This is a genomic window from Streptomyces sp. NPDC031100, from assembly GCF_055570785.1.
In genome coordinates this window covers 144,586-246,991 of the sequence record NZ_JBVIGN010000004.1, presented here as the reverse complement: position 1 = coordinate 246,991, position 102,406 = coordinate 144,586, and the positions used below count along the sequence as shown (strand labels likewise).

Genomic DNA, 102,406 nt, shown 5'->3' with positions numbered 1-102,406 from the left:
CGCCCCCCCCCCCCCCCCCCCCCCCCCCCCCCCCCCCCGCCCCCCCCCCCCCCCCCCGCCCCCCCCCCCCCCCCCCGTCAGTGTCACTGCGGCCAGGGCCTGTCCGGCGGATCGGGCCGGCTCCTACGCCCCCGCGATGGCCTCGGCCGCCGCTCGGCCGCAGACCCGGGCCGCACCATGGGTGGCGAGGTGCAGCGCGCCACGGGCCGGAGCCTGAGGTACTCCCATCTCGACCACGATCGTGTCGGGGCGGGCCGCCAGCAGGGTGTCGAGGGCCGCCGTCATCCAGGGGTGGCGGTGTTCGTCACGGACGACGGCGACAAGGCGGCGCTCCCCCGCCGCGGCCAGCGCCTCCCGCCCCGCCTTCTCCCCCGCGAAGCTACCCGTCTCCGTGCCGGGCAGCAGGCGGGCGAGCTCTGCGGCGATGCCCCAGGGAGTCTCGTCGCCGACGGCGATGTTGGCGCCCGGCGTGAACGCGGCGACGTAAGGCGCCTCGGTGAGCGGGGTGAAGGACTCCCCGCCGGTCACCCGCAGGGCGCGGCGGGCCGCCCGCAGACCCACCTCGGCGTCGGCGGCCGGGGCCCCGGCGCCTGCGCCGACGGTCCAGGCGGCCAGCTCCCGGACTCGCCGGGCGGCGTCGGCGAGCCGTTCTTCGGGCAGTTCCCCGGCGCGCACGGCCGTGACCAGGGTGTCCTTGAGGCGCCGTACCGTCTGCTCGTCCGAGAGGCCGCCGCCCACGCAGATGGCGTCGGCCCCGGCCGCGATGGCGAGGACACTGCCGCGTTCGATGCCGTAGGTGCCCGCGATGGCCCGCATCTCCATGCCGTCGGTGACGATCAGGCCGTCGTAGCCGAGTTCACCGCGCAGCAGGTCGGTGAGGATGCGCCGGGAGAGGGTCGCGGGGCGGTCCGGGTCCAGGGCCGGGACCAGAATGTGGGCGCTCATCACCGCCCGGCTGCCGGCGGCGATGGCCGCGCGGAAGGGGGTCAGGTCGCGCGCGTCCAGGACGTCCGCGGCCACGTCGATGCGGGGCATCGCGTGATGGGAGTCGACGGCGGTGTCGCCGTGCCCGGGGAAGTGCTTGGTGCAGGCGGCGACCCCGGCCGACTGCAGGCCGGTGACGTACGCGGCGGTGTGCCGGGCGACCAGGTCGGTGTCGGCGCCGAAGGAGCGGACGCCGATGACCGGGTTGGCGGGGTTGGAGTTGACGTCGGCGGACGGGGCCCAGTCGAAGTGCACTCCGCATGCCGCGAGGCGGCGGCCGAGGGCGAAGGCCACCTCGCGGGTCAGCTCCACGTCGTCGACCGCGCCGAGGGCGTGGTTGCCGGGGAACGACGATCCGGTCCGTACCTCCAGGCGGGTGACGTCCCCGCCCTCCTCGTCGATGGCCACCAGGACGTCGTCGCGCTCCGCGCGCAACTGGGCGGTCAGGGAGGTCACTTGCTCGGGTGTGGCGATGTTGCGGCCGAACAGGCCCACGGAGGCCAGGCCCTCGCCGAGCCGGCGCAGCAGCCAGTCGGGGGCCGTGGTGCCGGTGAAGCCGGGCTGGAGGACCGCGAGCGCGTCCTGGGTCAGGGTGTCGGTGCCGCTGGCCAGTGTCGTCATCGGGTGGTGTTATCCCTTCACGGCGCCCGCGGTCAGGCCCGCGGCCATCTTGCGCTGGACGAGGAGGAAGAGGACGACGATCGGCACGGCCATCATGGTGGATCCGGCCATCATCGGGGCGTACTCGGTGCCGTGCTTCGTGGTGAAGTTGCCGAGCCAGACGGTCGCGGTCTGGTGCTCCTGGCTGAGCAGCATCAGGGCGTAGAGGTACTCGTTCCAGGCCTGGATGAAGCCGTAGACCGAGGTGGCGACCATGCCGGGGGCGAGGAGCGGGAAGACGACACGGATGAAGGCCCCGGTGCGGGAGCAGCCGTCGACCATCGCGGCCTCCTCCAGCTCCCGGGGGATGTTGACGATGAAGCCGCGCAACGTCCAGACCGTGAACGGCAGGATGAAGGTCAGGTACGTGATGATCAGGCCGGAGAGCTTGTCGTACTGGTCGAGGTCGTTCAGCAGCAGGAAGACCGGAATGATCATGGAGACCAGCGGGACCATCTGCACCGCGAGGATGCCGACGATCACGACCTTGCGGCCGCGGAAGGCGAACCGGGAGATGGCGAGCGCGGCCAGCAGGCCCACGGCGATGCCGATCGCCACGACGGACAGCGACACGATCAGGCTGCGGCCGACCGGGCCCCAGAAGTCGGCGATGTCCAGTGCCCGGCTGAAGTTGGACAGGGTGACGCCGGTCGGCAGCAGGCTCGGGTCCGGGTCGATGGCGTCCTTGGCCGGTTTGAACGCCGTGTTGAGCATCCAGTAGACGGGGAAGCCGGCGGTGACGAAGACCAGCAGGCCGAGGAGGTTCCAGCCGAGCCGCGACGACCGGCGCCGCCCGGCAGTGAGGGTGCTCATTCGACCTCTCCGATCTTCAGCATCTGGCGCATGTACACGGCGACCACACCCAGCAGCAGGACGACGGTGATCAGGGCTATCGCCGAGCCCTGCGCATAGTCGTTGACCACGAAGGCACGGTCGTAGGAGTAGGTGGTCAGGAGCTGGAACTCGGCTTCGGGGTGCCCGTTGCGCATCACGAAGACCTGCGGGAAGACCCCCATGTCCCAGATGACCGACAGGGTCGTGAGCATCACGATGATCGGCTTGAGGATGGGCAGGGTGACGTACCGGAAGACGCCCCAGGCGCCCGCACCGTCCAGGCGGGCCGCCTCCTCCAGCTCCTTCGGGACCTGGGTGAGGCCGGCGCTGAGCGTGATGACCACGAAGGGGACCGCTCCCCAGACCACCAGCAGCATGATCACCGCCAGGCCCTCGGGTCCGCTCGCGAACCAGTTGTGGCCGATCAGATCGATGCCCGGCACCTTGCTGAGCAGGGCGTTGAGGATGCCGTAGTCGGCGTCGAAGAGCCATTTGAAGACGGTGGTCGCGACGATGACGGGCATGCCCCAGCTGGCCACCAGCGCAATGTTGACCAGGGTCTTCACCCAGCCGGAGACACGCTGCAGCAGCAGGGCCACGAGCATGCCGAGGACCATGGTGAAGATCACCGAGCCGGCCGCGAAGACGATCGTGCGCAGCACGACCTGCCAGAACTCGCCGTCTCCGAGCACCTTGGAGAAGTTGTCGAACCCGGCCGACTCGGGCGCCTGGAAGCCCCACAGCTGTGACTGGCCGAACTTCTGGAACGACAGGGTGACCAGCCGGACCAGGGGGTAGCCCATGACCAGGGCGAGGACGAGCAGACAGGGGGCGAGCAGCAGCCACGGCGTGGCCGGTCCGTCCGACCTGCGCGCTCGGCGTGGTCGGTCCGTGGGGCCCGGTGGCGGCGCCTGCCGCGGTGGCGGCACCTTTGCAGGGGTGGTCGTGTCTGCGGCACTCATCGCGCGCTCCTCAGCGGTCCCTCAAGCCGTGCGCGAGCGCACCCGCGCATGGTCGTACGGAAAGGCAGGGCCCCGCCCCGACATCCCCCCGGGGTCTCGGGGCCCTGCCTGAAGGTCACTTGGTGTTGATGACCTTGTCGATCGCGGCGTCCGCTTCCTTCGCGGCCGCCTCGACCGACTTCTTGCCGGTGCCGATGTTCTGCAGCATGGTCTGCAGGACCTGGGCCTTCTCGACCTGGCTCCAGCCGGGTGCCATCGGGACGAACCAGTTGGACTCGGCCGCGGTGGCCGGGACCGCGGTCGCCGGGTCGTTCTTGAGGGTGGCGAGGTCGGTCTTGTTGTTCGGCAGGTTGCCCTTGGCCATCAGACCCTTCTGGCCCGCAGGACCGGTGAAGGCGTTGATCCACTCGGCGGCCACGGCCTGGGCCTTGGACTTCACCGGGATGGCGAGGTCGGAGCCGCCGAGGAAGACCGGCATGTTCTTGCCGGACGGGCCGGGCATCACGAAGTTCTCGAGGTTGTCCTTCAGCTTGCCGGTCTTGTCGGCCTTCGGGTCGGCCGCGCTCGCGCCCTCCCAGGCCGCGCCGAAGATCATGGCGGACTTGCCCTGGCCGTAGACGATGTAACGGTCGGACTCGTCCTTGGTCTTGTCGCCGTGCATGTACTTGTCGACGATCGTCTTGAACTCGTTCAGGCCCTTGAGGGACTCGGGCGAGGAGAGGTCGGCCTTCCACTGGCCGCCCTCCTGCTTGGCGATGGAGCCGCCGGCGTCGTAGACGAAGGACATCGCCGCGTACCAGTCACGGGTGGGCTGGTACCAGGCGTTGAACTTGTCGCCCTGCTTCTTCTGGATCTTGTCCAGGTCGGCGGTGAGCTCGCTGTACGTCTTCGGAACGGCCTTGATGCCGGCCGAAGCGGCCACGTCCTTGCGCCAGTTGGCGACCCGGCCGCCGGCGTAGTAGGGCACGCCGTAGGTCTTGCCCTCGTAGGTCACCGAGGTCTTCAGGCCGTCCAGCCAGGCGGAGGAGCTGTCGAACTTGGCCGGGTCGACGGGCGCGAAGGCGCCCTTGACCATGTAGCCGAGCATCTCGCTGTTGCCCATCTCGACCACGTCGGGGGCCTTGTCGGTGGCGAGGACGGCGTCCAGCTTGGTGTTCTTGTCCGGCCAGCCGTAGTACTCGTGCTTGATCTTGATGCCGGGGTGGTTCTTCTGCACGGCGGCGTCCGCGGCCTTCACCAGGTCCGGCCAGTTGTTCTGGGCGTCGACGGTGAGCCAGACCGTCAGCTCCTTGGCGTCCGCCCCCTGCGCCTTGTTGTCGTCCTTGTCGTTGCCACACGCCGCGATGGAGACGACCATGCCCGCGATACCGATCGCGGCTGCCAGCTTGCGCTTCACGCCACCCTCCTCAGGGATGCCACAAACCCCCCTGCCTCCCCGCGGTGTCACGTCAACGCGCCGTACCGCCCTTGGGGCCGGGTCCTGGATCAATGGTGTAGACCAGTACGGGGAGCTTGGCCCAGACCAATAGGCCTGTCAAGGGTGTTCCGACAGGGGCCGGGCGTCCGTGATGCGACCGAGATATGCAGGGACCTTTCATTGCGCAAGCGGCAGATCGGACGATCGCGTTCCGGTGGACCACACACCCTCCACACCCCCATGGACTAGACCAACCGGGAGCGCGAAGATAGAGGGAGGAGATCACGGCGCGTGCGGGTGGACCCCTGCCCCACGAAGCCGTGCCACGATGTGAGCCGGGGCCGATGGGACTGTCGGTCGCTTTCGGCATCCGGAGCCGGGAAGGCAGAGCATGAGCACCGACGTCAGCAGCGCGGAGAACGAGGCCGGCGCGACTGTCCGTACCGCCCGCGTGCCCAAGTACTACCACCTGAAGAAGCACCTTCTGGACCTGACGGAGACGCAGGCGCCGGGCACTCCCGTCCCGCCCGAGCGGACGCTGGCGGCCGAGTTCGACACCTCCCGCACCACCGTCCGGCAGGCCCTGCAGGAACTGGTCGTCGAGGGCCGGCTCGAGCGGATCCAGGGCAAGGGCACCTTCGTCGCCAAGCCGAAGGTCTCGCAGGCGCTGCAGCTCACCTCGTACACCGAGGACATGCGCGCCCAGGGCCTTGAGCCCACCTCGCAACTGCTGGACGTCGGCTACATCACCGCCGACGACCGGCTCGCCGAACTGCTCGGCATGACGGCCGGCGGGCGCGTGCTGCGCATCGAGCGACTGCGCATGGCCAACGGCGAGCCGATGGCCATCGAGACCACCCACCTGTCCGCCAAGCGCTTCCCGGCCCTCAGGCGGTCGCTCGTGAAGTACACGTCTCTCTACACCGCGCTGGCCGAGGTGTACGACGTCCATCTCGCCGAGGCCGAGGAGACCATCGAGACCTCGCTGGCCACCCCGCGCGAGGCAGGCCTGCTCGGCACCGACGTGGGCCTGCCGATGCTCATGCTGTCCCGCCACTCGCTGGACCGGGAGGGCAATCCCGTGGAGTGGGTGCGCTCGGTCTACCGAGGCGACCGGTACAAGTTCGTGGCGAGGCTCAAGCGCCCCCAGGACTGAGCCGAGTTGGCGTCTTCACGCCACACCCCCGAAATCGACATACCGTTATGCGGACGAGGTCTTCCGCTGCCGCGACACCGTCACCTAGATTGCCTGCGCATTACAACAGGTGATCAGCGAGGGGACGGAACGTGGCATGTCCGAAACACCTGAAGTGAGACCACCGGTCGTGACACCGGTCCGCGTGATCATCGGTCTGTGTCTCGTCGCGCCCTTCGTGGCGATGCTGTGGGTGGGCTCGTACGGCAAGAAGGATCCGGCGCTCATCGGGATCCCGTTCTTCTACTGGTACCAGATGCTGTGGGTCGTCATCTCCACCGCCCTCACGATGATCGCGTACAAGCTGTGGCAGCGTGACCAGAACGCCCGCAGGGCCACGCAGAACGAGGGGGCGGCCCGATGAAGGACGGCGTCAACGGCGTCGCGCTCGGCGTCTTCATCTTCTTCTTCCTGGCCGTCACGGTCATGGGCTTCCTCGCGGCGCGCTGGCGCCGGGCCGACGACGAGCACTCCCTGGACGAATGGGGCCTGGGCGGACGGTCGTTCGGCACCTGGATCACCTGGTTCCTGCTCGGCGGCGACCTGTACACGGCGTACACCTTCGTCGCCGTACCGGCGGCGATCTACGCGGCGGGCGCGGCCGGCTTCTTCGCGGTGCCGTACACGATCCTGGTCTACCCGCTGATCTTCACGTTCCTGCCCCGCCTGTGGTCGGTCTCGCACCGCCACGGCTACGTCACGACCTCGGACTTCGTGCGCGGCCGCTTCGGCTCCAAGGGCCTGTCGCTGGCCGTGGCGGTCACCGGCATCCTGGCGACGATGCCCTACATCGCGCTCCAGCTCGTCGGCATCCAGGCCGTGCTGGACGTGATGGGCGTCGGCGGCGGCGAGAACACCAACTGGTTCGTCAAGGACCTGCCGCTGCTCATAGCCTTCGGCGTGCTGGCCGCGTACACCTACTCCTCGGGTCTGCGGGCGCCCGCGCTGATCGCGTTCGTGAAGGACACGCTGATCTACATCGTCATCGCGGTGGCGATCATCTACATCCCGATCAAGCTGGGCGGGTTCGACCACATCTTCGCCAAGGCCGGCGACAAGTTCACGGCGGCGGGTGCGGGCGGTCTCGTACCGGCCCCCGCGGGCCAGTGGACGTACGCCACGCTGGCGCTCGGCTCGGCGCTCGCGCTGTTCATGTACCCGCACTCGATCACCGCGACGCTGTCCTCCCGCAGCCGTGAGGTGATCCGGCGCAACACCACGATCCTGCCGCTGTACTCGCTGATGCTGGGCCTGCTGGCCCTCCTCGGCTTCATGGCGATCGCGGCCGGGGTGAAGGTCTCCAACAACCAGCTGGCGATCCCGCAGTTGTTCGAGGACATGTTCCCCAACTGGTTCGCGGGCGTGGCCTTCGCGGCGATCGGCATCGGCGCCCTCGTGCCCGCGGCCATCATGTCCATCGCGGCGGCGAACCTCTTCACCCGCAACATCTACAAGGACTTCATCAAGCCCGACGCCACGGCCGAGCAGGAGACCCGGGTCTCCAAGCTCGTCTCGCTGCTGGTGAAGGTGGGCGCGCTGGTCTTCGTCCTGACGATGGACAAGACGGTCGCCATCAACTTCCAGCTGCTGGGCGGCATCTGGATCCTGCAGACCTTCCCGGCCCTGGTCGGCGGCCTCTTCACGCGCTGGCTCCACCGCTGGGCGCTGCTCGCCGGCTGGGCGGTCGGCATGGTCTACGGCACGCTCGCCGCGTACGGGATCGCCTCCCCGACGAACCCGGCACAGAAGCACTTCGGCGGCAACGCCAAGGAGATCCCGGGCATCGGGGAGATCGGTTACATCGGCCTGACGGCGTTCGTCCTCAACGTCGTGGTCACCGTGGTCCTCACCCTCGTCCTGAGGGCCGTGAAGGCCCCCGAGGGCCTGGACGAGACCAGGCCGGAGGACTACACGGCGGACGCGGGCGAGCCGGGGGTCCAGGTGGAACTGACCCCGACGGCAACACCCTAGGGAGCGCACAACCCGCAGCGGGCCGCCGGCATCGAGCAACAACGGCGGCCCGTTCTCATGCCTCCCGCCATACACAAGTTGACGCTCTGAAGCCACCACGACACACAACAGACACAACATCTGGGGGTGACACCACGACCCGGCACTAGATGTATGCTCATCCTCGCTGTCGCCGCAGGGGAATCCGGTGCGAATCCGGAACTGTCCCGCAACGGTGTACTTGCGTGCATCCGCACGCCTGTGTCAGTCCGAGGACCTGCCGGCAGCGTGCGCCCGGCCGTCCGGTCCGGGTGCCTTCAGACGTCCGGGCCTCGTGGAGTGGGCCGGTGGACGCGACGCCGTGTGCGCTCGTGCTGCCCCCTGCCCTCCGCAAGGCCCCCGTGCCGAGCGAGGGAGAGCCCCACGTGACCATCGCGCCAGCCGACCCGGCTTCAGCCATCGAGGCCATCGAAGCCCCGGTGGAGACCGACGGTCCCGGTGCCGCGCTGCTGCGGACCCTGACCGAGCTGACCGCCGACCTCCCCGACGCCGACCCCGGCCGGGTCGCCGCGGCCGCGCTGCGGGGCCGGTCCGCTCGCGCGGACGAGACGGAGCTGCGCGAGCTGGCCACCGAGGCGGCCGCCGGACTCATCTCCGAGGACCCCGCCTACTCGCGGCTGGCCGCCCGGCTGCTGACCCTCTCCATCCGCGCCGAGGCCGCCTCGCAGGGCGTGACGTCCTTCACCGAGTCCGTGGCCGTGGGACACCGGGAAGGGCTCGTCGCCGACCGGACCGCCGAGTTCGTGCGGCTGCACGCGGAGCGCCTCGACGCACTGGTCGACGCGGACGCCGACGACCGCTTCGGCTACTTCGGCCTGCGCACCCTGCACAGCCGCTACCTGCTCCGGCACCCGATCACCCGCAAGGTGATCGAGACGCCCCAGCACTTCATGCTCCGGGTGGCGAGCGGCCTCGCCGAGGACGACACCGCCCGCGCACTGGACGAAGTCGCCGCGCTCTACGGGCTCATGAGCCGCCTCGACTACCTGCCCTCCTCCCCCACGCTCTTCAACTCCGGCACGCGGCACCCCCAGATGTCGTCCTGCTACCTCCTCGACTCCCCCCTGGACGAGCTGGACTCCATCTACGACCGCTACCACCAGGTCGCCCGCCTCTCCAAGCACGCCGGCGGCATCGGTCTGTCGTACTCCCGGATCCGCAGCCGTGGTTCGCTGATCCGCGGCACCAACGGGCACTCCAACGGCATCGTCCCGTTCCTGAAGACCCTGGACGCCTCCGTCGCCGCCGTGAACCAGGGCGGCCGGCGCAAGGGCGCGGCCGCGGTGTACCTGGAGACCTGGCACTCCGACATCGAGGAGTTCCTGGAGCTGCGCGACAACACCGGTGAGGACGCCCGCCGTACGCACAACCTCAACCTGGCGCACTGGATCCCGGACGAGTTCATGCGCCGGGTCAACCTGGACGAGCAGTGGTCGCTGTTCTCCCCGGCGGACGTGCCGGAGCTGGTCGACGTGTGGGGCGCGGAGTTCGACGCGGCCTACCGCAAGGCGGAGGCGGCGGGGCTCGCGAAGAAGACCATCCCGGCCCGCGACCTGTACGGCCGGATGATGCGTACCCTCGCGCAGACCGGCAACGGCTGGATGACCTTCAAGGACGCCGCCAACCGGACGGCCAACCAGACGGCCCTGCCGGGCCATGTCGTCCACTCCTCCAACCTCTGCACGGAGATTCTGGAGGTCACGGACGACGGCGAGACGGCGGTCTGCAACCTGGGTTCGGTGAACCTGGGCGCGTTCGTCGCAGGCGGCGACATCGACTGGGAGCGGCTGGACGAGACGGTCCGCACCGCCGTCACCTTCCTCGACCGCGTCGTCGACATCAACTTCTACCCGACCGAGCAGGCGGGCCGGTCGAACGCCAAGTGGCGGCCCGTCGGCCTCGGCGCCATGGGTCTGCAGGACGTCTTCTTCAAGCTGCGTCTGCCCTTCGACTCGGACGAGGCCAAGGCCCTGTCCACGCGGATCGCCGAGCGCATCATGCTCGCCGCGTACGAGGCCTCCGCCGACCTCGCCGAGCGCAGCGGCCCGCTGCCGGCCTGGGAGAAGACCCGTACCGCCCAGGGTGTCCTGCACCCCGACCATTTCCCGGGCGTTCGCCTGACCTGGCCGGAGCGCTGGGCGGCCCTGCGCGAGCGGATCGCCGCGGTCGGCATGCGCAACTCGCTGCTGCTCGCCATCGCGCCGACCGCCACCATCGCCTCCATCGCGGGCGTGTACGAGTGCATCGAGCCGCAGGTCTCCAACCTGTTCAAGCGCGAGACGCTGTCCGGCGAGTTCCTGCAGGTCAACTCCTACCTGGTGCAGGACCTCAAGGAGCTGGGCGTCTGGGACGCGCGCACCCGCGAGGCGCTGCGCGACTCCAATGGCTCGGTGCAGGACTTCGCGTGGATCCCGGCCGACGTGCGGGCGCTGTACCGCACGGCGTGGGAGATCCCGCAGCGCGGCCTGATCGACATGGCGGCGGCCCGCACCCCGTTCCTGGACCAGGCGCAGTCCCTGAACCTCTTCATGGAGACGCCGACCATCGGCAAGCTCTCCTCGATGTACGCGTACGCCTGGAAGTCGGGCCTGAAGACGACGTACTACCTGCGCTCGCGCCCGGCGACCCGCATCGCCCGCGCCGCCCAGGCGCAGACCCAGACCACCATCCCCGTGCAGCAGGTCGCCGACCCCGACGCCGTCGCCTGCTCCCTTGAGAACCCCGAGTCCTGCGAGGCCTGCCAGTAATGACCACCGAAGCCAAGAACCTGCTCGACCCAGGCTTCGAGCTGACCCTGCGCCCCATGCGCTACCCGGACTTCTACGAGCGCTACCGGGACGCCATCAAGAACACCTGGACCGTGGAGGAGGTCGACCTCCACTCGGACGTCGCCGACCTCGCGAAGCTGTCCCCCGAGGAGCAGCACCTGATCGGCCGTCTGGTGGCCTTCTTCGCGACGGGCGACTCGATCGTCGCGAACAACCTGGTGCTGACGCTGTACAAGCACATCAACTCCCCGGAGGCGCGCCTGTACCTGTCGCGCCAGCTCTTCGAGGAGGCCGTGCACGTCCAGTTCTACCTGACGCTGCTCGACACCTACCTCCCCGACCCGGAGGACCGCGCGGCGGCGTTCGCGGCGGTCGAGAACATCCCCTCCATCCGCGAGAAGGCCGAGTTCTGCTTCAAGTGGATGGACTCGGTGGAGAAGCTGGACCGCCTGGAGTCCCAGGCCGACCGCCGCCGCTTCCTGCTCAACCTCATCTGCTTCGCCGCGTGCATCGAGGGCCTGTTCTTCTACGGCGCCTTCGCGTACGTCTACTGGTTCCGCAGCCGGGGTCTGCTGCACGGTCTCGCGACCGGCACCAACTGGGTGTTCCGCGACGAGACGATGCACATGTCCTTCGCCTTCGACGTGGTCGACACCGTCCGCAAGGAGGAGCCGGACCTGTTCGACGACGAGCTGCAGCAGCAGGTCACCGACATGCTGCGGGAGGCCGTGGAGGCCGAGCTGCAGTTCGCGCGCGACCTGTGCGGTGACGGCCTGCCGGGCATGAACACCGACTCGATGCGGCAGTACCTGGAGTGCGTCGCCGACCAGCGCCTGACGCGTCTCGGCTTCGCCCCGGTGTACGGCTCGGAGAACCCGTTCTCCTTCATGGAGTTGCAGGGCGTTCAGGAGCTGACCAACTTCTTCGAGCGCCGCCCGTCGGCGTACCAGGTCGCGGTGGAGGGCAAGGTCGACCTGGACGAGGACTTCTGAGTCCCGGCCGCTCCCAGTGACGATCGATCCGGCGCGCGTTCCGGGGCCCAAGGGCGCCTGAGCGCGCGCCGCCACACGTCTACCAGGGCACCGGCTGCAGCAGCAGCCGGTGGGGCCGCAGGGTGATGCCCACGCGGGTGGTGTCGTTCGACCCGCTGACCTGCTCGAAGCGGTACTTCGCCGAGATCGCCGCGGTGATCAGGGTCAGCTGGGCCATGGAGAAGTGGTCGCTGGGGCACTTGCGGTTGCCGACGCTGAAGGGGCTCATGGCGTACTTCGGCACCTCCTGGGCCCGCTCGGGCAGCCAGCGGTCGGGGTCGAAGTCGAGGTGGTGGTCGTAGGACTGTCCGTCGCGCTGGATGGCGTAGGGGCTGTAGACGATGTCCGCCCCGGCCGGAATGCGATAGCCGCCGAGCGAAGTGTCGGTCACCGCGCGCCGCGTCAATATCCATACGGCGGGCCGCAGTCGCATGGCCTCGACGACGACATTGTTGGTGTGCCGGAGCACACGCACGTCCGCGAATCCAACGGGCCGACCGCCGGTCACGGATTCGACCTCGGCACGCACCTTCTCGGCGTGTTCCGGATGTTCCGCGAGCACGTGCAGCAGCCACATGATCGTGGAGGCGACTGTTTCACTGCCGGGGGTGACTATCGCGACCACCTGGTCGTGGATCTCCTGTTCCCCGATGGGCTCGCCATTGTCGTCCTTCGCCTCCAGCAATGCCGTCAGCAAATCGTCCGGCTTTTGACCAGATGCCCTCCGCTCGGCGACGATCTCGTCGACCAGCAGATGCAAATCGGCCAACGCCCGGTTGAATTCGCGGTTGGCGGGCAACGGCAGCCGGTACAGCGGCCCGAGCGGGAGGACCATCCTGCGGTACATACCGCGGAAGACGCTGGCGAGGTCGACGCTCAGCCGCTCGGCACGCTCGTCCATGTACTCGCCGCGCAGCAGGCAGCGGGCGGCGATGCGCACGGCGACCCGGAACGACTCCGAGGTGCAGTCGATGGTCTCGCCGGGCTGCCAGCGCTGGGTCAGCGCGTGCGCCTCCTCCTCCATGACCGAGCCGTACGCGGGGATCGCGTCGAGCCGGAACGCGGGCTGGATGGTGCGCCGCTGGCGGCGGTGGCGCGGTCCGTTGGCCGTGGCCACGCCCTCCTTGCCGAGCAGGCCTTCGAGGGACTCCCAGAGCGGGCCGTCGATCTTGAAGTCGGTGCTGAGCGCGAGTGCGCCGGTGAGGGCCGGCGTGGTGACGGCGTACACCGTCTTGGGGCCGAGCTTCAGGCGCACCACCTCGCCGTGCGCACGCAGCCCGGACATGAAGGCGAGCGGGTCGCGGACCAGCTTCAGGCCGTGCCCGAGGACCGGGACGGCGCCGCCGGCGAGGGGCGGTTCGCGCAGTTCGGTGCTCTCGGAGGGCACGGGCTTCACAGACTCGACGGTCATTTCTCACCTACCGCTTCGTTGTTGACGTAGGGGGGCGTGGACCGGTCGTCCCAGGTGTCGACCATGTAGCGGCCGGACTCGTGGTGGAACCAGTAGACGGAGCTGAACCAGTTCCGCATGGAGCCGACGCAGGCGCGCACGGCGGCGCTCAATTCCCTTCCGTGGGTGGTGCCGTCCGCGAGTTCGGCGGCGAATCGCAAGGCGTCCTGCTCGGCGTCGAGGAACTCATGAATGCATTCCTCGACGCGCCGCCTGATTTCTTCGACGGCTTCTTCGAGCGTCATACCCTCATGGGTGATGAGGCAGATTCCGAGATTGTGCACCTCGTCGCCCGCTATTTCCTTCGGCAGCGAGCAGAGGTCGTTGTACCAGGCGGCGAATTCCTGGCTCAGCAGCGCCGCACGGCGATAGTCCGGATGTTTCCGCACGGCGTCCGGGAGTTCACGTCCTGCGCTCGGCTCCAGCAGGTCCGTCCATATCCAGTGGGCGAAGGTCAGCCGCCGCAGGGCGAGGTATTCCTCGACCTTCGGAACGTACCCGTCGGTCCGGTTCCGGAACTCGCGGTCGTAGGCCTCGATCACGTCGTGGAAGTGCCGGGCGAAGCGCTGGTTCCAGGTGTACGGCAGGAACGAGTACAGCCGCAGCACGCTGTCCGCGAACCCCGCCACCAGGGGGTCCGGGTGGTGCAGATGGTGCCGGGGTGCGTCGAGGGCCGCGTGCAGACGGTACCTGAGCCGGCGCCAGTCGGCCGTCCGGCCGTGCACCCGGTCACGGTCATGGCGGTCGTCCCAGACGAAGAACCAGGCACTGTAGTCGGCTATGGCCTGCAGGACCTCATCGGAGGCGCCGGTGTAGTACCCCGCCATGAGGTCGGTATAGCAAAGACCGTCGGCATATTCCCGCACCTTGTCCGCCGGCATCAGCCGTTTTTCCAGCAACCACTGGCGTGTCTTCTCTTGTAGCTTTGGCCAATACGGGTGGAGTTGCCGGGGAAACACGTCCTCGATCATCGGGAGGGCGAGGGACGGCGGCACTGCGACCGCTGTCGACGATGTGGTGCCGTGTGAGAAAGCGTGCACGAACAGTCCCCTCTCAGCTGCCAGGAGCGCACACCCCCTCCGATCCGTGCTGGGCGTGCGGCGTTGCGTATCCCCGCCCTTCCCATTCAGCACCACAACTGACCGTTATGGGAACGGATTTGCTTCACTCACCACCCCAAGATGCCGGGAATCATGCGACGAACAAACGAACGACGCCCGGCCGGGAAGGATCCCGGCCGGGCGTCGCGGCCGACGTCGTCGCTGCTCTCGCAGGGTGGCCGGTCGTCCCGGCCGTGCGTCTCAGTCGTTGGCGACCACGGGGTAGCGTGGCTCGTTCTCGGCCATCTGCCGCAGCGCGTCCTTGCGGTCGCGCTTGGACAGACGGTCGATGTACAGGTAGCCGTACAGGTGATCGGTCTCGTGCTGCAAACAGCGAGCGAAGTAGCCGGTGCCGCGGACCTTGATCGGGTTGCCCTTCTCGTCCTGGCCGGTCACCTCGGCGTAGTCGGGACGCGCGAGCGGGGCGTACGCGGTCGGTACGGACAGGCAGCCCTCGTTGCTGTCGTCGAGGCGGCGCTTGTCGGCGGGCAGGTCGACCAGCTTCGGGTTGCACACCACACCGACGTGCCGGACGCCCTCGTCGTCCATGCAGTCGTAGACGAAGACCTTCAGGTCGACACCGATCTGGTTGGCGGCCAGGCCCACGCCCTCGGCGGTGCGCTGGCTGGCGAACATGTCCGCGACCAGCTGGTCCAGCTCCGCGCCGAACTCGGTGACGTCCTTGCACTCCTTGTGCAGGACCGGGTTGCCGACGACCGTGATCGGCCGCGAGGTGCCGCGCTCGCGCCAGGCCTGCTCGCGCTCCTCGCAGTCCTCCGTGTCGACGACATAGCCCTCGTCGTCGACGGGGAGCACGCCCGCGTGCTGCTGATCGGTGTCCTGCTGAGCCATGACCGACGTACGCCTTCCTGCAAGCCTGGAAAATTCTGCGAGTACAGCCTAAAGGGGGCCGGTCACCAGTGGCTCAGCAAACCTCTTCCAGATCCCGCCAGTCCCGGGAATCAGGGCTGTCCGCAACCCATCCGTCCAGCAGTCCCCGCACCAGCGAAGCCGGTGCAGCCACCCCGCACTCCCGCTCGGGAACCCAGAGCTGCCCGTCCGTGCGATGTCCCAGCGGCCCCGGGTGACCGGGTTCACTGTGATCGTGCGGATCCAGGTGGACCCCATCGCCCTCATCGGAGGGCATCCGTGACTCCGAGCACATCCGGCACAGCAGCCGCACCGAGGAGGACCAGTCCTCCGCCGCGAACCCCGCGTCCGCGGCCAGCTGCTCCAGGGCGTCGCGGTCGGCCTCGGTGGCCGCCTCCAGCAGCACCACCCAGGTGGGGACGGGCGAGGGAGCCCACAGCTCGATCTCGTCGAAGACCGGGTAGGAGTGGCCGGCGGACGTCGTGCGCTCGCCGTGCGGAACGCCGTCGTGCAGCACGACCTCGCCCCAGCGCCGCCCGGACGACGGCAGCGGAATGGACAGCACCTCCAGCCGGGCCGGGTCCAGTCTGCGGCCCCACACCACCTCGGCCTCGCCCTCCGGGGAGAGCCGTACGGCCGCGCTGCCCAGCTCCATGCCGCGCGGCTCGCCCGCGGCGGCGGCACCGCCGGGCACCCGCAGCCCGTACGCCTGCCAGGCGCGGCGGGCCAGCGGCCAGTCCTGCAGGGCGGTCGCGGCGATGCCCACGTTCCACCAGTCGGGGGCGCCGGTCTCCCGGTCCAGGAGGGCCACCGCGCGCAGTCCGGCGGCGCGGGCCTGCTCCCAGTCGTGCCGGAACTTGTGCAGCAGCGCGAGGTTGAACCAGGACTCGGCCAGCCAGGGTTCCAGGTCGGCGGCGCGTGTCAGCAGCTCGCCCGCGTCCTCGTACCGGCCGTCGCCGATGAGCGTGAACGCGCGGTCGGTGGCCTGCCGCCAGGAGGCGGAGGGCCGGTGCCGTCCCTTGCCGAAGATCCTCACTATTCCCGCCTGCCAGTTCCAGTTCCGCACGTGGGCTGGCTTGTGCCCCCGGACACCCTCTCCCTCGCATCCAACCACGTACGGCGGGAAGGGCGCTCATTACCCATGGGTTACCCCGCCGCAGGCAAGGTCAGACGGTCCCGGGAGAGAACCCGGGCCAGCGACTCCACCACCTCGGGAGCGTAGTCCCCGGCGGTGGCCAGGCGCAGCTCCTCCAGGGCCCTCAGCGGCCCGTCGGGACCGGCCTCGCGGGCCTTCTCCTCATAGGCGTTCACGGCCCGGACGATGCGCGCGGCGAGCGGCTGCTCCCGGCAGGGGTCGGCCTGCCGCTCCACGACCACGGCGACCGCCGCGTCCACCCCGGTCTGCCGTACGACCGCCCCGCCGAGCAGCGCGATGCGGCGCTGCTCCTGCGACGGCAGGGCGGCGGTGGCGCCGGCCGGTACCGGGTCGACCAGGCTGAGCTGGCCGATGTCGTGCATGAGGGCCGCGTATTCCAGGACGGTCAGCCCCGGCCCGGACAGGCCCAGGTCGCGGCCGACGGCCAGGCTGAGCGTGGCGACACGGCGGGCGTGCCCGGGCGGGGTGTACCCGGCGATCTCGGTGGCCCTGGCGAGGGAGGCGATGGTCTGCCGGTAGGTGGCGCGCACGGCGCGGTAGCGGCGTACGGACAGCTGGGCGAGCAGCAGCGGCAGACAGAACACCGGCAGGGCCCACAGTCCGACGACGGCGACCGCGAGCGCCATCACCACGCCGGTCGCGCAGACAGCGGATCCGATGCCGAGCAGTCCGCGCAGTTCCTCGCGCAGGAGCGGGCCGAAGGGCCAGTGGGTGCGGGAGTGGGCGAGGGCGGCGGCGAGGAGGGCGTCGCACAGGGCGGTGAGGACGAGGAGGGCGACGAGCAGCAGCGCGTAGGCGGGGCCGCTCCAGGACGCGAACACGCCCTTGTTGGAGAGGGGTTGGAAGCAGACGGCGGCGAAGCCGACGGTCAGGACGCGGCGGGCGAGGTGGTCGAGGGTCGGGGTGCGGCCGCACCAGATGTGCGGGACGCTGCCGAGCAGGGAGGCGGCGAGGACGATGGTGACGACCTGCGGCGCGTCGTGCAGCGTCTGGTGTCCCGCGTCGGGTCCGAGCAGGGCGTACGAGAGCGATCCGGCGGTGCCCAGCGGTGCGGCCTGCCGTACCTGGGCGCAGCTCCACCGGGTCAGTTCGCCGACGGCTATGAGCACCCCGAAGGCGAGCCCGACCTCCCGGTCGGCTATGCCGGTCCACAGGGTGACGGCGAGGGAGGCCGCGGCGGTGAGCGCGGCGGAGGCGTGGATGAGCCGGAGGGCGGTCATCGGGGTGCTCCGCTGCTGCTGCCGGCGACCGACTGCTGGGCCGGGATCTCCTGCGCCATCTCGTCGGCGGTGACGGCCGGGTGCCAGCCGTGGCGGCCGAGGGCCCGGACGAGCGCCGTGACCATGCGGGGGTCGAACTGGGTCCCGGCGCACCGCTCCAGCTCGGTGACCGCCCACTCGACGGGGCGGGCCCTGCTGTAGGAGCGGGTGGAGGTCATCGCGTCGAAGGCGTCCGCCACGGCCACCACGCGGGCGCACTCGGGGATCTGGGTGCCCACGAGACCGTACGGGTAGCCGCTGCCGTCGAGCCGTTCGTGGTGGTGCAGGATCGCCGTGCGGGCCTCGCCGAGGAAGGAGATCCCGCGGACCATCTCGTGGCCGTACTCGGGGTGCAGCTCGATGATCCGCCGCTCCTCCGGGGTGAGCGGGCCGTCCTTGCGCAGCAGTCGGGTGGGTACGCCGAGCTTGCCGACGTCGTGCAGGATGCCGGCGAAGCGGAGCACCTCGACGCGTTCGTCGTCCATGCCGAGTTCGCGGGCGATCAACACCGAGGCCTGGCCGACGCGCTCGCTGTGGCCGCGGGTGTAGCCGTCCTTGATGTCGACGGCCTGCACCAGCGCGCGGATGGTGTTCTGGTGGGCGGCCTTCTCCCGGTGGTACTGGGCGAAGACCCAGCAGGAGACGCACATCGGCAGCAGCACGAGCAGCGCGGCGACGGGCCCGTACCGGCTGCGCCACAGGACGGCCATCATGAGCCCGGCGAGTCCGTGCACCGCGACGGGGGCGAGGGAGCGGGGCAGCAGCCCGCGCCAGGCCCTGCGCACGGGCACCCTCTCGGCGGCCGCGAGGATCCCGCCGTCGAGCGCGGTGAGCACCAGGCAGAAGGCGAACACGGCCGCCCCGGCGGGCACGAGGGCGTAGGGGAAGTCGCAGCCCACGACGGCGTCCCGGCCGCCGAGCGCCCAGTGGACGCTGGCCGCACCCCACACCGCGAGCGAGGGCTGCGCGGCCCGCCACACCCGGCGCAGCCACACGGGCGGCTCCTCGACGCGGGCGAGGAGGGCGGCCGGCAGCGGGACGAGCGCGGCGGCGGGCGGCGGCAGCAGGAACGCCCCGGCGAGCAGAACGGGGTAGAAGGTGCCGCCGAAACGGCGCTGTACGACCTGGTCGCAGGCCGCGTACACCGCGGCGAGCAGGGTGATGGCCCACCAGGGAGCGTGGGTGGCCGTCACGTGCAGGGAGCAGACCACGGCCAGCAGGGCGATGCAGCCCACATAGGCCCGTGCCCTCGGCGGAACCGCCTCCATGACGCCCCTCCCCCGACCGTGCCTGCCCAGGCTCGGAGCGTAGGGCGGGAATCGGGGGATCCGGGGGCCTATGAACCGAGGATTAGCACATTCGGGTGATGGCTGGGCTCATACGGCCCGGGCTCAGCTCTCCTGAGGCGTGGCGGTCACGTCGTGCTCGGGGACCGCCTGCCCGGAGCGGATCAGATCGATCCGCCCCATGACCTTGGCGCGCAGGTCGCTCGGCACGTCGTCATGGCCGCAGCACCGCTTGACCAGCTTCTTCACGGCCTGCTCCAGGCCGTACTTCTCCAGGCACGGCGAGCATTCCTCAAAGTGGTGCTGGAACTTGTCGCGATCGACGTCCGGCATCTCGCTGTCGAGGAACTCGTACAGATGGTCGAGGACCTCACTGCAGTCCGTCTCGTGCTCGTCCCCGCAGCTCATGAGCCCGAACCTTTCGCTTCGTTCGACTCTCCGGCGCCCGCCGGGACGAGCCCGCGCTCACGGGCGTAGTCCTCCAGCATGTCGCGCAGTTGACGGCGGCCCCGGTGCAGCCGGGACATCACCGTACCGATGGGTGTCCCCATGATGTCCGCGATCTCCTTGTACGCAAAGCCCTCTACGTCCGCGAGGTAGACGGCGATGCGGAACTCCTCGGGGATCGCCTGCAGCGCTTCCTTCACGTCCGAGTCGGGCAGGTGGTCGAGCGCCTGCGACTCGGCGGAGCGCAGACCGGTCGACATGTGCGACTCGGCGCGGGCGAGCTGCCAGTCCTCGATCTCCTCCGCGGCGGAGCGCTGGGGCTCGCGCTGCTTCTTGCGGTAGGAGTTGATGAACGTGTTGGTGAGAATCCGGTACAGCCACGCCTTGAGGTTGGTGCCCTCGCGGAACTGATGGAAGGACGCGTACGCCTTGGCGTACGTCTCCTGCACCAGGTCCTCGGCGTCCGCCGGGTTGCGCGTCATGCGCAGCGCGGCCGAGTACATCTGGTCGAGGAATTCGAGCGCGTCCCGCTCGAAGCGGGCGCTGCGCTCCGCGCTCGACTCCGCGCTGTCGCCCCGGCCCTCGGGCAGCTCCGCCTGGCCGTTGTCGGTCCCTGCGTCCGTCCCAGTGACCGGACCCACCTCCTCAAGTTCCCGGGCGGAACCGAAACCGGTCCCACTCGATTCGGAGGATAGAACACCACCCGTGCCTGCCGCCGCTCGAATAGGAGGGGTCCTGGCCGCGTGCAGCACCGTCCAGTCCAGGTCAGTGCGGCTGCTGCGGCTCGGGCAGATGGTCGAACCCATGCGGCGGACTTCCTCTCCTACGACGTCGGTGCCGGTGCTTCAGCACTTCTGTCCGCCACAACAGTGGTCCGCCGCCTGACATTCCCCGGGGTCACCCGAGTGACGCGGCCCACTCCACGACAGCACCGGTGACGATCTCCAGCGCGCGCTCCTGGGTGATCTCCGCGCGCTTGGGGACGGCGAACCCGTGATCGCCGTACGGCACCTCGATCAGCTCGTACGCCCCCTCGGGAAACTCCTCCGGCTTCCCGAAAGGGTCGTTCCCGCCCTGGACCACGAGCGTGGGCACCCCCGCGCCCAGCAGTTCGTCGGCGCGGGACCTCTCCGGCTTGCCCGGCGGGTGCAGCGGGAAGCTGAGCGCGAGCACGGCATGCGCGCCCAGCTCGGTGGCGGTCCGGCAGGCGACCCGGGCGCCTGCGCTGCGGCCGCCGGAGATCACCGGCAGCTGCATCCCGGCCAGCGCGGGCCAGATGCCGCGCCAGCCGGTGTCCAGGGTCTTCGGGGCGGGTGCGACCTTCTTGCCCGCGACCCGCCAGGGCTGCTCGACGAGGGCCACGGTCACGCCGTGTCCCGGGAGCACCTGGGCGAGCGCCTGCAGGTCCCGCGCCTCGATGCCACCGCCGGCCCCATGGCTCACGGCCAGCACCAGCCGCGCCTTCTTCGCCCGGTGCCAGGTGAGGCGTGCGGTCCCGGCGTCGGTCTCGACAATCTCGATCACGCTAGAAGAGTGTGCCCTCTTCCGGCGCCTCCAGCTCCTTCAGCAGCTCCGGGCCGTTGTTGCGGACGTTGCTGACGGCCGTGGCGACCGGGTAGGCGCGCATCAGGCCGGGTGGGGGCGGGGCCAGCAGCTCGCGCAGGTCGTCCGGGTCGGTGCGGGAGGGGTCGAGCCAGGCGTCCCAGCGGTCCGGGGTGAGCATCAGCGGCATCCGGGGGTGGATCTCGGCGAGGGAGTGCGGGCCCTCGGCGGGGGCCACGGCCAGCGGGGTCTGCTCCGCGTCCGTGGTGATCACCGAACAGGTGACCCACCAGGCCTGCGGGTGGTCGTCGGGCAGGGTCCGGTCCCGCCAGAACTCGTACAGCCCGGCCATCGCGAACACCGAGCCGTCGGCGGGCAGCACGAAGTAGGGCTGCTTGCGGGGCCGCTTCTTCTTCCCCTCCTCCTCCAGGTCCCGCTCCTGCTTGCCGGTGACCCACTCGTAGTAGCCGTCGGCGGGCAGGATGCACCGCCGGGCGGCGAAGGCGCGCCGGTACGACGGCTTCTCGTGCACGGTCTCCGCGCGCGCGTTGATCATCCGGGCGCCGCCCTCGGGCGTCTTGGCCCAGGAGGGCACCAGTCCCCACTTGAGCTTGCGCAGCTGGCGAACCGGGCGAGGGTCGTCCGCGTCTTTCACCGGACGGTCCAGGACGGCGTAGACCTCCTTGGTCGGAGCCACGTTGTAGTCCGGCTCCAAGGTCTCCTCGGGCTCCCACTTCTCGATCTCAAAGATTCCTGCGAGATCCTCGGGCCTACGACTGGATGCATACCGTCCGCACATACGTGCCACACTGCCAGACTCCGTACGACGACAGGAGCCATCTCCGGACATGGACAGCCTCGCCGCCACCGCGCTGCCCGACCTCTGGGACCGGCTCACCGGCACCCAGCCCGACCCCGACCTGTGGGTGGTGCTCGCCACCCTGGGCGCCGCACTCGCCGTCGTCGTCCCGCACGGCGTGTGGCGGCTCTCGCGCAACGCGATCACCATCGCGCACGAGGGCGGCCACGGCCTGGTGGCCCTGCTCACCGGCCGGCAGCTCACGGGCATACGCCTGCACTCCGACACCAGCGGCCTCACGGTCAGCCGCGGCAAGCCGTACGGCCTGGGCATGATCCTCACGGCGGCCGCGGGCTACACGGCCCCCTCGCTGCTGGGCCTGGGCGGTGCAGCCCTGCTGGCCGCGGGCCGCATCACCCTGCTGCTGTGGGTGGCGACCGCGTTGCTCGTGGTGATGCTGGTGATGATCCGCAACGCGTACGGGGTCCTGACCGTGGTCCTCGCCGGGGGCGCCTTCCTGCTGGTGTCGTGGCTGACGGGACCGCAGGTGCAGGCCGCTTTCGCGTACGCGGTGGTGTGGTTCCTGCTGTTCGGCGGTGTACGACCGCCGTTCGAGCTGCAGGCCAAGCGGGCCCGGGGAGGCGCGGGCGACTCGGACGCGGACCAGCTCTCGCGGCTGACGCACGTTCCGGCGGGTCTGTGGCTGTTCCTGTTCCACGCGGTGTCGGTGTGCTCGTTGATCGGCGGGGGCCGCTGGCTGCTGGAAGGTTGACGCCGGGCCCTCCTTATAAAGTGGCCCTATGGCCCCGAACACCGCCCCCGCCCTCTGGCCCGCCCCGCACGCGAGCGGAGCCGTCGACGCGACGGTCCACGTGCCCGGGTCCAAGTCCGTCACCAACCGCGCCCTCGTGCTCGCCGCCCTCGCCTCCGAGCCCGGCTGGCTGCGCCGCCCGCTGCGCTCGCGCGACACCCTGCTGATGGCCGGTGCCCTGCGGGCCATGGGCGTGGAGATCGAGGAGACCGTGTCATCCAGCTCCTCCGTCGCGGGGGGCCCGGACGGCTCCGGAGAGGCCTGGCGGGTGCTGCCCACGGGCCTGCACGGTCCGGCCACGGTGGACGTCGGCAACGCCGGCACGGTGATGCGCTTCCTGCCGCCGGTGGCCGCGCTGGCCGACGGCCCGATCCGGTTCGACGGGGACCCGCGGTCGTACGAGCGTCCGCTGAACGGTGTGATCGACGCGCTGCGCGCGCTCGGCGCCCGGATCGACGACGACGGCCGGGGCGCGCTGCCCCTGACCGTGCACGGCGGCGGGGCGCTGGACGGCGGCCCGGTGTCGATCGACGCCTCCTCGTCCTCCCAGTTCGTGTCGGCGCTGCTGTTGTCCGGCCCGCGCTTCAACCAGGGCGTCGAGGTCCGCCACACCGGCGCGACCCTGCCCTCCCTGCCGCACATCCGGATGACCGTGGACATGCTGCGCGCGGTCGGCGCCCAGGTGGACACCCCGGAGTCGGGCGGCGAGCCGAACGTGTGGCGGGTGACGCCGGGCGCGCTGCTCGGCCGGGACCTGACGATCGAGCCGGACCTGTCGAACGCCCAGCCGTTCCTGGCGGCGGCCCTGGTCACCGGCGGAAAGGTGCTGATCCCGGACTGGCCGGCCCGCACCACCCAGCCGGGGGACCGGCTGCGGGAGATCTTCACCGAGATGGGCGGTTCCTGCGAACTCACCGAGTACGGGCTGGAGTTCACCGGCTCGGGCGCCGTCCACGGCGTCGACGTGGACCTGAGCGACGTGGGCGAACTGACCCCGGGCATCGCGGCGGTGGCCGCCCTCGCGGACTCCCCCTCCACGCTGCGCGGCGTGGCCCATCTGCGGCTGCACGAGACGGACCGGCTGGCCGCGCTCACCAAGGAGATCAACGAACTCGGCGGTGACGTCACCGAGACGGCCGACGGCCTGCACATCCGCCCGCGCACGCTGCACGGCGGGGTCTTCCACACCTACGAGGACCACCGCATGGCGACGGCCGGTGCGATCATCGGCCTGGCGGTCGAGGGCGTGCAGATCGAGAACGTGGGGACGACCGCGAAGACCCTGCCCGACTTCCCCGATCTGTGGACCGGGATGCTGGGGAACTGACGGGCGGACTGGAACCATGCGCCGCTACGGCAAGCACACCGACGAGGACGACATCCGCAGCCGCCCCAACCGCAAGGGCAACCGGCCGCGTACGAACATCCGGCCCAAGCACGAGGACGCGGCCGAGGGCATGGTCCTCACCGTCGACCGGGGCCGGCTGACCTGCCTGGTCGAGGATCGTACGGTCACGGCGATGAAGGCCCGCGAACTGGGCCGCAAGGCGGCCGTGGTGGGCGACCGGGTGGCCCTGGTCGGCGATCTGTCCGGCACGAAGGACACGCTCGCGCGGATCGTGCGCATCAAGGAGCGCACCTCGGTGCTGCGCCGCACGGCCGATGACGACGACCCCTTCGAGCGGGTGGTCGTCGCCAACGCCGACCAACTGGCCATCGTCACGGCCCTGGCGGACCCGGAGCCGCGCCCGCGCCTGATCGACCGCTGTCTGGTCGCGGCCTACGACGGCGGTCTGGAGCCGCTGCTGGTCATGACCAAGTCGGACCTGGCCCCGCCGGACAAGCTGCTGGAGCTGTACGGCGCCCTCGACATCCCCTACGTCGTCACCAGCCGCGAGGAACTGGAGAACGGCGACGCGGCGGACCAGGTGCGCGCGCACCTGGACGGCAGGATCACCGCGTTCGTGGGCCACTCCGGCGTCGGCAAGACGACCCTCGTCAACGCGCTCGTCCCGAAGGATCTCCGGCGTACGACGGGACGCGTCAACGCGGTCACGGGCCGCGGCCGGCACACCACCACCTCGGCCCTCGCCCTGCCCCTCACCGGCACGGACGACTGGGTCATCGACACCCCGGGCGTGCGCTCCTTCGGCCTCGCGCACATCGATCCGTCCCGGGTGATCCACGCCTTCCCGGACCTGGAGCCGGGCACGGAGGGCTGCCCGCGCGCGTGCAGCCACGACGAGCCGGACTGCGCGCTGGACGCATGGGTGGAGGAGGGTCACGCCGACCCGGCGCGGCTGTACTCGCTGCGCCGGCTGCTGGCCACGCGGGAGCGCCGGGAAGGCGACTGAGCACCGCGTTGTTTGCCGGGGCCTGCCTCAGGTAAGTGCATAATCGCACCGAGCCGGAGGGCCGGACCAACGGGAGGACAGCACATGGCGTGGCTGCTGGTCATCGTGGCCGGGATTCTGGAGACCGGCTTCGCCGTGTGCCTGAAGCTCTCGCACGGGTTCACCCGGCTCTGGCCGACGGTCGCCTTCGCCACCTTCGCGCTCGGCAGCTTCGGCCTGTTGACCCTCTCCCTGAAGAAGCTCGACGTCGGCCCCGCGTACGCGGTGTGGACCGGGATCGGCGCGGCGGGCACCGCGATCTACGGCATGGTCTTCCTCGGCGACCTGGTGTCGACCCTGAAGATCGTCTCGATCACCCTCGTGATCGTCGGCGTGATCGGCCTCCAGCTGTCGGGCTCGGCCCGCTGAACAGGCCGCCGGGCCCGGCCCATTGATCAGGCAACCGGGCCCGGCCCGCTGAACGAGCGGGGCTCACACCGTCTGCCGGGGCAGGGCGCTGCACACCAGGTCCGCCATGCCGCCCTCCCCCGGCGGGGCCGCGACACAGGACAGCGCGACCCGTACGACCAGTTCACAGGACCGGGTCAGCTCGCCGGTGTCGGCTGTGGGCGCGGCGGAACCGGTCAGCACCGTCACCACCCGGTCCCGCACGATCCGCACGAAGTCGCCGGGCGACGGCAGCGGTCCGTCGGCGCGGCGCTGCGCGGGTACGGCGGAGGAGGACGGCACCGCGGACAGCGTCGGCGCCGGCAGACGCTCGCTCCAGCAGCCGGTGAGCATGGCCCGCACCAGCGCGTTGTCCCGGCCGGCCGACGCCATCCACTCGGCGGTGGCGGTCAGCCTCTCCCGCGGGTCGGTGTACGCGGCGAGGGCCCGCTCCACTCCGGCGAGATATCCGTCGGCCTCCCGCCGCACCAGCGCCCTGGCGAGCCCCTCCTTGCTCCCGAACTCGTTGTACAGCGTCTGCCGGGACACCCCGGCCGCCGCGGCCACGTCGACCATCCGCACCGCGGACCACGGCCGACGTGCGAGTGCGGTGTAGGCGGCGTCCAGTAGAGATTCCCGGGCTGCAGGCATCATCGCCTCCCTGGGGCGAGCGACTCTGCGCCCAGATTTGACGCGCATACATGCACTGTCAAGGGTTCGCGGGGGCACAGGGGGGCGCCCTCCGGCCATGACGCAACCCGCGCCGCGGCACCTCGCCGGCGCCGGCAAGCGTCCCCACCCCCACCAAGCCGCAGCACAGGGCGCGCCGTCGCGCGGGCCCCCTGTAGCCCCGTACCGCCTCGACAGATACCGTTCGTCCCATGCCGGACTACCTCGACGACCTCCGTCTCGCCCACGTCCTCGCGGATGCGGCCGACGCCGCCACCACGGCCCGCTTCAAGGCCCTCGACCTGAAGGTGGAGACGAAGCCGGACATGACCCCGGTGAGCGAAGCGGACAAGGCGGCGGAAGAACTCATCCGCGGCCAGCTCCAGCGCGCCCGCCCGAGGGACGCGGTCCTCGGCGAGGAGTACGGCATCGAGGGCACCGGTCCCCGCCGCTGGGTGATCGATCCGATCGACGGCACCAAGAACTACGTCCGCGGCGTCCCCGTCTGGGCCACCCTCATCTCCCTGATGGAGGCAGCCGAGGGCGGCTACCAGCCCGTCGTCGGCGTCGTCTCCGCCCCCGCCCTGGGCCGCCGCTGGTGGGCGGCGAAGGGCCACGGCGCCTTCACCGGCCGCAGCCTGACCTCCGCGACCCGCATCCACGTCTCCCGCGTCGGCAAGCTCGCGGACGCCTCCTTCGCGTACTCCTCGCTCTCCGGCTGGGAGGAACAGGGCCGCCTGAACGGCTTCCTCGACCTCACCCGCGAGGTGTGGCGCACGCGCGCGTACGGCGACTTCTGGCCGTACATGATGGTCGCCGAGGGCTCGGTCGACCTCTGCGCGGAGCCGGAGCTGTCCCTGTGGGACATGGCCGCCAACGCGATCATCGTCACCGAGGCCGGCGGCACCTTCACCGGCCTCGACGGCCGACCCGGCCCGCACAGCGGCAACGCGGCAGCGTCCAACGGTCTGCTGCACGACGAGTTGCTGGGGTATCTCAACCAGCGCTACTGAGCAAGGAGAGAAGCCCGCGCACGCCCTCAACTGGCCCCGCGCGCCCTCTTGTTGACCCGCTCTTTACCTGGCACCCTGAAGTCACCCCACTTGTGAATTTGTGAATCCCTGAACTATCGGCCAGGCCGAAGCAGGTCCGGGATTCCCATAGGAGGTGGCCCATCCCATGCTCGTCCGTGACGCCATGAGCACCGTGGTTCTCACCCTCGGCCCCGACCACACCCTCCGCCAGGCAGCAGCCCTGATGTCCGCCCGCCGCGTCGGCGCCGCGGTCGTCCTCGACCCGGACGCGGGCGGTATCGGCATCCTGACCGAGCGCGACATCCTCAACTCCGTCGGCCTCGGCCAGAATCCGGACACCGAACGCACCCACGCCCACACCACCACCGACGTCGTCTTCGCCGCCCCGACCTGGACCCTGGAGGAGGCGGCCCGCGCCATGGCGCACGGCGGCTTCCGGCATCTCGTCGTCCTCGATCGCGGCGAGCCCGCCGGCATAGTCTCGGTCCGCGACATCATCCGCTGCTGGGCACCCGCACGGCAGCAGGTACCGGCCTGACACCGCCTCTCCGCACACCGATCCCGGACATGCGAGCGGGCCGGCCCCCCGAGGGAACCGGCCCAGGAGCAGCTGGTCCTGCACGAGCATCGGGCCGCGCCTCATGACCAAAGCCAGTCCCGTCCCATATTGGACTCAGTCCAATTCAGACAACGTTCCAAAGTCACACCCGTTCGGAACCTGGTCCCTTGCTGTTACGCTGGATTCCATGAGCGACCTTCTGGAACGGCTGCGCGGACGCGGATGGCGGATGACCGCGCAGCGGCGCGTCGTGGCCGAGGTCCTCGACGGCGAACACGTCCATCTGACGGCCGACGAGGTCCATGCGCGGGCTGTCGCGAAGCTGCCCGAGATCTCCCGGGCGACCGTCTACAACACGCTGGGCGAGCTGGTCTCCCTCGGCGAGGTGCTCGAGGTCAGCACGGACAAGCGCGCCAAGCGGTACGACCCGAACGCGCACCGCCCGCACCACCACCTGGTCTGCGCCCGGTGCGGCGCGATCCGCGACGTGCACCCTACGGGCAACCCGCTCGCCGACCTCCCCGACACGGAGCGCTTCGGCTTCACGGTGTCGGACGTCGAGGTGACGTACCGGGGGCTGTGCCCGAACTGCGCGGGAGCGTGAGACAGGGGGCGCAAGCCCCCTTCTTTTTTTGCTCGTGAACTTTTTGCTCGCGAACACACCCTTGGGTTGCCCGCGAACACACCTAGGGCCGGAATCCATCTCTGGATTCCGGCCCTAGGCCTTCAGTAGCGGGGACAGGATTTGAACCTGCGACCTCTGGGTTATGAGCCCAGCGAGCTACCGAGCTGCTCCACCCCGCGTCGGTGAACACGACATTACGTGAAGGGAGCCCGGCGAAGCAAATCGATTAGGGGACGAGTGGTCGGGGTCACGCCGAGAGCTCCTCCCGCAACGCATCCCGCAACCGCCCCGCCCGCTCGGTGACCTCCGCCGGCCCGAGAGCCACCGCCCGGTCGGCCCACTTCTGCCCCTCCGCCAGCTCTCCGCGACGCGCGTAGACGAGGGCCAGCCGAAGCGCCGCCCGGCCGTGCCCCGCGTCGGCGGCCCGCGTCCACCACACGGCCGCCTCCGGCTCGCTCCCTTCCCGGGCCAGCAGCAGCCCGAGGTTGAACGCCCCGTTGCGCGACCCCGCCTCCGCCGCCGCCCGGTACCACCGCGCCGCCTCGACCACATCGCCCCGGGCAGCCGCGAGCATGCCCACGCGCACCTGCGCGCGCCGGTGCCCCTGGGAGGCCGCCCGCTCGTACCACTCCTCGCACTCCGTCTTCTCGTGGACCACCTCGCCCAGCTCGTGGGCGGGCTCCGGCGGCCGCCGCGCGTCCAGCACGGTGGCCAGCCGGTACGCTGCCTCCGCACTGCCGCCGCCGGCCGCGCACCGCAGATGCCGCTCGGCGTCCTGCTCGTCCCCCTCGCGCAGCCGCGCGATCCCGACCTGCAGCGCGGCCTCGGTGTGCCCGGCGGCGGCCGCCTGCTCGTACCAGCGCAGCGCGGCCCTGTCGTCCTCCTCGGTGCCCCGCCCGGCGTGCAGGATCCCGAGGTTGAACGCGGCGTCCACGCTCCCGGCCTCGGCCGCCTTGGAGAACCACGGCTCGGCCCCGGTCGCGTCGCCGCCCTGGAGCAGCAGGATGGCCAGCGCGTTCGCCGCCTCCCGGTGCCCGGCGTAGGCGGCGCGCCGGTACCACTGCTCGGCCTGCGCGGTCCGGCCCTGCTCGGCGCAGAGCAGCCCGAGGTTGTAGGCCCCGTTGTCGTCCCCGGCGTCCAGCGCCGCCCGGTACCAGCGCTCGGCGGTCTGGGTCTCTCCGCGCTCGGCGTGCAGGGCGCCCAGCGCGTTGGCCGCGTTGCCGTCGCCGTCCTGGGCGGCCCTGAGCCACCACACGGCCGCGCTCTCGGTGTCCCCGGCGTCCCGCAGCAGGAATCCGAGGGCGCAGGCGGCCCGCGGCTCCCCGTCCTTGGCGGAGGTCAGGTACCAGCGCCCGGCCTCCTTCAGCTCTCCCCGCCGCTCCAGGATCGCCCCGAGGTGCAGCGCGGCCCGCCGGTGGCCGCGCGCGGCGGCCTGCCGGTACCACTGCTCGATCTCCTCGACAGCGTTGTCGGGGGCGGTCCCGTCCTCGTGTGCGGCCCTGCGGTCGAGCGTGCGCGCCAGCCGGTAGGCGGCCTCGCGGTGGCCGCGTTCGGCCGCGGCCCGCATCCAGTGCTCGGCGCCGGCGTCCCCGCGGTGCTCCAGCAGGTCGGCGAGCGCGTACGCGCCCAGCGCATGGCCCTGCTCGGCGGACTGGCGCAGCCAGTACTCGGCGGCGGGCTCGTCCCCGCGCTCGCGGTGGTGCCGGCCGAGCGCGTGCGCGGCGGCGGCGGAGCCGGCGACGGCGGCGATCCGCCACCAGCCGGCGGCGTCCTCGGCGTAACCGCGCTGGTGCAGGAGGACACCGAGATTGTTGGCGGCGGCCCGGTCCCCGGTCGCGGTGGCCGCACGCAGATGGGGTTCGGCTCCGTCGAGGTCGCCGCGGCGCAGCAGCATGGCTCCGAGGACGCTCATCGCCTCGGGGTCGCCGGTCTGCGCGGCGAGCCGGAGGCGTACCTCCTCGGCGGCTTCCCCCATGTCGCCCATCTCGTCCCGCGTCGGCTCCTCCCCCGAAGGCCGCACAAATCGCCCTGTCTCGAACAGATTTGCCTTGTCCCCCATAACGTCCATCGTCGCACCACCTGCAACCTGGGTACACCCGGTATACCGCAGCCCGTGAGGTCACTTCAGCGTTTTGTCGACATGCCCACAGAGAGATAAGTCAAACACAGTCCCCTCAACTCCCCGCGGCGGCGCGGCCGTCCCTCCCGTCTGTACATGAGTTCGCACACCACGAAGGCCCGGATCCCTGTAAGGATCCGGGCCTTCGACTTCAGTAGCGGGGACAGGATTTGAACCTGCGACCTCTGGGTTATGAGCCCAGCGAGCTACCGAGCTGCTCCACCCCGCGCCGTTGCTCGGCAACCGTACCACGGCGCGGAGGGCCTTGATCAACTCCCGGTGTTATTCCCGGTCGTACTCCCGCTCTTGTCGGTGTTCTTGTCGGTGCTCTTTCCACCGCTGCCGCTGGTCTTGTCGGCCTTGGACTGTGCCTCCTCGGCCCGCTTCAGCGCGTCCGCCAGATCCTTCTGCGCCTTGGCGTACGCGTCCCAGTCCGGCCCCGCCTTCAGCGCCTGCTGCCCGGCCTCGAAGGCCTTCTGGGCGTCCTGCAGGGCCTGCTGGACCGTCGGGTTGCCGGAGCCGGGCGGCTCGGTGGTGCCGGTGTCCGACGGCGGGGTCGAACCCTTCACGCCGAACACCTTGTTGAGCGCCTCGTCCAGGGTGTTCTCGAAGGCGGTCTTGCCCTCGTAGGTGACCAACACCTTGCGCAGCAAGGGGTACTTCAGAGAACCACCGCGGACGTAGACCGGCTCCGCGTACAGCAGTCCTCCGTCCAGCGGCACGGTCAGCAGGTTGCCGTACTCGACCTTGGAGTGGCCCCTGCTCAGCAGACTGATCGTCTCGGCGATGTCCGACTCGGAGTTGAACTGGCTCTGCACCTGCTTGGGGCCGTCGAAGTTGGTGCTCGTCGGCAGTTTCAGGATTCTGATCTTGCCGTAGTCGCTGGTGCGCGGGTCGGAGTCGACGGCCATGAAGGCACTGAGGTTGTCCCGGCCGTTGGGCGTGAGCGTCGTCGTCAGCGAGAACGCCTGGGCGCTCTGGTCCGGCATCTTCATGGTCAGGTAGTACGGCGGCACCGCGCTGCCCGAGTCGTTGGTCGGGTCGTCCGGCACCTCCCACACCTCGCTGCCGCTGAGGAAGGTCTGCGCGTCCGGCACGTGGTAGCGGGTGAGCAGCTCGCGCTGGACCTTGAACAGGTCCTGCGGGTAGCGCAGATGGGCCATCAGGTCGTCGGAGATGTCCGCGCGGGGCTTCACCGTGCCGGGGAAGGCCTTCATCCAGGTCTTCAGCACCGGGTCCTTGGTGTCCCACTGGTACAGCTTGACGTCGCCGGTGTACGCGTCGACGGTCGCCTTCACCGAGTTGCGGATGTAGTTGACCTGGTTCTGCTGGGCCACCACCGCACGGGAGTTGTTGGTGGCGGTCAGCGAGTCGGCCGTCGTGTCGCCGAGGGTCGTACGGGAGGCGTACGGGTATCCGTTCGTCGTCGTGTACGCGTCGACGATCCACTGGATGCGGTTGCCCACCACCGCCGGGTAGGCGTCGCCGTCGATGGTCAGCCAGGGGGCGACCGCTTCGACGCGGTCCTTGGGCGTGCGGTGGTACAGGATCCGCGAGCCCTTGCCGATCGCGCCCGAGTAGAGGATCTGCGGCTCGTTGAACGCCACCGCGTACGCGGCCCGGTTGATCGGGTTGTCGAGGTTGACCCCGCTCTTGCCCTGGTAGCTGGTGGTCCGCTCACGCTCGTTGTCGGAGTAGTCGACCTCCTTCTGGGGGCCGCCGACGATCGAGTACGTGCTGGTCTTCTCGCCGTAGTAGATCCGCTGCTGGTACGCGCCCAGGTCGCCCTTGGACGGCAGGTTCTTCTCGGTGAAGACCGGGTGGCCCTCGTCGGCCTCGGTGCCCTTGGCGGCGACCACGCCGTAGCCGTGCGTGTAGCGGAAGTGGTCGTTGATCCAGTTGTTCTTCGGGATGCCGTCCAGGTTCAGCTCGCGCAGGCCGAGGACGGTGTCCTGGTCCTTGCCGTCCTTGGTGGAGTACCGGTCGACGTCGAGGTTGGTCGGGAACCCGTAGTAGGCCTTGATCTGCTGGAGCTGCTGGAACGTCGGCGAGACGACGTTCGGGTCCATGATGCGGATGCTGGCCGTGTCGTCGACCTGGTCGCGCAGCTTGGTCTTGTCCTTGGTGGCGGACTTGCCCGCGTACTCGGTGACCTCGGTGTCGTCGATGCCGTACGCCTCGCGGGTCGCCTTGAGGTTCTTCTGGACGTACGGGGCTTCCTTGGCCTGCTCGTTGGGCTGGACCTGGAACTTCTGCACGATGGCCGGGTACAGGCCGCCGATCAGGATCGCGGAGAGGACCATCAGGCCGAAGCCGATGACGGGCAGCTGCCAGGTGCGCCGCCACAGGGTGGCGAAGAACAGCAGCGCGCAGATGACGGCGATGCAGAACAGGATCGTCTTGGCCGGCAGATAGGCGTTGGCGTCGACGTAGCGCAGGCCGGTCCAGTTGCCGGTCGCCTTGAAGTCGCTGGACTTGACGGCGAGGCCGTACCGGTCGAGCCAGTAGGCGACCGCCTTCAGCGCCACGAAGATGCCGAGGAGCACCGACAGATGCCCGGTCGCGGCGGCGGTGGCGCGCGCGCCGGGGCTGGTGACGCGCAGCCCGCCGTACAGGTAGTGGGTGAGCGCTGCGGCGATCAGGCAGAGGATGGCGGTGGCGAAGCCGAAGCCGAGCAGGAACCGGTACCAGGGCAGGTCGAAGGCGTAGAAGGCGACGTCGAGGTGGAACTGCGGGTCCTTCTGGTGGAAGGGCACGCCGTTGACCCACATCAGCCAGGTGCGCCACTGGCCGGCCGCCGAGGCACCCGCGATCAGGCCGACGAGGGAGGTGACCGCGAGCAGCAGCCACGTCTTGTACGGCGCGATGCCCATCCGGTAGCGGTCCAGGCTCTGCTGCTCCATGGACATGGCGCTCAGCGGGGGCCGCAGCCGGTGCGCGAGCCAGATGTTGAAGCCCACGGCGAGGGCCATCAGCAGGCCGAAGACGAAGAACAGCCCGATCTTGGTCGACAGGGTGGTGGTGAACACGGACGAGTAGTGCACCGACCGGTACCACAGCCAGTCCGTCCAGAAGCCGGCGAACATGGTGAACGCCATACCGAGGACGGAGAGGACGCCCAGTGTCGTCAGCAGGGTCCGGACGCGCCGGGACGGGCGGCCCGCTCTGATCCGCGGCCCCGTCGGGCCTCCGCCGCGGTCCGGCATCTGGAAAGCCAAGGTGCGCCCCTCGAAGTTCGCTGTCGATCCGTCAGGCCCTCGTGTTCGCGGGCCCTCCGTGGCCCCCCGTGATCGCGGGCCCACACCTATGCAACTTACTCACGGTTTACTCGGTTCCCGATTCCGGCCATGAACGAGGCAGGATTGTGACCATGTCCAACACTCCCATGGCAGCGAGCCCGCTCACCCGGGCCGTACTCGAGATCGACGAGTACGCCTCCGGCCTCGGCTGGGACCAGCCCGCTCGCCTTTTCGCCCTCGTAGACACCGCACGGCTGCGGGCTCAGGAACCCTCGCTCGCCGCCCAGCTCGGCCTGGAGGACGAGCCCGAGACCACCGGTCTCACCCCGATCGAGCAGGACGAGGTTCCAACGGACAAGCCGCTCGACGAGTTCCTCGGCACCATCGCCTGGCCGGATGCGGTGGTGGGCTGCGCGCTCACGGTGGAGCGCCTGATGCTGCCTCCGTCGGTCGAGGGGCAGGTCCCGCAGGGCCTGAGCGGGGCCAAGCTGGCGAAGTGGGTGGCCGACCACCCCGAGCGCCAGGAGGTCCGTATGACGGTCGCGGTGCTGCGCGACGGCAGCCGTGACTCGGCGCTGCGCCTGCGCGAGAAGGACTCCGCGACGGAGGTCCTGACGGGCCCGGACCTGGTGCCGGGCCTGGCGGAGGCCTTGTCCGCGACGTTCGAGGACTGACCTTCCGCGATACGGCTACGGGGGCGCCCCTGCCTTCCTGGCGGGGGCGCCCCCAGCCGTCCACCGGGGCCTGCTCGTCAGCCCTTGGCGGTGCAGCTCGGCAGGTCGGCGGTGTTGCCGCTGCGGATGTCCTTGAGGGCGCCGAGCGCGTCACCGATGGTCTTGACCTTGACCAGGGTGAGCCCGCTCGGAGTGTCCTTGGCGGCGGCCGCGCAGTTGTCGGCGGGCGTCAGGAAGTACTGGGCGCCCTTGCTGCGCGCGCCGACGGTCTTCATCTCGATGCCGCCGATCGGCCCGACCGTGCCGTTGTCGTCGATGGTGCCGGTGCCGGCGACGAACTTGCCGCCGGTGAGGCTGCCGGGCGTGAGCTTGTCGTAGATGCCGAGCGCGAACATCAGTCCGGCGCTGGGGCCGCCGACGTCGGCGAGCTTGATGTCGATGCTGAACGGGAACGTGTGGTCGGTGCCGGCGGAGATCCCGACGATGGCCCGCTTGGCGCCGCTGTCGTCGGAGGTGGCCGTCGTGATCGTGACGTCCTGCGTCCTGGTCGCCGTCGTGTGGTTCTTCTCGGCGGCGGCCTGCTCCTTGGCCGGGACGACGGTGAAGACGGCGTCCTGACCGGGCTTGTGCCTGGTGACGAGCTTGGCGACGTCGGACGGCTGCTTGACGGCCGTGCCGTCCACGGCCTTGATCACGTCACCGGCGTGCAGCTTGCCCTCGGCCGGGGAGTCCTTGACGACGGTGGAGACGATCACCCAGGACTTCACCGGGACACCCAGCTCCTTCAGGGCGGCGACCTTGGCGCTCTCCTGGGACTGGCTGAACTCCTCGGCGTTCTCCTGCGTGGACTGCTCCTCCGTCTTGCCGTCCGGGTACAGGGTGTCGTGCGGCACGATCTTGCTGTCGTGCGCCAGCCAGCCGTACACGGCCTCCACCAGGGTCATCCGGAAGTCGGCGCTGGTGACCCGGACGGTGGTCATGTTCAGGTGCCCGTCCGTCGGGTAGGTCTTGCGCCCCGCGATCTGCAGCACCGGCTCGCCGCCGTGGTTCCCGAGCGTGTTCACGGTCGGCCCCGGGGACATCTCCGAGTAGGGCACGGGGATGAGCACTCCCGCGCACAGGAGCGCGATCAGCATCAGGGTGGAGGCGAGCATCGTCGCGGTGCGGCGTGGCATGCCACGACAGTACGGGACGCCTCTGTCAGCGCACCGTCAGGGCACCCCCGTCAGGCGCCGCGCGCACCCGAGCCGGGCTTCTCCATGGCCTCGCGGAAGCGTGCGTACCCGTCCAGTTCGGGCCCGTCGCTGCGTGCCTTCCGTGTCCGGTTGGCCCAGCTGCCCCACAGACCGGCGGCGACCGCAGCCACAAGCGGAATCAGCAACCAGGCAAGTGCTGCCATGCCGACCTCCCAACCCCATGAGTGTCCGCGACTGACTGATCAGCAGATTAACCATCCGCACTGACAACGCTCACGGCAGGGGGGCGGTTACGCAACCGGAAGGGGTGATGGACTGTGGGTGAACAGCGATGCCGCCGGGGTCAGCAGGCGCCGACCCACTCCTCGGTCCCGTCGGAGAACTTCTGGTGCTTCCAGATGGGCACTTCGTGCTTGAGGTCGTCGATCAGCTTGCGGCACGCCTCGAAGGCCTCGCCCCTGTGGGGGCAGGCGACGCCGACGACGACGGCGAGGTCCCCGACCGCGAGGTCCCCCACCCGGTGGACGGCGGCCAGCGCCCGCACCGGGTACTCGGCGACGACCTTCTCGGCGATCCGCCGCATCTCGGCCTCGGCGCTGGGATGGCAGGAGTACCCGAGCGCGTCGACGTCGGCGCCCCCGTCGTGGTTCCGCACGGTCCCCACGAACAGCGCGATCCCGCCGGCGGCGTCGTCCCCGACGGCCCGGAACACCTCGTCCACGGACAGCGCGGTCTCCCGGACGCCGATCAGCTTGATGGGATCCTGAGCGGCCTGCTCACCGGGGTGCTCGTTCGTAGCTGCCATGACTCCATCGTGCCGCATCCCTCCGACCCCGAGGAATACAACGTTCACCAGGCATGCGCGCGGGGATCTTTGGAGTCTTCTACAGCTTCAGCGGCGCCGAGCCTTCCGGGCCCGCCGAACCACAGCGGCGGCGCCCAGCAGAGCCACCGTCGCCCCCGCGGCACCGGCCGCAGTCGCGTCCTTCCGGCCCAGCCGCCGCCCGGCAACCGTATGCCGCCCGGAAACCTCCTCCAGCAGCTCCGCGAGGACCTCCTCATTGGTCCACCCCGGCCGCCACCCTGCGTCGTGCAACCGGCTCCCGCTGACCACCCACGGATACATCGTGTACGCGAGATCCCCCGCCGGAGACGGAGTGAGCCCGATCCGGTGCAGCCGGGCCGCCGCGCCGAGCGCCACCGCCGACGGCAGCTCCATCCGCCGGATCCCGCTCAGCTCCTCGACCTCCTCCTGCTCCAGCCACCCGTCACAGCCGACCGACAGCTCCCCGTCGACCTTCTCGAGAACGGCGTACTCCAGAGCGCTGCACAGATCCTCGACATGGCAGAACTGCCAGGCCGGCCGCGACCCGGCCACCACGAGCAGCCGGGGCGACTCGAAGTACCGGGTGAGTGCGGTGTCCGTGCCCCCCACCAGCACGGCAGGCCGCACCACGGTGACGTTCAGCCCCGGATGCGCCCGCGGAGCGCGCCGCGCCAGCCGCTCGATCTCCAGCAGGTCCCCGACCCCGGTGGCCTCGGCGGTGGCCCGCAGCTCCGCGTCCTCCGACAGCGGCAGCTCGTTGTCCGGCAGCGCGCCGTACACCATCGCGGACGTGCACAGCACCACCCGGTGCACCCCCGCCGCCGCGGCGGCGGTCAGCACGGTCTGCGTCCCCCGCACGTTGTAGGCGGTACGTGCCGCCGCGTCGCTGCCCAGATCCAGGTCGAGCGCGAGATGCACCACCACGTCCGCGCCCCGCAGCTTGTCCGCGATCGCCGGGTCGCGCACGTCGAGGATGTGCCACTGCGCGGCCGCGCACTCCCCGCGCCGTTCGTCGATGGCGATGACCTGCTTGATCTCCTCGCAGGCGGCGAGCCGCTCGGTGAGCCGGGCACCCACCCCTGTGGCGGCGCCGGTGACCGCGACGACGGGTCCGCGCAGGGCGGAAGGGGTTGAGGGGTTTCGCGCTGCGCGAACCTGCGGATCTGGGGAACTCACCGGGCGTCTCCAGCGGTTGTCTTCAATACGAGCGCGAGTGACGCGTACGTACCAGGTGCATCCATCCTGCCGCAGGCCGTCAGTGGACGAAGCACCGAGCCCCGATCGGGTCCGGGTGTCTACGCTGGGTGGTGATGTCGGGCAGCCGTGCCGCCGGAGACAGACCGGCGGCCTTACCAGCCGAGGAATCCCGTGAGTGACACCCCATTCGGATTCGGCCTTCCGCCGGAGGAGCCGGAAGACGGCGACGAGGGCAAGAAGAAGGACCAGCAGAGCGGTGGTGGGCAGGGACCGGCCAACCCGTTCGGTTTCGGGCTGCCCGGAGCCGGAGGCTTTGGCGGCCCCGGCTCCGATAACCCGCTCGCAGCGATGTTCGGTTCCCTGAACCCCACCGACCTGGGCGCCGCGTTCCAGCAGCTGGGCCAGATGCTCTCCTACGAGGGCGGCCCGGTGAACTGGGACATGGCCAAGCAGATCGCCCGCCAGACGGTCTCCCAGGGCACCCCGGACGGCGTCAAGGACGCGAGTGTCGGTTCCGCCGAGCGCCTCGCGGTCGAGGAGGCCGTCCGCCTGGCCGACCTGTGGCTGGACGACGCGACGTCCCTGCCGTCGGGCTCCGGCTCGGCGCTGGCCTGGTCGCGCGCGGAGTGGGTCGAGGCGACCCTGCCCGCGTGGCAGGAGCTGGTCGACCCGGTCGCCGAGCGGGTCGGCGCGGCCATGGGCGATGTCCTGCCGGAGGAGATGCAGGCCATGGCGGGCCCGCTGATCGGCATGATGCGCTCGATGGGCGGCGCCATGTTCGGCACGCAGATCGGGCAGGCCGTCGGCGTGCTGGCGGGCGAGGTCGTCGGCTCGACCGACATCGGCCTGCCGCTCGGCCCGTCCGGCAAGGCCGCGCTGCTCCCGGCCAACGTGGCGGCCTTCGGCAAGGACCTCGGCGTGCCCCAGGAGGAGGTCCGGCTCTACCTGGCCCTGCGCGAGGCCGCCCACCAGCGCCTCTTCGCGCACGTGCCGTGGCTGCGCTCGCACCTGTTCGGCGCGGTCGAGGGGTACGCGCGCGGGATCAAGGTCGACACGGCCAAGCTGGAGGACGTGGTCGGCCAGTTCGACCCGCAGAACCCCGAGCAGCTGCAGGACGCCCTCCAGCAGGGCATGTTCCAGCCGGAGGACACTCCGGAGCAGAAGGCGGCCCTGGCCCGTCTGGAGACCGCTCTGGCGCTTGTCGAGGGCTGGGTGGACGCGGTGGTCCATGCGGCCGCGAAGCCGCGTCTGGCGTCCGCGGACGCCCTGCGCGAGACACTGCGCCGGCGCCGCGCCACCGGCGGCCCCGCGGAGCAGACGTTCGCCACGCTGATCGGCCTGGAGCTGCGCCCGCGCCGGCTGCGCGACGCCTCCCGCCTGTGGGCCTCGCTCACGGACGCGCGCGGGGTCGACGGCCGGGACGCCCTGTGGGGCCACCCGGACATGCTGCCGACGGCCACCGACCTGGACGACCCGGACGGCTTCGTGCACCGCGAGCAGCTGGACTTCTCCGAGCTGGACAAGATGCTCGGCGAGGCGGCGGACGGCTCCAAGGACGAAGGCGACGACAAGGAGTGACCCTGCACAGCAATGCGGTCCGGGTCCTGGAGGGGTACGAGGACCAGCAGGATCTGCGTCAGGTCTACCTCGACCATCTCGACGGGCATCCCGACGGGATGTGGAAGGACTGCAAGGACGGCCACATCACGGCGAGTGCGCTGGTGATCGATCCGGAGGGTGAGCGAGTGCTGCTCACCCTCCACAGGAAGCTCCGCATGTGGCTCCAGATGGGCGGCCACTGCGAGCGGACGGACATCACACTCGCGGGAGCGGCACTGCGTGAGGCCACGGAGGAGTCGGGGATCCCCTCGCTTCGTCTGTTGAGCAGCCGCCCGGTGCGCCTGGACCGCCATCGCACTCCCTGTGCCTGGCACCTGGACGTGCAGTATGCCGCCGTCGCGCCCGGCGGCGCCGTGGAAGCGATCAGCGACGAGTCCCTCGACCTGCGCTGGTTCGCCTACGACGAGGTGGCCGACGTAGCGGACGAGTCCGTCGTACGCCTGGTGGAAGCTACGCGCGCCAGGCTCTGAACGGGTAAGGGGCGGCCGCCTGGGCGGCCGCCCCTTACGTTTGTTTCCCGGACGGTCAGCTCCAGACGTTGCCCTGGTTCTGGCCACGCGCCCCCTGCTGGCCCATGCCGAACTGTGCGGCGAGACCCTGGCCGATCTGCGCGTTCTGCGGCGGCAGCAGCTCGCTGGGCTGCACGAGCGCGAACCCGGAGCCCATGAAGCTCAGCTCCCAGCCCTCACCGGTGTTGCCACGCCGCCGCCATACTCCCGAGGAGTGTGTCTGGGCCTGCATCTGCACACGCAGCCCGGTCGACCAGGCGACGATCGCGTCGGCGTCGCAGTTGACGTACTTGTCGGGCGTGACCTGCATCAGCAGGGGCGCGCCCGAGGTCATCAGGGCCACCTTGCCGCGTCCGGTGATGTTGAGCTGGTACTTCCCGGACCCGGAGATGCCGTAGAGGCTGTCGACGGCGATGACCTCGTGGTGCAGTGAGGAGTCCATGGCGAGGACGTAGGAGCTGTCGACCGTCAGCCCGTCCTGCTCGACGTCCATGACGTGCACGTGCTGGGCGAGGTTGGCGAGGTAGACCGTGCCCTGCCCATGGCAGCGCATCAGGTCCAGGCCCTCGCCGGTGTACGCACGCGCGCGTGCCTGGTTGTTGCTGCGGTACTCGGCGTCGAACTCGACGAGTCCCTGGTAGGCGACCATGGTGCCCTTGCGGGCGAGAAGGTCGTCGTGGCCCTCCAAGGTGACGCGGAGCATCTGCTTGTTCTGCAGGCTCCAACGCTCCTGCGTCTGGAGGTCGTTGTGCGCGAAAAGCGGGCTCTGCATGGTGTTTCTGGCTCCCCCTCAGCCCCGGAACCGGAGGCGGTCGGTGCTGTCCTCGCTGGGCTGGACGACGACGATGCCCTGGCCGGAGAAGGCCATCTGGTAGGCCTCGCCGCTGCCCCGGCCGATCAGTGACTGCGCCTTGAAGCTGCGCTTGCCCTTCACCTTCAGGTTCGGCGACCAGGCGACCAGTGCGTCGGGGTCGACGTACGTCTCGTCCTCCCCGCCACCGCAGTCGACGACGATCGGCTTGCCCCGGGAGGTCAGCGCGACCCAGCCCTGCCCGGAGATCTTCGTGTTCCACAGGCCCTGCCCGGCGAACTTGGCGAGCCCCTTGACGCGCTCGACGCCCCAGCTGAGGTGCGCGTCGAAGGCGAGCAGGTTGGTGGCGTTGACCGAGATGCCGTCGCCGTTGAGGTTGATCACGACGACGTTCGCGCCGTAGTCGGCGAGGTAGAGCAGTCCGTCGCCGGAGCACTTCATCAGCGGGGCGCCCTCGCCGGTGATCCAGTCGCGGGCGATCTGGCGGACGGCCGGCGGGTTGGGCTCGTACTGGATGAAGCCCTCATAGGCGACCATCGACCCCACGCGCGCGAGAAGGTCGTTTCCGGTCTGCATGGCGACCTTCAGCATGTGGTTGCCGTGGTTCTCCATGCGGGCGGTGACGGGTGCGGGGGCGTAGCCCGCGAGCGGCTGGTTCATGACGGGCTCCCTCAGACCTCGTAGGGCTGGACGACGATGAAGTTGCCGGGCGCGCCCCGGAACTGGAGGTTGACGCTCTCGCCGGTGTCGCCCGGGTAGGCGTTGCGGCGCATGCGGACCTGGCTGGAGACGATCACCTGGGAGGCGGCCGACCAGGCCACGACGGCATTGCAGTCGGCGAAGGTGGTCGGGGTGACCGGCAGCACCACGGGCGTGCCGTGCGTCTTGACGACGATCGTGCCGGTGCCCTGGAACTGCATGGTGAACAGTGCGCCGCCGGGGATGCCGTGGCCCTCGATACGGCGGACCTCGTGCTGGAGGCTCTCGTCGAAGGCGAGGACGTTCTCCGCGGAGACGCAGATCGCGTCGCCCTGGAGCTCGACGGGGTGCAGGTGGGTGGCGTTCTCGGCGAGGAACACCTGGCCCTGGCCGGTGCAGCGCATCAGCTGCATCTCCTGGCCGGTCGCGTTGCCCACGATCCGCCCGGCGAACCCGGCGCCCTTGTAGCTGAAGTCGACCTTGCCCTGGTAGAGCACCATGCTGCCCTGCCGGGCCAGCACGGGCTGCCCGCCGATGCCGAGGTCGACCCGGATGAGCTTCTTGTTCTGCTGCGTCCAGCGCTGCCCGGTGGGCGTCTCCTTGAACGCCTGGAGCGCGGCCGTCACACCGGCACCGCCCTGGGGGGCGCCCTGCGGCACTCCGTAGGGGGCGGCCTGCTGGCCGGGCACCTGCCCGTACGAGGGCTGCTGGCCGTAGCCCGGCGGCATGGGCGCGCCCGGCTGACCGCCGTAGGAGGGCTGCTGGCCGTACCCCGGAGGCATCGGCGCGCCGGGCTGACCGCCGTACGACGGCTGCTGCGGCGGCTGGCCGTAGGGCGCGGGTGCCGGGGCCGGGGCCGGGGCCGGGGCCGGCGGATGGACCGTACCGCCGGCGGGCGGGGTCAAGGGAGCGATGACGGTCGGCGCCGCGTGCACGTTCGGCGCCGGCGCCGGGGCCGGGGCAGGGGGCGGCGTGGTGCCGGGCTGGGTGAAGCCCTGCGGCGCGGGTGCCGGAGCGGGAGCGGGCGCGGCCGGGACGCCGAACGTGGGCGGCGGGCCGGTCTGGGCGGGCGGGGCGAAGCCGGGGGCGGCACCGGACTGCGGTTGCTGCTGCGGGGCGGCGGGCGCCTCCTCCTCCAGCACCTCACCGCCGAAGTTCTTCAGCAGCGCCTCCAGACCGCCGTCGAAGCCCTGCCCGACCGCAGCGAACCGCCACACGTCCTTGAAGTAGAAGTCACCGAGCATCACGGCCCGCTCGGTGGAGAACTCCGAGCCGTCGAAGGGGTACCGCGCGACCTCCTCGCCGCCGGCCACGATGCGCAGGTATCCGGGGCCGATCTGCGACATCTGCCCGGCGCCGTCGAGGGTCGCGGTGAAGGACAGCTTGCGGATCTGAGGGGGGATGCGGTCCAGGGTCACCCGGAACGACTCCGTGTCGCCTGCCTGGGCGCCCAGCAGCTGGATGGACTCCTCCGGGGACTTCGGCTGGTTGAAGAAGACGAAGTACCGGTCGTCCGAGAGACGCTCGTCGGCGTCCAGACCGAAGCAGCTGATGTCGAAGGTCAGTCCGGGGGCGGAGATCTGCACGCCTACGTACAGATCCATGCCCGCCGTGAGGTCACTGATCCTGGCCTTGTGGCCGCGTTGGAATTCCCTGGCCATGCGTTACGACCGTCCCCCATCCCGAATATGAGTGCGTCGCGCCAGGCTAACGGCAAACTCCGACATCGGACGCAGCCGGTACAGACCCGGTACACAACCGCGCCTGGAGGCAGACGTACGGCGCCCGGCTCACTCCCCGCGCGCCCCGGGCACATGCGGCAACCGGTCCGCGGCCACCACGCCTTCGAGGTATCCGCGGGCCCGCTCGGTGCGCGGGTAGGACTCCAGCAGCCGCCAGAAGTCGGGCCCGTGACCGGGCACCAGCAGATGCGCCAGCTCGTGGCAGAGGACGTAGTCGACGACGTACTCCGGCATCCCCTGCAGCCGGTGCGAGAGACGGATGCTGCCCTCGGCCGGGGTGCACGATCCCCAGCGGGTGTTCTGGTTGGTGACCCAGCGCACGGAGGCGGGGCGTGCCCTGCCCGCGAAGTACTGCTCCGACAGGCGCTCGGCGCGCTCGGTCAGCTCGGCGTCCCCCAGCACCCGTTTGCTCTCCTGGGCGGCGAGCTTGTCGAGCATGACGGTCACCCAGCGCTGCTCCTCCGCCTCGGACATCCGGGCGGGGATCAGCACGACGGTGCGATCGCCCTCGCGGTACGCGGAGACCGTACGGCGGCGCCGGGTACTCCTGCGGACCTCGATCGCGCTCGCCCCCGAGCCGCTCGGCGGCTGGCTCGTCGTGCTGCGCTGTGACTTTCCGGCGCGGTGCAGGGGGTCGGCGGGCACGCCCCGACGTTACCCGCTGCACAGGGCCGAAGTCCCGGCTCCGGAGCGGTTCGATGCCGATGCCCCACCGTGCGTTTGATTTGTACGACCGATATGCCCGACTGTCCCGGCCATTCGTACGACAATCACCCCCCGCCTGTGGACAACTCCCGCCACCCGCCGGCACGACCCGGCATGCTGGCACACGTCGCGAAGCACGACCGGCTTTGCGAGCACAAGGAATGTCCGCTGATCCAAGCAACCTTTCGCGGCAATTCACGGCATACGGGGGCCTGTCATGCATCCGATGGTGAAGCCGGCGCTGCGGCGCGGCTGGCGCGACCTCAACACCGTGCAGTTCGGGATGACTCCGGCACACGCGATGACGCTGGGGCCGATGGACACTGCCACGGGCAGCTTCCTGGAACTGCTCAACGGCACCCGCGGACTGCCCCTGTTGCGTGAGGAGGGCCGCCGCATGGACCTGTCCGACGGCCATGTCGACGCCCTGGTGGACCGGCTGGCCCACGCGGGCCTGCTCGACGACACGCGTGGCGGCGGACCGGGCGCGGACGCGCTGCGCGAGAAGACGGGCGTCCTGGACCGGCTGCGCCCCGACCTCGCCTCACTGTCCCTGACCACAGCCGAGCCCGGCGGCGCCCTCGGCAGGCTTGCCGCCCGCCGCTCGCTGCGCGTCCAGGTACGAGGCGCGGGCCGGGTCGGAGCCGTCCTGGCCTCCGTACTGTCCGGCGCGGGCGTCGGCGACGTCGACGTGCGCGACGTGGGACGCGTGGAGCCCTGGGACGTGGCCCCCGGCGGGCTGCCCGCCGAGTCCCTCCGCGAACGCCGGGACGTAGCGGCACGGGCAGCCGTCCGCCGCGCCGCCCCCGACCGCCCGCAGCGCCGCACCCCCTCCTCCCGCCCGGCCACGGAGGACCCGGGACTCTCCCTGGTGATCCTCACCCCCCGGGACGACGTCGCCGTGCACACCCCGGACCCCTCCGGCGCCGAACCGCTCATGGCCTCGGGAACGCCACACCTGTACGCAGGCGTCGCGGAGGGAACCGGCGTCGTCGGCCCCCTTGTCCTGCCCGGCGAAACGAGCTGCGCCGGCTGTCTGGACCGGGACCGCACCGACCGGGACCCGGCCTGGCCCCGCCTGGTCGCCCAGTGGCGGTCCGGCAAGGCCCGCCGGGTGGGCGCCTGCGATCTGGCACTGGCCACAGCCGTCGCGGGGCTGGCCGCCGCGCACGCCCTCGCCTTCCTCGACGGACAGCCGCCGTCCAGCGCGGGCGCACGCTGGGAAGCATCCCTGCCCGGCCTGAACTGGCGCTCCCGCCCGGTGTGGCCGCACCCGGAATGCGGGTGCGGAGCGGCGACGCAAGGAAAGGGGGAGCACTCCTCAACCGACGGGGAGCCGCGCGAGACAATGGCGGTGCAACGGCCGTCACCGGAGCGACGACGCAAGGCAGGCGCGGCGCGGCCGACTGGGACTTGGAGGGCGCATGTCTGATCTTCCCCGGAAGGCGGTCACCCGTACCGCCAAGCTGGCCGCGCTCCCGCTCGGCTTCGCCGGCCGGGCGACCTGGGGGCTCGGCAAGCGGATCGTGGGCGAGTCCGCGGAGATCGTCGGCCGCGAGCTGCAACAGCGCACGGCTGAGCAGCTGTTCAAGGTCCTCGGGGAGCTGAAGGGCGGGGCCATGAAGTTCGGTCAGGCCCTGTCGGTCTTCGAATCCGCCCTGCCGGAGGAGGTCGCCGGCCCCTACCGCGCGGCCCTGACCAGACTCCAGGACGCGGCACCGCCGATGCCCACCCGCACGGTGCACGCGGTGCTCGAGGAACGCCTCGGACCGGACTGGCGGGAGCTGTTCCTGGAGTTCGAGGACAAGCCGGCCGCCGCGGCCTCCATCGGGCAGGTGCACCGGGCGGTGTGGCACGACGGCCGCGAGGTGGCGGTCAAGGTGCAGTACCCGGGCGCGGGCGAGGCCCTGCTGTCCGACCTGAGCCAACTGAGCCGCTTCGCACGGCTGTTGGGGCCGCTCGTTCCCGGCATGGACATCAAGCCGCTGATCACCGAAATGCGGGACCGTGTCTCCGAGGAGCTGGACTACGCGCTGGAGGCCCAGGCCCAGGATGCCCACGCGCAGGAGTTCGCGGGCGACCCGGACGTGGTGGTCCCGGCGGTGGTGCACCAGTGCGAGCAGATCCTCGTCACGGAGTGGATCGACGGGATCCCCCTGTCGGAGATCATCACCGACGGCACCGAGGAGCAGCGGGACCGCGCCGGCCAGCTCCTGGCCCGCTTCCTCTTCTCGGGCCCCGCCCGCACCGGCCTCCTGCACGCCGATCCGCATCCGGGCAACTTCCGTCTGCTGCCGGGCGGCCCGGACGGCGACGAGGACTGGCGCCTGGGCGTGCTCGACTTCGGCACCGTCGACCGGCTCCCGGGAGGCCTGCCGGAACCGATCGGCATCTCGCTGCGGATGACCCTGGACGACGAGGCGGAGACGGTCTACGAGCTGCTGTGCGAGGAAGGGTTCGTCAAGGAGTCCATAGAGCTGGACCCTGACGCAGTCCTCGACTACCTGCTGCCGATCATCGAACCTGCCCGGGTCGAGGCGTTCACCTTCACCCGCTCATGGATACGCAGCCAGGCCGCCCGCATCGCCGACCCCCGCTCCCCCGCGTACCAGCTGGGCAAGCAGCTCAACCTGCCGCCGGCCTACCTGCTGATACACCGGGTCACACTGAGCACGATCGGCGTGCTGTGCCAGCTGGGAGCGACGGTCCGCCTGCGGGAGGAACTGGAGGAGTGGCTGCCCGGGTTCGTGCTCGAGGACGAACTGCCCGAGGAGGAACCGGCAGCGGAGGCGTGACCGGTGACCCGGCCTCAGCCCGCCCGGCAGCCGCTCCGGCTGCGGGGGAAATGGCCTGGACGTGGGCACGGTACGTGTCACTCGGGACGGGGCGCTGATCACCGCATGCGTGACCGGTCGAAGCCCGAATCCCGATAGGTCTGACCGAGCGGCCGTGACGGCTTTGCGTTGTCACCACCAGGACGAGTCCAGTCGGCCCTCGATAGCCCGTAGGTTCTCCCGCGAGCACACGTCGCAGAAGTACTGACGGATGCCGTTCTCCACGGAGCAGGTCCAGGTGGCCGGCTGGGAGCCGCCGGCGGGGGCGCCGCAGCGGGCGCACACGAGGGGGTGAGGCTCCGTGGTGGAGCCGCCCTGATCACTTCCTCCGGAAGGACTCGTCACCAGCCGACGATAACTCTCCGGCCTGCGGATCGCCGTGCACAACGCACCGCGGGGGCCGGTCCGTTCGGTCGGACCGGCCCCCGCGGGGAAGGCTTCGCCTCCCTGGATCGGGAGGCCACCGCTTCGGGTGTGCGTGATTACTGCATGACGGCCATGGCGAGCGCACGGCGGGCGCGCCGCGAGGCACGCTCCGCCCGGCGCTGCATCCGCCGGGCGGTCACCAGGCGGACGGCCTGGCGCTCCTGCTCGGCGTCATGCAGGCGCTGGTGCATATGCGCACGGGCCAGGGCTTCTGGGATGAGTTGCATCTCTCGGGTCCTGTTCTGACGCGAGCCGTTCGCGCCGTTGGGGGTGAAGTCTGGGGTCGCGGAGCCTGCGGGCTCGCTGGTGGACGGCTTCATCGGGGCCTGCTTCTGGGGGTCGTGCGTGAGGGGGCGGTCGATCGTTCCTGCGGTGTTCATGCCGTGACCGGGTTCTTGCGCGGGCGGCCACGGGGCCGCTTCCGGGCGACGACGACACCCTGGACGAACAGCTCGCCACCCCAGACGCCCCAGGGCTCACGCCGCTCCTTGGCGCCGGCGAGGCAGGCCTCGATCAGCGGGCAGGTGCGGCAGAGGGACTTGGCGTACTCGACGTCGGCCGGCGACTCGGCGAAGAAGACCTCCGGGTCGTAGGAACGGCAGGGGACGGGTACGCCGAGGTTCTCGATGGCGTCGTCGAGCGCGGTGAGCGCAGTGAGGGGGGTCAAGGTGGAGTCCTCCGTGAGACCGGGCGGGGGGATCGTTTGTGAAGGCGGTACGGACGGGGCGTGCGCTTCGAGTTGCACGGTTGGTCTTCCTCGTCTGGTCGGTCCGGCCGGTTGACCGGGGATCGGCTGGGTACCGGGTTCTTTTCTTGTCCCGAGGCCCCTTCGCTCCGTTGTCCCCGTTCGGGGCAAACAGAAGGGCCGCGGATCCCGGGTGGGGTTCCGCGGCCCTGAAGGCGCCGGCCTGATCTGCGTCAGGCTGGATCACTCCAGGGTTCTGGCCCACGGAAGGCCCACATCAGGTGGTGCTGCGTCGTCAGCTTCCGGAATCCGGCACCGGCCGCCGCAAAGGCATAGGCATGTGCCTGTGCCGCTACCGCTTCCAGTGCCTTGGTCGGTCGCTCATTGCGCTCACGGATGGGAAGACCCGCGAGAGACAGGGAGGACGCCGGACGGGCGGCACGGATGCCGGACAGACCGGTGCCCTGGTTCGAGGCGCCGAGCATGCACGTGGAGACGGTCGAGCGATCGGTCAGTTTGGCCGTGCTGATGGTGCTGAAGTTGATGCTGATCACTGGACTCGCCTCCTCTCGGCGTCTTGGGGACTGGGGTGAGCCAGTCCGTTCGGATATGCAAGTAGAACACGGAATCAGGGCCTTCGAGAAGGCCGCTGTTTCCGTGCCTAGAACCTATGGGGATCGCTGGGGCATGCGCAAACTATTTTTTCGACGAGTTCGTATCAGTCGTCCTCGTCGCCTCCCGCACCCTCCTGGCCTGCGCAGATGGCCAGAACGTCGGCTCCGTAGCGCTGCAGCTTGCGGCTGAGGACGCCGGGGATGCGGGAGAGCTCGGCCGGGCTGTCGGGGCGCGCCTCGGCGATGGCCATGAGGGTCCGGTCGGTGAAGACGCAGAAGTCCGGTTGGCCGCTGTGCTCGGCCTGGACCGCGCGCCATGCGCGCAGCCGCTCGTAGAGGCCTTCGTCCATGTCGGAGGGGCAGTTCTCACAGCGCATCAGCTTCATCTCGCCGGCGTCGGTGAGCGTACGGCCGCAGACGCGGCAGCGGGCAGGGGTGCGCTGGGCGCGCCGGGGGACGGCCGGGGCGCCGGTGAGGGTGCCGCGTTCGATGCCTCCGGCGACTGCCGCGCCGGTGCGGCCGACGGTGGCGGTCGAGCCGGGGCGGAGGCCGTCGAGGAAGTGGCTGGGCCTGCGATTGGGGCGGCTGCCGGGTGAGCGGGACAGGGACCAGGAGAGGTGGAGCCGTTCTCTGGCGCGGGTCACGCCGACGTAGAGGAGGCGGCGTTCTTCCTCGATCTGTTCGTCCGTCTTGGCGTAGGTGATCGGCACCATGCCCTCGGCGATGCCGACCAGGAAGACGACGTCCCACTCCAGGCCCTTGGCCGCGTGCAGGGAGGCGAGGGTGACGCCTTGGACGGTCGGGGCGTGCTGGGCGCTTGCCCGCTCGTCGAGTTCTGCCACGAAGTCGCCGAGGGTGGCGGTGGGGTGGGCGGCGGCGAAGTCGTGGGCGAGGTTGACGAGGGCGGCGAGTGATTCCCAGCGTTCTCTGACGGCGCCGGAGCCGGCGGGGGGTTGGCCGGTCCAGCCTTCGCCGGAGAGCACGGCACGCACTTGTGAGGGCAGGTCGACGGCGTCGTCGAGGAGGGAGTCGTTGCCGCCGAAGCGGGCCGCGCCGCGCAGGGCGATGCCGGCTTTGCGCACCTCGGGGCGGTCGAAGAAGCGTTCGGCGCCGCGCAGCTGGTAGGGCACTCCGGCGTCGGCGAGGGCCTGCTCGTAGGTCTCGGACTGGGAGTTGGTGCGGAACAGGACGGCGATCTCGGCGGCCGGGACGCCGGCGTCGATCAGTTCGCGGATGCGGCGGGCGGCGCCTTCGGCCTCGGCGGGCTCGTCGGTGTATTCGGTGTAGACGGGCTCGGGGCCCGCGGGGCGCTGGGAGACCAGTTCCAGTCGGTGGTCGGCGGCGCGTCCGCTGGCCTGGGCGAGCAGGCCGTTGGCGAGATGGACGACCTGGGGGGTGGAGCGGTAGTCGCGGACGAGTTTGACGACGGTGGCGCCGGGGTGGCGGACACGGAAGTCGAGGAGATGGTCGGGCGTTGCGCCTGTGAACGAGTAGATGGTCTGGCTGGCGTCGCCGACGACACACAGGCTGTCGCGGTTGCCGAGCCAGAGTTCCAGCAGTCGCTGCTGGAGGGGGCTGACGTCCTGGTACTCGTCCACCACGAAGTGCTGGTACTGGGCGCGGACCTGTTCGGCGATGTCGTGCCGGTCCTGGAGGACGGCGACGGTGAGCAGCAGGACGTCCTCGAAGTCGATGACCGCGCGGTCGCGTTTGAGGTCTTCGTAGGCCGCGTAGAGGTGGGCGACCTCGACGGGGTCGCGCGGGGTTTCACGGCCGGCCTTCGCGGCCGCGTACGGGTAGTCGGCGGGGACGGTCTGGGTGACCTTGGACCATTCGATCTCGGCGGTGGTGTCCCGCAGCTCGCCGCGGTCGAGGCGGAGGTTGCAGGCGGCGGCGGCGTCGGCGACGAGCTGGATCTTGCGGTCGACGAGCCGGGGCATGGCGCCACCGATCGCTTTCGGCCAAAAGTACTGGAGCTGGCGCAGTGCGGCGGAGTGGAAGGTGCGGGCCTGTACGCCGTGGGCGCCGAGCTGGCGCAGGCGGCCGCGCATCTCGCCTGCGGCGCGGTTGGTGAAGGTGACGGCGAGCACGCTGGACGGCTGGAGGATTCCCGCGCGCACTCCGTAGGCGATGCGGTGGGTGATCGCCCGTGTCTTGCCCGTGCCCGCTCCGGCCAGGACGCACACCGGGCCCTGCAGGGCGGTGGCCACCTCGCGCTGCTCGGGGTCGAGCCCTTCGAGCACAGCGTCGGCGGAGCCGGGTGCCTGTGGGAAGAGGGTGGAGTGCGTTGCTGCTGTCACACAGCCATGCTGCCAGGTCGTCCGAGACCGCTGTGCCGGTTGTCCACAGGCGGGGGCTTGCAGTCGTACTAATGCGGCAGGCGTCACGCCGGGGGCCGGATACCCCGGGCGGGAATGCCTGGCCGGTCCCTTATGTTGTGCCGCAGGACGACATTCCCCGAGCTGCCTGAGGAGCGCGAGAGACATGCAGGGCACTGTGACGATGTACAGCACGACTTGGTGTGGCTACTGCCGTCGGCTGAAGAGCCAGCTGGACCGCGAGGGCATCGCGTACACCGAGATCAACATCGAGCAGGACCCGGAGTCCGCTGCTTTCGTGGAGAAGGCGAATGGCGGAAACCAGACGGTCCCGACGGTTCGGGTAGTTTCCACCAACGGCGGCGGTGAGGTCGTCATGACGAACCCCAGCCTCGCCCAGGTGAAGCAGGCGCTCAGCGCCTGACCCATCGCGCACCACACGCCCCCTCTGGCGATCCGTCGGAGGGGGCGGCCTATGTAGGGGACTCGTCCCCCTCGGCTCAGGATCGGCCCGCCAAGGGGCGGCGATCCGCGAGCGTCCTCGACACCGGTTTATGCGACAACGCGCATAGTCGCGTGAACGCATAGACGCCCCGACATGCCCCCTCGTACCGTCGTACGCGACGGCCCAACCAGGGCCACGAATCAGGGGGTTTCGCTATGGCACGCGAGGAACTGACTCGGCTTACCGGCAACGGCAACGGCGAGTGCGGTGAGGACGACTGCCCGAACGTGTACCGCACGGAACGAGGAACCTTCGTCGTACAGGGTGACGTGTCCGACGCCTTCACGCCGCCCACGGGTGAGGGACTGGTGGAGATCCCGGAAGCGGTTCTCAGGGAGGCCATCCGTGCTCTTGGATGGTGACGAGTGGCGGGCAATGTTCCGAGGAATCCAGTCGGAAGCATGGCGGCTGGAGATCCTGCCCCAATACCTCGTACCCCAGGAGTCCGAGGAAATCGAAGCGTTCCGGGCGGGTAAGCGAATCGACCCGCACACCTACTCGTCCGCGTACACGGAAGACCTGAAGCGGCTACGAGGCGAGGGAAAGCGAAAGGGGCGGGTCCACGTACTGACCCAGCCGCTTTCCGAGTATCTGCGATTCGAGTTCTCGCGGTACTACGCGCCTCACGCCCTGGCGGGCGAGGATATCCGCATCTTCGACGTGACGGGTCGAGAGAACCCCCTTCAAGGTGTTCAAGACTTCTGGCTCTTCGATCGGTCGAAAGTCGTCCTCATGAACTACGAGGAAGACGGAACACAGATCAATCGAGAGCTGTACGAGGGAGATCCGGCCCCATTCGTCGAGTATCAGCGAATCGCCGAGGCTGAATCAGTGCCGTTTCTGGAGTACGTGAAGGAGTGACGTTCGAACCCGAGCAGCTTGGCCAGTCCAGCCAGGAACTGGCCTCGAAGCTCCGAGAACTGCGTAAGCAAGCCGGGCTCTCAGGGGTCCGGCTTGCTGCGCGCTGCAACATTTCTCAATCCAAGGTGAGCCGGATTGAGAACGGGAAGGTTCGGCCGTCCCTCGTTGACGTCGAGCAAATCCTGAGAGCACTCGACGCACCACCGAGCATGATCGAAGAAGTCTCGGCTCTCGCCAGAATGGCGAACACCGAATGGCGGAACCTTCGAGAGTTGCGCCGAAAGGGACTGGGAACAAGGCAAGCGGAGCTCAAGGCGCTCGAAGCGTCCTCGACGAAAATGCGTTACTTCCTGCTATCCATGGTCACCGGTCTTCTGGCAACACCTGAATACGTTCGGGCGAGTCTCGCCCATTCCCCGGCAGACACCAGTAAAGCCATTGCGGGGAAGATGGAACGGCAGGCCGTTCTCTATGACGCCTCGAAGCGATTCACGTTCATTCTGACGGAACAAGCCGTTCGCTGGCCCGTTGTCGCGCCCCTGGCATTGGCTGAGCAGATGGACCGGCTTTCGTCGTTGAGCTATCTCCCGAACGTACGCATCGGCCTGATACCCGTCGGCGCGCCCACCCCTAGAACCCCTCTGAACACATTCACGATCTACGATGCATCCTTGACCGTCATCGAGACATCAGCTGGAAGTCTCGTCCTGCGTGACAGCCGCGATATTCAAAGCTACCTCGATGAGTTCTCCGGTTACGAGGAATGCGCGCTGTTCGATGAAGAGGCCAGGGCCAGACTCGCAGAGTGGTCGGCTTCCTGCCGTTCATGATCTTTAGTCCACAACGCGACTCGGGCCCGAACCCATCCACGCTCGCCCTTACCTTTGATGGGCTACCAAAGCGGAGGGAACAGCGGATGACCGTCACCATGCAGGAGGAAGCCCCGGCCCCAAAGGTGATGCGCTGGAATTGGACCCGTCACCCGAAGTGCGTTGCGCTGGCACGCTCTCAGTTGCGGAAGTACCTCCACCACTGGAAATCCGAAGAACTGACAGACTCCGCCGTTCTCCTACTGTCCGAACTAGTGACCAATGCCGTACGCCATGCGCAGGTATCGCCGGGGCGCAGGATTGAGACCGTATTCGAGGTCACCGAGGAACGGCTACGCGTCGAAGTCTCCGACGCCTCGAACCAGGTTCCCATCATGCGCCATGTCGACGATAGCGAAGAAGAAGGCAGAGGGTTGTCTCTTGTTGCCATGGTCGCTACTCGATGGGGCACAGATCCACGAATGGTGAACGGGCAATACGCGGTCGGTAAGACGGTGTGGTTTGAGATCGACCGGAGGGCGGACGTGTGAGCCGCGCGGTATACCGCTTCGTTGACTACGTGACCAGACAGGACCCAACCGGGGAACTGTCCTGGTCTGCTGTATGCGTTTCCGGCGACGAAGCCGATTGCGGAGAATCCTCGGGTGAGGCAGACGAAGAGACGGCCGTCAAGTGGATGGCCGAGCACACCCGCGACACAGGGCACAAACACTATCGGCGAACCTTCGTCGACTACGCCACGGTGGAACCGAAGGCGTGAAATGGAGCCCTCAGCCGGCCCCACCAGGCCGAGGGAATCCAATCACTTCGCCGAATCAGGGGAAGCCATTAGGCGGGCCGTACGCGCCCTCATCCCTTCAGTCAGTAGCCATGCCTTACGGACGCGCTTCCGTTCTGCCTCGAAACGTTTCCTTGCTATCCGATAGATCAGCTCGTTCATTTGCTTTCCCTTCGAGCTTGACGCGCTTAGCGCGCGATCCAATCAACAACACGAAGATGGCCGACCGTCACACACTTGCGATTGCCGCAAGTGTTCTCAAACATCGGATAGACACCCTTACGCTTAAGCTTCTTCGAAGTGAGATAACGTTTCACCGGAACCCAGGTTCCGCGAAGGCGAACCTTCGGCTCCCCTTCGGGATTCGTTCTCCCCTCCCAAACCCGACAACCCGTTTCAACGTTCGGCGTCGAAAGGGCCATAATCTTTTCAAGCGCGGTCACGACCCCACCCCCGCAGGCTCGATAACGGAACCGCCCAACTTGCGAACAACGTTCAGGGCGCCGGGATTCTCCTTAACGAAACGCGCCCAGCGCGCGTTTCTTGCCCTTCGGGTGTTATCTTCTCGGCTCACCACATCCAAGTGAGCAGGATTCCAACACGGCGGATTCCCGCAAAGATGATCCACGGTCCACCCCTCGGGAATCCATCCGCCTGAAGCTATGAAACCCTCGCGATGCACATAGCGCGGCTTTCCTTCGGCAGTGAATCGGCCGTAGCCGTCCGGCTCGCGGTACTGTTCCCAAGTCCAGCATCCGCCCTCGGAAGCGGGCCAAATGACGGAGCGTGCACGCAGGTAAGAGACAACGGCGGCCTTGGAGGCCAGCTTCAAAGGTTCTTTCATCGGGTTTTCCTTTTCGGTGTCGGGAGAAACGAACGGCGAGTTTCGGTCACAAGTCGAAGTATCGAAGAAGGTAAAAAAAGGGGGTCGGTCCGGGAGTGGGTGACAAAGCCACTCCCGGACTCTCTTCGACACGGCCTCTGTCGAGGCCCTGACCGTCACGGCAAGAAAACGGTCAGACAAACCCCCGGCGGTTCAAACCGGGGGAGATAAGAGACGCCCAGGCAGGGAAAGAACCTGGGCGTCAGCTAGAGGATTACTGGCGAACGCCCGTAATCAGCTCCACGCCCTTCGGGTCAAGCGGAGCAATGTCCCAACGGGACGTCGTGCGAATACCGGTGCTGTCCGTGTCGTAGTAGGCATCCGCCGAATACACCACCTGGATTTCCTGGCGACGGCCGACCACAACCTGACCCATGTCAACAAGGCCAATCCAAGAACAGTCCGAAGAGGTACCGACAGTCTCAGCATTGCTGATCTGATTGGACACATGCACCGGGATGCCGAAGAGCTTTCGCTCTCCGTCCTTCGTCGGATCGGGCGAAAGCTGATAGCGGGACTGAGAATCCTTGGCCTTCCGGATGGAAGCCCAGGAACGGCCAGACATGAAGAAGGCCGCGTTATTCAGATCGCCGTTATTCTGCTCCAGACGACCGACCGCATCCGCGAGATTATCTAGGGCCAGAGAAGCACCATTCGCGCCTAGCGAAGTAGCGTTGACCCCGGTGAAGTTCCGCAGGCCACGCATATTCGGGGAAGTGCCATTGCCGGCCAGGAACTGGGCATCCAGAAGGCGAGCCACTTCCTTAAAGTGATCCTCGGAAATGAGCTGGAGAAGGCTCGGGTCAGAATCGTCCAACGCTTCGTTGGTCGCCTTCGTGAGAACAGCAGCCTTCTTGGCAGTCAGGGTGACCGTGGTCAGGGTCGGGTCACTCGCGCCAATAACCGCACCTTCAGCGGTCATCGCACTGGTCGTCGAAGCCGAGATTCGAGGAATGCCCAGCGTCATGCTGCCCATGTTCAGAACGCGCGGCCCGGCGCTCAGGAACACACTCTGAGCGCGCAGGAAGTCAAAGACCTTGTTAAGAGTGGGCACCGGGATAACCGCAGCCGCCGAACCGCTGGTAGCGGTCCGGTATTCATCCCGAGAAGGCATGAAAGCACGCCACTGGTCCTCGCGATCGCCAGGCAGCGCCGAACCGCTGATCGGCATAACAAGGCCCCCCACCTTCTCAGCGATGGAGCGAACCTCGGCCTCACGCTCTCCACGCTCGATAGCGTCTCGGGCCTCCGCCTCCAGGCGGTGAAGGTCCTTGTCGATACGCTCGACGCGGGCACGCTTTGCAGCAGGAGAAAGAGACGTATCAGCCTCGATAGAGCGAAGCTCCTTCACCAGCTTCTCGCGGTCCTCAAGAGCGGCCATCGCCTGCCGCTTGTAGAGATCAGTAGTAGACATTCGTATTCCTTCTTGGGATAAGGGCCGGGATTTTGGCCATGCAAAAGCCGCCCGACACCCAAATGGGTGGGGCGGCCTGAATCAGGGCGGCGGTATTTAGTTAGAACGGAGCGACATGAGCCATGCGCCGAAGCTCGGCACGCTCCACGTATCGCACTCGGCGACGAACCTTGTGCGCCAGTGCTCGACAGTCATCAGAGCAATACCGGCGCGGTCTGCCCGTCTGGTACTCGGTGGCGAACTCTCGTTCGCAAGTCCAGCACGTCAGATTGACCGTGTTATCCATCTGTCTTCTCCTTCAAAGGTGAACGGGGCGAAGCCCCGGCAGGGCATATACGAAGCGGCCCGGTCCACGGCCTTTGGAGCCAAACCGTGGAAACCGAGCCGCTATCGCTACCGCACCGCCCAGTGCCTTACCCGCCCTCGATCGCCCGAAGGGAACCGAAGCTCTTCATTACACTTGCTATAGACCGGTTAGGTTCGGAAACTCACTACGAAACTCCGAAAGTGACCTCGGTCACCTCGGTAGAGAAGCGGCCCGGTTACTCCCAGCCGTACGACTGATCGCCCCGCCATGGTCGAAGATCCGAGCACGCGCCTTACGGCGGTTCTCTAGCCACCGCTCAGCCTCGGCAGCCTGAGCTACCGGACAAGCGGCCCTAGGCCGCTCACAGTGCTCGCAATAGATGTCCATCAAGGTCCCCTCCATAGTTCGATGCGCCGGAATGCGGGCGCATCCGTAGTGATGCACAAGAATTCGAAAGAATGGAAATTAATTCCCACCAACCCGGGCTAATGTGCGCGCACACAAGCGAAGGGAAGGCGGCGGGTGCGGAGAAGCGTCCGCTCAGAGTTTCAGACTCCCCCTCCCGTGCCTTTGGCTCGCCTAGGCCGCAGGAACGGACTTGAACGGCCGTGAGAGCCGTTCTGGATAGCTCAAGGGAACTCGACCAGGGCGAGGCCGAGTGAGGCCCGCCTAGGCCGTTCTGTTGCCTCTACCGCTATTGCACGGCCCGCAGGCCGGGCGAAGGTTGTCTATTTCGTTCGATCCTCCTCGGCTCAATGGCAATATGTGATCGGCCGTCGTAGCCGGCCTCGAATAGCAGATAGAGCAGAGAGGCTTAGCCGCAAGGATTACGGCCCGAGCCTTCAGGTATTGAGTGTTGTAACCACGCGCCCAGGGTGAAGGGCGCGTGTGCTTTCTCTTCTGCTCCCGTCGCTTCGCTCCGGCCAAGGAACACGGCTCACACCGTGAGCCGAGAGGAAAGAGCCGCTTACAGCGGCTACACATCAGATAAGGCAATAGCTACTCCAGAAGAAGAAGGGCGCCCTTCGAGGGGGCGCCCTTAGCTAGAAACAGTTGGGGCACCCTCGACGGGGTGCCCGTAGTGATGCTGTCTGCCTGGCCTCCGTTCCTTCGGCCAGGGGATGACTAATAGAGATAGAGAGGCGGCGAAGGTTCCCGCAGGTCAGAGAAGAATGGGTAACCCTCACAGGGTTACTCGGTAACCGTCACAGGGTTACGCAGCAGTGCGCACGGAGTGCACGCGGCAGGATGCCGACCCTAGGCCGTTCTTCTGGAAGTGGTGGCGAGGCAGTACAAGGCAGCGTGCGCCCGACTCGGGCGCTATCAGGTCCATAGCCTTAGCCGCAGTAATGCCCTTCTGCACGGCCTGCCTGGTCAACTCCTGGCCGTTCTCCCCGGCCAGGATGGACGCTAGGGCACCCTCGGCAAACTCGGCGTGCCCCACCTGATTGCCCCAGCCGAGGGCAGCGAAGTACACGCGGAAGGCAAGCGGCTTTATCGAAGGGTTGCGTGCTTTCGCTCGGCAGTCGAGCTGAGAAATGGCGCCCCACGGGGCGCCGGGTCCGAATCCAATGGTCACTTCTTCCTCGGGCGTCGGTGATCGTGGGCATAAAAGAAGCCTCGACTCTCGCCGAGGCTTTCTTTGCGTGGTGAGTGTCAGTCTTGCGCTATCGAGCGCAGGAAGGCCGCAGCGCGGGCGTATTCGTCGGCGATCACCTGTAGATCGTTCGCAGTGTAGTAGGCCATAGGAATGTTCTCGGCCATGAAGTATTGGCCCGACTCGTCGGCGAGAAACATTTCCCGCCCGTTGACTTCCCGGAGTCGGTCACCATCCAGCGCGAACACATCAGTCAGAACGCCGAGGTGATTAGCGTGGACGGGGCGGAGAACCATAACGCAGTTCTCGTCGCTCAGTTCCGACCACTTGTAGAAGGTTCCGGTTTTGGCGGTCTTCGGCTCGAACTCCGGAAAGTCGTCCACCTTGACGCCGCTCAGTTCCTGCCCGCTCATGCTGTCTCCCTCGTTCTCGCTGTGCTCGGCCATGTCTACAGCGGCACCCCTGGCGGAATCAAACACGACCGCTTAGGAGCGTTTAAACGGGCAGCGTCAGGCCGTGTAAACGCACTACAGGAAGACGCTCGGGGCATGGGAAAGCCCCCGAAGCGTTTACACGCAACGGGGGCCACTGTGAGCGAGCTACTTACGCGTCTTCCAGTCCAGAGGCTCCAATGATCTGCCAACCATCAGGCAGCTTCTCTTGCAGCGCCTCTACGGCCTCCCCTGCAGGAACCTCGAAAGCCTTCAGAGGAGTAGCGCCCTGGCTTTCAAGATTCTTCATGAGATCCCCAGGGGTGATGACCATCATTCCGGGCTTGGCATACGCCCTCACGCCGTGCTTCCTCAGGAATTCACGCCGCTCATCAGGAGTGGAACGGCTCCACCACTCCGCGTAAGTCTCCCCCGTGGAAATCCATTCCGTCACGGGCTTCGGACCGTCCGCCGTAGTGATCTTTTCGCGTTCGGCCGCCTGCGCCGAGATCATGGAGGCGTAGGCCGTCGCGTTGAGCGCACCCTTCTGAAATTCCTTGTTCAGCTGATTCATCTTCGCGTCGATCACGGCAAGCTTTGCAGCTCGGGAATCATCCACCTTGGTGACGGACTCCATCACTTCCAGATTCCCTATGTTCCGAACAATGGAATCCTGAAGCATGCTGTAAATCGCATCCGCTTTAATGGTCTGCTTCGGGCAAGCCTTAACGCCCTTGCTCTTATTCCCTTGGCAGCGGTATCGGGCTTTGAGACCCTTTTGCGGGTCACCCTTGTGGTAGTAGATGGGGTTCCTGCAATGCATGCAGAAGATGACCCCGACGAGCGGAGACGTAGAACCCTTCTGCTTGGTGAACTTGACCGACTTAACGGCTTCATCCAGCTTCTCCCACTCTTCGCCGGTCAAGACCGGTTCCGAACGCAGAACAGGGGAACCGTCATCGTTCCTGACAACCGACCCATCGGCGCGCATGTACTCGCCGAGAAGAGAACGAGACGCAAGCACACTCTGAACAGCCGTGGGAGTCCACTTCGCCCCCCGGGGCTTTGGGTCGTTCAGTCTCGTCGTACTTTCCCCCGCCGCCGCACGAATGCGAGCGATGTCCTGCGCCGTGGGAACATTCTTGTCATTGAGCCAGTCGGCTACCGCCGAGAAGCTGGGCTCTTTAACGAAGCGTCGGATCATCTCCACCAGGATCGGCCCGTATTCAGGGTCGATCTCCAGAGAAAAGCCGTCATCACCCTTGACCGCCCTACGCCCGAACGGAACGAGACCCCCCGGCCACCGGCCGTGCTTACGCATCGTTTCCCGCGAGTCCCGAATACGAGCCTTGATGGATTCGAGTTCCGCCTCTGCAACAACCGCGAGAATTTTGGCGATGGTCTTGCCCCACGGCTTCGAGAGATCGAAGCCTTCCTCACAGGAGATCAAACCCTTACCGTTCGCCTCACACCATTCGATGATGTCCGACAGGTGACGGACCGATCGAGCGATACGGTCGATCTTCAGAACGATGATGTGGTCGAACTCGTCGGCCCGGTTGTTCAGCCAGTCCCCCAGGGCCGGACGCATCCAAGGCGAGATGGAAGCCGAGACGTCAATGTCCACGGCGATATCAATGAGCTCCATCTCTTCCGCGTCGGCCCGCTTCGTGATGCGATTCGTCTGCGTCTCCTCGCCGGTCTGGTTCTCGTTACCGACCGAGAGCCGCACCACGCCGAGTGCTCTGGGCTTGCTCAAGTCCCACCCCTACGCGTCAGGGGGCGGCCCCACGGCCGCCCTCAACAGGTGGAAACTCTACAGTCCGTGCCGACCGTGCTCTTCGCCGACGGTTCGACGCTGACGAACCCGTCGCTCGCCCAGGTGAAGCAGAAGCTGGCCGCGTAACGGGTCGGTGCGGGCTTGCGGGAAAGGTGGCTCCTGAGGCTGTAGGTGTCTCAGGAGCCGCTTTCTTGTGTCTTGTCCCACACGAGCGTGTAGCGCCACAGCAGGCGGCGCCGGTAGTGGCCCTCGCGGAGGTGTCTGCGGGCAGCCGCGCGGACTTCGGCCCAGTGCATGGGCGGGTCCTCCATGGGCATGCCGGCCGGGCTGCGCTTGCCGCCGCGCAGTCGCGCGTACAGCCGGCTCGCGAGCAGCCCGAAGCCGCTGAGCACCCGGTCCGCGAGCGTGTGGTTGTACGCCAGGCCGACGATCATGAGGCGGCCGCCCGGGGCGACCAGCCGGGCGAGGCGGTCCACCGCGTCCTCGAAGCGGGTGTGGTGGACGACGGCGACGGCGCTGACGAAGTCGTAGGCGCCCTCGGTGAGTGCGGTCTCCTCGAGGTAGTCCGCCTCCAGGAAGGTGACGTTCCGGAGCTGCCGCTGGCGGGCCAGCCGGATCATCTCCGGGGAGCGGTCCACGCCCGTGACCGCCCGCGCCCTGGTGGCGAGCTTGCCGGCCAGCAGGCCGTCGCCGCAGCCGACGTCCAGGGCCGTGCGGCAGCCGTCGGGTACGGCTGCGAGCACGGTCCGGTGGTAGTGGACGTTGTGGTTCCAGTACGGCCCGGCGGTCACCGGTGCCGCCTCAGACGAAGCTCCTCGTCGGCAGCGGCTTGCCGTACCACATCTCGATCAGGCGGGCGGCGATGGAGATGCCGTACGGGGGCAGGACCTCGCCGGACTCGAAGGCCGCGTGCAGTTCCTCGCGGGAGAACCAGCGGGCCTCGTGGATCTCGTCACCGTCGACGTTGATGTCGGTGGAGATGGCGCGGGCCATGAAGCCCAGCATGAGGCTGGACGGGAAGGGCCAGGGCTGGCTGGCGACGTACTCGACCGGGCCGACGGTGACGCCGGCCTCTTCGAAGACCTCGCGGCGCACCGACTGCTCGATGGACTCGCCGGGCTCGACGAAGCCGGCGAGCGTGGAGAAGCGGCCCTCGGGCCAGTGGACCTGGCGGCCGAGCAGGATGCGGTCGTCCTCGTCGGTGACGGCCATGATGACGGCGGGGTCGGTGCGCGGGTAGTGCTCGGCGCCGCAGGCCGGGCAGCGGCGGATGTGGCCGGCCGCGGCGATGACCGTGCGCTCGCCGCAGCGGGAGCAGAATCGGTGGGTGCGCTGCCAGTTCTCCAGGCCGACCGCGTGCACCATGAGGCCCGCGTCGCGTGGGGACAGGAGTAGTCCGGCCTCGCGCAGGCCCGCCGGGCGCGCGGACTGGTCGATGCGACCGGGCAGTGCGTCCTTCTGGAGGGCGAAGTAGCTGACGCCTTCGTCGTCGATGCCGAGGAAGTAGCGGTGGGCCTCGGTGAGCGGTGCCTCGAAGGAAGGGGTCATGACCAGTTCGGTACGGCCGTCGGGCGTCTCGTCGATGAGGACCTGGCCGCCGGAGACCACGAAGCAGCGGGTCGTGGGGTGGCTCCACGCCGCCGCGAGCCAGGCCTCGTCGAGCCGGTGGTGGGCGGCGCGGTCGATGCCGCTCGGGACGGTCAGGGAGATGGGTCGGTCGGCGGTGTGGTCGGTCCAGGTGGTCACGGGTGCTTCCAACTCCCCCAGTGGAACGGTTCGTTTCGGCGGGCGGTTCTGCGGGTCGTAGGGCGGGAGGGCACCGGGGCGGGCGGGGCGTGCGGGCGGTTCTTCCAGTGTGCCCACGCGCGGTGGCGTCCCGTACGGCGCCTTCGGGTCAGGGGACGTGACGCCAGTTCTCGGCGAGATCGCCCCACAGGTAGGCGCTCGTTTCGACGCCCTTCAGCAGGAGGTCGAGCTCGACCTTCTCGTTCGGGGCGTGCCAGCCGTCGGAGGGGACGGAGATGCCCAGGAAGAGGACGGGGGCGCCCAGCACCTCCTGGAGGTCGGCAGCGGGTCCGGAGCCGCCCTCGCGGGTGAAGCGGACCGGGCCCTGGAAGGCGCGGCCCATGGCGCGGGCGACGGACTGCAGCGCGGGGTGGTCGAGCGGGGTCAGGCACGGGCGCGTGGCGGAGCCGAAGCTGATCTCGTGCCTGATGCCGGCGGGCACCTGCTCGGCGGCCCAGGCCCGTACGGCCTTCTCGATGTGGTCGGGGTCCTGGCCCGCGACCAGCCGGAAGGACAGCTTCACCATGGCCGAGGAGGGGATGATCGTCTTGCTGCCAGGGCCCTGGTAGCCGCCGCCGATGCCGTTGACCTCGGCGGTGGGGCGGGCCCAGATGCGCTCCAGGGTGGTGTGTCCGGCCTCGCCGTGGGTGGCGTACGACTTGGCGGTGCGCAGCCACTGCTCCTCGTCGAAGGGCAGCTCGGCGAACAGCTCGCGTTCGCGGTCGGTCAGCTGGGCGATGCCGTCGTAGAAGCCCGGGACGGCCACGCGCGCGTGCTCGTCGTGCAGGGCGGCCACCAGGCGGGCGGCGACGGTGGCCGGGTTGGGGACGGCGCCACCGAAGGAACCGGAGTGGATGTCCTGGTCGGGGCCGTACAGCCGGATCTCGCACTCGGCGAGGCCGCGCATGCCGGTGCAGACGGTCGGGGTGTCCTCGGACCACATGCCGGTGTCGGAGACGATCACGGCGTCGGCGGTGAGCCGGTCGGCGCGCTCCTCGACGAGGGCCCGGAAGTGCGGAGAGCCGGACTCCTCCTCGCCCTCGATCAGCAGCTTCAGGTTGACCGCGGGGGCGGTGCGGCCGGTGGCGGCGAGGTGAGCGCGGACGCCGAGTGTGTGGAAGAACACCTGGCCCTTGTCGTCGGCCGCCCCGCGCGCGTAGAGCCGGTTTTCCCGGATGACGGGCTCGAAGGGCTCGCTGTCCCAGCCGTCCTCGCGGGCGGCGGGCTGGACGTCGTGGTGGCCGTAGACCAGGACGGTGGGCGCCTCGGGGTCGCCCGAGGGCCATTCGGCGAAGACGGCCGGGGCGCCCGGGGTCGGCCAGACCTCGGCGGTCGGGAAGCCGGTCTCCTTGAGCTGGGCGGCGAGCCAGTCGGCGCTGTCCCGTACGTCGGGCGCGTGGTCGGGCTGGGCCGACACGGAGGGGATGCGCAGCCATGCGGCGAGGTCGTCGAGGAAGGCGGCGCGGTGCTGCTCGATGTACGTGCGGACGGCGCTGTCCGGGGTCTGGCTCATGCTCACGAGCCTATCGGCCCGCACCGACATCCTCGGCGGGCGGTTCGTCACACTCGGGTGCCCTGGTGTGCCACATCGGAGTCTTCCGTGAGCAGCCGTTCCAGGGCGGCCCGGTCCGGCAGTCCCTGGGGGCGTACGACCTCGCCGCTGCGCACGTACAGGAAGGCGGCCGCGACCGACTCGGGCGGTATGCCCTGCTGCTCGGCCCAGGCCAGCCGGTAGACGGCGAGCTGGAGCGGGTCGGCGGTGCGGGTGCGGCTGGTCTTCCAGTCGACGATCTCGTAGGTCGCGCTGTCGCCGTCGCCGTATCTGTAAACGGCGTCGATGCGGCCGCGGACGACGCGGCCGGCGAGGGTGAGCTGGAAGGGCGCCTCGATCCGGTACGGAGTGCGGTGGGCGTACTCGGTGCGTTCGAAGGCCTGCTTGAGCGCTTCCAGGTCGCGTTCGTCGGCGATCTCGGCCTCGCTGCCGGGCAGCTCGTCCGGCTCCAGCATGGGCAGGGTCAGTTCCTCGAAGCGCGCCTCCACCCAGGCGTGGAACCGGGTGCCCCGGCGCGCGGCGGGTTGCGGGGGGCGCGGCATCGGGCGTGCGAGTTCCTGCGCGAGCCCGTCGGGGTCTTCGGCGAGGCGCAGCAGCTGGGATGCGGTCAGCGTGGCCGGCAGGGGGACGTCCGTGACGCTCTGCCGGGCGCGCAGCAGCTCGCCGGTGAGCGCGTCGAGGTCGCGGTCCCAGGAGGCGATGGTGCGCGCCTCCTCGGGCGTGAGGGGCTCGTGGTGCTGCGGCTCGGCGGGGTGGGTGCCCTCGCTCCTGTGGGCGCGCTGGGCCGGGGCGGGCGCCTGGTGGGGGACGGTCGGACGCTCGGCGGTCCAGGAGTCCCAGTCGCCGGGCTCCTCCGGGGAGGCGCCGGCCTCGTCGTACGGTGCGTCCTCGGTGAAGGGGTCCTGGTCGTACGGGAACTCGCCGTACGGGTCCTCGTCGTCCGACGCGGCCGGCCGGTCGGGGTCTTCGTCGTCCGACGCGGCAGGCCGGTCGGGATCCGCGTCGTCCGGCGGTGCGGGCCAGTCCGGGTCGTCGAAGGATGCGGGGTCGTGGGTCGCCGGCGGGCGGCCGTCCTGACGGGCGGCCAGGGCGTCCAGGTGGGTGAGGACGGTGTCGGCGGCCGCACGGCGGCGGGCCAGGGCCGCGTTGTCCAGGGGCAGGGGCCACACCTGGTCGGCGGTGGCCGTGTGCAGGGCCGGGTTCTCCTCGTCCTCGGCGGGCTCGTCGGCCCACGCCTCGATCTCGCCGTACCCGGCGGCGCAGTGGTCGTACAGGGCCTGGAGGAAGGCGGAGGGTCCGCGTGGCTTCTTCTGGCTGGGCCCCCACCAGTGGCCGGAGCCGAGGAGGAGGGAGCGGGGGCGGGTGAAGGTGACGTAGCCGAGGCGGAGTTCCTCGGTGTGCTGGTGCTCCTTCATGGCCTCGTGGAAGGCCTTCATGCCCCGGGAGTCCCAGGAGTCGGCGTCGGGCAGGGTGTCGCAGTCGCCGCGCAGGGCGTGCGGCAGCACCTTGGCCTGCGCGGTCCACTTCTCGCGGCCCTGGGCGCTCGGGAAGGTGCCCTTGACCAGTCCGGGGACGGCGACGACATCCCACTCCAGGCCCTTGGACTTGTGCGCGGTGAGCACCTTCACGGTGTTCTCGCCACCGGGCAGGGCGTTGTCGAGGCCCTTCTCGTACTGGGCGGCGGTGCGCAGGAAGCCGAGGAAGGCCAGCAGGGTGGCCTCGCCGTCGCCGGCCGCGAAGGAGGCGGCGACGTCCAGGAAGTTGGACAGGGTTTCGCGGCGGCGGGCGGCGAGCGCGTGCGGGGACGCCGACAGCTCCACCTCCAGGCCGGTGACCGCGAGGACGCGGTGCAGTACGTCCATCAGCGGGTCCGACAGGGAGCGGCGCAGGTCGCGCAGTTCGGCGGCGAGGCGGGCGAAACGCACGCGCGCCTCCGGGGAGAACGGCAGCCCGTCGTCATCCCCCTCGCCGTCGTTCAGCGGCGACTCCAGGAAGGTGTCCAGCGCATCGGCGAGCGATATCACCTCGGACGGGTCGACGCCCTCGACGGCCGCGGCGAGCCTGCGGTCGGGGTCGTCGGTGTCGCCCACGCGCGCGTGGGCGACCAGCAGGCGGGCGCGGCGGCCGAGGAGGGCGAGGTCGCGGGGGCCGATGCGCCAGCGCGGGCCGGTCAGCAGGCGGACCAGGGAGGCGTTGGCACCGGGGTCCTGGAGGACCTCGCAGACGGCGACGAGGTCGGCGATCTCGGGAAGGTGCAGCAGCCCGGAGAGGCCGACGACCTCCACGGGGATGTCGCGGGCGACGAGAGCCCCCTGGATCTCGGCGAAGTCGGTCGCCGTGCGGCACAGTACGGCGATCTCGCCGGGTGCCTTGCCGGTGCGTACGAGGTGGGCGAGGGAGTCGGCGATCCAGTCGATCTCCTCCGCGTGGGTGCTCAGCAGGGCGCAGTGGACCGTGCCGTCCCGTTCGGCGCCGGGGGCCGGGCGGAGGGCCTCCACGCCCGCGTGCAGGGTTCGCAGCGGCTCGGCGAGGCCGTTGGCGAGGTCGAGGAGGCGGCCCCCGCTGCGGCGGTTCTCGCTGAGCGCCTGGCGGGTGGCGGGGCGGCCGTCGGCGTGGGCGAAGTGCTCGGGGAAGTCGTCCAGGTTGGCGACGGAGGCGCCACGCCAGCCGTAGATGGCCTGGCAGGGGTCGCCGACGGCGGTGACCGGGTGGCCCGTGCCGCCGCCGAACAGGCCCGACAGCAGGACGCGCTGGGCCACGGAGGTGTCCTGGTACTCGTCCAGGAGCACCACCCGGAACTCTTCGCGCAGCAGGCGGCCCACCTCGCCGATGCCGGCGAGACGGGCGGACAGGGCGATCTGGTCGCCGAAGTCGAGCAGATCGCGTTCGCGTTTGGCGGCCCGGTAGCGCCCGACCAGGTCGGCGAGTTCGCGGCGGGCGGCCGCGGTCTCGGGGACCTTGCGCAGGTCGGCGTTGGTGAGCTTGGCGCTCTCCAGGGTGCGCAGCAGATCCGCGTCCCAGGCGCGCAGCTTGGCGGGATCCACGAGGTGTTCGGCGAGTTCGGAGTCGAGGGCGAGCAGATCGCTGACGAGGTCGGCGAAGGAGCGGGTCAGCGCCGGGTAGGGCCCAGGGGCCTCGCGCAGCACGCGCGCGGCGAGCTGGTAGCGGGTGGCGTCGGCGAGCAGCCGGGAGGTGGGCTCGAGCCCGATGCGCAGGCCGTGGTCGGTCAGCAGACGGCCGGCGAAGGCGTGGTACGTCGAGATGACCGGCTCGCCGGGCGGATTGTCCGGGTCGATGACATCGGGGTCGGTGACGCCGGCCTTGATCAGTGCCTTGCGGACGCGTTCGGCGAGTTCCCCCGCCGCCTTGTTGGTGAAGGTCAGGCCGAGGACCTGTTCGGGGGCGACCTGGCCGGTGCCGACCAGCCAGACGACGCGGGCCGCCATCACGGTGGTCTTGCCCGACCCGGCTCCGGCCACGATCACCTGCGGTGCGGGCGGCGCGATGATGCAGGCCGTCTGCTCCGGGGTGAACGGGATGCCGAGGAGCTCTTTGAGCTGCTCGGGGTCGGTGATACGGGCGGGCATGTCGTCAGAGGCTAGCGGCGGGCACTGACAACCGAGGACGGATCGGCCTCCCGGGGAGGAAGATGCGCAGGTCAGGGCCTGTGGTGCCGTACGTCACCCTCACACCTCGGCAGGTCACTCGACCACGTGGCGCCCTTCGGGCCGCGCGCTGCAGGAGGCGCGGAACGCGCAGTGCGTGCAGTGCTGGCCGGCGGTGGGTGTGAACCGCTCGTCGAGGACCTTTCCGGCGGCGGTGGCCAGCAGGTCGCCGACCCACTCCCCCGCCAGCGGCTCCTGGCCCTGGACCTTGGGCAGGCTGTCGCCGCCGTCGCGCTTGGCCGCGCCCTGTCTGAGGTGCACCAGTTCGGCGCCGCCGGGCTCGGGGCGTACGCCGTCGAAGGCGGTGTCGACGGCGCCCTCGCGGACCGCGAGCTGGTAGACGGCGAGCTGCGGATGGCGGTCCACCTCGGCGGCGCCGGGTGCCTGCTTGCCGGTCTTGAAGTCCACGACGTAGGCCCGGCCCTCGCCGTCCGCCTCGACGCGGTCCATCTGGCCACGGATCCGGACCTGGTAGTCGCCCGCTTCGAGGGTGATGTCGAAGTCCTGCTCGCTCGCCACCGGGGTGCGGCCGGTGCGGTCCAGTACGTGCCAGTTCAGGAAGCGTTCGAGCGCCACGCGCGCGTTGTTCTGCTCCTGCGCCGACTTCCAGGGCGCGTCGAAGGCGAGCGCGTTCCACACCGACTCCAGGCGCTCCATCAGCACGTCGAGGTCGGCGGGGGTGCGGCCGGAGGCGACCTCGTCGGCGAGGACGTGGACGACGTTGCCGAAGCCCTGGGCGGCGGTGGCGGGCGCGTCGGCCTTCACCTCACGGCCGAGGAACCACTGCAGCGCGCAGGTGTTGGCGAGCTGGTCGAGGGCGCTGCCGGAGAGCACGACGGGTTGGTCACGGTGGCGTAGCGGCACCTTGCTCTCGGTCGGCTCGTACATGCCCCACCAGCGGTAGGGGTGCGCGGACGGCACCAGGGGGCGGCCGTCCTCGTCGGCGAGCGCGGCGAGCCTCGCCAGGCGGCGGGCGGCGGCCTCCCGCAGGGCGGCGGAGGCACGCGGGTCGACGGTGGTGGCGCGCAGCTCGGCAACGAGCGCGGCCACAGCCAGTGGGCGGCGCGGGCGGCCGGTGACGTCCCGGGGTTCGACGCCGAGTTCGGTCAGGAAACGGGACGGCTGGTCGCCGTCGTCCGCCGGTGCCTTCACGGCGGTGACGACGAGACGGTCACGCGCGCGCGTGGCGGCGACGTAGAACAGGCGGCGTTCCTCGGCGAGCAGCGCGCCCGGGGTGAGCGGTTCGGCGAGTCCGTCCCGGCCGATGCGGTCGGCCTCCAGGAGGGAGCCGCGGCGGCGCAGATCGGGCCACAGGCCCTCCTGCACGCCGGCGACGACGACCAGCCGCCACTCCAGGCCCTTGGCGCGATGGGCGGTCATCAGGCGGACGGCGTCGGGGCGTACGGCTCGGCGGGTGAGCGTATCGGCGGCGATGTCCTCGGCGTCGATCTCCTCCAGGAAGTTCAGCGCGCCGCGGCCTCCGGTGCGCTCCTCCGCGCGCGCGGCGGTGGCGAACAGCGCGCACACGGCGTCGAGGTCGCGGTCCGCGTTGCGGCCGGCCGCGCCGCCGCGCCGGGCGGCGCGCTCCAGGCGCGCCGGCCAGGGCGTGCCCTCCCACAGGTCCCACAGCGCCTCCTCGGCCGTGCCGCCGCCCGCAAGACGCTCGCGGGCCTTGCGCAGGAGCGCGCCGAGGCGCTGCGCGCCGCGCGCGTACGCCGGGTCGTGCGCCACCAGGCGCTCGGGTTCGGCGAGCGCCCGCGCGAGCAGCTCGTCCGACGGCGGCGGCAGCGGGTTCCCGGCGGCCCGCTCCTCCTCACGCAGGGCACGCCCGAGACGGCGCAGGTCGGCGGTGTCCATGCCGGCCAGGGGTGAGGCGAGCAGGGTGAGAGCGGTCTCGGCGTCGAGCCAGCACGTGTCGGCGGCCTGATCAGCGACGGGTGCCTGAGTGTCGACTCCGGCGGGCCCCTGTGTGCCGGCCCCGGCATGCGCCCGGGTACCGGCCTCGGCGGACGCCTCTCGGCCGGACTCGGCGGATGCCTGGGCACTGGCATCAGCGGACGCCTCTCGGCCGGACTCGGCCGACGCCCGGATACCGGCCCCGGCGGACGCCTCCGTGCCGGACCCGACGGGCTCATCGATACCGGCCTCGGCAGCCGCCTGGATGTCCGGCTCGGCAAGCGCCGGCATGCCCGCCTCGGCGCCCGACGGCTCCCCGGCTTCGCCGTTTTCTTCCCCGCCCGGACGTCGGCCGGCCTCCGCCGTGGCCACCGCCCTGAGGGCTGTCAGCAGGGGCGCCACCGCGGGCTCGTGGCGCAGGGGCAGATCGTCGCCGTCGATGTCCAGGGGGACCCCGGCGGCGGTGAGGGCGCGGCGGAGCGTCGGGATGGTGCGGGAGCCGGCACGCACGAGGACGGCCATGTCGCTCCACGGGACGCCGTCCTCCAGGTGCGCGCGGCGCAGGATGTCGGCGATGTTGTCCAGTTCCGTACCGGGCGTCGGGTACGTGTAGACCTCGACACGGCCGCCGTCGCGCACGGCCTTCGGCTCTCGGTGGGCGCGCACCTTCTCGGCAGGCAGCCGTGGGAGCGGCATGCGCTGGGTGATCAGGCGGGTCGCGGCCAGCAGGGCGGCGCCGTAGCGGCGGGAGGTGCGCAGCACCTCGACGGGGGCCGGGCGGCCGTCCGCGCGCGGGAAGGCCGCCGGGAAGTCCAGGATGCCGTTCACATCGGCGCCCCGGAAGGTGTAGATCGACTGGTCGGGGTCGCCGAAGGCGACCAGAGCGCGTCCGCCGCCGGACAGGGCCTGCAGGAGCCGTACCTGGGCGGGGTCGGTGTCCTGGTACTCGTCGACGTACACGGCGTCGTACCGGGCGGCGAGCCGTGCTACGACCTCGGGGCGGTGGGCGAGCAGCACCGCGCGGTGGACCAGTTCGGCGTAGTCGATGACGCCCTGCAGGTCGAGGGTGTCCAGGTACTCGGCTAGGAAGGCGGCGGCCGCGCGCCAGTCGGGGCGGCCGATGCGGCGGGCGAAGGCGTCCAGGGCGCCGGGGCCGAGGCCCAGCTCGCGGCTGCGGGCGAGGACGGCGCGGACCTCGTCGGCGAAGCCGCGCGTGGTCAGGCAGGCGCGCAGCTCGTCGGGCCAGCGCACATGGTGCAGGCCGAGCCGCTCCAGCTCGGGCTGCCCGGCGAGCAGCTCGCGGACGGTGACGTCCTGCTCGGGGCCGGACAGCAGGCGCAGCGGCTCCGCGAACAGGCCGCTGTCCTGGTGGGCGCGGACCAGGGCGTAGCAGTACGAGTGGAAAGTGGTCGCCCGGGGCGCGCGCGCCGCGCCGATACGCAGGGCCATGCGGTCGCGCAGATCGACGGCGGCCTTGCGGCTGAACGTCAGCACCAGGATGCGTTCCGGGTCCCCGCCCCGGGCGATGCGCGCGGCCACGGACTCGACCAGAGTGGTGGTCTTGCCGGTGCCGGGACCTGCGAGAACGAGCAGAGGTCCGGCCCTGTGGTCAACCACGGCGCGCTGTGCCGCGTCCAGACGAGGGGGATCCACTTCGGCAGGCGGGGTACGGACCAGTCGGTAAGCGCCACGGGTCCCCTGCCGCACCGGGGGGTGCGGCAGGCGCCTGGTGGAGGAAGAGGAGCTCACGTGGTTCGCCGGTCCTGGTGGTTGTGCTGGTGGGCAGGCGGTCACGCGTGCGAGGCGGTGGCCGCGGGGTGAGGGGGACACGCGCAGCCGACGCTACGCCGCCGCCCCGGACGGAAGCAGGGCTTCCGCTTCTTCCCTCGCGGCGCTCGTGGCCCTCGCGTCACGCGGGTCCCTCACCCCACGAACGTACGTCATGCCACGGACGTCCCCTGTGTCCCTCGTACGGGCCACAGGTTCCCCCGAAGGGCATCCGAGGGCGGAAGCTGTCAGGTGTGACCGTCCGCAACCGTGCCGCCGTCCCACCGCGCCCGTCTCATGTCGAGTCGCGGCAGGTGGCCCTCGGTGCTGCGGCCCGCCTGCTTCAGCGGCGTGCCCTCCGCGCGGTAGTGGTCGAGCGCACGCAGTTCGTGGCCCGGCAGCAGCATTCCGTCGGCCCGCACCACCCGCCACCAGGGGACGGCACCCCCGTAGAGGGCCATCACCCGGCCGACTTGGCGCGGGCCGCCCTCCTCGAGCCATTCGGCGACGTCGCCGTACGTCATGACCCGCCCGGGCGGGATCCGCTCGGCGACATCGAGGACCCGCTCGGCGTACTCCGGCAGCGCGTCCCCGTACCCCTCTCGGGTGTCCTCGACATGGCTCTGCTCGCTCATTCACCCCATCCTGCCGCACCCCACCGACAACGCGGCGCGGACGTCCGGCAACGGTCCCCTCGCCCTCGGGCGGCGCTTACGGCAGACTGTCCGACCGCCCATCCGCACCCTGATGCCCGCGTGTGTCGGTGGGGCATGCCACCATCGTGCGGGCGGTGACCGGTGATACGAGACCAAGAAGAGTTCATGAAGCAGCAGGGTGTGCACCCCGAAGGCGCGGAGGGCACCCCTGACGCTGCCGCGCGCCCCGACACCGCCCGCTCCGGCCAGGACGACACCGGCGCCGCGTCCAAGGACGAGGGCGTCACGCGCGCGCGCGGCAGGGAGACCGACGCCGCCGGCGGGGCGCACATCCCCGGCAGTCCGCGCCGCGAGGACCCGGGAGCGGGCGACGAGCCTCACCCGGAGGAGGTCGAGGGCGACGAACCGCTGCTCCCCGCGCGCGTGCACCGTCCCTCCGACCTCATGCGGCTGCTGGTGGGCGTGCTCGCCATCGTCGTGCTGCTCGCGATCGCCGCGTTCGCGCACGGCACCACCTCGGGCCTCGAACAGGACATCAACAAGGGCACCGGGCAGGCCCCAGACCTGCTGATCAAGATCGCGGGGCTGGCGTCCAGCATCGCGATCCTGCTGGTTCCGGTCGCCTTCGCGATCGAACGGCTGATCAAACGGGACGGGCTGCGGATCGCCGACGGCGTCCTCGCGGCCGTCCTCGCGCACGGAGTGACCCTCGCCACCGACCTGTGGGTCGCCCAGGCCGCCCCGGACTCCATCCAGGAGGCGCTCACCCAGCCCTCACCGGGCGACATCCACGCCCTGACCGACCCGGTGCACGGCTATCTCGCGCCCGTGATCGCCTATATGACGGCCGTCGGCATGTCCCGCAGACCCCGGTGGCGCGCGGTGCTGTGGATGGTGCTGCTGCTCGACGCGTTCTCGATGCTGGTCACCGGCTACACGACCCCGTTCTCGATCATCCTGACCGTGCTGATCGGCTGGACCGTCGCCTACGGCACGCTGTACGCGGTCGGCTCGCCCAACGTCCGTCCCACCGGGCAGACCCTGCTCGCCGGCCTCAGGCACGTCGGCTTCCACCCCGTCGGCGCGGCCCGCGAGGAGGCCCTGGAGGCGGAGAACGGCGACCGCGGACGGCGTTACTTCGTCACCCTGGAGGACGGCCCGCCGCTGGACGTCACGGTCGTCGACCGGGAGCAGCAGGCTCAGGGTTTCTTCTACCGGGCATGGCGCAACCTGACCCTGCGCGGCTTCGCCACCCGCTCCAGCCTCCAGTCGCTGCGCCAGGCGCTGGAGCAGGAGGCGCTGCTCGCGTACGCGGCGATCGCGGCGGGTGCCAACGCGCCCAAACTGATCGCCACCTCCGAGCTCGGCCCGGACGCGGTCATGCTCGTCTACGAGCACACCGGCGGGCGCTCGCTGGACTCGCTGCCGGACGAGGAGATCACCGACGAGCTGCTGCGCCACACCTGGCACCAGGTGCAGGCCTTGCAGTCCCGGCGCATCGCGCACCGCAGGCTGGCCGGTGACGCGATTCTGGTGGATCGTTCCGGCAGGGTGATCCTCACCGAGCTGCGCGGCGGCGAGATCGCGGCCGGCGAGCTGCTGCTGCGCATGGACGTCGCCCAGCTGGTCACCACGCTCGGCCTGCGGGTGGGCGCCGAGCGGGCCGTGGCCTCGGCCGTGGGTGTGCTCGGCCCGGACGCGGTCGCCGACTGTCTGCCGATGCTGCAGCCCATCGCGCTGACGCGCTCCACGCGCGCGACGCTGCGCCGGCTGGCCCGGGAGCGTGCGCAGCGCGAGCGCGAGGCGGTGCTGGAGGCGTCTCGGCTGGCCAAGCAGGCCCGGCTGGCGGAGGACTCCGAGACGGCTGGGCCGGCGCCCGAAAAGCTCGACAAGAAGACGGTGCGTGCCGAGCAGCGGGCCGAGAAGCGGGCCCTGGACGAAGCCCTCGAAGAGGCCCGCGAGGAGGACCTGCTCACGCAGATCCGGCACGAGGTGCTGCGGATCCGGCCCCAGGCGCCCGTGGAGCCGGCCCGCCTGGAGCGGGTGCGGCCGCGCACGCTGATCAGCTTCATCGCCGGTGCCATCGGTGCGTACTTCCTGCTGACACAGCTCACCCACATCGAGTTCGGTCCGCTGGTCGCGGGCGCCCAGTGGGGCTGGGTGATCGCGGCGGTGCTGTTCTCGGCGCTCAGTTACGTGGCCGCCGCGATGGCGCTGCTGGGGTTCGTGCCGGAACGCGTGCCGTTCCTGAGAACGGTGGCGGCCCAGGTCGCCGGGTCCTTCGTGAAGATCGTGGCGCCGGCGGCCGTCGGCGGTGTCGCCCTGAACACGCGCTTCCTCCAGCGCCAGGGCGTGCGCCCGGGGCTCGCGGTGGCGAGCGTCGGCGCGTCGCAGCTGTTCGGGCTGGGCTGCCACATCCTGATGCTGCTGTCCTTCGGCTATCTGACCGGCACCGAGAAGACGCCGTCGCTCTCGCCGTCCCGGACGGTCATCGCAGGCCTGCTAACCGTGGCGGTGCTGGTGCTCGTGGTGACGTCGGTGCCGTTCCTGCGGAAATTCGTCGTCACGCGCGTGAGGTCGCTGTTCGCCGGTGTCGTGCCGCGCATGCTCGACGTGCTCCAGCGGCCGCAGAAGCTCGTCACCGGCATCGGCGGCATGCTGCTGCTGACCTTCTGCTTCGTGATGTGCCTGGACGCGTCGATCCGGGCGTTCGGCAACGACTCGACCTCGCTGAGCATCGCCAGTGTCGCCGTGGTCTTCCTCGCCGGAAACGCGCTCGGCTCCGCGGCGCCCACCCCGGGCGGGGTGGGCGCGGTCGAGGCGAGCCTGACGCTGGGCCTGATCGCCGTCGGCCTCCCCAAGGAGGTCGCCGCACCGGCCGTCCTGCTGTTCCGGCTGCTGACGCTGTGGCTGCCGGTGCTGCCGGGCTGGCTCGCCTTCAACCAGCTCACGCGCAAGGGCGCCCTGTAAAAACGCCACCCGGACAAGGCCTGCGCAGCAGGTCCCGGGGGCGTACCTCGTACGGCCCGCGCCCCGCGCGCCCCGGCGTGTACGCCCCCAGGATGGAAGCATGGCGAACCCCTCCCGGCGGCGTGCCGCTGCCCTGACCACCAGCGTCGTGCTGCTGGCTGCCCTGCTGGCCGGCTGCAGCAAGGGCGCCAAGGGCGGGGACCTCACGGCGCAGAAGCTGGACTGGAAGGACTGCCCGGCCCCGTCCGCGGCGGAGGGCGGCGGCGGCTCCCCGTCCCCGCTGCCGAACGGCTCCAAGTGGCAGTGCGCCGCCATGAAGGCACCCCTGGACTGGGGCAACCCCAAGGGCGACACCATCGACATCGCGCTGATCCGCGCCAAGGCAGGCGGCGACCCGAGCAAGCGGATCGGCTCGCTCATCTTCAACTTCGGCGGCCCGGGCGGCAGCGGCGTCACCACGCTGCCCGCGTTCGGCGACGACTACACCGCCCTGAACACCCGCTACGACCTGGTGAGCTTCGACCCGCGCGGGGTCGGCCGCAGCGCGCCCGTGAAGTGCGAGAGCGACGCCCAGCTCGACGAGTACTTCCAGCAGGACGCGACACCCGACAACGACACCGAGGAGACCCAACTGATCGACCGCACCAAACAGTTCAACGACGCCTGCGAGAAGCACTCCAAGAAGATCCTGCCGCATGTGCGCACCACCGACGCGGCCCGCGACATGGACCTGATGCGCCAGGTCCTCGGCGACGACAAGCTGCACTACTTCGGCATCTCCTACGGCACCGAACTCGGCGGCGTCTACGCCCACCTGTTCCCCAAGAACGTCGGCCGGGCCGTCTTCGACGCGGTCGTCGACCCCACCCAGGACTCCGAACAGAGCGCGCTCGGCCAGGCCAGGGGCTTCCAGCTCGCGCTCGACAACTTCGCCGAGGACTGCACCTCGAAGAAAGAGGAGTGTCCGATCGGCGACACCGCGCAGGACGTCAAGGACCGTATCGCCAAACTGCTGAGCGACCTGGAGAAGAAGCCGATCCCCGGCATCTTCCCGCGGCAGCTGACGCAGACCGCGGCGACCAACGGCATCGCGCAGTCCCTGTACTCCAAGGACTTCTGGGAGTACCTCACCGAGGGGCTCCAGCAGGCGTACGAGGGGGACGGCAGGATCCTCATGCTGCTGTCCGACTCGATGAACGGGCGCAGCGAGAACGGCGAGTACAGCAACCTCACCTCGGCCAACATCGCCATCAACTGCTCGGACGAGAAACCCCGGTACACCGCGGACTACGTCCAGCGGAAACTGCCCGAGTTCCGCGCCGCCTCCCCGGTGTTCGGGGACTACCTGGCCTGGGGCATGGTCAGCTGCACCGACTGGGCGGTGTCCGGTGCCGCCGACCATCCCGATGTCAGCGCGCCCGGATCGGCGCCCATCCTCGTCGTCGGCAACACCGGCGACCCCGCGACCCCGTACGAGGGCGCGAGGAGGATGGTGGACGCCCTCGGCAAGGGCGTCGCCGTGGAGCTGACGTACAAGGGCCAGGGGCACGGGGCATACGACAGCAAGAACAAGTGCGTGCAGAGCGCGGTGAACGGCTACCTGCTGGACGGGAAGGTGCCGAAGGCCGGCACGGTCTGCTCCTGAGACCGCGAGAACCCGTGGACCGAATTCCGGGGACCTTGGAAAGTCGCAGGCCAGAGCGTTATCCACAGGCTGATACGGGCCGAGCCCGCTCCGCCTACCATGGCCTGAACGCCCGCCGCGGCACGAAGCGGAGGGCCTGCCAGGGGGGACACATGATGCGATTCCTGCGGTGGACGGCCGCCGTGGCCGCGGCGCTGCTGGTGGCCGGATGCGGCGGCGGCTCGTCGGGCGGAGGCCGGGACGAGGGCAAGGGGGCAGGTGCGGCCAGGGAGACCGGCTCGGGTCCCGCATCGGCGGCACCGTCCGTGGTGGACCTCCCCTCCTCGCTCACCTCGCAGCAGCTCGACTGGCACCGCTGCAAGGCCACCGGGGACTCCGCCGCGCCGAGCGACGACTGGCGGTGCGCCACGCTCAAGGTGCCGCTGGACTGGTCGAAGCCGAGTGGTACGACGATCGACCTCGCTCTCATCCGCGCCCAGGCGACGGGCAGCGACCGGATCGGCTCGCTGCTGTTCAACTTCGGCGGCCCCGGCGGCTCGGGCGTGTCGATGATGCCGTACTACGGGGCCACGGTCTCCAAGCTGCACGAGCGCTACGACCTGGTGAGCTGGGACCCGCGCGGGGTCGGCGCCAGCGAGGGCGTCCGCTGCCGCAGCGACCGGGACATCGAGGCCGCCGAGGACGTGGACGCCACCCCGGACACCCCGGCGGAGGAGAAGGCGTATCTGCGGGACGCCACCGCCTTCGGCAAGGGCTGCCAGAAGGCCGCCGGCCGGCTGATGGCGCACGTCTCCACGACCGACACCGCACGCGACATGGACCTGATCCGCCAGGTGCTGGGCGACCGGACGATGCACTACTTCGGCATCTCCTACGGCACCGAACTGGGCGGTGTGTACGCCCACTTGTTCCCGAAGCAGGTCGGCCGGATCATCCTCGACGCGGTCGTCGACCCGGCCGCGAACACGGTGGGCCACGCCGAGAACCAGGCCCGCGGCTTCCAGAGGGCCTTGGACGACTACCTGAAATCGACCGGCCAGGACCCGAAGCAGGGTTCGCAGAAGATCGTCGACCTGCTCTGGCGGATCGACGCGAAGCCGCTGCCCACGTCGTCCGGGCGGAAGCTGACCCAGACACTCGCGGTCACGGGCATCGTCCTGCCGCTGTACAGCGAGGCCGGCTGGCCACGGCTGACCAGCGCGCTCAACGCGGCGGAGAAGGGCGACGGTTCGCAACTGCTGGCGCTCGCGGACGACTACAACGAGCGGGACGCCTCGGGGCACTACGGCACGACGAGCCACGCCCAGCGGGTCATATCGTGCCTGGACGACAGGCAGCGGCCCACGCTCGCGCAGACGAAGAAGCGGCTGCCCGACTTCGAGCGGATCTCTCCGGTCTTCGGCGACTTCCTGGGCTGGGACACGGCCGGCTGGTGCCACGACTGGCCGGTGCCGGGCCAGTACGACACTCCCGAGGTCAGCGCCCCTGGTGCCGCACCGATCCTGCTCGTCGGCAACACCGGGGATCCGGCGACGCCGTACGAGGGTGCCCGCAGGATGGCCGACGAACTGGGCAAGGGCGTCGGCTTCGAGCTGACCTGGAAGGGCGAGGGCCACGGGGCGTACGGCAACGGCAGCGACTGCGTCGACTCGACGGTGAATGCCTACCTGCTGCAGGGGACGGTGCCGAAGGACGGCAAGGTCTGCTCGTAGGGCAGACACGCGTGGAGGAGGCAGCGGAAAGGGGCCCGGCACACGTGGTGCCGAGCCCCTCCGGGACCGGGGGAGGCGTACGCCTAGTAGACGGACAACGATCTGTGGGCACTACCCGGCGGCGGGATGGACGTTGGCGAGTCGGTCGCCGACGCAGCCGTACGGGAGACCAAGGAAGAGACCGGGTACGACGTCGAGGTGACCGGCCTGGTCGGGCTCTACACCAATCCCGCGCACGTCATGGCGTACGACGACGGAGAGGTGTGCCAACAGTTCTCGATCTGCTTCACGGCACGCATCGTCGGCGGCGACCTGCGGACGAGCAGCGAGAGCAAGGAAGTGGCCTTCGTAGCCCCGAGCAAGCTGGACGAGCTGAACATCCATTCGTCCATGCGGATGCGGATCGATCACGGCTTGGCAAACCGGGCGAAGCCCTACATCGGCTGATCAGCGAGACGCCCAAGCGTCCGTTCGACGGCTGCCCCGAGGTAGGCCCGGGCCTTGCTGATCGCGTTGTGAACTTCACTGCCCGGCTCGTACCGAACCAAGATCTCATCGATTCGCTGATCGAAGTCGAAGGACTGCCCCGCCGGACCGGTCGTCATGTCGGCACAGATGAGGGCGTCCGAGAGCGGAGAGTCCTCACGCTCGTACACAGCCAACTCCGCTGTTAGCCCACGCTGTTCTGCCTCATAGACGGCGCCGGAGTGGTGAGCGACGAGTCGTACGAGCCGGGTCGGCGCGCCGAGCCGCTCCAGGTGCCGGGCGCCGTCGAGAGGGTGGAATCCGGTCTCGCGCAGCTCCGGGGCGTACCCGATGTCGTGCAGCCAAGCGGCGGCAACAAGAAGATCCCTCTCGCCCTCGGACACCGCCGCCGAGACGTCGCGCGCACGGCCGCCACAGCCTGAGTGTGCAGCCAACGGTTTCCGAGCGGGGGCAGCAGGGACTCAGCCAGTTCGGCCGCACCCTGGGGCGTGTCCAATGCAGACGGCATGGATGGAACCGTAGCCGAGTCGAGAGGGTGGCCGACAGCCCGAAGCCGAAGCCCCGGACACGGTGCGGTGGGAGTTTCCCTACGTCATCAAGGCCCGCGCACGGCGCGGGCGCGGGCCGCCTCAGCGGCCCGGCCTGCCTCATGTCTCCGCCCCGGCTGGCCGGGCCCGGCGGCCCGCTGCGTGCATGCGGGCGAAGGCCAGGGAACACCCGCTGTGGCTGGGGCGGTCGGCTCCACGGCTTTAGGCAGCCACTTTGGGGCGAGCCTCTAAGATCATGGCCCAACGTCGTGCTTTAACGGGCAGGTCCACAGACTGCCCGACTCGCCATCAGCTTAACGGGCCATGATCACTCGCCCCAAAGCAGCTCCAGCCCAAAGCCGCTCCGCCGACCTATTCACTCACGACTCGTCCGTATCCTTTGGGGCCTTTGGCGACGCAAGTATAACTCCGTGATTCTTCCGGAGGGAGACTGGCCACCTAACCGGCAACCCTTTCTGCGCCTCGCCAAACAATACCCACAGGCGCCCTTCGATTGGGGCGCCAATATCCATGAAGAACTTCCCCACTTCTTCCCACTTATCGGGGGAGAAATGAGACGCAGCCTTATAGACTTTCGATTCACGATCCGTCAGATTTGCCTCATCTACTGCCAAACTATAAAACCCGTTAACCGCTACAACCTGAGATTCAGTCGGGCGAGCGCGGGTATCTTTCGAGATCGTGCCAAATTCATCCAGGAGCACCTTGAGTACGGCTCTCATCTCCAACTTAAGGGTGCTGACATGGCAGGGGATGCACAAGCTGGTCTCAACGCAAGATCGGACGAAATTCAAGAGAATACCAGGATCATGCATTGACTCTGGCGCCATCTCGCCCTTCTCGACAAGAACTTCGTAGCGCATCAGCAGTCCAGGATGAAAAGATAGAGACGACGTTGCTACACAGCTCATATAGCTAGGATCATCAAATGAAATGCGATCTTGAATCTCATGCCAAATTACGTCAGGTATCGTCTTGAGTATCCTGGCGGGACCCTTTCTACTTACTCGATTCTCGTCAGCTTCTTCATCCTGGACATGGTCTACAAGATAGTCAAATGGGGAATAGAGTCGATCTCCTGCCACTTCCAGACAGGAACTCGCACCGTGCAAGGGTTCCGTTGCCCACGAAATAGCGTCGCCCAATTGAACAGGCCCCACTCTGTTCGCTATGCGAGGGTCCAAGTATGCGCTGAAAGCGGCCTCAATCCACTCGTGAGGAATTGGCGAGAAATATCCGGCGCGCCTAAAGTCGATTGCAGCAGATATCAATGCCGCCCCCACTTCATTGGCCCCATCCTGCCCATCTCGCCAGCGCTCGAGAGCGGCTGGCCCGGCAGCAAGGAACTCTGCGAGGCCGGCATGCCCTGCTTTATCGAGGGCCATACTTATGCGACGGTCGGACCTCTGCCGTCCGACCCCCCTGATCTCTTTATCGTTTAGGGTTCGGTCTATGCGAATTCTAGTAGCACCCGTCATGACCGCTTTAGATATGGTTGACAGGGACCGTCCCGGAGCACCCGCCGTCGCCGATGCCATGGCCCCCTTCGCGGCAGAACGAAGTGTCGCCAAGAAGAGGACGCCACTCCCGCTAAATAGGCGGATAAGGCCCTCGTCCAAACCGTCAGCCCCGACGAACTTCTCGAGATCGTCCAGCCATACGACAGTATTCTCCAGTCTGAAACCGGCCGAAATTAGCGCTCGGAGGGATATGCCGTCCTTGGCGACTACGATGGCGCGCTCTCCGCCTACTTCTACGCTTCTCGCGAGAGCCTCATATGCCGTTCTCGTCTTACCGGAAGCCGAGTTCCCCTCTAGGACAACAAATCCGTTTCCTCGGCTCAGCAAAGCATCAAGGTCATCATCTACGGAACGCCGAACATATGGGGTTATGCCAACCCACTCATCCAACTGCATTGGAGGATGAACACCGAGATCCCGGATAGGGTCTAGCTCAAAAAGTGATCGTACGATCACAGAGCCCGTATTCAGAACCCGACCCACGGGACCTGGTTCGTGCATGCCATTTATGAGCTCAGTCGAGACATTGAGGTACTCTCGCGCGATCCAAAGCAGCTCGGGCTCGGAGAGCATTTCAGCTATGGAGTTGCCATCGATAATCTCTAGCCTTACGTCGTGCTCCGCTAGAACTTCTTGAGCAATTTTATGTCTATGACTTACACTTATATCCACCTCCGCGAAGTAAAAGATAGCATCTACGGGAGGTTTGGAAGCCGACTGCAAAACAGTGGAAACATCTGCCAGTATCTTTCGTCGAACGTTTGAGGCCTGAAGGGTGCAGCAAAATACCACCACCTGATCGCTCTCGAGTCCAAAGAACACTCCCGCATCCTGCACATTATCCTTGCTGTAACTCAGAAATGTTTCGAAGTCACGGCCTTGATCCCCTCCAGCAGAGACTGGACCTGTGGCCGCCAGGATGTTCCGCGTGATTCGTTGGCGCGCTAGAGCTCGGCAAACATCCTCAAATTTGTGATGCTCATTCAGGGAACTCATGCGCCCAAGCTGGTAGCGAATGAATGAGTTCAGCTCGCCTCTGCGAATATCTGCATCCGGTGGCACATGGTCAGAACCGGCCTTATTTCCACTCCGCGGATCACTAGTCAAAGCCCCCCCTAGGTCTAGTGCCAGTTACAACCAATTCTGACCCTTTCTCAGGTTGGTCGCCACTGGTTCGAGCAATCTCGTGGCAGCAGTCGTGGGTGGCGTCGCCAGATGTCCTCCCTGAGACAGTGACAGCAGCCAGAAACTCGGACCATCGCAACCGGCTCCGCCTAACAAGGCAGGTCAATCGAACTTCTTGCGCGGTGCTCACGCACGAGCGCCGTCCCAGGCCGTCCTGGGGCCGTGGAAGGGCGCTCGTTGGTGACCAGCGCTGACAGCTGGCGACAGCTGCGCCGCAGTTCAGAGGGTGATCGAGTAGACGGCCGCAGGTCACGGCCGCCCGTGATCAGTTGTGGCTGAACTGGCGCCTATCGGCCAGACTCGCGCTCAACTCTCCTGGTCATCGACCACGCCGATGGCCTCAGGGAATGACTCCAGGAACTCGCGCCGCGCAGGATCCTGCTCCGCTTCGGCCAAGTCTGCGAGCACCTTCAGGAATCGTTCGCGCTGGCCTGAGGGCAGTTGCAGCAGCACCCAACCCACGCTCTCCATCATCTTCACCGCGGAGTCCGGATCAACTTCCTCGTCCCCGCAGCTGTCCAGCCACCAAACGATGTCAACGAGCAGGCCGGTGAGTGCCGGCACGAGCGGATCCGTGTCAGTCATCCGTGCAACGTAGCCGATCCCTACGACACCGCTTCCTTGCGGGTTCCCGGCCAGCCCTCAACGTCCCGGGCCGTCCCTGGGCCGTGCGAGGGCGCCCGACGCCGACCAACAACGACAGAAGCCCACGGCATCTGAACTGGTCAGAGCCGCGGGCTTCCTCTGTTCCGCTGGTCAGCGCGACCAGCGATCAGTAGACCGGCTTCTGCGGCTCGATCTGGTTGACCCAGCCGATGACGCCGCCGCCGACGTGGACGGCATCGGCGAAGCCCGCGGACTTCAGGACGGCGAGGACTTCCGCACTGCGGACACCCGTCTTGCAGTGCAGGACGATCTTCTTGTCCTGCGGCAGGCCCTCGAGGGCGGCGCCCAGGAGGAACTCGTTCTTCGGGATCAGCTTGGCGCCCGGGATGGAGACGATCTCGTACTCGTTCGGCTCGCGGACGTCGATGATCTCGATGTTCTCGCCGTCGTCGATCCACTCCTTGAGCTGCTTGGGAGTGATCGTGGAGCCGGCGGCGGCCTCCTGGGCCTCCTCCGACACGACGCCGCAGAAGGCCTCGTAGTCGATGAGCTCGGTGACCGTCGGGTTCTCGCCGCAGACCGCGCAGCCCGGGTCCTTGCGGACCTTGACCTGGCGGTACTGCATCTCCAGGGCGTCGTAGATCATCAGGCGGCCGACCAGCGGCTCACCGGTGCCGGTGAGGACCTTGATCGCCTCGGTGACCTGGATGGAGCCGATGGACGCGCACAGCACGCCCAGGACGCCGCCCTCGGCGCAGGAGGGGACCATGCCGGGGGGCGGGGGCTCCGGGTAGAGGCAGCGGTAGCAGGGGCCGTACTCGGACCAGAAGACCGAGGCCTGGCCGTCGAAGCGGTAGATCGAGCCCCACACGTACGGCTTGTTCAGCAGCACGCACGCGTCGTTGACCAGGTAGCGGGTCGCGAAGTTGTCCGTGCCGTCGACGATCAGGTCGTACTGGCTGAAGATGTCCATCACGTTGTCGGCTTCCAGCCGCTCCTCGTGAAGGATCACGTTCACGTACGGGTTGATGCCCTTGACGCTGTCGCGCGCGGACTCGGCCTTGGAGCGGCCGATGTCGGCCTGGCTGTGGATGATCTGGCGCTGCAGGTTCGACTCGTCGACCTCGTCGAACTCCACGATGCCAAGGGTGCCCACACCCGCGGCGGCGAGGTACATCAGCGCCGGCGAGCCCAGGCCGCCGGCGCCCACACAGAGCACCTTGGCGTTCTTCAGCCGCTTCTGCCCGTCCATCCCGACGTCGGGGATGATCAGGTGGCGGGAGTACCGGCGGACCTCGTCTACGGTGAGCTCAGAGGCTGGCTCGACCAGGGGTGGCAGCGACACGGGGACTCCGTTGGTCGGTCAATCACTACAGTTGTTCTCCCTGCAACACTGCCATGGGCTTCTTCATTCCGAGACACCCGTTCCGATACGCGAGACGATTTCGTCCCAGTAGCCGGGCATCGTCTCCCAGGGGTCGGCGCGGCCGCCGTGGTCGGTGCGGTCCGTGAGGTAGATCGTCGCCGCGCCCTGCCAGCGTGCGATGCGCAGCGCCTCCTCCAGGTGGCCGCGGGGCACGCCGTGCACGAAGTGGCAGAAACGGTCGGGCGGATAGTCGGCGGTCCAGTCGGCGACCTGCGAGAAGCGGTAGTCGGACCAGGGGCCGGCGAAGGTCACCAGCTGGTCGGCGCTGTCCGCGTACCCGGGGTGCGGGTGGCTGCCGTGGCCGAGGACGATGTGAGCGGTGTCACTGATCGTCCGGAGCGCGGTGATCGAGCGGCGGACCTCGGGGAGTTCGGGGTGCTCGGTGGGGCAGCGGTCCAGCAGGAAGCCGTCGACGCGGTACCAGTCGAGGTGGCGGTGCGCGTCGGTGAGCAGATCGGCGAAGGGGCGGGCGCCATAGGTGAGGTCCAGGTGGCCGAGGACACGGACGCCCGCGTTGCGCAGCCGGGTCGTGGCTTCCAGGCAGTGCGGGTCGGGGCGGGTGCCGGGCCCGGCGGCGACGTTGAGCACCACCCAGTCCAGGGGCGTTCCGGGGCGGGCGAGTTCGGCCCACTGGGCCGGGGCGACGAGCGGGTGGGCGTAGCCGGGGATGCCGAGGGCGGTACGGACGCCGGTGCCGGTGGTGCCTGCTGTGGTGCTGGTCAGATGCGGCATGCCGCCTCCATCCAGATGTCGGCGAGGGATTCTTCGAGGTTGATCCGGGGCCGCCAGCCGAGCCGGTCCCGGGCGGTGCGCACATCGGCCTGCTGCCAGCTGCCGCAGCCGTCCGGGTACGGGTAGGCGACCGGGCCCGCGTGGTCGGATTCGGCGCGGGGGTGGCCGATGGCGCTGCGCAGCGGCCCGGGAGGGGCGTCGAGTTCGTGGAGGGCGCCGCCGTATCCGGCTACCCGGGCGAGAACGGCGGCGGCGTCGCGCAGGCGGACGGCGCGGCCGGAGCCGATGTTGATGACGCCCTGTGCGGCGGAGAGCGAGGCGGCATGCACGGCGCGGGCGACGTCGCGGACGTCGACGAAGTCGCGTTGGACGCCGAGGCCGCCGAGCTTGAGCTCGCCGTCGCCGGACTGCATGGCGCGGCGCATGGCCTCGGCGAGCCGGCCGAGCGGGGAGCCGGCCGGGGTGCCGGGGCCGGCGGGTGAGAAGACGCGCAGGACGACGGCGTCGAGGCCGGAGCCGAGGACCAGTTCGGTGGCGGCGAGTTTGCTGACGCCGTAGGGGCCACCGGGGCGGGGCACGGCGTCCTCTGCCGTGGAGGAGCCGGGCTGGCTGGGGCCGTACTCGGAGCCGCAGCCGATCTGCACCAGGCGGGCGCCGCAGCCGCTGCGGCGCAGGGCCTCGCAGACGGTGGCGACGGCGACGGTGTTGTGCCGGGTGAGTTCGCGGGCGCCGCCGCGGGTGGCGCCCGCGCAGTTGACGACGACTCCGGGGTGGACCGCGTCCAGGAAGCGGGTGAGCGCTCCGGGGCTGCCGGTGGCGAGGTCGAAGCGGACGTCGGCGTCGTCGCCGCGGCCGAGCACGGTGAGCTGGACGGCCGGGTCGGCGAGCAGGCGGTCGGCGACGAAGCGGCCGATGTATCCGTTGGCTCCGATCAGCAGGACCCTCATCGAGCGACTCCCGGGGTGTGCGCTCCGGCTGCTCCCAAGGCCCCGGACGCTCCGGGCGCTCCGTGTCGGGAGGTGGTCATCTGGTCTTCTCCTTCGAAGGGGTGGTGCGGTTGCCTCCGGCGGTGGGCCGGGCACCTGCGGTCGCGGCCAGGTGCCCTTGCGCTCGGGGCGGCTGGGGCAGGTTCGGTCGGGGCCGGTCGCGGAAGGTTCACTCGGGTGCTCCCGTCGGCGCGTGGGCCGAGGCCTGGGTGAGGGTGCGCAGGGCGTGGACCAGCAGGGTCAGGGCCGCGGTGCCGCAGGCGAGCGCCGGGACGCCGGCCGGGCCGCAGGCGTCGACCAGGGTCTCGACGGGGGTCGCCAGGAAGGCGCAGCCGGGCAGCCGGCCGGCCAGGAGCAGGGCGGGGGCCGCCACCTCGACGGCCACCGCCGCGCCGAGGGCGAGGGCGGGGGCGTGCCGGTGGTGGTGCACGACGAGGAGGCGGGCGAGCAGGAGGAGGGCACCCAGGGTGAGGGCCTGCGGGTAGGCCGCGCTCTCGTGCAGGACGGCGCCGCACAGGGTGAGCAGGGCGGCGAGGGCGGCCAGGAACAGGGCGACCGTGCCGAGCAGCAGCGGCCGGGCGGCGGCCGTGAAGTCCTCCAGGCCTCGGCTGCCGGCGAGCCTGCGGCGGGCACCGGCGGTGAGGAGGTGGGCGCACCAGGCGGCCGGGGCGCAGGCCAGGGTGAGCGCCAGGGCGGGGGCGGTGGACACCGGCCAGGGGCCGTCCGGGGCGCCGGTGGGCAGCGCGTCGGGGCCGCCTGCCACGACGGCGCTCAGCAGTCCGTCGCCGAGGAGGGCGTACGCGAGCAGCCAGAGGGTCCACGCGCGCGTGCTGGATGCCGTGTGCCACGGGGGTGTGCCGGGCCGGGTGGCGAGGGGGCCGTGGCGCAGGGCCGCGCGGACGGCGAGGGCTACGGCGAGGAGCCCGCCGAGGGCCACCAGCGGGCGGGCCTGGCCATGGGTGAGGCGCAGGCCGGTCACGGCGGCCGCGCCGAGGGCTCCGGGCAGGAGGGTCAGCAGCGCCCAGACGGCACGGACGCGGGGTGCGGGCACGGGTTCGGGCTGCGGGCGCGGTGCGCCGTCGCGGGGCACGCGCGCGTACAGCTCCTCTGCCAGCGAGAAGACGTCGCGGTGGCGGAAGCGGGCGGCGGTACGGTCGGTGACCCCGTGTGCCTCCAGTCCGGCGGCGATCTCCAGGGGATCAACGGCCCGCTCGCACAGTTCCCGGTGACGGTGCAACAGGGCTTTCACCGGGTCGGCGGCACCGCGCCGGGCCATGGCTCTACGGCCCCTGGCGCGCTCGGCCTCGGCTCCGGCCCGCATCGGTGCCGAGGGCACGGACGGCCGGCCCGCACCTGCCGAAGCCCTCCCGTCCGAGGGCTCCTTGGCGCCCTGCCCGACGGAAGTGCCCTGGCCGACGGAAGTGCCCTGGCCGACGGGGGTGCCCTGGCCGACAGAGGTGCCCCGCCCGAAGGAGGCCGCCGAGGGCGCGCCGAGCCACCCTCCGGCCTCGTTGGGAGCGTCCCAGTGCCAGGAATCCTCGGCACCCGCCCCGGCCGAGGTCCCCACAGGCACCGGTCTCTGCCCGCCGTGCGTCCCCGCTCCGGTCAGCCACTCCCCCGACCGTTCGTCCCAGGCGTCCGCGCCGCTCGGCCGCGCGGTCCGGTCCGAGCCGCCGGACTCGTGCGCGGCGTCTCTGCCGTCGTGGGTGCCGTCCACCCCGCCGAAGCCATTCATCGCGCCCCCTCCGGAGCCGCCAGCGGGGTCCCGCGGACCGGGCCGCCTGCCGCCCAGCCGGGAACGCCCCGGGTCAGGGCGCGGGCCGTGGGGCCGGTCCAGCGGACGGGGACGTGGGCCTCGGCCGGGGCGGCGAAGGGCCGGGGGTCGCCCGCTTCGTCGAGGACGACCCGGCGCACCGGGCAGCGCGAGACGATCTCCAGGTAAATGCTGTGAAATGCCGCGATGTTCTGGTCGACGGTGAACAGTTCGAGCGCGCGGGCGCGCGCGGCGGCGCCGAGGCGCTCACGGCGCTCGGGGTCGCGCAGCAGCGCCACGCACGCCTCGGCGAGCGCCCGTGGATTGCGCGGGGGCACGACCAGGCCGGTGCCGCCGATGACCTCCACCACCGCGCCGACATCGGTGGACACCGTGGCCCGGCCGCAGAACATGGCCTCGACCAGGCTGATCGGGAAGCCCTCGACGACGCTGGAGAGGACGACGACGGCGCCGGCTGCGTACGCGTCGGGCAGTGTCGGTGCCTCGGGGCCGCCGATCTCCTCGAAGGAGACCGGGTTGTCGCCGACCGCGTGCACGCCCTCCGCCTCGTCCGGGAAGAGCTGGGCGGCGAGGGCCCGGCAGTGGCCCAGGTAGGACGCGCCCTCGGGGTCCGCGGGGGCGCCGACGATCCGCAGCCGGGCCTTCGGCTCCTCCTTGCGGACCTCGGCGAAGGCGTGCAGCAGGGACACCAGGTCCTTGGCGGGTTCGACGCGCCCGACCCAGACGAGCGTGTCCGCGTCGCCGCGGTCCGGGGACTCGCCGACCTCCGCGAACCGGGAGGCCTCCATGCCCCGGTGGACGGTACGGATCCTTGCGCGCTCGGCGCCGCACCGTTCCTGCCAGCGCCGGGTGTGGGCGTTGCCGGGCGTGAGGATCGCGGCGCGCCGGTAGACCTCGGCGGCCAGCCGGCCGTGGAAGGCGGCGAGCAGGGCGCGCACGGCAGGGGCGGCGGCGTCGGGGCCGAGGGCCAGGTAGTGCGAGCGCAGTTGCACGCCGTACTCGGTGACCAGCAGCGGTACCTCGCCGAAGTGCCGGGCGAGCAGTCCGGGCAGGGCGGCGGGGCCGCCGGCGGTGGCATGGCAGAGGTCGGCCGCGCCGAGGCCGTCGTCGCCGTACCAGTCGAGGGAGAGGGGGCGCAGGGTGCGTTCGAGGTGCGCGGCGATGGCGAGTAGGTCGGGTACGCGCGCCTCGCGCGCCGTGCGCAGCGCGCCGGGGGCGCGGCAGGCGCGCTCCAGGGTGCGTACGGCGGTGTCGGAGCGGAGAGCGCCGACCAGTCCGCCCTCGTCGCGGGCGAGTTCGGCGAGTCCGTACAGCGCATTGCCGAAACGGTCCGCCAAGTGATGCGGGGCAGCGTCGTCGGGGGCTGCATCGTTTCCGGCGCACAGCACCCCGACCAGTTCCCCGTAGCACTCGGTGAAGCGCCGGCGCGCGCGCCGTCCGTAGGCGACCCCGTCGTCCTCGGCCGTCCACAGCGGGGCCGTACGCACCCGGCTGACCTGCTCGGGGAGCGGGACCCAGCCCGTGTCCTCCTGCTCTCGGCTGCGACTGAGCGCGTAGATGTCGAACTCGTGCTGTGCGAGCCCGCGCACGAGCCGGTCGCACCAGAGCCCGGCGTCACCGCTCACATGCGGATAGCCACCCTCCGTAAGCAATCCGATGCGCACGTGTGCACCCCCGATCTCCCGTGAGTGGGAGCCGCCCTGGTCCCGGCGGCTCGCAGCGGGAAGAACGTAAGCGGACAAGGCGGTGGCGCGACGGACGGTTGTCCATCGCGCCACCAAAAGGGGTGAACGGTCGTAACTTTCGCGTGCAGGTCGCGTTTCACCGCGCTAGGCGATCGGACGGTGATCACCCGAGTACGAAACGTTACGCCAGGGCCAACTCTCGCCGGGCCGCCCGCCGCTGGGCCGCCAGCCCGGGGTCGAGGGTGGGTACGGCGGCCAGGAGCTGCTGCGTGTACGGCTCGCGCGGGGTGTCGTACACCTCGTCGACGGGCCCGGACTCGACGACCTGTCCGCGGCGCATCACCGCGACCCGGTCGCTGACCTGGCGGACCACGGCGAGGTCGTGCGCGATGAACACGAGCGCGAGGCCGAGTTCCCGCTGCAGCCGGCCGAGCAGTTCGACCACCTGGGCCTGTGTCGTCACGTCGAGTGCGGAGACGGGCTCGTCGCAGACGATGACGCGCGGGTCGGCGGCGAGTGCCCGCGCGATACCGACGCGCTGGCGCTGTCCGCCGCTGAACTCGTGCGGGTAGCGGTCGTAGTGCGCCGCTTCGAGCCCCACGCGTTCCAGGAGTTCGATCACGCGCCCCCGGATGCGCTGTTCGTCCCTCCCCCGCTCTCGGCTGCGCCCGAGCGGGGGGACCCCCGCCCCCCGCGCGCGGAGGGGGTCCGCGATGGACTCGCCCACGCTGCGGCGGGGGTTGAGGGAGGAGACGGGGTCCTGGAACACCATCTGGACGGCGGGGTTCACGCCGGTGTGCGGGCGCCCCGCGTAGCGGATCTCGCCGGCCGTCGGCTCCAGCAGTCCGACCAGCATGCGGCCCAGCGTCGTCTTGCCGCTGCCGCTCTCCCCCACGATGCCGAGGGTCTCGCCCCGGCGGACGGTCAGCGAGATGTCGTCCACGGCCGTGAAGGCCCGCTTGCCGCGCCCGAACACGCGCCGGAGTCCGGCGGCCTCCAGCACGACCTCGTCGGACGCCTCGGAGCCGGCGCGCGGGGCGTCCACGCGCGGCACGGCATCGAGGAGTTCGCGGGTGTACGGCTGCGCGGGCGCCCCCAGGACCGTGCCGACCGGGCCGTGTTCGACGGCTCTGCCGTGCCGCATGACCAGGACCTCGTCGACGCTCTCGGCGGCGACGCCCACGTCGTGGGTGACGAGCAGCAGGCCCATGCCGGTCTCCTCGCGCAGCGTGTGCAGCAGGTCGAGGATCTGGGCCTGGACGGTGACGTCGAGGGCCGTCGTGGGTTCGTCGGCGATCAGCAGCTCGGGCGAGCAGGCGAGCGCCATGGCGATGAGGGCGCGCTGACGCATGCCGCCGCTGAACTCGTGCGGGCGGGAACGGGACCGGCGCTGTGCGTCCGGAATTCCAACCCGCTCCAGCACCTCGACGGCACGCGCGCGTGCGGCACGGCGCGACACGCGCGCGTGCACGCGGTGGACCTCGGCGATCTGGTCGCCGATCGCGTAGTACGGGTCGAGCGAGGACAGCGGGTCCTGGAAGACCATGGCGGCCTTCCCGCCGCGCAGCCGCCGCAGTTCCTCGTCGGCGGCCTGCTGCAGGTCGGTGCCGGCGACCCGGACGGAGCCGCCGACGCGGGCTCCGGTGCCCCGGTGCAGGCCCAGCAGGGCGCCGGCGACCGTGGACTTGCCGGAGCCGGACTCGCCGACGAGCGCGAGGGCCGCGCCCTTCTCCAGCCGGAAGGAGAGGCCGTCCACGGCCCGCAGGGAGCCGAACTCGACGGTCAGGTCCGAGACTTCCACCAGGCTCATGCGAGGACCACCCGTCGGTCGGCCAGCGCGTACAGGACGTCCGCGACGGCGTTGGCGATGACCACGAAGAAGCCGATCACCAGGACCATGCCGACGACGACCGGCAGGTCGACGACCTTCACCGCGTGCACCAGCTCCTGGCCGATGCCGGGCAGGCCGAACAGGGTCTCGGTGAGGACGGCGCCGCCGATGGCCGAGCCGACGTTGTTGGCGTTCAGCGCGATGACGGGCGCGAGGGCGCCGCGCAGGGCGTGCCGTGCGACGATCGCGCGCTCGCCGACGCCGTAGGCGCGGAAGGTGCGGATGTGGTCCTCGGCGAGGGTCTCCAGCATCGAGGCGCGGGTCAGGCGGGCGAAGGCGGCCGCCTCGATCAGGGCGAGCGAGAGCCAGGGCAGCAGCAGGTTCCACGCCCACTGCTCGGGGTCGTCGCCGAAGTTTACGTACTGCGGGAAGGGCAGCAGCTGGAGTTCGCCGCAGATGACGATCATCAGGACGAGCCCGAGGACGAAGACGGGGGTCGCCCAGCCGGCGAGCGTGACGGCGGTCAGCACGCGCTCGGAGAACCGGCCGCGCCGCCACGCGGACAGCACACCCGTGCCGACGCCGAGCACGAGCCACAGCACCATCGCGCCGAGGACGAGGGACAGGCTGACCGGCAGCTTGGTCAGGATGATGTCAAGGACCTGCCGGTCGCTCTGGTACGACAGCCCCAGGCAGGGTGCCGGGCAGTGCGCCGCCGAGGTGCCCGTGGAGAAGTCCTGGCCGGCGAAGAGGCCTTCCAGGAAGTGCCAGTAGCGCAGGTGGAGCGGGTCGCCGAGCCTGAGCTGTGCGGCGACCTGGTGCACCTGCTGCGGCGAGCAGCGCGGGCCGCAGGTGATCTGGGCGACGTTGCCGGGGGTGGCATAGAAGACGCCGTAGACGAGCACCGAGATGGCGAGCAGGGTGAGCAGCATGCCGACGCCGCGGCGCAGGACGAAACCACCGAAGCCGCTCATGCGGTCTCCTCCTTCCCGGTGCCGACGCGCAGGCGGGAGGCCGCGCGCGGGTCGAGAGCGGTGCGTACACCGTCGCCGAGGACGGTGAGGGCGAGGACGGTGACGAACAGGGCGCCGGCCGGCAGCAGCAGGTACTGCGGTGCCGCCTGGTACCAGATGTCGGCGGCGCTCAGCATCTGCCCCCAGGAGGGCGTCGGCGGCTTCACACCGACGCCGAGGAAGGACAGGGCGGCTTCCGCGGAGATGTTGGTGGGCACCAGCAGCGCGGCGTACGTGATGACGGGCGCGGCGATACCGGGCAGCAGCTCGCGGCGGGCGACCCGCCAGGCGCCCCAGCCGCTCAGCCGCGCGGCGGAGACGTAGTCGAGCCCCTTGAGGGCGAGGGTCTGGGCGCGCACGATCTTCGCGATGGTGCCCCAGGCGATCAGGCCGATGACCAGGCTGACCAGGACGGGCCGCGGGAAGCTGGGCGGCACGATCGCGAGGAGTGCCAACGACATGATCATCAGGGGCAGGGAGACGATGATGTCCGTGATACGGCTCAACAGTTGATCAACCCATCCACTGCCGAGCGCGGAGGCCACCCCGACCACGACCCCGATGACGACCTGCATCAGGGTGGCCGCCAGCGCGACCGCGAGCGACACGCGCGCCCCGTGGACGAGCCGTGCGAACAGATCGCGTCCGGTCTGCGGTTCGACGCCCAGCCAGTGGTCGGTGCTGATGCCGCCGAACGAGCCGATGGGCACGCCTCCGCGCGCGGAGTCGATCAGAGAGGGGTGGTACGTGGTCGGGTCCTGCCCCTCCAGGGCGGTGAGCAGCGGTGCGGCGAGCGCCACCAGGACGAGCAGCGCGACGACGGCCACGGCGACCAGGGCGGCGCGCTGCGCCCGCAGCCGCCGCCAGAACTGACGGGCCCCCGAAACCCCCGGGACGGATGTGTCCGTCCCGGGGGCCTGGGAGGCGACAAGTGCCTCGCTCACGGCGCTACTTCACCGCGACCTGGGAGATGTCCAGCACGCCGGTCCAGTCGCTGATGACGATGTTCTTGACGCCCTCGCCGTACAGGCGCTTGTAGACCGGGTGGAACAGCGGCACGACCAGGGCCTGCTCGCCGATCTTCCTGTCCAGTGCACCCCACCGCTTGGCGGCGGCGTCAAGGTCGGTCAACTTGTTGATCGCGTCAATCTCGTCATTGACCGACTTGTCGTTCACCTGGCCCGTGTTGAAGTTCGCTCCATCCTTGACGATCTGCCGGCCGTCGAAGATCGGGGCGAGGAAGGGACCACCGGAGGGCCAGTCGGCACCCCAGTGGGCGAGGAAGAAGCCGGGCTCGGTCTTGACGTTGTGGATCTTGTCGGAGTAGTCGTTCTCCTCCAGGCCCTGCAGCTTGACCGTGATGCCGGCCTTCTTGAGCGCGTCCTGGACGGCGGTCGCGAGCTCCGGGCTGGTCTCGAAGTCCTTGCTGTTGGAGTGGGTGAGCGTGACGGTGAGCCCGTTCTGGTAGCCCGCCTGCGCCAGCAGCGCCCGTGCCTTGGACGCGTTGCCGGTACTGCCCGCCGGGAAGAGGTCGTACGGGGTATAGCCGAAGGACTTCTGGTCGGGCAGGAAGGTGGTGGCGGGCTCGGCGAGCGCCGAACCGCCGGCCGCGTTGACGACGGAGGAGCGATCGATGGCGTACGAGATCGCCTGCCGCACCTTCGGGTTGTCGAACGGCTTCACCTTCGGGTTGAAGGCGAGGTAGTTGGTGTAGCCGAAGTGGCCGGTGCCCACGCGCGCGGCCAGCTTCTTGTCACCGGTCACCTTGGCGAGCTCGGCCGGGCCGAGGTTGGTGTCCGTCGTGACGGCGGCCGTGTCCGCGCCCTGGGACGCCGACAGCCGCTGGTTGATCACGGACGAGTCGAGCCCCGACCGTACGTCGATGGCGTCCGGGTACGCCTTGCGCTCGGCGTCGACGACCGTCGACCAGTGCGGGTTGCGCTCCAGGACGAGGTGCTCGCCGTCGTTCTCGTTCTTGACGACCTTGTACGGGCCCGAGGAGATCGGGTGCTCCTCGTACTTGGTGCCCGTGTCCTTGGCCTTCGGGACCGGGGTGAACTGCGTCTGCGTGGCGAGGAACGGGAACTCGCCCTCGGGCTTGTTCAGATGGAAGACGATGGTCCGCTCGTCCGGCGTCTCGATCGCCGAGAGGCCCTTCTTGTCCTTGTAGGGGCCCTGGTAGTCGGCGGCACCGATCAGCCAGTCCCGCAAGTAGGGTGCGCCGCCGGAGAGTTCGGGGGCGAAGGAGCGCTCGATGCCGTACTTGATGTCGGCCGAGGTGATCGGGGTGCCGTCCTCGTACTTCAGGCCCTTCTTCAGGGTGTACGTCCACACGGTCGCGTCCTTGCCGGGACGCCCGGTGTCGGTGGCGAGGTCCGGGACGACCTTGGCGCCGGCCGCGCCGTTCTCGCGGTTGCGCGTGGTGAGCGTACGGAAGACCAGGGACGGGACGTTGCCGCCGCCGGAGGTGTAGAGGCGGGCGGGGTCGAAGTCCTGCTGCGGATTGGAGTTCAGCACCGTGAGCGTGCCGCCCTTGTGGGGCGTGGAGTCGCCACCGGAGCCCTTGGCATCGCTGTCCTTCGGGCCGCAGGCGGCGGCGCCCGCTGCCACGACCAGGCTGACGGATGCCGCTGCCACGCGGCGTGTGATGACGGACGGTTGACGCATCGGAAAGACGACCTCTCGGGAAGCTGATCGAGGAGTTCTCGAAAAGTGAGACAAGTGGACGAGGAGTGAGACGGCTGCGGGCAGACGTCGGCCCCGGCGCAGGGTCGTCGAAGAATCCGTGACGAAGATCCGTAACACGGCCACGGATGGAGAAGAGAGGGAGAAAGTCGCGACGCTAACGCCAGGGAGGCGGCGTCAGCGACAGTGGATGTCGGCCACGCAGAGCGCGGTCATGCCGATCAGCGCCAGCTCGATGGCGGCGCTGCGGGAGGCGGCATGACTAGACCACATGCGCAAAAATATGAGCGATCACGCCCCTCATGTCAATGTGACATGAGGGGCGCCTGTCAACTCCCGGGGTAGGGCCAGGGGTTGGGCAGACAGTGGATTCCGTCGTGGTCGAGGAACTTCGTCTGCTGCTGCATGACCGGGGCGAGTTCGCCATCCTTGTCACACGTCACATGGCCATGACCGAGACGGTGGCCGACCTCGTGATTGATGAGCATCTGCCGGTATGCGTGAATCTTGTCCCCGTATGTCCTGCTGCCCTGTGCCCAGCGGTAGGCGTTGATCATCACGCGTTGGGTGGACGCCGAGTCGCAGGAGACGTTGTCCTCCGTGGTGTCCAGGCCGGACTTGGCGCACCACTGGGCGGTGGTGCCGGGGCTGGCGAGCGTGATCACGAAGTCGGGCCTGCCGGAGTAGATCCGCTCGAAGGTACGGGCTCCGCCATGGGCCCAGCTGCGGGTGTCGTTGAGCGTCTTCTGCACGGCTTCGGCGAACAGCTCGCCGTCCAGGCCGAGTCCCTGCTCGACGTCGACCCGGTAGGTGTACTTCTGCCCCTTGCCGGGCGCCTTGGCGAAGCCCGGGACGGCGTCGAACTTCCCGGAGCCCTTCAGCGTGGCGCTGAGCGGGTACTTCCTGTCCATCTTCTGCTCGTACGTCAGCGTCGCCACACTCGGCGAGGCCGACGGGGTGGCCTGCCCGGGGACCCGGGTGTCGCGCGCCTGGTCGGCGGCGGACCGCGACTGTACGTCGCTGCCGTCGGTGCCGTCGGCGACCTGCCCGGCGACGACGACCGCAAGGACGGTGGTCACGGCCGCGGCCGCGATGCCCGTGAAGGCCCGCCCCTTGCCGCCGCGCTGCGCGGGGACACCGCTCGGCGCCGCGACGCCGCCGTCCGTGCCGTCGTCACCGGCCCCGGAGACCGCCGGACCGGCTCCCTGGCTGTTCGACTCCTGCACCTCGTCCGGCTCGGTACGGCCGGACACGCCGCCGCCCGACCGGGGCGCGAAGACGTCGACGTCCTCCCCGAAGGCCTCGAGATACTCCTGCCGGGGCCCGCCACCGGAACGCCCCGGCCCGCCCTGCCGCTGCCGCGGAAGAGCAACACCGGGCCCACCCGGCCGCGCCCCGGGAACAATCCCGGCGCTCCCACCGGCTGCCCCGGCGAACTCGCCCCAGCCGCCACCGACTTCACGCTGCTCGGGATGCCCGCCCCGGGCCGGAGAACCACCACCACCGCCGAATCGCGGCACACCACGCGCGGGCGTGCCGTCGGGGAGCAGGGGCACCCCATGCGCAGGCGTCCCGTCGGGAAAGCGCGGCACCCCATGCGCGGGAGTGCCGTCCGGAAAACGCGGCACCCCATGCGCGGGAGATCCGTCGGGATAGCGAGGTACGCCTCCCACCGGCGTCCCCGGGGGGAAACCTGACGTGCCCTGGGCCGTGCGCGGTGTCCCGTAGCCCTGGGGGCCGCCCTCGGGCGCCTGTCGTTGGCCGGGCAGGTTGGGCTGTCGCGTCTCCGCCGACGGTCCCGAGGCCGAGCCCCGTCCGCCTCGCTGTCCCACTCGTTCTCGCTGTGCAGCTATGTCCGCGGTGTCGCCCTTGGGGGCCGGTCCGCGGCGGCTGTGGCGTCCCACCTCTGCCCTCAGCTCCCCGCGCCCGTGGTGGCGATGTCGCCACCGGCGGCCGTAGCGGAACCCCCGATGCCACCCGGACCGCCGGCCCTCCGGGCACCATCGGCCCCACCGGCCCTTCGGGCACCATCAACCCCAGTAACCCCAAGGGCACCACCGGACCCGCCAGATGCTCTTGCACCCTCGGCACTCCCGGCACTCCCGGCACCAACGAACGCATCGAACCCGCCCAACTCCCCCAACTCCGCAAGGAGTTCACGGAACGCCCCCGCCACGATCTCCGGGTACTCCATCATCGCCACGTGCCCCGCGTCCGGCAGGGACAGCAGGCGGGAGTCGCGGAAGGAGCGGGCGGCCTTGGCGGCCATGCGGAAGCCGACGAGCTGGTCGCGGCCGCCGTAAATCAGGAGCGTCGGGGCGAGCACGCGCTCGGCCTGGCGCCACAGCCCGTGCTGGCCGCCGAGGGTGTAGGCGTTGACCACCCCGCGCGCGGAGCGCGTCAGCGCGTCCCAGAAGTACGGCAGTTGCAGCCGCCGCTCCAGCTCCTCCACGGCCTGCTGGAACGCCTCGGGCGACACCCGCCCAGGGTCGCCGTAGCACAGGCCCATCACGCCGCGGACGCGCTGCTCGGCCGTCCAATCCTTGGACAGCCGGGTGAAGAGCGCGGTCACCCCGGGCACGCCCAGCAGTGCCGTCGGCACCGCGGTCCGCTGCACACGCAGCTCCGGCAGGGCGGGCGAGACCAGCGTGAGGGTGCGGACGAGGTCGGGGCGTACGGCGGAGACGCGCGTGGCGACGGCTCCGCCGAGGGAATTGCCGAAGAGGTGGACCGGGCCGCGTTCGGCGGCGTCGAGATAACGGATGACCGCGCGCGCGTGCCCGGTGACGGAGTAGTCGCCGTCGTCCGGGGGCGGTGAGTCGCCGAAGCCGGGCAGATCGACCGCCTCGCTGGCGACGACGCCATCCAGCTCCTTCATCAGCGCGGACCAGTTCTGCGAGGAGCCGCCGAGCCCGTGGACGTACAGCGCAGGCGGCAGCCCCTGGCGTGCGGGGCGGCGCGAACGAACCGCCAGGGTGACCCCCGGCAGCCCCACCGACCTCAGTCGCTCGCCCTCTCCGACCCGGACGGGCGCCGCTTTCGGTTGGACACCGGCGGCCGGCACGGACGGCGATTCGGTCGAAGACATGCGGCAATGTTACGAGACGATCACGCTGTGGTTCATGTGTTCGCCGTCACAAGAGGGACCCGTGTTCGCCCGCGTGGGTTCGACCCCGGCGTGCGGGGCACCCGGCCGGAGAACCGCACGGACGAACGGGCGTGCACGGCATGGCGTCCGGATCAGGTGTCTCCTAGGCTCGTACACAGGGCACCCGCATGTGGCCCCTGCTGCCTCCAGGGACGTTCGTAGGAAGGGAGCCCACCATGGCCTATGACCCCATCGAGCCGGACGTGATCGAGGATCTGGCGCCCGACGAAAGCACCGAGTTCGACGTCGAGGCCGCCGAGGGCGACGCCGTCGAGCAGCACGCGGACATCGCGCCGGAGGACGACGACCCCCTGACGGGAGTGGATCCGGACCGCGGGAACGAGGCCGATCTCATCGAACAGGCGCGCGTGGTCGCACACGACGAGGACGATTACCGCTGACCTCGAAGGACCTCATGGCACCCCATCGGCCGCCCGAGGCAGGCTTTCCGGCTTTCGTCGCCGTCCGGTACGTGAAATTCTGCGCTCGCACCGCGCACACCACGGTTACCGAAAAGTACGATGGCCGCGCGGCCGACACCGCATGTGGACGACTCTGGGAGGCGGCGTGACAGCCATCGAGCAAACCGAGGCGGCGCGCCCGCGTGGCACCCGTCTTCCGCGCCGAGCCCGACGGAACCAGCTCCTGGGCGCCGCCCAGGAGGTCTTCGTCGCACAGGGCTACCACGCGGCCGCGATGGACGACATCGCCGAGCGGGCCGGCGTCAGCAAGCCGGTGCTCTACCAGCACTTCCCGGGCAAGCTCGACCTCTACCTCGCCCTGCTGGACCAGCACTGCGAGTCGCTGATCCAGGCCGTGCGCGGCGCGCTCGCCTCGACGACCGACAACAAGCAGCGCGTGCGGGCGACCATGGACGCCTACTTCGCGTACGTCGAGGACGACGGCGGCGCCTTCCGCCTGGTCTTCGAGTCGGACCTGACGAACGAGCCCGCGGTGCGCGAGCGCGTCGACAAGGTCACCAACGACTGCGCCGAGGCGATCTGCGAGGTGATCGCCGAGGACACGGGCCTGTCGCGCGCGGAGTCGATGCTGCTCGCCTCCGGTCTCGGCGGTCTCGCCCAGGTGGTCGCGCGTTCCTGGCTGCACAGCGACCGCAGTGTGCCGCGCGACCAGGCGGTGCAACTGCTGGCCTCGCTGGCCTGGCGCGGCATCGCCGGTTTCCCGCTGCACGGCACGGAACACCACTGACGGACGTTTGTTCCCGATGGCTGTTCGCTGTTGGCGTTCCGGCCTGCGGCGTGCGGATCCCCTCACCGGGCTAATGTGTGCTGGGTACGGCGCGGAAGATCGCGCACATCACTGACCGTCGGAGGGACATAGCCGTGGAGGTCAAGATCGGCGTGCAGTACGCGCCCCGCGAGATCGTTCTGGAGAGCGGTCAGAGCGTCGAGGAGGTCGAACGCCTGGTCTCGGAGGCGCTGGCCGGAAAGACGCAGCTGCTGAGCCTCCAGGACGAGAAGGGCCGCAAGATCCTGGTCCCGACGGACCGGCTGGCGTACGTGGAGATCGGCGAGCCGACCGTCCGCAAGGTCGGCTTCGGCACGCTCTAGACCGAGTCGGAGAGGGGCCCGGTGGCACATGCCGCCGGGCCCCTCCGCCTGTGGAACGTGCGCACAGATGGAGCACAAGTCGTCCACAGATGATGATTGCAATCCGCAGGTCACGGGTATGACCGGCTACGACCGTGAAGCACGGGCCGGCTGTGGGAGGGACCCCCGACATGATCCTGGAAGCAATCGGATCCGCCTTGGTCGGTCTGATCCTCGCCTGGGCGGCGACCCACCGATTCGCACACCGCCTGCCCGCCCGGCCCCTCGTCTTCTCGACCGGCATCGCCGGCGCCCTCTTCGGTGACTTCGTCACCCACAGTGCCCTGGGCCCCGGCAGCCCCCTCCTGAGCCTCCTCGGCGCCGCGATCGTCTCGACGGCGTCCCTCTCGCTCCTGCTGCGCCCGTCAGGCCGCCTACGCCGACGATCAGCGACGGCGTAGGCGGGGCGGCGCAGCCGCCCAGGGGCGCACCGCTCTCAGGCCGCGAGGCCCAGCGCAGCCATCCGCTTGGTGTGAGCCTCAGTGATCCGCGAGAACATCCGCCCGACCTCGGCAAGATCGAACCCGTCGGCCACCCCGCCCACGAGCATCGTCGACAGCGCATCCCGGTCAGCGACAACCCGCTGCGACTGCGACAGCGCCTCACCCATCAGCCGCCGCGCCCACAGCGCCAGCCGCCCACCCACGCGCGGGTCGGCGTCGATGGCCGCGCGCACCTTCTCCACCGCGAAACCGGCGTGCCCGGTGTCGTCGAGAACGGCGAGGACCAGCTCGCGGGTGTCGGAGTCGAGCCGGGCCGCGACCTCCCGGTAGAAGTCGCTCGCGATCGAGTCGCCGACGTACGCCTTGACCAGGCCCTCCAGCCAGTCCGAGGGTGCCGTCTGCTTGTGGAAGCCGTCCAGGGCCGCCACGAAGGGATCCATCGCCGCGGTCGGCTCCTCGCCGATCTCGGTCAGCCGGTCCCGCAGCCGCTCGAAGTGGTGGAACTCGGCCGAGGCCATCTTCGCCAGCTCCGCCTTGTCGGCGAGCGTCGGCGCCAGCTTGGCGTCCTCCGCGAGCCGCTCGAACGCCGCAAGCTCCCCGTACGCGAGCGCGCCGAGCAGATCCACGACCGCGGCACGGTACTGCGGTTCGGCAGAGGCCTGCGCCCAGTCCTGGGCGGCGACACCGGTGGGTTCGGCGGGTGCGGCGGACTCGTTCTCAGGCTTGTCAGAGCTAGTCATGAGGCGCACAATAGCCCGCTTGCCCCACCTCGGAAGCCCCTGGCCAACCACTGTGACCACGACTACGTGACCAAATCGGCCATCACATGTGCGCGAATCCGGGGTATGGTGGTAATGCGCCTGCTGAAGTGCGTCGACGGTGTTCGACGTCTTCCGACAGGGCGCACGCATGAGGATGCCCGGTCGGTGGCCCGATCGGCTCCGACCCGACAGCCCTCCCCGGCCGTACGGCTCATACGTACGACGACCGGAGGGACACCCTCAGCGGTACGAGCGCTAGAGCGTCGGCAGTGGTCCCGTGTCATACGGCTTGCCCGAGTGGTTCGTCCGTACGGCAGCCGACGTCCCCGGCACGGTCAGTCATGACCCCCGCGCTCGCCTCGCACCGCGTACACAGAAGAGGCAGCACCCTGACTACGACGTTTCGTGAACTCGGAATCCTTCCCGAGACCGCCGAGGCCCTGGAAGCCGTCGGCATCATCAACCCCTTCCCCATCCAGGAGATGACGCTCCCCGTCGCCCTGTCCGGCACGGACGTCATCGGCCAGGCCAAGACCGGCACGGGCAAGACGCTGGGCTTCGGCCTTCCGCTCCTCGAGCGTGTCACCGTCCCCGCCGACGTGGAGGCCGGCCGTGCGCGGCCCGAGGCCCTCACCGACGCCCCGCAGGCACTCGTCGTGGTCCCCACCCGCGAGCTGTGCACCCAGGTCACCAACGACCTGCTGACGGCCGGCAAGGTCCGTAACGTGCGCGTGACGGCGATCTACGGCGGCCGGGCCTACGAGCCGCAGGTCGAGGCCCTGAAGAAGGGCGTCGACGTGGTCGTCGGCACCCCAGGCCGGCTGCTGGACCTGGCCGGGCAGAAGAAGCTGAACCTCAGCCACATCAAGAGCCTGGTCCTCGACGAGGCCGACGAGATGCTCGACCTGGGCTTCCTGCCCGACGTCGAGAAGATCATCAACCTGCTTCCGGCCAGGCGGCAGACCATGCTGTTCTCCGCGACCATGCCGGGCGCGGTCATCGGCCTCGCGCGCCGCTACATGTCGCAGCCCACCCACATCCGTGCCACCGCGCCGGACGACGAGGGCGCGACGGTCGCGAACATCAAGCAGTTCGTCTACCGCGCGCACTCCCTGGACAAGCCGGAGATGGTCGCGCGCATCCTGCAGGCCGACGGCCGCGGGCTCGCGATGATCTTCTGCCGTACGAAGCGCACGGCGGCCGACATCGCCGAGCAGCTGCAGCGCCGCGGCTTCGCCTCCGGCGCGGTCCACGGCGACCTCGGCCAGGGCGCGCGCGAGCAGGCCCTGCGGGCCTTCCGCAACGGCAAGGTCGACGTCCTCGTCTGCACCGACGTCGCCGCGCGTGGCATCGACGTCGAAGGCGTGACCCACGTCATCAACTACCAGTCCCCCGAGGACGAGAAGACGTACCTGCACCGCGTCGGCCGTACGGGCCGCGCGGGCGCGAAGGGTACGGCCATCACGTTCGTCGACTGGGACGACATCCCGCGCTGGCAGCTGATCAACAAGGCGCTGGAGCTGGAGTTCAACGACCCGGTGGAGACGTACTCGAGCTCCCCGCACCTGTTCTCGGACCTCGGCATCCCCGAGGGCACCAAGGGCACCCTGCCGCGCTCGGAGCGGACCCGCGCCGGTCTGGACGCGGAGGAGCTGGAGGACCTGGGCGAGACCGGTGGCCGCGGTGCCCGCGGTCGCGGCGGCCGCGCCGAGTCCGCCCCGGCCGAGCGTGAGCGCCCGGCGCGCACCCCGCGCCGTCGGCGCCGCACGCGCGGCGGCACTGCGCTGGACGCCTCCGCCGCTACGACCGCCACGGCTCCGGCCGCCGAGACCGGCACCGGCGAGGAGCCCACGCCGACCCGCACCCCGCGCCGCCGTCGCCGTACCCGCGGCGGAGCCCCGGCACAGCAGGTGACGGCCGCTGCCGCGACCGCGACCTCCGAGGCCGCTGTCGACACGGTGGACAGGGTGGAGGAGCCGACCACGCTGGAGACCCCGGAGAAGCCGCGCCGCCGCCGCACCCGCAAGTCGGCCGAGGCGCCCGAGGCCCAGGTGACCGAGGCCGCGCCCGTGGCCGCCGCGCCCGTGGCCGCCGCGCCGGTGGCCGAGGCCGCCGTCGAGACGGTCGAGACCACCGAGGCCAAGCCGCGCCGGACCCGCAAGGCCGCCGCGACCGCCGAAGCCGCCGTGGACACGGCCGAGGCCACCGAGGCCAAGCCGCGCCGCCGCACCCGCAAGACGGCCGAACCGACCGCCGAAACCGCAGTCGCCGCCGAAGGCACCGGCACGGAGGAGGCCGCCGCCCCGGCGACCAAGCCCCGCCGCACCCGCAAGACCGCGGCCACCGCCCCGGAAGCGGTGGAGACGGAGACCGAGACCAAGCCGCGCCGGACCCGCAAGGCCGCCGCGACCGCCGAAGCCGCCGTGGACACGGCCGAGGCCACCGAGGCCAAGCCGCGCCGCCGCACCCGC

88 protein-coding genes, 2 tRNA genes, 2 pseudogenes and 1 riboswitch are annotated in these 102,406 nt (G+C 69.8%); of the genes and pseudogenes, 33 read left to right on the top strand and 59 right to left on the bottom strand.

The window, feature by feature from the left end:
• Positions 1 to 123 precede the first annotated feature (123 nt).
• The 4 genes from ACZ5DS_RS13000 to ACZ5DS_RS12985 all read right to left on the bottom strand — a co-directional run bounded on the left by ACZ5DS_RS13000 (position 124) and on the right by ACZ5DS_RS12985 (position 4,836).
• Positions 124 to 1,605: a glycoside hydrolase family 3 protein gene (locus ACZ5DS_RS13000; RefSeq protein WP_468236970.1), complete on the bottom strand. Its 1,482-nt coding sequence runs from the start codon at positions 1,603 to 1,605 to the stop codon at positions 124 to 126.
• A 9-nt stretch (positions 1,606 to 1,614) separates the two neighbouring features.
• On the bottom strand, positions 1,615 to 2,457 hold the full coding sequence (locus ACZ5DS_RS12995; RefSeq protein ID WP_468236968.1) for a carbohydrate ABC transporter permease: 843 nt from the start codon (positions 2,455 to 2,457) through the stop codon (positions 1,615 to 1,617).
• Positions 2,454 to 3,440 (bottom strand): carbohydrate ABC transporter permease, encoded by a 987-nt coding sequence (locus ACZ5DS_RS12990; protein WP_468236965.1) that lies wholly within the window; start codon positions 3,438 to 3,440, stop codon positions 2,454 to 2,456. Before ACZ5DS_RS12990 ends, ACZ5DS_RS12995 begins: the two co-directional genes overlap by 4 nt.
• Before the next feature lie 115 nt (positions 3,441 to 3,555).
• On the bottom strand, positions 3,556 to 4,836 hold the full coding sequence (locus ACZ5DS_RS12985; protein WP_468236963.1) for an extracellular solute-binding protein: 1,281 nt from the start codon (positions 4,834 to 4,836) through the stop codon (positions 3,556 to 3,558).
• 412 nt (positions 4,837 to 5,248) lie between these two features.
• On the opposite strand from ACZ5DS_RS12985, the gene ACZ5DS_RS12980 reads away from it, so the two are divergent.
• The 5 genes from ACZ5DS_RS12980 (at position 5,249) to ACZ5DS_RS12960 (ending at position 11,822) form a co-directional block, all read left to right on the top strand.
• The gene (locus tag ACZ5DS_RS12980) at positions 5,249 to 6,013 is read left to right on the top strand and encodes a GntR family transcriptional regulator (protein WP_468236961.1); all 765 of its coding nucleotides are present in this window, start codon (positions 5,249 to 5,251) and stop codon (positions 6,011 to 6,013) included.
• Positions 6,014 to 6,149: 136 nt separating this feature from the next.
• Positions 6,150 to 6,416, top strand: coding sequence for a DUF3311 domain-containing protein (locus ACZ5DS_RS12975; RefSeq protein WP_468236958.1), 267 nt, complete (start codon positions 6,150 to 6,152; stop codon positions 6,414 to 6,416).
• Entirely contained in the window at positions 6,413 to 8,023 is a 1,611-nt protein-coding gene (gene mctP, locus ACZ5DS_RS12970) for a monocarboxylate uptake permease MctP (RefSeq protein WP_468236956.1), read from the top strand. The genes ACZ5DS_RS12975 and mctP overlap by 4 nt, the downstream gene beginning before the upstream one ends.
• Before the next feature lie 153 nt (positions 8,024 to 8,176).
• Positions 8,177 to 8,301: riboswitch (cobalamin riboswitch) on the top strand.
• Between the two features lie 126 nt (positions 8,302 to 8,427).
• Positions 8,428 to 10,809: a ribonucleoside-diphosphate reductase subunit alpha gene (locus tag ACZ5DS_RS12965; protein ID WP_468236953.1), complete on the top strand. Its 2,382-nt coding sequence runs from the start codon at positions 8,428 to 8,430 to the stop codon at positions 10,807 to 10,809.
• A complete protein-coding gene (locus tag ACZ5DS_RS12960; protein WP_468236950.1) occupies positions 10,809 to 11,822 on the top strand; it encodes a ribonucleotide-diphosphate reductase subunit beta in 1,014 nt (337 codons plus the stop codon). Before ACZ5DS_RS12965 ends, ACZ5DS_RS12960 begins: the two co-directional genes overlap by 1 nt.
• A gap of 79 nt (positions 11,823 to 11,901) precedes the next feature.
• Here ACZ5DS_RS12960 and ACZ5DS_RS12955 read toward each other — a convergent pair whose 3' ends face one another.
• The 10 genes from ACZ5DS_RS12955 to ACZ5DS_RS12910 form a co-directional block, all read right to left on the bottom strand.
• A complete protein-coding gene (locus ACZ5DS_RS12955) occupies positions 11,902 to 13,272 on the bottom strand; it encodes a bifunctional albaflavenone monooxygenase/terpene synthase (RefSeq protein WP_468236947.1) in 1,371 nt (456 codons plus the stop codon).
• Positions 13,269 to 14,351 (bottom strand): epi-isozizaene synthase, encoded by a 1,083-nt coding sequence (gene cyc1, locus ACZ5DS_RS12950; RefSeq protein ID WP_468238196.1) that lies wholly within the window; start codon positions 14,349 to 14,351, stop codon positions 13,269 to 13,271. The genes ACZ5DS_RS12955 and cyc1 overlap by 4 nt, the downstream gene beginning before the upstream one ends.
• A gap of 261 nt (positions 14,352 to 14,612) precedes the next feature.
• Positions 14,613 to 15,263 (bottom strand): peptide deformylase, encoded by a 651-nt coding sequence (gene def / locus ACZ5DS_RS12945; RefSeq protein ID WP_468236945.1) that lies wholly within the window; start codon positions 15,261 to 15,263, stop codon positions 14,613 to 14,615.
• Between the two features lie 73 nt (positions 15,264 to 15,336).
• Positions 15,337 to 16,317, bottom strand: coding sequence for a hypothetical protein (locus ACZ5DS_RS12940; RefSeq protein WP_468238193.1), 981 nt, complete (start codon positions 16,315 to 16,317; stop codon positions 15,337 to 15,339).
• 110 nt (positions 16,318 to 16,427) lie between these two features.
• Positions 16,428 to 17,657, bottom strand: a complete 1,230-nt coding sequence (locus ACZ5DS_RS12935) for an HD-GYP domain-containing protein (protein ID WP_468236942.1) — start codon at positions 17,655 to 17,657, stop codon at positions 16,428 to 16,430.
• Positions 17,654 to 18,964 carry an HD-GYP domain-containing protein gene (locus ACZ5DS_RS12930; protein WP_468236940.1) on the bottom strand — a complete coding sequence of 437 codons (1,311 nt, stop codon included), beginning with the start codon at positions 18,962 to 18,964 and terminating at the stop codon, positions 17,654 to 17,656. The genes ACZ5DS_RS12935 and ACZ5DS_RS12930 overlap by 4 nt, the downstream gene beginning before the upstream one ends.
• 123 nt (positions 18,965 to 19,087) lie before the next feature.
• Positions 19,088 to 19,390 (bottom strand): mycothiol system anti-sigma-R factor, encoded by a 303-nt coding sequence (gene rsrA, locus ACZ5DS_RS12925; protein ID WP_468236938.1) that lies wholly within the window; start codon positions 19,388 to 19,390, stop codon positions 19,088 to 19,090.
• Positions 19,387 to 20,070: an RNA polymerase sigma factor SigR gene (sigR, locus tag ACZ5DS_RS12920; RefSeq protein ID WP_468236935.1), complete on the bottom strand. Its 684-nt coding sequence runs from the start codon at positions 20,068 to 20,070 to the stop codon at positions 19,387 to 19,389. Before sigR ends, rsrA begins: the two co-directional genes overlap by 4 nt.
• Positions 20,071 to 20,326: 256 nt before the next feature.
• Complete coding sequence (locus tag ACZ5DS_RS12915) at positions 20,327 to 20,953, bottom strand: alpha/beta hydrolase family protein (protein ID WP_468236933.1); 627 nt, start codon at positions 20,951 to 20,953, stop codon at positions 20,327 to 20,329.
• A 1-nt stretch (position 20,954) separates the two neighbouring features.
• Positions 20,955 to 21,770 carry an SOS response-associated peptidase gene (locus tag ACZ5DS_RS12910; RefSeq protein WP_468236931.1) on the bottom strand — a complete coding sequence of 272 codons (816 nt, stop codon included), beginning with the start codon at positions 21,768 to 21,770 and terminating at the stop codon, positions 20,955 to 20,957.
• Between the two features lie 49 nt (positions 21,771 to 21,819).
• On the opposite strand from ACZ5DS_RS12910, the gene ACZ5DS_RS12905 reads away from it, so the two are divergent.
• The 4 genes from ACZ5DS_RS12905 to ACZ5DS_RS12890 all read left to right on the top strand — a co-directional run bounded on the left by ACZ5DS_RS12905 (position 21,820) and on the right by ACZ5DS_RS12890 (position 25,343).
• Positions 21,820 to 22,542 carry a M50 family metallopeptidase gene (locus tag ACZ5DS_RS12905; protein WP_468236928.1) on the top strand — a complete coding sequence of 241 codons (723 nt, stop codon included), beginning with the start codon at positions 21,820 to 21,822 and terminating at the stop codon, positions 22,540 to 22,542.
• A gap of 28 nt (positions 22,543 to 22,570) precedes the next feature.
• Positions 22,571 to 23,908 (top strand): 3-phosphoshikimate 1-carboxyvinyltransferase, encoded by a 1,338-nt coding sequence (aroA, locus tag ACZ5DS_RS12900; protein WP_468236926.1) that lies wholly within the window; start codon positions 22,571 to 22,573, stop codon positions 23,906 to 23,908.
• Positions 23,909 to 23,924: 16 nt separating this feature from the next.
• Positions 23,925 to 24,935 (top strand): ribosome small subunit-dependent GTPase A, encoded by a 1,011-nt coding sequence (gene rsgA / locus ACZ5DS_RS12895; RefSeq protein ID WP_468236924.1) that lies wholly within the window; start codon positions 23,925 to 23,927, stop codon positions 24,933 to 24,935.
• Positions 24,936 to 25,019: 84 nt separating this feature from the next.
• A complete protein-coding gene (locus tag ACZ5DS_RS12890) occupies positions 25,020 to 25,343 on the top strand; it encodes a DMT family transporter (protein ID WP_468236922.1) in 324 nt (107 codons plus the stop codon).
• A 63-nt stretch (positions 25,344 to 25,406) separates the two neighbouring features.
• Here the strand turns inward: ACZ5DS_RS12890 and ACZ5DS_RS12885 are convergent, their stop codons facing one another.
• Complete coding sequence (locus ACZ5DS_RS12885) at positions 25,407 to 26,012, bottom strand: TetR/AcrR family transcriptional regulator (RefSeq protein ID WP_468236920.1); 606 nt, start codon at positions 26,010 to 26,012, stop codon at positions 25,407 to 25,409.
• Positions 26,013 to 26,242: 230 nt separating this feature from the next.
• Between ACZ5DS_RS12885 and hisN the strand changes: the two genes are divergently transcribed.
• The 3 genes from hisN to ACZ5DS_RS12870 all read left to right on the top strand — a co-directional run bounded on the left by hisN (position 26,243) and on the right by ACZ5DS_RS12870 (position 28,227).
• A complete protein-coding gene (gene hisN / locus ACZ5DS_RS12880) occupies positions 26,243 to 27,043 on the top strand; it encodes a histidinol-phosphatase (RefSeq protein WP_468236918.1) in 801 nt (266 codons plus the stop codon).
• Positions 27,044 to 27,209: 166 nt separating this feature from the next.
• Positions 27,210 to 27,602 (top strand): CBS domain-containing protein, encoded by a 393-nt coding sequence (locus ACZ5DS_RS12875; protein ID WP_468236916.1) that lies wholly within the window; start codon positions 27,210 to 27,212, stop codon positions 27,600 to 27,602.
• A 208-nt stretch (positions 27,603 to 27,810) separates the two neighbouring features.
• Complete coding sequence (locus tag ACZ5DS_RS12870) at positions 27,811 to 28,227, top strand: Fur family transcriptional regulator (protein ID WP_468236913.1); 417 nt, start codon at positions 27,811 to 27,813, stop codon at positions 28,225 to 28,227.
• 126 nt (positions 28,228 to 28,353) lie between these two features.
• On the opposite strand, the gene ACZ5DS_RS12865 is transcribed toward ACZ5DS_RS12870, so the two are convergent.
• The 4 genes from ACZ5DS_RS12865 to ACZ5DS_RS12850 all read right to left on the bottom strand — a co-directional run bounded on the left by ACZ5DS_RS12865 (position 28,354) and on the right by ACZ5DS_RS12850 (position 33,573).
• Positions 28,354 to 28,427, bottom strand: a tRNA-Met gene (locus ACZ5DS_RS12865).
• 68 nt (positions 28,428 to 28,495) lie between these two features.
• Positions 28,496 to 30,316 carry a tetratricopeptide repeat protein gene (locus tag ACZ5DS_RS12860; protein ID WP_468236911.1) on the bottom strand — a complete coding sequence of 607 codons (1,821 nt, stop codon included), beginning with the start codon at positions 30,314 to 30,316 and terminating at the stop codon, positions 28,496 to 28,498.
• Positions 30,317 to 30,522: 206 nt separating this feature from the next.
• A tRNA-Met gene (locus tag ACZ5DS_RS12855) sits at positions 30,523 to 30,596 on the bottom strand.
• A gap of 40 nt (positions 30,597 to 30,636) precedes the next feature.
• On the bottom strand, positions 30,637 to 33,573 hold the full coding sequence (locus ACZ5DS_RS12850) for a UPF0182 family membrane protein (RefSeq protein WP_468238191.1): 2,937 nt from the start codon (positions 33,571 to 33,573) through the stop codon (positions 30,637 to 30,639).
• Positions 33,574 to 33,737: 164 nt separating this feature from the next.
• Between ACZ5DS_RS12850 and ACZ5DS_RS12845 the strand changes: the two genes are divergently transcribed.
• A complete protein-coding gene (locus tag ACZ5DS_RS12845; protein WP_468236909.1) occupies positions 33,738 to 34,280 on the top strand; it encodes a PPA1309 family protein in 543 nt (180 codons plus the stop codon).
• A gap of 77 nt (positions 34,281 to 34,357) precedes the next feature.
• Here the strand turns inward: ACZ5DS_RS12845 and ACZ5DS_RS12840 are convergent, their stop codons facing one another.
• From ACZ5DS_RS12840 to ACZ5DS_RS12825, 4 genes are all read right to left on the bottom strand, one after another.
• The gene (locus ACZ5DS_RS12840) at positions 34,358 to 35,455 is read right to left on the bottom strand and encodes a YlbL family protein (RefSeq protein ID WP_468236907.1); all 1,098 of its coding nucleotides are present in this window, start codon (positions 35,453 to 35,455) and stop codon (positions 34,358 to 34,360) included.
• 50 nt (positions 35,456 to 35,505) lie between these two features.
• A complete protein-coding gene (locus tag ACZ5DS_RS12835) occupies positions 35,506 to 35,679 on the bottom strand; it encodes a hypothetical protein (RefSeq protein ID WP_468236904.1) in 174 nt (57 codons plus the stop codon).
• A gap of 140 nt (positions 35,680 to 35,819) precedes the next feature.
• Positions 35,820 to 36,281 (bottom strand): molybdenum cofactor biosynthesis protein MoaE, encoded by a 462-nt coding sequence (locus ACZ5DS_RS12830; RefSeq protein WP_468236901.1) that lies wholly within the window; start codon positions 36,279 to 36,281, stop codon positions 35,820 to 35,822.
• Positions 36,282 to 36,368: 87 nt separating this feature from the next.
• A complete protein-coding gene (locus tag ACZ5DS_RS12825) occupies positions 36,369 to 37,478 on the bottom strand; it encodes an SDR family oxidoreductase (RefSeq protein WP_468236899.1) in 1,110 nt (369 codons plus the stop codon).
• A gap of 192 nt (positions 37,479 to 37,670) precedes the next feature.
• On the opposite strand from ACZ5DS_RS12825, the gene ACZ5DS_RS12820 reads away from it, so the two are divergent.
• Both ACZ5DS_RS12820 and ACZ5DS_RS12815 read left to right on the top strand, forming a co-directional pair.
• On the top strand, positions 37,671 to 39,077 hold the full coding sequence (locus ACZ5DS_RS12820) for a zinc-dependent metalloprotease (protein WP_468236896.1): 1,407 nt from the start codon (positions 37,671 to 37,673) through the stop codon (positions 39,075 to 39,077).
• Positions 39,074 to 39,589 carry an NUDIX hydrolase gene (locus tag ACZ5DS_RS12815; protein ID WP_468236893.1) on the top strand — a complete coding sequence of 172 codons (516 nt, stop codon included), beginning with the start codon at positions 39,074 to 39,076 and terminating at the stop codon, positions 39,587 to 39,589. Before ACZ5DS_RS12820 ends, ACZ5DS_RS12815 begins: the two co-directional genes overlap by 4 nt.
• Before the next feature lie 55 nt (positions 39,590 to 39,644).
• On the opposite strand, the gene ACZ5DS_RS12810 is transcribed toward ACZ5DS_RS12815, so the two are convergent.
• The 4 genes from ACZ5DS_RS12810 to ACZ5DS_RS12795 all read right to left on the bottom strand — a co-directional run bounded on the left by ACZ5DS_RS12810 (position 39,645) and on the right by ACZ5DS_RS12795 (position 43,525).
• Positions 39,645 to 40,400, bottom strand: a complete 756-nt coding sequence (locus ACZ5DS_RS12810; RefSeq protein ID WP_468236890.1) for an AIM24 family protein — start codon at positions 40,398 to 40,400, stop codon at positions 39,645 to 39,647.
• Positions 40,401 to 40,418: 18 nt separating this feature from the next.
• On the bottom strand, positions 40,419 to 41,099 hold the full coding sequence (locus ACZ5DS_RS12805; RefSeq protein WP_468236887.1) for an AIM24 family protein: 681 nt from the start codon (positions 41,097 to 41,099) through the stop codon (positions 40,419 to 40,421).
• An 11-nt stretch (positions 41,100 to 41,110) separates the two neighbouring features.
• Positions 41,111 to 42,799 (bottom strand): TerD family protein, encoded by a 1,689-nt coding sequence (locus ACZ5DS_RS12800; RefSeq protein ID WP_468236884.1) that lies wholly within the window; start codon positions 42,797 to 42,799, stop codon positions 41,111 to 41,113.
• Positions 42,800 to 42,928: 129 nt separating this feature from the next.
• Complete coding sequence (locus tag ACZ5DS_RS12795; RefSeq protein ID WP_468236882.1) at positions 42,929 to 43,525, bottom strand: M48 metallopeptidase family protein; 597 nt, start codon at positions 43,523 to 43,525, stop codon at positions 42,929 to 42,931.
• A 277-nt stretch (positions 43,526 to 43,802) separates the two neighbouring features.
• On the opposite strand from ACZ5DS_RS12795, the gene ACZ5DS_RS12790 reads away from it, so the two are divergent.
• Complete coding sequence (locus tag ACZ5DS_RS12790) at positions 43,803 to 45,017, top strand: TOMM precursor leader peptide-binding protein (protein WP_468236879.1); 1,215 nt, start codon at positions 43,803 to 43,805, stop codon at positions 45,015 to 45,017.
• Entirely contained in the window at positions 45,010 to 46,380 is a 1,371-nt protein-coding gene (locus tag ACZ5DS_RS12785) for an ABC1 kinase family protein (protein WP_468236877.1), read from the top strand. The genes ACZ5DS_RS12790 and ACZ5DS_RS12785 overlap by 8 nt, the downstream gene beginning before the upstream one ends.
• Before the next feature lie 171 nt (positions 46,381 to 46,551).
• Here the strand turns inward: ACZ5DS_RS12785 and ACZ5DS_RS12780 are convergent, their stop codons facing one another.
• From ACZ5DS_RS12780 to ACZ5DS_RS12760, 5 genes are all read right to left on the bottom strand, one after another.
• On the bottom strand, positions 46,552 to 46,764 hold the full coding sequence (locus ACZ5DS_RS12780) for a hypothetical protein (RefSeq protein WP_468236873.1): 213 nt from the start codon (positions 46,762 to 46,764) through the stop codon (positions 46,552 to 46,554).
• 137 nt (positions 46,765 to 46,901) lie between these two features.
• Positions 46,902 to 47,225, bottom strand: a complete 324-nt coding sequence (locus tag ACZ5DS_RS12775) for a hypothetical protein (RefSeq protein ID WP_468236870.1) — start codon at positions 47,223 to 47,225, stop codon at positions 46,902 to 46,904.
• Positions 47,222 to 47,590: a WhiB family transcriptional regulator gene (locus tag ACZ5DS_RS12770; protein ID WP_023546912.1), complete on the bottom strand. Its 369-nt coding sequence runs from the start codon at positions 47,588 to 47,590 to the stop codon at positions 47,222 to 47,224. Before ACZ5DS_RS12770 ends, ACZ5DS_RS12775 begins: the two co-directional genes overlap by 4 nt.
• A 173-nt stretch (positions 47,591 to 47,763) precedes the next feature.
• Positions 47,764 to 48,084 (bottom strand): hypothetical protein, encoded by a 321-nt coding sequence (locus ACZ5DS_RS12765; protein WP_468236867.1) that lies wholly within the window; start codon positions 48,082 to 48,084, stop codon positions 47,764 to 47,766.
• Between the two features lie 164 nt (positions 48,085 to 48,248).
• Positions 48,249 to 50,444: an ATP-dependent DNA helicase UvrD2 gene (locus ACZ5DS_RS12760; protein WP_468236865.1), complete on the bottom strand. Its 2,196-nt coding sequence runs from the start codon at positions 50,442 to 50,444 to the stop codon at positions 48,249 to 48,251.
• A gap of 184 nt (positions 50,445 to 50,628) precedes the next feature.
• Between ACZ5DS_RS12760 and ACZ5DS_RS12755 the strand changes: the two genes are divergently transcribed.
• The 6 genes from ACZ5DS_RS12755 to ACZ5DS_RS12730 all read left to right on the top strand — a co-directional run bounded on the left by ACZ5DS_RS12755 (position 50,629) and on the right by ACZ5DS_RS12730 (position 53,418).
• Entirely contained in the window at positions 50,629 to 50,886 is a 258-nt protein-coding gene (locus ACZ5DS_RS12755; protein ID WP_468236862.1) for a mycoredoxin, read from the top strand.
• Between the two features lie 236 nt (positions 50,887 to 51,122).
• On the top strand, positions 51,123 to 51,329 hold the full coding sequence (locus ACZ5DS_RS12750) for a hypothetical protein (protein ID WP_468236859.1): 207 nt from the start codon (positions 51,123 to 51,125) through the stop codon (positions 51,327 to 51,329).
• Positions 51,313 to 51,828 carry a DUF6879 family protein gene (locus tag ACZ5DS_RS12745; RefSeq protein ID WP_468236857.1) on the top strand — a complete coding sequence of 172 codons (516 nt, stop codon included), beginning with the start codon at positions 51,313 to 51,315 and terminating at the stop codon, positions 51,826 to 51,828. The genes ACZ5DS_RS12750 and ACZ5DS_RS12745 overlap by 17 nt, the downstream gene beginning before the upstream one ends.
• A complete protein-coding gene (locus ACZ5DS_RS12740; RefSeq protein WP_468236854.1) occupies positions 51,825 to 52,658 on the top strand; it encodes a helix-turn-helix domain-containing protein in 834 nt (277 codons plus the stop codon). The genes ACZ5DS_RS12745 and ACZ5DS_RS12740 overlap by 4 nt, the downstream gene beginning before the upstream one ends.
• 86 nt (positions 52,659 to 52,744) lie before the next feature.
• Positions 52,745 to 53,188: an ATP-binding protein gene (locus ACZ5DS_RS12735; RefSeq protein ID WP_468236852.1), complete on the top strand. Its 444-nt coding sequence runs from the start codon at positions 52,745 to 52,747 to the stop codon at positions 53,186 to 53,188.
• Positions 53,185 to 53,418 carry a DUF7848 domain-containing protein gene (locus tag ACZ5DS_RS12730; RefSeq protein WP_468236849.1) on the top strand — a complete coding sequence of 78 codons (234 nt, stop codon included), beginning with the start codon at positions 53,185 to 53,187 and terminating at the stop codon, positions 53,416 to 53,418. The genes ACZ5DS_RS12735 and ACZ5DS_RS12730 overlap by 4 nt, the downstream gene beginning before the upstream one ends.
• A gap of 457 nt (positions 53,419 to 53,875) precedes the next feature.
• Here the strand turns inward: ACZ5DS_RS12730 and ACZ5DS_RS12725 are convergent, their stop codons facing one another.
• The 5 genes from ACZ5DS_RS12725 to ACZ5DS_RS12705 form a co-directional block, all read right to left on the bottom strand.
• Positions 53,876 to 54,280, bottom strand: coding sequence for an HNH endonuclease signature motif containing protein (locus tag ACZ5DS_RS12725; RefSeq protein ID WP_468236846.1), 405 nt, complete (start codon positions 54,278 to 54,280; stop codon positions 53,876 to 53,878).
• A 253-nt stretch (positions 54,281 to 54,533) separates the two neighbouring features.
• Positions 54,534 to 55,733, bottom strand: coding sequence for a phage major capsid protein (locus ACZ5DS_RS12720; protein ID WP_468236844.1), 1,200 nt, complete (start codon positions 55,731 to 55,733; stop codon positions 54,534 to 54,536).
• Between the two features lie 976 nt (positions 55,734 to 56,709).
• Positions 56,710 to 57,024: an HNH endonuclease signature motif containing protein gene (locus tag ACZ5DS_RS12715; protein WP_468238188.1), complete on the bottom strand. Its 315-nt coding sequence runs from the start codon at positions 57,022 to 57,024 to the stop codon at positions 56,710 to 56,712.
• A gap of 672 nt (positions 57,025 to 57,696) precedes the next feature.
• Complete coding sequence (locus ACZ5DS_RS12710; protein WP_468236841.1) at positions 57,697 to 58,083, bottom strand: hypothetical protein; 387 nt, start codon at positions 58,081 to 58,083, stop codon at positions 57,697 to 57,699.
• A gap of 157 nt (positions 58,084 to 58,240) precedes the next feature.
• Positions 58,241 to 59,827 (bottom strand): recombinase family protein, encoded by a 1,587-nt coding sequence (locus ACZ5DS_RS12705; protein WP_468236838.1) that lies wholly within the window; start codon positions 59,825 to 59,827, stop codon positions 58,241 to 58,243.
• A gap of 60 nt (positions 59,828 to 59,887) precedes the next feature.
• Between ACZ5DS_RS12705 and ACZ5DS_RS12700 the strand changes: the two are divergent.
• Positions 59,888 to 59,974, top strand: a pseudogene (locus ACZ5DS_RS12700) (NrdH-redoxin); the annotation flags it as partial.
• 50 nt (positions 59,975 to 60,024) lie between these two features.
• Here ACZ5DS_RS12700 and ACZ5DS_RS12695 read toward each other — a convergent pair.
• The 6 genes from ACZ5DS_RS12695 to ACZ5DS_RS12670 all read right to left on the bottom strand — a co-directional run bounded on the left by ACZ5DS_RS12695 (position 60,025) and on the right by ACZ5DS_RS12670 (position 71,148).
• Positions 60,025 to 60,639 carry a class I SAM-dependent methyltransferase gene (locus ACZ5DS_RS12695; RefSeq protein WP_468236836.1) on the bottom strand — a complete coding sequence of 205 codons (615 nt, stop codon included), beginning with the start codon at positions 60,637 to 60,639 and terminating at the stop codon, positions 60,025 to 60,027.
• Between the two features lie 10 nt (positions 60,640 to 60,649).
• A complete protein-coding gene (gene nudC, locus ACZ5DS_RS12690; protein ID WP_468236833.1) occupies positions 60,650 to 61,594 on the bottom strand; it encodes an NAD(+) diphosphatase in 945 nt (314 codons plus the stop codon).
• Between the two features lie 148 nt (positions 61,595 to 61,742).
• Entirely contained in the window at positions 61,743 to 63,146 is a 1,404-nt protein-coding gene (locus tag ACZ5DS_RS12685; protein ID WP_468236830.1) for a dipeptidase, read from the bottom strand.
• A gap of 47 nt (positions 63,147 to 63,193) precedes the next feature.
• Positions 63,194 to 66,772, bottom strand: a complete 3,579-nt coding sequence (locus ACZ5DS_RS12680) for a UvrD-helicase domain-containing protein (protein WP_468236828.1) — start codon at positions 66,770 to 66,772, stop codon at positions 63,194 to 63,196.
• Between the two features lie 114 nt (positions 66,773 to 66,886).
• Positions 66,887 to 70,495, bottom strand: coding sequence for an ATP-dependent helicase (locus ACZ5DS_RS12675; RefSeq protein WP_468236825.1), 3,609 nt, complete (start codon positions 70,493 to 70,495; stop codon positions 66,887 to 66,889).
• Positions 70,496 to 70,761: 266 nt separating this feature from the next.
• A complete protein-coding gene (locus ACZ5DS_RS12670; protein ID WP_468236823.1) occupies positions 70,762 to 71,148 on the bottom strand; it encodes an MGMT family protein in 387 nt (128 codons plus the stop codon).
• 186 nt (positions 71,149 to 71,334) lie between these two features.
• Between ACZ5DS_RS12670 and ACZ5DS_RS12665 the strand changes: the two genes are divergently transcribed.
• The 4 genes and pseudogenes from ACZ5DS_RS12665 to ACZ5DS_RS12650 form a co-directional block, all read left to right on the top strand.
• Positions 71,335 to 74,139 carry a lysylphosphatidylglycerol synthase transmembrane domain-containing protein gene (locus ACZ5DS_RS12665; RefSeq protein ID WP_468236820.1) on the top strand — a complete coding sequence of 935 codons (2,805 nt, stop codon included), beginning with the start codon at positions 71,335 to 71,337 and terminating at the stop codon, positions 74,137 to 74,139.
• 100 nt (positions 74,140 to 74,239) lie between these two features.
• The gene (locus tag ACZ5DS_RS12660; protein WP_468236817.1) at positions 74,240 to 75,784 is read left to right on the top strand and encodes an alpha/beta hydrolase; all 1,545 of its coding nucleotides are present in this window, start codon (positions 74,240 to 74,242) and stop codon (positions 75,782 to 75,784) included.
• A gap of 152 nt (positions 75,785 to 75,936) precedes the next feature.
• Positions 75,937 to 77,496, top strand: coding sequence for an alpha/beta hydrolase (locus tag ACZ5DS_RS12655; RefSeq protein WP_468236814.1), 1,560 nt, complete (start codon positions 75,937 to 75,939; stop codon positions 77,494 to 77,496).
• Between the two features lie 90 nt (positions 77,497 to 77,586).
• Positions 77,587 to 77,943 (top strand): annotated as a pseudogene (locus tag ACZ5DS_RS12650) (NUDIX hydrolase); the annotation flags it as partial.
• Here the strand turns inward: ACZ5DS_RS12650 and ACZ5DS_RS12645 are convergent.
• From ACZ5DS_RS12645 to ACZ5DS_RS12575, 15 genes are all read right to left on the bottom strand, one after another.
• On the bottom strand, positions 77,931 to 78,365 hold the full coding sequence (locus ACZ5DS_RS12645) for an HD domain-containing protein (RefSeq protein ID WP_468236811.1): 435 nt from the start codon (positions 78,363 to 78,365) through the stop codon (positions 77,931 to 77,933). The pseudogene ACZ5DS_RS12650 and the gene ACZ5DS_RS12645 sit on opposite strands and share 13 nt — an antisense overlap.
• A 524-nt stretch (positions 78,366 to 78,889) precedes the next feature.
• Positions 78,890 to 80,872 carry a hypothetical protein gene (locus ACZ5DS_RS12640; RefSeq protein ID WP_468236809.1) on the bottom strand — a complete coding sequence of 661 codons (1,983 nt, stop codon included), beginning with the start codon at positions 80,870 to 80,872 and terminating at the stop codon, positions 78,890 to 78,892.
• Between the two features lie 669 nt (positions 80,873 to 81,541).
• Positions 81,542 to 81,820 carry a hypothetical protein gene (locus ACZ5DS_RS12635; RefSeq protein WP_468236806.1) on the bottom strand — a complete coding sequence of 93 codons (279 nt, stop codon included), beginning with the start codon at positions 81,818 to 81,820 and terminating at the stop codon, positions 81,542 to 81,544.
• 187 nt (positions 81,821 to 82,007) lie between these two features.
• Positions 82,008 to 83,186, bottom strand: a complete 1,179-nt coding sequence (moeZ, locus tag ACZ5DS_RS12630) for an adenylyltransferase/sulfurtransferase MoeZ (RefSeq protein WP_468236803.1) — start codon at positions 83,184 to 83,186, stop codon at positions 82,008 to 82,010.
• Positions 83,187 to 83,249: 63 nt separating this feature from the next.
• The gene (locus ACZ5DS_RS12625; RefSeq protein ID WP_468236801.1) at positions 83,250 to 83,999 is read right to left on the bottom strand and encodes a spherulation-specific family 4 protein; all 750 of its coding nucleotides are present in this window, start codon (positions 83,997 to 83,999) and stop codon (positions 83,250 to 83,252) included.
• Positions 83,987 to 84,946, bottom strand: a complete 960-nt coding sequence (locus ACZ5DS_RS12620; protein WP_468236799.1) for an NAD-dependent epimerase/dehydratase family protein — start codon at positions 84,944 to 84,946, stop codon at positions 83,987 to 83,989. Before ACZ5DS_RS12620 ends, ACZ5DS_RS12625 begins: the two co-directional genes overlap by 13 nt.
• Positions 84,947 to 85,154: 208 nt before the next feature.
• A complete protein-coding gene (locus ACZ5DS_RS12615) occupies positions 85,155 to 86,720 on the bottom strand; it encodes a hypothetical protein (protein WP_468236796.1) in 1,566 nt (521 codons plus the stop codon).
• Positions 86,717 to 88,384 (bottom strand): glycosyltransferase, encoded by a 1,668-nt coding sequence (locus ACZ5DS_RS12610; RefSeq protein ID WP_468236793.1) that lies wholly within the window; start codon positions 88,382 to 88,384, stop codon positions 86,717 to 86,719. The genes ACZ5DS_RS12615 and ACZ5DS_RS12610 overlap by 4 nt, the downstream gene beginning before the upstream one ends.
• Positions 88,385 to 88,625: 241 nt before the next feature.
• Positions 88,626 to 90,254, bottom strand: coding sequence for a dipeptide ABC transporter ATP-binding protein (locus ACZ5DS_RS12605; RefSeq protein ID WP_468236791.1), 1,629 nt, complete (start codon positions 90,252 to 90,254; stop codon positions 88,626 to 88,628).
• Positions 90,251 to 91,249 carry an ABC transporter permease gene (locus ACZ5DS_RS12600; RefSeq protein WP_468236788.1) on the bottom strand — a complete coding sequence of 333 codons (999 nt, stop codon included), beginning with the start codon at positions 91,247 to 91,249 and terminating at the stop codon, positions 90,251 to 90,253. Before ACZ5DS_RS12600 ends, ACZ5DS_RS12605 begins: the two co-directional genes overlap by 4 nt.
• Positions 91,246 to 92,232, bottom strand: a complete 987-nt coding sequence (locus ACZ5DS_RS12595) for an ABC transporter permease (protein ID WP_468236786.1) — start codon at positions 92,230 to 92,232, stop codon at positions 91,246 to 91,248. Before ACZ5DS_RS12595 ends, ACZ5DS_RS12600 begins: the two co-directional genes overlap by 4 nt.
• A 4-nt stretch (positions 92,233 to 92,236) precedes the next feature.
• Positions 92,237 to 93,955, bottom strand: coding sequence for an ABC transporter substrate-binding protein (locus ACZ5DS_RS12590; RefSeq protein WP_468236784.1), 1,719 nt, complete (start codon positions 93,953 to 93,955; stop codon positions 92,237 to 92,239).
• A gap of 195 nt (positions 93,956 to 94,150) precedes the next feature.
• Positions 94,151 to 94,246 carry an Ms4533A family Cys-rich leader peptide gene (locus tag ACZ5DS_RS12585; RefSeq protein WP_468236781.1) on the bottom strand — a complete coding sequence of 32 codons (96 nt, stop codon included), beginning with the start codon at positions 94,244 to 94,246 and terminating at the stop codon, positions 94,151 to 94,153.
• A 56-nt stretch (positions 94,247 to 94,302) separates the two neighbouring features.
• On the bottom strand, positions 94,303 to 95,877 hold the full coding sequence (locus ACZ5DS_RS12580; RefSeq protein WP_468236779.1) for a DUF3152 domain-containing protein: 1,575 nt from the start codon (positions 95,875 to 95,877) through the stop codon (positions 94,303 to 94,305).
• Between the two features lie 8 nt (positions 95,878 to 95,885).
• Positions 95,886 to 97,061 carry an alpha/beta fold hydrolase gene (locus ACZ5DS_RS12575; RefSeq protein ID WP_468236776.1) on the bottom strand — a complete coding sequence of 392 codons (1,176 nt, stop codon included), beginning with the start codon at positions 97,059 to 97,061 and terminating at the stop codon, positions 95,886 to 95,888.
• 236 nt (positions 97,062 to 97,297) lie between these two features.
• Between ACZ5DS_RS12575 and ACZ5DS_RS12570 the strand changes: the two genes are divergently transcribed.
• From ACZ5DS_RS12570 to ACZ5DS_RS12555, 4 genes are all read left to right on the top strand, one after another.
• A complete protein-coding gene (locus ACZ5DS_RS12570; protein WP_468236773.1) occupies positions 97,298 to 97,522 on the top strand; it encodes a hypothetical protein in 225 nt (74 codons plus the stop codon).
• A 166-nt stretch (positions 97,523 to 97,688) separates the two neighbouring features.
• Entirely contained in the window at positions 97,689 to 98,330 is a 642-nt protein-coding gene (locus ACZ5DS_RS12565; protein ID WP_468236770.1) for a TetR/AcrR family transcriptional regulator, read from the top strand.
• A gap of 134 nt (positions 98,331 to 98,464) precedes the next feature.
• Positions 98,465 to 98,692 carry a DUF3107 domain-containing protein gene (locus tag ACZ5DS_RS12560; protein WP_468236767.1) on the top strand — a complete coding sequence of 76 codons (228 nt, stop codon included), beginning with the start codon at positions 98,465 to 98,467 and terminating at the stop codon, positions 98,690 to 98,692.
• A 170-nt stretch (positions 98,693 to 98,862) separates the two neighbouring features.
• Positions 98,863 to 99,132 carry a hypothetical protein gene (locus tag ACZ5DS_RS12555; RefSeq protein ID WP_468236764.1) on the top strand — a complete coding sequence of 90 codons (270 nt, stop codon included), beginning with the start codon at positions 98,863 to 98,865 and terminating at the stop codon, positions 99,130 to 99,132.
• A 35-nt stretch (positions 99,133 to 99,167) separates the two neighbouring features.
• On the opposite strand, the gene ACZ5DS_RS12550 is transcribed toward ACZ5DS_RS12555, so the two are convergent.
• Positions 99,168 to 99,914 carry a ferritin-like fold-containing protein gene (locus tag ACZ5DS_RS12550; protein ID WP_468236762.1) on the bottom strand — a complete coding sequence of 249 codons (747 nt, stop codon included), beginning with the start codon at positions 99,912 to 99,914 and terminating at the stop codon, positions 99,168 to 99,170.
• 503 nt (positions 99,915 to 100,417) lie between these two features.
• On the opposite strand from ACZ5DS_RS12550, the gene ACZ5DS_RS12545 reads away from it, so the two are divergent.
• On the top strand, positions 100,418 to 102,406 hold a 1,989-nt coding region (locus ACZ5DS_RS12545; protein ID WP_468238186.1), incomplete at its 3' end, for a DEAD/DEAH box helicase.

Bases quoted from the DNA above. Each gene is read 5' to 3' on its own strand.
- ACZ5DS_RS13000 (WP_468236970.1), bottom strand. From the start codon at position 1,605: ATGACGACACTGGCCAGCGGCACCGACACCCTGACCCAGGACGCGCTC.
- ACZ5DS_RS12995 (WP_468236968.1), bottom strand. From the start codon at position 2,457: ATGAGCACCCTCACTGCCGGGCGGCGCCGGTCGTCGCGGCTCGGCTGG.
- ACZ5DS_RS12990 (WP_468236965.1), bottom strand. From the start codon at position 3,440: ATGAGTGCCGCAGACACGACCACCCCTGCAAAGGTGCCGCCACCGCGG.
- ACZ5DS_RS12980 (WP_468236961.1), top strand. From the start codon at position 5,249: ATGAGCACCGACGTCAGCAGCGCGGAGAACGAGGCCGGCGCGACTGTC.
- ACZ5DS_RS12975 (WP_468236958.1), top strand. From the start codon at position 6,150: ATGTCCGAAACACCTGAAGTGAGACCACCGGTCGTGACACCGGTCCGC.
- mctP (WP_468236956.1), top strand. From the start codon at position 6,413: ATGAAGGACGGCGTCAACGGCGTCGCGCTCGGCGTCTTCATCTTCTTC.
- ACZ5DS_RS12960 (WP_468236950.1), top strand. From the start codon at position 10,809: ATGACCACCGAAGCCAAGAACCTGCTCGACCCAGGCTTCGAGCTGACC.
- ACZ5DS_RS12955 (WP_468236947.1), bottom strand. From the start codon at position 13,272: ATGACCGTCGAGTCTGTGAAGCCCGTGCCCTCCGAGAGCACCGAACTG.
- def (WP_468236945.1), bottom strand. From the start codon at position 15,263: ATGGCTCAGCAGGACACCGATCAGCAGCACGCGGGCGTGCTCCCCGTC.
- ACZ5DS_RS12935 (WP_468236942.1), bottom strand. From the start codon at position 17,657: ATGACCGCCCTCCGGCTCATCCACGCCTCCGCCGCGCTCACCGCCGCG.
- ACZ5DS_RS12930 (WP_468236940.1), bottom strand. From the start codon at position 18,964: ATGGAGGCGGTTCCGCCGAGGGCACGGGCCTATGTGGGCTGCATCGCC.
- rsrA (WP_468236938.1), bottom strand. From the start codon at position 19,390: ATGAGCTGCGGGGACGAGCACGAGACGGACTGCAGTGAGGTCCTCGAC.
- ACZ5DS_RS12910 (WP_468236931.1), bottom strand. From the start codon at position 21,770: ATGTGCGGACGGTATGCATCCAGTCGTAGGCCCGAGGATCTCGCAGGA.
- ACZ5DS_RS12905 (WP_468236928.1), top strand. From the start codon at position 21,820: ATGGACAGCCTCGCCGCCACCGCGCTGCCCGACCTCTGGGACCGGCTC.
- aroA (WP_468236926.1), top strand. From the start codon at position 22,571: ATGGCCCCGAACACCGCCCCCGCCCTCTGGCCCGCCCCGCACGCGAGC.
- rsgA (WP_468236924.1), top strand. From the start codon at position 23,925: ATGCGCCGCTACGGCAAGCACACCGACGAGGACGACATCCGCAGCCGC.
- ACZ5DS_RS12890 (WP_468236922.1), top strand. From the start codon at position 25,020: ATGGCGTGGCTGCTGGTCATCGTGGCCGGGATTCTGGAGACCGGCTTC.
- ACZ5DS_RS12885 (WP_468236920.1), bottom strand. From the start codon at position 26,012: ATGCCTGCAGCCCGGGAATCTCTACTGGACGCCGCCTACACCGCACTC.
- hisN (WP_468236918.1), top strand. From the start codon at position 26,243: ATGCCGGACTACCTCGACGACCTCCGTCTCGCCCACGTCCTCGCGGAT.
- ACZ5DS_RS12875 (WP_468236916.1), top strand. From the start codon at position 27,210: ATGCTCGTCCGTGACGCCATGAGCACCGTGGTTCTCACCCTCGGCCCC.
- ACZ5DS_RS12870 (WP_468236913.1), top strand. From the start codon at position 27,811: ATGAGCGACCTTCTGGAACGGCTGCGCGGACGCGGATGGCGGATGACC.
- ACZ5DS_RS12860 (WP_468236911.1), bottom strand. From the start codon at position 30,316: ATGGACGTTATGGGGGACAAGGCAAATCTGTTCGAGACAGGGCGATTT.
- ACZ5DS_RS12850 (WP_468238191.1), bottom strand. From the start codon at position 33,573: ATGCCGGACCGCGGCGGAGGCCCGACGGGGCCGCGGATCAGAGCGGGC.
- ACZ5DS_RS12845 (WP_468236909.1), top strand. From the start codon at position 33,738: ATGTCCAACACTCCCATGGCAGCGAGCCCGCTCACCCGGGCCGTACTC.
- ACZ5DS_RS12840 (WP_468236907.1), bottom strand. From the start codon at position 35,455: ATGCCACGCCGCACCGCGACGATGCTCGCCTCCACCCTGATGCTGATC.
- ACZ5DS_RS12835 (WP_468236904.1), bottom strand. From the start codon at position 35,679: ATGGCAGCACTTGCCTGGTTGCTGATTCCGCTTGTGGCTGCGGTCGCC.
- ACZ5DS_RS12830 (WP_468236901.1), bottom strand. From the start codon at position 36,281: ATGGCAGCTACGAACGAGCACCCCGGTGAGCAGGCCGCTCAGGATCCC.
- ACZ5DS_RS12810 (WP_468236890.1), bottom strand. From the start codon at position 40,400: ATGCAGAGCCCGCTTTTCGCGCACAACGACCTCCAGACGCAGGAGCGT.
- ACZ5DS_RS12805 (WP_468236887.1), bottom strand. From the start codon at position 41,099: ATGAACCAGCCGCTCGCGGGCTACGCCCCCGCACCCGTCACCGCCCGC.
- ACZ5DS_RS12800 (WP_468236884.1), bottom strand. From the start codon at position 42,799: ATGGCCAGGGAATTCCAACGCGGCCACAAGGCCAGGATCAGTGACCTC.
- ACZ5DS_RS12790 (WP_468236879.1), top strand. From the start codon at position 43,803: ATGCATCCGATGGTGAAGCCGGCGCTGCGGCGCGGCTGGCGCGACCTC.
- ACZ5DS_RS12785 (WP_468236877.1), top strand. From the start codon at position 45,010: ATGTCTGATCTTCCCCGGAAGGCGGTCACCCGTACCGCCAAGCTGGCC.
- ACZ5DS_RS12775 (WP_468236870.1), bottom strand. From the start codon at position 47,225: ATGAACACCGCAGGAACGATCGACCGCCCCCTCACGCACGACCCCCAG.
- ACZ5DS_RS12755 (WP_468236862.1), top strand. From the start codon at position 50,629: ATGCAGGGCACTGTGACGATGTACAGCACGACTTGGTGTGGCTACTGC.
- ACZ5DS_RS12750 (WP_468236859.1), top strand. From the start codon at position 51,123: ATGGCACGCGAGGAACTGACTCGGCTTACCGGCAACGGCAACGGCGAG.
- ACZ5DS_RS12735 (WP_468236852.1), top strand. From the start codon at position 52,745: ATGACCGTCACCATGCAGGAGGAAGCCCCGGCCCCAAAGGTGATGCGC.
- ACZ5DS_RS12725 (WP_468236846.1), bottom strand. From the start codon at position 54,280: ATGAAAGAACCTTTGAAGCTGGCCTCCAAGGCCGCCGTTGTCTCTTAC.
- ACZ5DS_RS12720 (WP_468236844.1), bottom strand. From the start codon at position 55,733: ATGTCTACTACTGATCTCTACAAGCGGCAGGCGATGGCCGCTCTTGAG.
- ACZ5DS_RS12715 (WP_468238188.1), bottom strand. From the start codon at position 57,024: ATGTGTAGCCGCTGTAAGCGGCTCTTTCCTCTCGGCTCACGGTGTGAG.
- ACZ5DS_RS12710 (WP_468236841.1), bottom strand. From the start codon at position 58,083: ATGGCCGAGCACAGCGAGAACGAGGGAGACAGCATGAGCGGGCAGGAA.
- ACZ5DS_RS12685 (WP_468236830.1), bottom strand. From the start codon at position 63,146: ATGAGCCAGACCCCGGACAGCGCCGTCCGCACGTACATCGAGCAGCAC.
- ACZ5DS_RS12680 (WP_468236828.1), bottom strand. From the start codon at position 66,772: ATGCCCGCCCGTATCACCGACCCCGAGCAGCTCAAAGAGCTCCTCGGC.
- ACZ5DS_RS12670 (WP_468236823.1), bottom strand. From the start codon at position 71,148: ATGAGCGAGCAGAGCCATGTCGAGGACACCCGAGAGGGGTACGGGGAC.
- ACZ5DS_RS12665 (WP_468236820.1), top strand. From the start codon at position 71,335: ATGAAGCAGCAGGGTGTGCACCCCGAAGGCGCGGAGGGCACCCCTGAC.
- ACZ5DS_RS12660 (WP_468236817.1), top strand. From the start codon at position 74,240: ATGGCGAACCCCTCCCGGCGGCGTGCCGCTGCCCTGACCACCAGCGTC.
- ACZ5DS_RS12655 (WP_468236814.1), top strand. From the start codon at position 75,937: ATGATGCGATTCCTGCGGTGGACGGCCGCCGTGGCCGCGGCGCTGCTG.
- ACZ5DS_RS12635 (WP_468236806.1), bottom strand. From the start codon at position 81,820: ATGACTGACACGGATCCGCTCGTGCCGGCACTCACCGGCCTGCTCGTT.
- ACZ5DS_RS12625 (WP_468236801.1), bottom strand. From the start codon at position 83,999: ATGCCGCATCTGACCAGCACCACAGCAGGCACCACCGGCACCGGCGTC.
- ACZ5DS_RS12620 (WP_468236799.1), bottom strand. From the start codon at position 84,946: ATGAGGGTCCTGCTGATCGGAGCCAACGGATACATCGGCCGCTTCGTC.
- ACZ5DS_RS12615 (WP_468236796.1), bottom strand. From the start codon at position 86,720: ATGAATGGCTTCGGCGGGGTGGACGGCACCCACGACGGCAGAGACGCC.
- ACZ5DS_RS12605 (WP_468236791.1), bottom strand. From the start codon at position 90,254: ATGAGCCTGGTGGAAGTCTCGGACCTGACCGTCGAGTTCGGCTCCCTG.
- ACZ5DS_RS12600 (WP_468236788.1), bottom strand. From the start codon at position 91,249: ATGAGCGGCTTCGGTGGTTTCGTCCTGCGCCGCGGCGTCGGCATGCTG.
- ACZ5DS_RS12590 (WP_468236784.1), bottom strand. From the start codon at position 93,955: ATGCGTCAACCGTCCGTCATCACACGCCGCGTGGCAGCGGCATCCGTC.
- ACZ5DS_RS12585 (WP_468236781.1), bottom strand. From the start codon at position 94,246: ATGTGGTCTAGTCATGCCGCCTCCCGCAGCGCCGCCATCGAGCTGGCG.
- ACZ5DS_RS12575 (WP_468236776.1), bottom strand. From the start codon at position 97,061: ATGTCTTCGACCGAATCGCCGTCCGTGCCGGCCGCCGGTGTCCAACCG.
- ACZ5DS_RS12570 (WP_468236773.1), top strand. From the start codon at position 97,298: ATGGCCTATGACCCCATCGAGCCGGACGTGATCGAGGATCTGGCGCCC.
- ACZ5DS_RS12555 (WP_468236764.1), top strand. From the start codon at position 98,863: ATGATCCTGGAAGCAATCGGATCCGCCTTGGTCGGTCTGATCCTCGCC.
- ACZ5DS_RS12550 (WP_468236762.1), bottom strand. From the start codon at position 99,914: ATGACTAGCTCTGACAAGCCTGAGAACGAGTCCGCCGCACCCGCCGAA.